The organism is Microcoleus sp. BR0-C5 (assembly GCF_036705045.1).
GTDB lineage: Bacteria > Cyanobacteriota > Cyanobacteriia > Cyanobacteriales > Microcoleaceae > Microcoleus.
The window spans coordinates 40,609-133,765 of the sequence record NZ_JAUBTR010000010.1 but is presented as its reverse complement, the minus strand read 5'-3'; the positions used below and the strand labels follow the sequence as shown (position 1 = coordinate 133,765).

The window sequence follows — 93,157 nt, the reverse complement described above, 5'->3', positions numbered from 1 at the left end:
TTGTCAAATTTGAGTTTGACGCACTCACACTCAACTGAAGTTACCTTTACTATCTTTTAGGGCTTGCACCCAAGGCGGCGTAAAGGCTCTAATCCCCTAACCCATACAGGCTAGTTTCGTAGAAACGAACCGCACGAACCGGACGTGCGACTTTCACCGCATCCGGCTCCCGATGTTCTTGACTTGCGCCTTTGCTCATGTGAATATAATCGTGACAGCTTTCGTGAACCGCTAAGAGGTTGTTTATTTTCCGATTACTGTGGCAACCATCTACGTGGTGCAGATGTACCTTTTCATCGCCTAGCATTTTTAAGCCACATTTCCCACATTTATGGTTTTGCCGTTTTAAAGCTTTAGAGGTTTCGCCGTCATAGAGCTTGCTATTGCGCTCACTCCAATAGGCTATGTCTCCGTCATAAGGTGATTTCTCACCTTTGACATTGACAAATTTGTTTTCGGAGTAAGGAACCGCTGGGAATGCTTTTTCTATCAGTTTCTTGACAGTATAGCGATTCTGTTTTGCTTCCTTGTTGAATACCTGAAATGCCCTTGTTTTAATGTGATATAACGAATTTTTAGATCCGTCCATCTTGCAAAAGCGATGGTAGTTTCTCCAACCTCTAACTACAGGGGCTAATTTCTCAGCCTTGACCGTAGCACCATAATTCGAGTTGTTAACGATGTGTTTTACCTTCTGACGGAAAGCTCTAAAATTGTCCGCTGATGGAACGCATCTAAATTTCCCGTTGTTTTGCACTTTAAAATGCCAACCGAGGAAGTCAAATCCATCTGTCGTAGCCGTTAGCTGAGTTTTCTTTTCACTAACTTTCATCCCGCGTTCTGCCAGGAATTCGCTGACTTTATCAAGTATTGCCGTTGCGTCATCTTTGGGCTTGAGAATTATTACCATATCGTCCGCGTAGCGAACTGATTGGTGTATCTGCTCAATCCCATTGAGAGCGATATTGGCGAGTAATGGACTAACCACACCCCCTTGCGGAGTTCCTTGTTCTGGAAATTCTGGATTAACTCCTGATTTTAGACAGCGGAATATTCCGGCCTTGATGCCCATTGGAGCAATGAGTCGTTCCATGATACTGATGTGGCTTATCCGGTCGAAGCATTTTTCGATATCGAGTTCGATAACTCGTTTTTCTATTCCATTGCTCTGGGAGCGTAGATTGTGGAACAAAAATTTCTGCGCGTCATGCGCTGACCGTCCTGTTCTAAAACCGTAACTCCGGGAGTGGAAGGTTGCAACGCGCAAGCTGGCTCTAAGGCATATTTTGCGAGGCATTGCCACGCTCTATCTGCGGTAGTAGGTATCTTTAGGAGGCGGGTACTCCCATCCTTTTTAGGGATTGGTATTGAACGCAACTTCTGATGTTTCCAGTTGTTACTTTGGGTTCTGAGTTTTTCACTCAGCGCCAACCTTTCCTCATGTGTGAGTGAGGCTTTTCCGTCGATTCCCGCAGTCTTTTTGCCAGCATTTAGTTGAGTTACTTGACGTATCGCCAACATGATTGCAGCCGTGGATTTCAGAATTAGCTTTTGAAGGGACTTCGCTTTCTGCTTGTCTCCAACTTGAATCGCTTTGAACACTCGTTTTTGTAGGCGGAATAAGTCCCGTCGGAATTTCTTCCAAGGTAACGTTTTCCAAGATTCACTAGCATTACTGCTGTGTCTAATCATGCTCTTTCCCAACTTATGTTTTCTGAACACCTTGCAGCAATTACGCCGCATCCTACCCGAACTGAGGGAGTTCCGCTGCTCGTCTGGCCTACTTTGGAGTTCGACTTCTCCTAGACCCTCAATTCGTTTTTATTCGTTCCCTCGGCCGTGATTGTTTGTTCCTTTAGGTGTAGCCACTTTAACTACTGGATTCCCTGGACTCTTACCGATATCATGCCTCAAACTCGGCGGGAATAGTCTCCAGTGAAGTCGGGATTTATGGGCTGTGTCCCGCTTGAAAGTAAGTTACTTTTATAGGCTCAGTTTCACCATTGGAACTCCCCATTAACGCCAGTGTCATCCCACAATAGATGTCTGATTGCGTCCAGTTAAGAGCTTCACTCTCCAAGAATCGAGCTTGGTCGGTGTGGGCAGATAGGGAGTCATACCTGAGTCTGGCAGAAGGGGCTTGCACCCTTATCAGACCGAGAGTTCAGCCTTGTGGCTGGAAGGGCTATGTACGGGCTTTCACCGTGATTCACGCTTCAACGAATCGCACGGGCATTCTTTCTGTGCTTGCTTGAAGTAGTCCAAAATCCGCTCATACCCAATAAGGTAGTCAGCGGATGTGCTGAGGGTGACTGAATTAGATTTTTCGCTCATCTTTCGCTTAATTCTCCATAGTGCTGAGTCGCCTACTGTGTAAAGAATACAGCAGCCTGCTCAGTTTTCGCTCAGACGCAAAACAGGTTGTCTAGATTGAGCGAAAAAATGGGCTAGGATGGCGGAAAGTGGTAGAATAGTTCCGAGAGCTTAATTCAAATCCTGTCATCCCGATTATAAAATTAAATTGGATATGCCCCAGCCAGTGAGTGTGTTTTGGGCGATCGTCTGGCTGTGTATTTGTGGTACGCATAAATTAGTCGATCGGGCGATTCCGTACGGGATAGCGGTGCTTCACGGGCGTGTTAATTTGCCTTTGGTAAAAAATAAACTCTAGCGACTGTTTTGGCAGACGGAATTATAGAATAAAACGTAAACAATCAGAGCAGCAGTAGAGACTAGAGAACAAGTCTTTGCCTTCTCCCTCTGTGATGATTTGGGACTGTGTTTAATCACAGGTACTTGCTCAATGCTGAGAACTTTGACCAAGGTTTAAAACCGGAGGCAAGTATAAATACTGCAATAATTCTTAAATACAAGTTCATTAAGATTTACATCTTGAGATAGATGAATTAATAGCTGAATGAGCTTATAATAAAAGCTAATTCTTAGCGGGTCTAAAATTAACCCGAAAACCGGAGGATATTCCAATGCAAATAAGTGGCAAAGCCTTCGGCTCATGCTCTCGCTGCGAAACAGTACCCGAAAAAATAGAGGGCAGGGGAGGTCTGTACCTGTGGTTTCCAGTATCGCACACGCTGACCAAGGTTATTTCGGCACTGGCTAAGGCTAAACTTGAATTCAAGCTTTTAGAAGAGAGCAAGTGTTTGTACATTATGCTTGAGGGAATAGCCAAAGAAAAGTTTAACGCCCTAGCATCATCGGTGCTGACAAATCAAGAGTTGAAAGAGACAAAAGTTTTGTGGATGCGCGAAGTTGAACAGCCAAAACTTAGCGATTTTTATCGCAGCACTTCCTTAGACAGTTTTATTAATTTGAGTAACTCTGATTGGCTGTTAGATTTATTGTCCGAAGAACGAATTACTACACATTTTCAGCCCATTGTTTATACCTCAGATACTTCTAAAATTTTTGCCCACGAAGCGCTGCTCCGAGGAATTGACGAGCAAGGAAACTTAATTTATCCGGGTAGGATTTTTGCCCAAGCAGAATCAGCAGGCTTAATTTTTCAACTAGATGTTTTAGCCCGGACTCGCGCTATCCGCGAAGCCCATGTTTACGATATCAAAGAACTACTTTTTATTAATTTTTCTCCCACTTCAGTTTACGATCCCGCTACGTGCCTGCGAAGAACAGTACAGGCTATCGATGAAGCGGGAATTCCTCACAGCAATATTGTTTTTGAAGTAGCGGAATCTCAGCACCCTCCTGATATGGATCACTTAATTAATATTCTGAGGTTTTACCGAGAAGCGGGATTTTTAATTGCTCTGGACGATTTTGGCAGCGGTTCTTCTAATTTAAATTTGATGCACCAACTGCGTCCAGATTTTATTAAGTTGGATATGCAATTGATTCGCAACGTCCATCAAGATTATTATAAGGCCCTAATTACTGAAAAGATGTTAGAAATTGCCGCTCAATTAGAAATTAAAACTGTTGCTGAAGGTGTGGAAACTTTGGAGGAGTTTGAGTGGGTGCGGGAACGGGGAGCAACTTTTGTTCAAGGTTATTTGATTGCTAAGCCGACTTCTCCGCCGATCGCAGTTACGAGCTATATTGGTGCTGAACCACTACCTATTTCTGCTTAACGGGTTTCCAGTGGCAATTTGGGGCTACCTTTTGCTCGTACCCTGGCAGAGCCTGGGAACGCATATCGGGAGGCTCTGCCTCCATTAAAATGAGACAACAAATTGGAGGCAGAGCCTCCGGATTTTCATTACCAGGCTCTGCCTGGTAACGAGAATAACTAGCATTTTAAACGCTCAAATTGCGCTGCAGAAAGCTTTCTAATGATTCCATTCTCATGCCGTAGATTGATTCCAAGTTTTGCACTTCTTCGGGAGTGCAGAAATACTCGTTACCCAGCAGTACGCGCAAAGTTCCTAAGTCTTTTTGAGCTTGAGGATTCAATAAACCCAACGCATTTCTCAAACCGTCAAACACCATCAGCGGCGGGTTGATTACCATCGGTTCCCGCTTGAATAAGCGTGCAAAAATGCGGGGAATGTCATCCCTTGTGAGCACATCCGGGCCACCGACTCGCAGAATTTGGTTGCGGGCGCCTTCGACTGTTGGCGAGTCTGCGGCAATCTTTGCTAAGTCGTCGGTACTGACAACAGAGGTGCGGTTTTTGCCGTCGCCAATCAGCAGGTAAAGTCCGGTTTCTCGAAATCTTTCTGCTAGCGGTAACAAGCTGGAAGCAAAACCTGCAGGCCGCAAGATGGTATAATTCAAGCCGCTGTTTTGCAGGTATTTTTCTACTTCTCGCTTGGCTTTGAATACTGCGGAATCTTCGTATCCTCGATCGACTCCCAGTACCGAAATAAATACAAAGTGCTGCACTCCGGCTTCTTTGGCGCAGTCGATCAATTCTATGTTAGCGCGGTAGTGTACTGCTTGAACGTCGCCGCCGGTGCCGTGGCTGCTGATGATGTACTGCACTCCTTGGCAGGCTTTTTTAATATCTTTGTCTTGTTTCAAGTCGCCGATAAAAATCTCGGCGCCTCTGTTTTCTAGTTCTGAGTAGCGAGATGCGAGGCGAACCAAGGCGCGGACAGGTTTCTCTTGCTGTCTGATTTCTCGTACAATTCGGCGGCCTAGTGCGCCTGTTGCTCCGGTTACTAAGAACATGATTTTTAGTTGTTGGTTGTTATTGAAATATTGCACCTACCGTCATAGTCCGGCAGGGGTTTAAACCCCTGCCTCAAAGCTTAAGTCCTCTAAAGAGGACTGAAGAGTTTATTGAGAATGGTGCCCGATGTGAGTATTATGAATGTTATAACTTATAAATCAAATTTCGACAATTACGGGGGCGTGGTCGCTGGGTTTGATTAATTTTCTGGGAGCAATGTCTATTGTACAGTTTTTTGCTTGTTCGTACAGGGGAGGGCTGAGATAATGGTGGTCGATTCTCCAGCCGTTGTTGCGGGGAAATGCGGCGGCGCGGTAGTCCCACCAGCTATAATGACCTCCTTCTGATGTGAATTTGCGAAAGGGGTCGTTTAATCCTAATTCTATGATTTCTGTTAGTGCGAGGCGCTCGGCGACAGACAAGCCGACGGAGTTAGCATTGGCTTTGGGATTGTGGATATCTCGATCGTCCGGGACGATGTTGAAGTCGCCGCAAATGCACAAATTGGGGGATTTATCTAGTGCTATTTTGAGGTATTCTTGCAGCAGTTTGAGCCACTTTAGCTTGTACTCATATTTCTCGCTGCCGACTTCGGAACCGTTGGGAACGTATACGCAAATAATGCAAATATCGTCGATAACCCCGGCTATTAGGCGTTTTTGTTCGTCAAAAATATCTGCGGTTTCGTCGCCGAGAATGGGGGCAAATCCGGTGCTGACTTGTGACAGGGGCGATCGGCTAAAAATGGCGACGCCGTTGTAGGATTTTTGACCGGAAATGTAGCAGTTGTAGCCGAGGTTGATGAAGGGTTCTAGGGGAAAGTCTTTGTCTATAACTTTGGTTTCTTGGAGGCAGAGAACGTCTGGGGAGTTTGTTTGCAGCCAGCTAGTAACGTGTTCTAGGCGGGTGCGGATTGAGTTGACGTTCCAGGTGGCGATTTTCATTAATATAGTAATCCTAAAGGTTAGGTGAGAGGGAGAGCTATCGCACCTATTTTAAGCTATTTTTTGCTCTGTCAACTCACTTGATTTGATAAATGTAAGCATCTTCGATCCACGTCTGATTAATCCGATCATTCGTCATTCTTCTGCCTGATAAGTCTAAATTCCAATCTTGTTGTATCTGACGTAAGCCCTCAATTAAGTCATGTTTTGGGCTTACTGCTACGAGGGCTGTCCAATCGATTTTCAATTCAGGTTTAACTTCGCGAAAGACTGACAGAATTTCCCCATAAGTTTTAAGAGGCCCTTCGCTATCGTACAGAGGTGAAGTGAGCATTAGCCGCCATGTTTCTGGTTCTGGTGCGTAGTTCCAGAGAGCAGAGTCAACTGATAGATTTGCTGCATTTAGAGCGTCTATTAGTCTTTGACCTTCTGCTATTTCGTGACTTAATAATGTTGCTGTAGCCATTGTAAAACTCCGTGAGTGGGGTCAGTAATTGCTAAGTATATATCCAGGGCTTTTTGTTGGCTATGTGTTTGGTAACGGCTTTCTTCTGACCAGTCTTTGATCATAGACCATCGCAATGAAAAATTAGGATCGTCGAGGAGAGACTTTAACTCTTTATCAAGTTTAGCAACTTTAACCAACTTTTCTAAATCGTGGGTGTAACTGTCCATAACATTTTTCTTGTCAGGAAAATCAAATTCCTGAGTTTGCTTGGCAATGCAAGCCTTTAAAGCGCATTCAATCACATAACCGCTGAGGTAGTAAGCACCTGAGTATTTATGATTGTTGAGCAGCACTTCTACTTCTTCAAGTCGAGTGAGTGCTAGGTTCTGTAAATCCTGCCTATTCACAAGTTTAGCATACCTCTATAAATTTTTACTATCTTAGCTCTAGTTTAGCAGAGCGATAAGTTTATCAGTTTTTGTTTCGGCTTTTGTTGATTATATATTCTCTGATTACTTGCCCGATCGTAAAGTGCGATCGCCCATTTTGTTTTACTGTTTCAACTAATGACCGTCGTCCTAAAGATTGCATGACTTTCAAGAGTTCTGGCGGTGATACTTGGAGGTTTTCTGGTATTTTTGAGATATCGGCTGGTTCGGGGGTATTGGCTAGCCAACCCATAGCTTGTTGTTCGGATGCGGTTAGGCGATCGAAATGCTGGTGCAGGAGTGATTCTAAGTCACCTAAGAATAGGGTATCATAGGAGAGGAATTCGGAAACGCTACCGCCGAATAAGTCTTGAATCATAGTTGCAACTATATTTAACCATAAGGGATTGCCTCGGTAAAGGTCGATTAGTTCTGACCATTTCTCCGGTTCTGCTAAACCTTTTTCTCTAAATATTTCTTGTGCTTCCGCGCCTAAACCGTTGAGTTGCAGAGATTTGCAGGGGCGGTTTTCGCCTTCTAATGCGGCGATTTCTCTGGGTTTTTCCCAACTCAGGAGGATTAAGCAACTGTTGTGGGATGATTCTGTTAGTTGTTTGAAGAATGCGCCGTAATTTTCATATCCTGGTTGGTAATTTCCTGCGAGTTGTTGGCTGCTGAAAATGGTTTGGATATCATCGAGGATGATGAGACAGCGGTGCGATCGTAAATATTCTAGTAGGGGCAATCCCCCCGTGGTTGCCCTTTCTTCTGGATAGGGGGCGGGCACGGAGGGGGCGGGCACGGGGGCACCGCCCCTACAGAATTTAATTAAGTCGGTTTGGAGTGATGCCAGTGGTGGAGAGTTGCGGAGACTTCGCCAGATGATGTAGTCGAATTCGTGTTTAATTTGTGAGATTAGTTGGAGTGTAAGGGCGGTTTTTCCAATGCCGGATAAGCCTAAGATGGTGATGAGGCGGGTGTGGCCCAAAATCCAGTTTTCGAGGGTGGTGAGTTCGGATGTGCGGTTATAGAATAGGTTGGGTTCTGGTGCATCAGCTAAATCTAAATGTATTTTCCGTTCGGAATTGCTGGTTTTTTCGTTAAAAGTTTCCTCTTGTAACGATTCAGATTGTGAGGCTTTTGGGTAGTGAGAAGGATCGCAGGAGACTTTACCTATCTGCACGCAGTTATTTCCCGTAATTGAAAAACTGTTCGAGAATAGCCATCTTTCCACTGTATATCCAAAGTTCGATTGATTGATGTCTTCACCTAATGTTTCTGAGAGAAGTTTCCATAATTTTGCTGCGACCTTTTTGACATGAGCTTCGCTACGGTGGCAAGCTTTGGCTATTTCCGGGTATTTTTGGCGTTGCCAAGTGCCGCGTAATATAGCTTCTTGTAGATGATCGAGGTGTTTTTCCGTTTTGGCGAATACAAGATTGTCAGCGCACTGTAAGACTTCTTGAACGTCCATAAGTGGAGTAATGGGTTTGGTTTTGCCTATTGTTATCCTACTCTATCCTACAGTTTGATACTTTAGCAACTAAATCCTACTTTATTCAATATAGTTTACCTGAAAAATGGCTATTAAATCCAACTCTTTGCTAATGACGAGAATGAAATGAGATGATATTCTACAACTAACTCTTAAAAATCCACAAAAAAATTGCCGTAAAGTTGACTTTTTAAACTTGGCATGAGTATCAACAGTAATATGGTAAAACTAAAGTCATCGTCCATAGATCCTAATGAGAGGACTTCCCAAGTCCTTTCTAGAATTTGGAAGGTAGTTTGGTTTATAATAAAGTGGTGCTTCACGATCGCATTTGGATTGGTGTTTGGAGTCATTGCATTTGCTTTGGCACTTGGAGGTGTTAGGCTTCCAAATCTTCCGGATTTTACTCCTAAACGAAGACCTGAAGAATTTAACTCTAAAAAATTCCGAAGAGAACTTGAGGAGATGAGAGTTGAAGACTTATTACAAAATTTTGGCAACCAGCTTGAAAAAGCAGACAGAAATAATCAACTAAACCCAGAGGAAAAAAAGGTTTTCCGAAAACTAAGAGGTTTAGACAGTCTGGGTCTGCGCTCTCAAATTAAAAAAGCAATAAGTGATGATGATGAAATGGAAATTATCTTCCTTCTTCTTCTCAAACTACTCACTGGTGAATTGGGGTAATTTAATGGGTATTGGACAGTGGACAAGAAAATCAATCCTGCCAGGTTCAGTATTTTGCATACAATACAACATAAAACCTGGTGAATATTTGATTATGTATGATGGCTCGACTGGAGAACTGATAATCAAGGAAGCCAGTCAAGGCAAGATTGTATGCAGGAAACCACTAAATTCACCTGTGGATCTGGTTTATCTTCTTCCCGATCGTGAAAAATCGGAATTGATGCAACAACTTAAGAATAAGAATTATCCGTCAGCAGGGGGAGGTTTTTGCAATCACCATGTAATTCCCCACTTCATTTGTAATGAGAGTGAATTAGTACTTGCAGCAGAGAAATATAATCGTTTTAACAAAGATGGCGACGACAACTTGATGCCCTTACCAAAAAATTTTCATCAGAAGCACCATGCCCGAGGCTCAAAATATTGTCAAACAATTAGCTATCTTCTCCAAGATAGGTGGAATGCTCTTACGGAGGCGCATTTAGATACAGATCCTAATGAAATTGAAGAAGCTCTTAAGTCGCTTGTCGATGCTATCAAAGCACAGTTAAGTGATGTGCGAGATTGGGGAGGAGCCATGAATGATATCTACTACCTGAATGGTATGTAGATTTTTCTGTTGTTTAATAAACTGGAGGGATCGCCCCTCATCTCCCAACTTGTGAAAAAGTGCGATCGCCCTTACGTCCCAACTTGTCAAAAAGCGCGATCGCCCCTCGCCTGTGTTTTTCAAAAAAGCCACGAAAATCCCAAGCCTTCGTGCCATTTCGGTTGAGAATACACTATTTTATACAGATTTAATCTATTCTTGTTTAAGCCTTCTGACTCAAGTGCAACTTACCCACAATCGGTAATTCAAATACATTACTCTCTCGCAACCGCTTTGAGAAAAACATAACTTCCAGATTTTCAATTTCCTCCGTGTCAGGATTGAGACGAGCCACAATTCCATATTCTAGTTCTTGCGATTCTTGCTCTGCATAAGGTGAACATTTATTAACGTACAAAATATCCCCAATAGCATCGTATTTAAAAGTTAGTTTTTCTGCCATATTATCTCTCCTTGGGTAACATTTTTTGTTAAGTAAGCTGTCACGATCCAATAGCGCTCTCTGGGAACTGTATCATTCACCACAGCTACTACAACATACCTACCCTTGCGACCCTTACCATACTGCTGTGAAAATAGAAAAGTATTGCCGAAACGTAAATCACATCGAACCTCATCTGGGTCAGCTAGAGTTTTAGCAATTCTTTCCTGATAAGATGGTAGCAAATCGGGATGTGTATCGACAATATGTAGTTCTCGCTCTTCAGTGAGTTCAACCTCGCTATCGAGATATGGACAGAAAAATTGTGTTGTCACATTCCTCCATTCTTGCCAGTCCTAGTTACCTAACTTTTAGATTACCATAATTACCTGACAAGTTTAGCGATCGCCCTTACATCCCAACTTGTCCCAAAGGGCGTGAAGCGCAGCTATCCCGTAGGGAATCGCCCCTACATGAATTATTCAAACTAACTCCGACACACTCAGCCGCCCTTCTACGGCTTGATACTCATCTAGCTCATTAAATTTTTTATCTATTTTTTATTACGTAAAAATAATTAATGAGATGAAGACCATGCAGTGACTATATGTAGGGCTTTTTGCTGCTCATTTCGGTCATAAGATTGTTTCATTGTTTTGCCATCAATGGCAATCACGTTTAGTTCTAATTCCCCGATTATCGCATTTACCCAACTCAAAAAACATTCTTGAAACTGCTGCGGTTCAATTCGGGCAAATAAGGAGACTAAACCTGTCACGAGATAGTATACCATTCGGTAATTCTATAAAGCTTTTTAACCATCCATATTTGGCGTTACCATAGGCTTTTATTGCCACCCATCCGTCCGCACTGCTGATGATAGCTAGAATAGCGATCGCGATAATATCTTTGAGCAAATGTTCTTTACTTCTTTCTATTCTTGGCTCTTTCAAGTTGGCAAAATGTTCTAAGAAACTGGCATTTAAAAGATTCATTGAAGGCAATGAATCTGTTTGTTTTTGTTGGGAAGTTACAGCTTTACTAAAACCTCTTGCCATTGATCACACTCATGAGCTACCATAAACCACATAAAAAATTAGTCGGATATAATTGTAGCATATTTTGGGTTAAAGTTAAGATGCGTTTACCCTGAATCTAAAATCTAAAATCTAAAATCTAAAATCGTATGACTGATTATAAAGGCGATCGACAAACTAGCAATTTAGCAGCTATTCACCAACAAATCAATTGGCTTCACCAACAGCCAGACGGCTTCCTATTTCAACAAAACTCCGGCGACAACTGCATCGCCGTAAAAAAAATAAACTCAGTGCTACTACTGCTTTTAGCCGACAGAGAAACCTTAATCACAAATGTAGCTCAATCAATCCTAGACCTCAACAATCCACTAAATTTAATCTTTCCCTATTCCCGATCCGTGCTGCTAGCATTAGTCTGGAAAAACCACCCAAAAAAAATCTATGTAATCGGATTTGGTGGCGGCACCCTCCCCAGAATTTTCCACCACTATTTCCCTAACGCGATAGTCGAATGTACAGATATTGACCAAAAAGTAGTCGAAGTAGCTCAAAAATTTTTTGGCATTCAATTCGACGACAGACTCAAAGTAGCCATTCAAGACGGGCGCGAATATCTAGCCCAACAAGATTCCACAGTAAAAAACGATATAATTCTCGTGGATGCTGGTTTTGGCAGCGGCTATATGCCCTATAAATTGGTGACACAAGAATTTTACCAACTGTGCAAAACTCGCTTGTCAAGCGCAGGTGTTCTAATTGTCCACCTGTTCCACAAACAAGAGTTTAATGCGGCAGCGGTGAAAACAATTCAAACTGTGTTCGCACAAGTTTATATATGCAATTTAGAAACCGGCAACAGCATTGTCATTGCGACTAATGCTCCCGATTTAGCTAAAAATGAAATTTTCTTGAAAGCCGAACTTATTCAAGATTTCCACAATTTAGGATTTTCCTTAATAGAATTGTCGCTCCAGCTAAAAAAAGTAGCCCAATTTCCCGAATGGGTGAAAATTTGGGAAACGCTGCCAATTTTTACAGATGCTGAAATACCCGCCGGATATTTGGACTGATAAATATACACAATTAGGGCTGTTAACGGCATCCGACAAAAAACTCTAATTGTAGGGTGCTTATCGGGGCACCATCGGGCCGTAGGGTGTTTATGGGCGCACCATCGCTATGCCTTTAGCAAATCCCAATCACTCAACAGTTGATACTACCAAACATCGCTCTAACAAATACTTGACAGTGAAAATCGGGCGGTGTATTATAAGAGTAGTGCAAACAATAAAAAATATGAGACTAAAAAGTTGGGAGTCTCCTCGTAGCGAGGGCAGAAACTCCAAAGGTAAAGGCGGCTCAGCCAGGGCTCGGCAACTCAAGAAGCAACAGCAAACTCTGCGAAAACAGTTAAAAGCTCAACACGATCGACAAAACGATCGACAAAACCACCAACAAAACCACCAACAAAAGCATCAAGGGAAGGAAACCAATAATTCCTTCCCTTTTTTTGTATCTTTCCGCTGCTCAATCCCGCTGAATGTTCGGACAAATCGTGCTAGTAATGCTCGCCTGCGAGGGTTGCTCTTGCCAGCAGTTGAGAATGCCTTGCAACTCCCTCTTCAAAGTTTCTAAGGCTGCAATTTGCACGGAAATTTCCTCTACCTTCGCCGTGAGATGCTGCTTCGCTTCAGAGCAAGGCAACTCTCCCCGATCGCGAACCTGTAAAATATCCTTAATCTCCTGAAGGCTCAAACCCAGAGTCTGAGATCGTTTAATAAACGCTAACCTGTTGAATACCGTTTCCCCAAACAAGCGATAACCAGCGGGCGATCGCTTTACCGCAGGAGACAGCAAGCCCATCTCCTCATAGTAACGAACAGTTTTCACCGACAAACCACTACAGGCAGCTACAGAGCCAATTTTGTACAGTTTCTCGGCAACAGAAATATTCATACACCAAGCATCCAAGATCGAAAGACTTTCTTGCCCTATCTTTTAGTGCCTCAGATCCAGGGAGTCGATCGGCACATCGCCCAGTCACCATTGCCCAGTAATCTTAATAAGGAGGATTTTTTTTAGACACGTTAAGCACGGGCAACTGAGGTCTAGAAGACTGAGGAGGAAGATAGTATTCGGGAGCAGGTGCGGTTTGTTCGGCTCCAGAGCGGTAAAATTGCCACCAGCGGAGAGCCATCGCCACCCCAGCGGTGCCAAGCCCAAAAGCCAATAAAGAGCCACTCGCACCCATGCTGCCGATGGCGGCATCGACAACGCCCACTGTCACAACAAAGCTGGTAATTGGTTCTCTACGGTAAGCTGACCTCAACAGTCGCGTCCACGAAGCATTCATTTGGTTTTACTCTGTTCTATATTTATTTACAAGCTCTAAAACTTAGAGTTGGCGGAACGATCGGGATTTCTAGCTCCAAGACTAGCTTCACCTAAATTAATCTTCTCGCCTGTGGGGAATTGTACGGGAGCGAGGCAAAATTGCCAAGCTTGTCAAATCAAAATTCCACCCCATATATACCTCCAAAAGCCAGCTATTGCATTCGGGAACAGAACTCTCTCGGCAGAGAAGTCGCTGGGCTTGTTTCTAATTAATATTTTAATCAATTCCCGAAATTGTCGCGGTCAGCAGCAGTCACACCCGCTGCCGTTCGAGTCAAGACAAAGTGTGAGGCTGACCGCGCCATTGCTAAAATTAGTTGAGACCTAACCAGGACAGCAAGCCCTGGCCTGTGACATACTCGATAATTAAAGTTAGAGAAAAACCGATCATCGCGGCTCGACCGTTAAGGCGTTCCGCGTAGCTGTTGAAGCCAAACTTTGGCTGTTCCAGTTTGGGAGTGACGGTGGGTTGTAGTTGTGTCATTGCTTTGGGTACCTGGCGATCGACGCTATTCAAATGTGAAATTCAATGTTAGTTACAAATCTTAAACATTGCTACTTCTATTATAAAGAGGGTTAACCGCCGTCAACCGTCCCCGAAGAGAAAAAACTGCTGCCAACTAATGCCAATTAATTATACCCGCTCAAAATATGACTAATCAGTTAGATAACGATAAGCTTCCTATCGCCGCACAGCGAGTAGCCTTTGCCCTTCGTACAACAGGCTGGGTTTGCTTCTGGGTACAGTTAGTGCTAGGGGTGGTAGCGGCGATCATTTTGCTCTTTGCCATCCCCTTCGCCCTCCCCAGGGCTAGCGCCGCTGCGGGTTCAACCAGTGCCGGCACCGGCGGCGGCGTGTTTTTTGCCATTTGCGGGCTGGCCGTACTCGCTTACAGCGTATATCGCTCTTTCCGCTTCACCCGCTTGTCGAGACAACTGCGATCGCCCGGTAACGCAGTCCGCCCCAAAAAAGCAGACACCATCAAAGAGGTGCGGCTGTCACTGATGAGCAACTTATCGGGAATGGTGCTGACTCTGATCGGCGCAGAAGCCATCAGCGGCACGCTTTTAGCCAAATCTCTAGCTCAGCCGCAAGCCTTGTTCGGTGCCGCAGTTGATGTGGGCCGATTTATTCAGCCCCTAGATATATTTGTGGTACTCGCCAATACTCACGCCACTGTTGCCCATTTTGTCGGGATTTTCGGGGCTCTTTGGTTGCTCGATCGTATCCACAAACAATAGTTATTGGTGAGGGGGAACCGATGCCCGATGCCCAATGCCCGATGCCCAATGCCCGATGCCCCACACTCCCACTCTCCCCCAACCGACATCCGGAATCACTGCCAACCTGTCGAAGAACGTACTCAGATACCTTCTACTAAGACAAAATGAATATCATGGCACTGAAACCCGAGGCTTATTTTGGGGTGACAGATCACCCAACTATTGAAATTTCTCAAGAAAGTTTTCGTTCTGTCCTGGGTCAAATAGAAACTGAACTCCTCTGTAGCGACACCTATAGCCAAGCTCTAGCTAGCTTGCAAACAATGTTGGGCGAAGCAGCCTCCGCTGCCGAAATTTTAATTAGAGCGGTTAGCAGAGAAGCCGTCAAGCTCGCATTCGATCGATTTCCCAAACAAAACAAAATTGAACCGCAAGTACCCCAAGAGAGTTTTACTGCTGTAAGTCCCGCCATTGAGACGGTGACAGAAATTCAAGAATTGGAGCCACCAGTAGCTGTTCCTGTCTTCTACTGGCGAAGCGCTAGTGTCGAAGCGCCGCCCCAAACCGAGTCTGAAACTGAAAATTCCGATCGAGACAGTAACACTTCTGAAGACAGCAAACAAGCGCCCCAAGACGAACTTAAAGTCGAGTCGGCTCCACCTGCAACTGTCACCGTCCCCGGAAAATCCTTCCCAGGGTTCGGTTTTCCCAAGAAGCCAAAAAAACTCACCAAGGAAGAAGAAGCAGCTTTAGCCGTTCAACAGCGAGAAGAGTGCCTGCGGGAGTTGGGTAGAGAATTGCGTAAGGGACGGCAAATTCGCTCCCTATCCCTGCAACAACTCCACAGTCAAACTCTCGTGCCGCTGCACCACATCGAATCGATCGAAAATGGGGAAATCGACAAACTGCCCCAAGATATTTACGTGAGAGGTTTTATCCGCAGACTCGGCGACGCCTTGGGACTAGACGGCAGCGCTATGGCGAATGCTTTGCCCAAACCCGCTCCCAGTCCAATTCCCAGTATGTATGTGTCGGTTTCCGAATCCGAGTCAAGCGAAGGCTTTCAAATGCGTCCGGTGCATTTGTACATCGGCTACACCGCTTTGATGGCTGGGGCTGTAGGGGGTTTGGGTTGGCTGTCGCAGCAACCCGTGGTGCCAGGAGCACAGGCAGTACCTCAACCGCAGGTGACACCGCCAGCCTCAGTTGCACCGGCTCAGAAGACCCCAGAAAAAGCACCTCAACCGGGCTTGAAGAAGTCTAATAACGGGGGATTGATGATGGGGGCTGACATGGCGCCGCCGGAGGTGATTTTTGGTTAGTGTGTGTCGGGCGATCGATCGTCCGACAACTCTCTTGGCGCAGGTGAACTCGGAAACCCGGTTTCCGAGTTCACCTACATACGGATATTTGTTTGAACAAAGGAGTCCTGGAGAGCAATTACGGTTGAGATTTTAGTTAAATCCCCCACATTCATCCACCTGTAGAGTCAATTCTAAAATCTAAAATCTAAAATCTAAAATCTAAAATCTAAAATCTAAAATCGCCAGCCCGTGTACCCAAAGTGATTTTTCAACTGCATCAGGAAACCCGATATGTGCGATAAACTATCTATTTGACCACTCCTAAAAGAGGTTTCCGATAACATGAGTTCCCCAGCCACCGCTGCTTTCTCCGATCTCGATCCGCTATCGACTCACTCGCCAACAGTCACGAGTTTGGCTGCACCAGACAGTGCTTTGGTAACGGCGGCTCAACTGCCACAAGCATCTTGGACAATAGAAGATAGTGAGAAACTCTACCGAATTCAAGGTTGGGGCGAACCGTATTTTTCGATCAATGCAGCCGGTCACGTTACAGTGTCTCCCAAGGGCGATCGCGGCGGTTCCCTCGACTTGTGCGAACTGGTAGAATCCCTGAAACAGCGAAATTTGGCTTTGCCCCTGCTGATTCGATTTTCTGATATTTTGGAAGACCGGATCGAGCGCTTAAATTCGTGTTTTGCCAGAGCGATCGCTCGGTACAATTACAAAAATGTCTATCGCGGTGTCTTTCCAGTTAAATGCAACCAGCACCGACAATTAATTCAAGATTTGGTGCGTTTTGGTCAACCCCATCACTTCGGACTGGAAGCCGGATCTAAACCCGAATTAATGATAGCTTTGGCGACCTTAAAAACCCCAGGCGCTTTGTTAATTTGTAATGGTTACAAAGACCGCGAATACATCGAAACTGCTATTTTGGCGCAGCGGCTAGGGCAAACTTCCGTAATTGTGCTGGAGCAAATAGAGGAAGTAGAACTCGCAATCGCCGCCAGCAAAGCATTAGGAATTAAACCGATTTTGGGAGTGCGAGCAAAACTCACTACCAAAGGCGTTGGTCGCTGGGGAGGCTCCACGGGCGATCGGGCAAAATTTGGTTTGACAATTCCTGAAATTATTCGTGCAGTCGGCGAACTAGAAAAAGCTGGAATGCTTGATTGTTTGCAGTTATTGCACTTCCACATCGGCTCTCAAATTTCCTCAATTAGTGTCATCAAAGACGCCATTCGAGAAGCCAGCCACATTTATGTAGAATTAGCTAAATTGGGAGCTAATATGAACTACTTGGACGTAGGCGGTGGACTCGGCGTTGACTACGACGGGTCTAAAACAAACTTCCACGCTTCCAAAAACTACAATATGCAAAACTACGCTAACGACGTAGTAGCGGGAGTGAAAGATGCCTGCGACGAGCGCAAAATCCCGGTTCCAATTATCATTAGCGAAAGCGGGCGGGCGATCGCTTCTCACCAATCAGTATTAGTTTTTGACGTACTCGGTACTAGCGATGTCCCCAGAGAAGTACCCGAACCAGTAGACGAAAACGCCCACCAAATTCCGCGCAATCTCTACGAAATTTACCAATCTATCAATCCCGAAAATTACCAAGAAGTTTATCACGATGCTATCCAATTTAAGGAAGAAGCAGTCAGTTTATTTAACTTAGGCTATTTGGGAATTGCGGAACGGGCGAAAACCGAACAGTTGTACTGGGCTTGCTGCGATAAAATACAGGCGATCGCGCGACAAAAAGAATATGTATCTGACGATTTGGAAGACTTAGAAAAGGTGATGGCGTCCATTTATTACATCAACTTATCTGTTTTCCAGTCAGTACCAGACAGTTGGGCAATTAACCAATTGTTCCCTATTATGCCAATTAACCGACTCAACGAAGAACCAACTCAACGCGGTATTTTAGCCGATCTTACCTGCGACAGCGACGGCAAAATCGACCAATTCATCGATTTGCGAGATGTGAAGTCGGTTTTGGAACTCCATACTCTCAAACCTGGAGAACCTTACTATTTGGCGCTATTTTTGGGAGGTGCTTATCAAGAAATTATGGGCAACCTTCACAACTTATTTGGCGATGCTAATGCAGTTCACATTCAGCTAACACCTTCTGGCTATCATATCGAACACGTTGTGAAAGGAGACACTATGAAAGAAGTCCTCAGCTACGTACAGTACGATTCAGAAAATTTGGTTGAAAGCATCCGCCGTCAGACAGAAGCAGCTTTGCAGCAAAATAAAATTACTCTTTCCGAAGCCCAACTTTTGCTGCAAAATTACGAGCGGAGTCTCACCCAATATACTTATCTTCAGTCTTAAACTGTAGGGTGCAACCTAAGCACAATACCAGAATTAAAAACTGAGATCATAAATGTAAAGGTAGGGTGCGCCTAGCGCACCTTACCTTGAGCAATTACCAATTATGCACCATGACCGAGAATTTCAGATATCGCCCGCCGCTCTTCTCCGTGTTGAGTCGGTAAAACTTGGCGAGCGTCAGTAATCAGCCAATCGAGAGCCGCCGCTTGCAAATCGATCGCAGCGCCGGTTTTATCAACGCAGTAGCGCCCGAACACCAGTTTATCAACCAACCGCACCTCCGGCCCCAAACGGGAATACTCAAAAATCACGCTGTTTTCCACAGTTGCGCCACTGCAAAGCCAGCAATTTGGGCCAATCATTGTCGGCCCGACAATTTTGGCTCCATCCTCAATGATCGTCATCCCACCAATGTAAACAGGCCCAGTAATATCAACTTTATCCCAGTTGACAGCTACATTCAAACCAGCGTAAATGCCGGGGCGCACTTCAATTCCCGGAATCGAAACATTTTTAACTTGTCCCAACAGCACGCTCTGAATGGCCCGCCAATAGTCAGGAACTTTGCCGATATCCACCCATTCAAAGTCCATGCTAATCCCGTAAAAAGGCGCGCCTTCTGCTACTAGCTTGGGAAATAACTCCGAACCGATATCGTATTCCTGGTCTGAAGGGATGTATTTGAATATTTCCGGTTCAAAAATATAAATACCAGTGTTAATGTCGGTACTCAGAGCTTCCTCTACAGAAGGTTTTTCTTGGAAATCTTTAATTTTGCCAGACTCGTCTGTTACCACCACTCCGTAACTGGGAACCTCCTCGCGGGGAACCGATTTCATAACAATAGTAGCGATCGCCCCTTTTTCCCGGTGCCACTTCACAGCAGCAGTCAAGTCCAAGTCAATCAAAGCGTCGCCGCACAGCACCACAAAAGTATCGTCAAAAAACGGCGAGAAGTCCTGAATTCGTTTCATGCCACCAGCAGAACCGACAGCCTCTCCAATCATTTCTCCTTCCTCAATTCGCCCTTCAAAAGAATAGGCAATTTGTACCCCAAACTTTTGACCGTCGCGGAAGTAGTTTTCAATCACGTCTGCCAGGTGGGAAACATTGACCATAATCTGGTCAAATCCGTGCTGGCGGAGCAATTCAACCAAAAACTCCATCACTGGCTTTTGCAGGATGGGAATCATCGGTTTGGGTATTGTCTGAGTAATAGGACGGACGCGAGTGCCTTTACCGGCCGCCAGAATCATCGCTTTCATTATTAACTTCCTCAACCCTCTGTTAACTGATATCAACTGAACAATTAGATGCTAGCGGTTGCGATCGTCAAATCGATCGATCACAGCAAAATCCTGACCTGTTTATAGGCGACATCGTACCAGGCTATCAATCATTTATTCGGAATTAACCTGGATTTAAGAAACCAGGTATCGGGAACCAGCAATAACTTCACACTCCCGCTCTCAGCATCCGGGGCTCAGCAACAGAATGCCATCGAGCGAGATTCTGCCTGGAATCTTAACCGACGCAGTGGCATAGTTATTAGTTTCCTCCGAGAACCTAATACCCTGCAAGCTCAAAGCGCGCGGATTTTGAGGTCTTGGTAAAACTCCTCTTGAAGCAACTCTACTTTAGACTGAGCCGATAGCAGCAACAACGCCCAAAAAATACCCACGCGGTCATGATTTGGCAAGTGAACTTCCCCAGTCGATACCGGGTGTTCTGGGTTGACAGGAGAGTGCAAATCGTTATGATGCCAGAGCTCTAGCAATTTGTCCAAGTCCAGCCAACCCTCGTCAATTTCCGCGCCCCGCTGAGCCAGAAACCGTTCGAGTTCACTAGCAGTTTCTACGAGATTTTCTTGGTGAGCTAGCTCAAAGATAGCCTGGGCCGCTTGCGATCGCATTTTTGAGGTAGGGCGGCGACGGGGGGTAACTGTCTGCTGCTCCATTGCTGCTTTCATTAGCTGCAACTGCTCAATCAGTTCTGGGAGAGTCACCGGGCGTTTTTGCGGTAGTTGAGCTACACCGCGACGGCGCAATTGCCGTTCTAAATGCTGCGGCAAGTGTCGTCCGCCTGAGTGTTCTACGTCTTCTACTGCGGGCTCGTCGGCGTCGGGATTCGCGGGGGGTTCGGAGAGGACGATACTTTCTGCTTTGAGCAACACCAGCATTGAAGCGTACAAAAACGCTTGGCCGGAGTGGGACAAATCGGAGAAATCCTTACTCTGATCTGCATCGGAGGCGTTCGTAAGCTTGCTCAGACATCGATCAAACACTTCAATTACCTTAACGTCCCAAGGATCAATTTCTCCCCGTTCGGCTAGGTCAATTAAAATTGCGATCCCCTCGGAAATCGTTTCTAAGCCATCTTGGTCTCGGGAAACGGCCATTCGATTTTAGATTTTAGATTTTAGATTTTAGATTTTAGATTTTAGATTTTAGATTTTCCCTCTGAGAAAACCAGAGAGCATATCAAGTTAATTGGCGGTCATTTCAGGATTAGTGCCCTCAATGGCTGCTATTTCTAAACTTATCGGTTCTGCACTTTCTAACAAAGGTTGTTTGCCTTCTACTTCGGCTTTATAGCGTTCAAGATTTTGTTCTAATTCCTGAATCCGCTGCTCTTTTTCGCGAACTTGGCGGAGTTGTTGGCGCGAGGCGAGGGTTCGCTGCATTCTCGACCACAGACTGAACAGCCACGCTAGTGTGGCTCCTAATCCGGTCGCTACAATTAGTTCTACGCACAGCGGAGCTTTAACTTGGACGCCTTCGATAACTTGAATGGCGACTGGCTGTGTATTTTCGATGCTGAATAATACTAGAGCCAAGCAAATCAGAAAGATGAAGAAGAAATTTAGCGATCGCATTTTCTCTGTTCCTAATTCTCAATTCAGGTTAAGCAAATTATTTACCATTTGTCAACTGTTTTTTGGCAGATGTTCTCAGTTTTTTTGATAAAATCAAATCGGGTCAATTAACCATAATATCCGGGGAGGGGCGGGTTTATTGCAGCTCTAAGAGTTGATTGAAGAGATTTGTTAAGCCGCCCCTCTAGGACATATCCTCTTTAGGTTTGACCGATGTTTTGCGGTTTCTTGCCGATTCCCAGTGCTGGCAATATTTGATATTTCAAAGCAATGCCCGCGGCTACAAATAAGGCAATAATCAGCGCCCCAATTCCTACCGGGCTGGGAATCCAGAATATCGCCTCCAAATAGTTAACTTCTCCGGGTTTGAGCTTCCAAACTAACTGTTTTCCTTGCTGAGAGCTTTCGGGAACCAGCGCACCGGCGACAGTTTCAATACTTTCGGCGCCCCAAGGCGTGTTCAAGCTAAAGTCTAGCTCCAAAAGTCCCCCCGGACTCAGCAGCAGACTGCCATTAGAAGAAAGCAGTGAAAGAGAGCGCAAATCCAATTCCAAACTCAACCGATTTCTCAGCACCAATAACAAATTATTCTGCTTGACATTCAGGTGAGATTCAAACTTCGGCAAATCGGTTTCTAGCCGACTTGAAACCAGAGATTTTGTCGTTGGTGCGACGGGATTGTAAAATTGGTTGAACTTGTCTTGCAACTCTGCTCCATTATTGAAAGGAATCCTCACTAGAACTTCTGTGGGGGAAACCCGTTTAGTTTTTCCGTCCAGCAACCTCACCCGGCGTTCTACGCTTTTCAACCATTCTGCAACAGTTTCGCTGCTGAAGCTCGTCAACCTTTCCCCCAGTTTAATGTGCTGCACGATTTCGCCGCGAGTTTGACTCTCAAAGTTAACCCCGACATCGTACTGAACGCATCCAGTCACTAGAGTTAAAAGGCAAAAAACCAAAGGTAAAAGAAAGAAAAAGTGCTTTTTCTTCTTCCGAGTTCCATCCTTGACATTTGGCTCTTTCATTATAAATTTTTCCCTGTTTTTACCTATTTGCATGAATTAGCAAAGCGTTGAATTGCCGACACTGTTTCTATGTTTGTTTAGCACGTTAACTGGTTCCTAGGCTCTGCCTGGGAACCCATGTCCAGAGGCTTTGCCTCCCAAGCTTTCATCCAAATTCGAGGCAGAGCCTCATGATCTGTATTACCAGGCAGAGCCTGGTAACGAGTAAAACCGCACTGAACTTATTGCCTCGAAGCTACACCCAACTGTTGAAACAGCATACTCGGCAAATATGCCGCACCGCCTACCCATTCGGCTTCGCTACTCAAATCTGCCAAATTTTTAAACGCTTCAAAAATGCTGCCTGCCACCATTGTATTCTTGACGCGGCCGACAATTTTGCCTTTTTCTACTTTATAGCCTAAGTCCAAATTGACAGAAAATTCGCCAGCTAACTGATTGGACTGACCGGCACCTAAAACCTGCTCTACTATGAGCCCTTCGTCCATGCTAGCAATCAAGTCTTGAGTGGCGGTATTTCCTGGGGAAATGCAAAAGTTAGTCAAATCAGGGCCTGGGCGAGACAATCCGCCACGAAAACCGTTGCCGGTTGATTGTACACCGGCGCGAGTGGCCCACCTGCGATCCCAATAAAATCCGGTGACAGTACCTTTGTCTATCAAGATTTTGCGGGTGGTGGGCGTACCTTCGTCGTCAAATGGACAAGCCGAAGGGCCTAAAGTGGGGTCTTCAAAAAAGGTAAAGCGTTCGTCAAATAAGGTTTCGCCGATTTTGTCTGCTAGGGGAGAGGCTTTTTGAACTACTGCTTGACCTGAAAGGATGGTATCAAAGAGGCCACCGAGGGTGCTAGCGGCGGCTCTGGGGGTAAATAATACTGGGTAGGAACCGCTGGTGATGGTGGCTGAATGTTCTGCGAGGCGGTATTTTTCGAGGAGTGATTGGAGGATGCTGTTGGTATCCAGGGGACGATCGCGCGCTACGTCGTAACTGTATGCTTGCATAAAGTCTTCTCCCTTTACCAAATTTCCCGCGATCGTCGCGCTGACTATTTGGCTGCTTCTTTCGGCATACAAATCTTGCGTCGTGGCAATTTTCACTCTGCCGCTGCGGACGTGAAATCCGACATCTACCATAATATCGGGATTGTAGGCGTGAACTTGCTCGATGAGGTTTTTGCCGTTTTCGACTAATTCTTGAGTTGTGGGCGGAGTGTAGGTGGTTTCCGGGCCTTTTAGGTGGAAGTTGGAGGCGAGTTCAAATTCTGCGGGGTCGCCGATTTCGGCTGTTTGAATCGCTGCATCTACTAAATCCTCTATCCGCGTTAAATCTGTGGAACTAGCAAAACCGATTTTGCCTTGGTAAATCAGCCGGAGTGCTACGCCTTGCAGTGCTTTGGTTTGCAGGGATTTGAGGCGATTGTTTTCAAATTCGATGGGGGTGTCTTGACTCGACAGGTAGTAGACTTCAGCGGCATCGGCGCGTTGAGATGCCAATTTCAATATCTGTTCTATGGTTGAATCGCTCACAATAATAGCCTTTCTGGTTTGGTCTTTTTTTTATTTTAGCGATTTAGGGTGTGGCCAGAAACCGGGTTTTTTCCCAGAATATCGATACACCACCGAAAAGCTGCGAAAAACCCGGTTTCTTTAGTCTAAGTGCATCCATCAATCCCCAGCCATCTGCTGAACCATAGCAATAATTTCTCTGACTGTCTCCGCGTCGGGCGATCGCAATTGCTGTAAAATCTCCAAAGATTGCTGTAAATAATTCAACTTAGAAACCGGGTTTTTTCGTGAATCTGCCGGCTACAGCGAAGTATTTCCATAAAAACCCGGTTTCTCGACACCCGCACCTAAAACTGAAGAGCCTTCCTCTATAATTGTAATTCACACTGTTTAAAAACATAGTTAACGGCTGCAAACAGTCGCTCTAAGTCCTGAATTGTATAGAAAATTTTATTTTGAGTAAACATTTCTAATTTCAGCTTGCCAAACTGCCACATTGCCCCATTAGAAACACTACCAAAGATAGTTTGTTCTGGTTCATTGTTAAGTCGCTGCACGGCGATCATTTCTGCCAAACACTGCCCCCATCCTTCATCAAATGCGCTCTCTTTCTTGGCTTCAACTAATATGAAATACGGCTTATCAAAAACTATTGTGCCAAGGGGGGAGCGCTTCGCCAATATATAATCTGGAATTCCTGACAGATTCTCGTTATAGACTAAGGTTTGGTGACTCCACAGGAGAAAATTACTTCGATAATTTTTCCAAACTTCTTTTAATACAGGATAAATGATATTTTCACAAATGGCGATTTCCGAGTTGTCAAATACTCCGTCATTGAAAATCCATTCTAATTCATTCCGAAAAACTTCGCTGACTGCAAATTCTGTTTCGACAATGAAATTATCCCGTAGCTAATTAATTTGGAATTCTTTGGCGACGGCGCTGATACTTTTATAATTGCTAAAAGGCATTGCTTAATTTCTATCAGTCGGGGTAAGGTGCGCGACCCGGCGCACGCTAGAGATAGAGTTTGTGCGCCTTAAAAAATGATTAATAACTAAGAAATAATCCGCCTATAATTAGCCCGATCGCAATTAACGCCACCCAAATAAACCTATTATCTTTCGTATTAACCTGACTCAAATCTATCGGTTCAGGTACGGCGGGCTTGGGTTTAGCGTACTTGATATCAGCGTTCGGATTGGCTTGAAAACTGATTGATTGATTTTCATCTAAAGCTGCCAAATCAGGGATTTTCACCATCCATTCAGGAGGGATAGTGAGTTTGGGAGCTTCGAGAATGAACAGCAAGCGCTTTGCTTGTTGGCGGGTTTCTTGGCGGGGATGGCGGGTGAGCTTGCGGCAAAGCTCGATCGCCCTTTCTGTATTGCCAGAGGCTTCGTAGGCTGTCACTAGCCACATCTGCACCTCACCGCCCAACCGGGAATTTCGATCGACTAAACCGGTAGCTGTTTCTAAACTCTCCACAGCTTGAGCATACCGGCCACTCTCAAAAGCTACTTGCCCAGCTTGGTACTCAGTTTGAACAATTTCTAACTTTTCTGAAGTCACAAGCACCCACCCAATTCACAAATATTAATTCCCCGATTCCCCAAACGCTAGAATTCGCTGTTGTGTTGCGACATACTCGATTCATTGTCGCGTTTGGAACCCAGGAATTCTAACTGGTCTACTCTAATTACTGGCTTCGAGCGATTTGCTCCTGTATTCCGGTCTTGCCAGCGCTCGAACCTCAAAGAGCCTGTTACTCCAATTTGAGCGCCTTTGCGAACGTAGTCAGCAGCGACTTGCGCTGTTTTGCCCCAGATTTCCAGATTAAACCAGTCGGGTTGATCGCTGTTCTTGGATCTGCGGTTGACTGCCAGCGTCAACTTGCACAGAACTGTACCCGACTCAAAATACTTCACGTCCGGGTCGCCGCCGACGCGGCCTACTAAAGTTACAACATTAAGACTCATAAACTTTTTTGGGAATGTGGTCGATCGGTGATGTAGTTAAACTGTCCACACGGGCATTAGCCTCCAAACTGAACTTGGAACAGCGCGAATCAGGGCTTCATCCTGATTGTACACCCAGTTAGCAGAACATATTGATGGTGGATGATTGGCAAGTCTGCGCTCAACCTGAGCTCGACAATGTACATTTCTGACTAGACTCAGGATGAAAAACGTAATAGAATCCACCTCGGTTACACTTTTGTAACAACATTATTGCACACAATAGTATTTTAGTTTTTGGGGGGGTACAAATCAGTGGGTCTTCTCAATCGATTTTCGTTATCTAGAGATATGGGTATCGACCTCGGTACTGCTAACACGCTCGTTTATGTATCGGGCAAAGGTATTGTTCTGCAGGAACCTTCTGTAGTGGCGATCGACCAAGATTTAAAAATACCGCTGGCTGTGGGAGAAGAAGCCAAAAAAATGCTCGGGCGCACGCCAGGGAATGTCATAGCACTGCGCCCGCTTCGCGACGGGGTAATTGCAGACTTCGATACGGCGGAACTGATGCTCAAGACTTTTATCCGCCGGGTTCACGAAGGCCGAAGCTTAGTTTCGCCCCGGATAATTATTGGTATCCCCAGCGGTGTCACCGGAGTCGAGAGGCGTGCTGTCATTGAGGCGGCGACTCAGGCCGGTGCTAGAGAAGTACGGTTAATTGATGAACCCATCGCTGCGGCGATCGGGGCTGGACTGCCTGTTGCTGAGGCGACTGGCAATATGATTATAGATATAGGCGGAGGTACGACGGAAGTTGCGGTTTTGAGTTTGCAAGGTACGGTGATCAGTGAGTCTGTACGGGTAGCCGGCGACGAACTCAATGAGGCGATCGTCCAATACATGAAAAAAGTTCACAATTTGGTCATTGGCGAACGCACTGCTGAAGAAATTAAGATTCAGGTTGGTTCTGCATATCCAACTCCAGAGGATGACGATGTAATGATGGAAGTGCGGGGCTTGCACTTACTGTCTGGTTTGCCGCGAACTGTTACGATCAAAGGCCCAGAAATTCGCGAAAGTATGTCGGAACCGCTTTCAGTAATTGTGGAAGCTGTCAAGCGTACTTTGGAACGCACCCCGCCGGAATTAGCAGCAGATATTATTGACAGGGGAATTATGCTGGCTGGTGGTGGCGCGTTGATGAAAGGTTTAGATACTCTGATCAGTCACGAAACAGGAATTGTCACTCACGTGGCAGCCGATCCGCTGTGCTGCGTGGTTTTGGGAACTGGTAGAGTATTGGAAAACAAACAATTGGAACGGGTTTTCAGCGGGCAGTCGTCGCGTAATATGTAGTTAACAAATTTGGGATTGTGGATTGAGAAATACGGCTGCAATCTCAAATCTAAAATCCTGACTTAACAATCTTAGATTAGTGAAATTATGCTAAAAAATACATTCCGAAAGTGGTGGGATCTGCGGCTGCAAATTGCTCTTTTAGGTTTAGCTGTAACTGCCGCTTGGGGAGTTCGACAAACACAAGGTGCGGCAGTATTTGAAGTTTACAATTGGGTGACTCGTCCGTTTCACGCCAACGGATCGGGGCAAGAGGAACTCATCTCGGCGCGCACTCAAGAATTGCAAGCGCAGCTATTAGAATTAGAAAATCAAAATCAGAAGCTAAAAGAGCTTTTAGGTTACGTTTCGGGTAAGAAACCTCAAGGAATTGTAGCTCCTATTGTCGGTCGCAGCGCCGACCACTGGTGGCAGCAAGTAACCTTGGGGCGCGGCAGTAAGGATGGCATCAAAACAGATTTTACTGTCATGGGCCCCGGCGGTTTAGTAGGCAGGGTTGTCAGCGTTACTCCTAATACTAGCTTGGTGCTGTTAGTCAGCGACGCTACGAGTCAATTGGGTGTGGGAATTACCCGCAGTCGCCACATGGGTTTTATGCGCGGGAAAGGCGGAAATCAGGCTGTGATGGAGTTTTTTGAGAATGTTCCCAATGTCAAGCCTGGGGATGTGGTTTCAACTTCTTCTTACAGTCAGTTGTTCCCTCCTGGTTTGCCGGTGGGAAAAGTGGTTTCGGTGGATATGAATAAAACTCCGGCTCCAGAAGCTGTGGTTGAGTTCTCTGCACCCATGAATGCTCTGGAGTGGGCGGTGGTTTACCCGCACTCTAAGCAAGCCGAACCGAAGGATTCGCAGAGTCAATCTTCAGCAGCATCTGAGGGAGCACAGCAACAATGAAAGCTTTATCTCGGATGTCTTCGCGATCGCGCCAATTTCTCAACTTCGCAGTTACATTTCTATCTGTGATGCTGTGCATACTGATATTGCCCACTCGGCTGCCGGGAATGGAATTGCTGGGAATTGGGCCTAACTGGCTGTTAATTTGGTTGGTAGCTTGGAGTATTAAGCGGAAACGTACAGTTTGGGGAGCTGCAAGCATGGGCTTGGTTTTGGGGTTTCTTCAAGATGCGATGACGGCTCCTCATCCCAGCCACGCTGTGAGTCTAGTTGTTGTAGGAGTCCTAACAGTTGTTTTGCAGAAAACCTGGTCGATTCCGGTAGATATTGTTGAGAGAGATCCGATTCCGATCGCGTTAATTGTGTTTGGGATGGCGGTGGTAGCGGAAACGGTGATGGGGCTGCAATTTTTTGCTATGGGCGATCGGGCTTTACTGGAAATTTGGAGCTATCATCAGCGAGTGGCTTTGTGTTCTGCTATTCTTAGCAGTCTTTGGGCTCCGGTGATTTATTTTCCGCTCAATCGCTTGTGGGAAATGACCAGGAATTTAGAAAAATCTTAGTCAGTCATTAGTCATTAGTCATTAGTCATGAGTCATCAGTCATCAGTCATTCGTTAACAGTTAACAGTCAACAGTCAACAGTCAACAGTCAACAGTCAACAGTTAACTGTAGTCATTCTACTATTAGTTGTTGGCCGGAACCTAATAAGTGATGAACGGCAATAATCAAGTCGCTGAGAATTAAATTAGGCTGATGCTTTTGGAGTTGATAGCGGCTGCGAATTCCGCAGGTAACGGCAATTGTAGGTATTCCCAATGCTTTTCCTGCGAGGATGTCTGCTTCTGTATCTCCGATCATCCAAGCCGAACCCAGCGATGACTCAAATTCTTCTGCAACTTCAGCCAACAATTCAGTTTTTAAGGCTGTATAGTTGTGATAGGCGGCATCCACCATCTGACTTCCGCGAATGCTGGTAAACAGTCTGGCTAAACCGTAATTTTGTAACAGTTGAACGGCTTGATTTCTCGGCCGCAGGGTGACTAAAATCAGTCGCACGCCGCGGGAGTGCAGAAGTCCGATCGCCCATTGCACTCCTGGCTGGATACGATCTAAGTGCAACAAGTCTGGCTGATTGACAATTTGACTGACGCATCCGAGAAAAACGTGAATTTCTTCTCCCCACAAGCCGGAACTTTTGGCGATTTCAGCATCGGGCACTCGGTTTTGCTTCATCTGCCAAAACTGCTGTTTACTGAGGATTTGAAGGTTGAGGTTGATTCCCCGATCGAGATAAGCTGCTTGAGTGTCGGCCAATCCCTGTTGATAGGTGGCATAGTAGCGATCGGACACATCGACTATGGGCCCGTCTAAATCGCAAAATACCGTCATCAGGGGGGACGACTCAGCCTCTGAGGGTAGCTTGTACTGAAGGTTTTCGGAGTCTTGGGAGACGGCAGTTAACATAAAACGTTAAGTAAATCAATGGAGCTATACATTTCTTGACTGTAGCAAAAAATGTATAAGTTATAATACATAAATTTTAATGCTTTTATTAAAAAAACCTATTAATTTTTTGAGGATGGGGCTCAATAAGGGCGATCGAGCCTGCGCGTGGATAAATTCAAGGGAAAAAGTGATTTTTGTGGCTGTTAATATGTGCTTTAGCCATTAAAGTTTAGAATTAAGTTTTTAGTCTTCTGTAATTTACCCATGCTCAAACAAAGCGATTTTGTTAGGAATTCGGACACTAATCGAGTAGAGGTGCTGTCCGAAGCACTGCCTTACATTCAACACTTTGCCGGTCGCACCATTGTGGTCAAATATGGCGGTGCGGCGATGAAAGATAGTAATCTCAAAGACAAGGTGGTTCGGGATATTGTGCTGCTAGCTTGCGTGGGGATGCGTCCGGTTGTGGTTCACGGTGGCGGCCCGGAAATTAATATTTGGCTGGAAAAATTGGGCATTGAGCCGCAATTCAAGGATGGTTTGAGAGTGACTGATGCGGCAACAATGGAAGTTGTAGAAATGGTTTTGGTGGGGAAAGTAAATAAGGAAATTGTTTCGTTAATAAACCAAGCTGGCGGCAAAGCAGTGGGATTGTGCGGCAAGGATGCCAATCTGATTCAAGCTCGTCCAGATGGCCGCGAGGGAATTGGGTTTGTTGGTGAAGTCAGCGGCGTGAAAATCCAGATTTTGGAGTCTTTGGTGAACAGCGGTTATATTCCGGTGGTTTCGAGCGTGGCAGCAGATGAAAACGGTCAATCTTACAACATTAATGCTGACACGGTGGCTGGAGAAATCGCGGCTGGTTTGGGAGCAGAAAAGTTGATTTTGATGACTGATACGGCGGGAATTTTGGAGGATTATCACAAGCCAGATAGTCTGATTGCTAAGTTAGATATTCAAGAAGCAAGAGAGTTGGTTGAGTCGGGAGTTGTGTCTGGGGGAATGATTCCAAAGGTTAATTGTTGTGTGCGGAGTTTGGCTCAGGGTGTAAAGGGTGCTCACATTATTGACGGGCGAATTCCTCATGCTTTGCTGCAAGAAATATTTACGGATGCGGGGATTGGGTCGATGATTGTGGCTTCTGAGTTTAGCAGCGCGAACTTAAGGCCTAAGTAATGCCTATATCCTAGCGTGGGGAGGGCGGGTGCGTAAAATGGGTAAACTCGCTGCGATTGCGTATATCCTAACTAAACCTGCCCTTACAAACCTTAAGAGGGTACTTCTGGGAAATGACTTCAACTAATTCTAACCGTTGTTGGATTTCAGCTTTTATTAAACTATGATCAAACACTTTAGAGTTTTGGATTCTGTTGCGATTCTCAAGCCGATTTCAAATACGCGATTAGCGCTAGTGGAACCAGAATACGCATCTATTTCTAGTTTGCCAGTTGGACTTGTGGGAACTATTGTTGAAGTGTATGATACGGGAAAGGAATCTCAGTATTTAGTGGAGTTTGCTGATAGTCAAGGGAGTGAATATGCTATGGCTATGTTGAAAGCAGATGAAATTTTAGTTCTGCAATATGAACTTGCAGTTGCTTAGTAATGTGAGGAGAATAGAAGTTCGATAAGGGCGATTCCCTACGGGATATGTGCGCTTCACGCACTTTGGGACGGAAAGGACGATCGCCTTTTAGTTTTGTAATGAAATCCCGCCATCATTTAACGTGCAGTTTCCGCTTGAATTTCTCGAATAATAGTTGATATTTCTTCGGCTGACTCAAGGTGTCTAGCCAAAACTTGAGCAGTTTTGTCCAGCAAGCGTTCTGAAAAAACTTTAGCTAAGTCTTCCCGTAAGCCTTGCCCTATATAAAACTTAAGCAATGCTTCTACAGACATATCTCGATTTGCCGCTATTTTCTCAAGTGATTCTAAAGTATCTATTGGAATGTTTAGCGAGACTATTTCCGCTGTACGAGGGCGCAATTGCAATTTTATTTCTTCTTCAGAATTGTTCATATAATTTCCTTTCAGTGCGGGTAGCAGGACGGGAATAAATAATGCGTATTCGCAAGCTGCGTTCTACATAAACAACCAGTAATAGGCGTTGAGTGCGGGAGTAATCCAGGATAAAGTTACGCTGTTCGTCATTAGCCGTTGCATCTCCCTCCTAATAGAATGGATCGAAGAAAACTTCTGTGGCTTATTCAAAGCTAACGCCATGCTTTTTTACGTAAATCTGGAATTTGTTTGTGTCCCATTCCAACTCAACGCCTTGCAGTCTGTAGACTATATCCAGGCTTCGATATTAACATTATTTAAATAAGAGCGATCGCACTTTTTCAAAATCTGACAAATCGCGAGCATAATCAAGACAAGCATCGATCTGTTCTTTGAGTAGTTCGGGAAACTCGTCGATAATTTGTTCGACAGTATTATTTGATGCTAAATAACCTAAAATCAGACTAACGGGAATTCTAGTGGCTTTGATTCTTGGTTTACCTCGCAGTACGTCGGGGGTACTAACGATATGTTCTCTCCAGTTTACGGGCCTAACTTGTCCTTTCTCATCTGACAACTTATATTTTAACTTAGGGATGGCGATCGCCCTTGGAGATTGGGGATAAGAGAGGGGCGATCGCAGAACCGATCGATGAGAAAGAAAAAAAGGCGATTCCCTACGGGATAGCTTCGCACGCGCGTGCTGAATTTGTTGGTGTTAATATGAAAGAGGTTAAACATTACTGATTAAGAGCCTTTAACTAAGATGTCTAAGGAATCAGTCATCACAGAACATATCGAAATTACGCCTGGGGTACTTGGTGGTAAGCCACGCATTGCCGGCCATCGAATTGCTGTAGCACACATCGCCGAAATGTATCTGAAAATGGGAATTTCTGTAGAAGAAATCGCCGGCAAGTATGACTTACCACTTGCCTCAGTTCATGCTGCAATGACCTACTATTACGATCATCGAGAAGAAATTGATCGTCGCACGGCTGAAAGTCGAGCTATTGTGGAAGAATTAAAGCGCAATAGTCCACCATCTCCGTTACAAGAAAAATTGAGGGCAATTAGAGGTGAGTGAGAAAATTCGTTTTCATTTAGACGAACATATTGACTCTAACATTGCGCGCGGTTTGCGTCGTTACGGGATAGATGTTACAACAACAGTTGATGCAGGATTGCGTACTAAAAGCGATGAGTCACACCTGGCATTTATTCGAGAACAGCAGCGCGTGATAGTAACTCACGATGACGATTTTTTAATTATGGCAAGCGATACGACAGATTATCCGGGGATTGTCTATTGTCCTCCTAATTCTCGTTCTGTGGGCGAGATTATCCGTAGTTTGATGTTAATTTATGAAGTGTATGCGCCTGAAGAAATGATCGGGAGGATTGAATATATTTGACCTCATTGTAAGGCGATCGCACTTTGGGAAAAAAAGGGCGATTCCCTACGGGATAGCTCCGCTTCACGCACTAGAGAAAAGGAACAATTGCGTTACACCCAAAACATTAGGAAACTGCTTTGAGGTATTGCGTTACAGGCTTCAAATCAATGTCATCGTTGTCAGTCAGTATTTTAAATAAATCACGCGGGATGCCGGCTGCAATCAAAACTTCCAAATCGCGATCGAGCTTTGAGAAGTCTTCATAAAGACTTGCCTGACTTACGCAAGCTAAACAGGGTTTTCATTCTCCCGTAAACTCAATGCAGAAAGCGACGCCCATTGATAGAGTTTCAGTGCTACACTAAAATTAAAGCATTGTTCGGTGGCAATTGCGTAATACCCTACTTGCACTAGGAAAATATATGGTAACTACGCTCGAAATTGACAAAACTCTCCTTCAAGAAGCCCTTGATTTGAGTAACCATCCCACACCTACTACATTAATCGAAGCTGTTTTACGCGAGTACATTCAACGTCGCAAATAACTAAAAGTAATGGAATTGTTTGCTACTATTGACTACGATAATGAAAATTAGGTGATGTTAAAGTGTCATCAACAAAACCGAGTTTTAGGGTAAGTTATAATCAAGATCGATGTGTCCGGTTAATCTATCATGACTACACAATCTGCTTCGCGTTATGTCGCACGTCACCCTGAAATCTTGCAAGGGGAACCAATTATCGCAGGAACGAGAACTTCCGTTCGTGCGATCGTAGAATTGTGGCGTTTGGGTATTACTTCCGTAGGGTCGGGTTCTCAAAAAATCTTCAATTCCAATCTATAATCTAATTAAACCCGCCCTCTCGTCTGAATCTATAGGTCAGAAACCTGGTTTTTAGAGAATTTGAGTTTTCTACAGTGATTTTTTGAAAAAACCCGGTTTCTGGTAATTTTTTAAATCAATCTAAATCGTTTCAACTTGCCAATCTTCGGAACTTAATCCGACTCTTTCAATCACTTTTAAACAAAATGAATTAATATCTTCCGCAGATAAATTAACTTCAATAAATGCCCCGTTTTCTAGTTGTCTGGAATATCTTAAATTTTGATCATTCCAATTCACAAAACGAGGATAATCTTGAACTAATTCCTGAAACTTATCTTCATCTAAATCAGCAACAATATTTAGGGTAGTTTCCAACACATCACGCCAGGTTTTAACAGTATATTTTTTGCCATTTACAAACAAAACTTTCGGTTTTGTTCCCCTAACTATACCCTCAACTTTTTCTTGTCCCGATCCTTCCCCAAAGTAGGGCCATATTTTCAGGCAAATTTCGGCTAAATCTTCCGATCGCTGTTCAATATCTTCTCTATTCCAGGTTGTTTTTTCTTGAAAATACTGATTTAATTCCAGATGACTTTCTAGTAAAATCTCCCGCTTTTTGGGAAAAGGATGATTAGAAAGTTCGGGATTATATCCTGTTAAAGTTAAATTTCCCAGCGTATGTAATAAAAGTTCGTGAATTATTTCCCAATCTTCCCCTAAAGATTTTTCCCAATCTTTATTTAGCTTTTGGGGCATAATATGTTCAATTGAAAGATTATTGAAAGATACCCCTTCTTTATGACCGAATGATTGTTCGATTGATTCTAAAATTAGTCTAGCCTTTTCTGACTTCTTAACACCATAAAGTTCTACTTCTTGTAACATTGATTTAAACTTCTCGTCCTTGGGATAGTTTTTGCTACTAAGAGTTTCCTTTAATCCCACCATAAAATTTTGATCTATTTTTTGTTTAATTTGACTGTATAGAGAAGGAAACATTTTGTTTAGGGAGTTAGTGGGAAGGTTACAAACAAAACGCCGAATAATAAAATTTTCAAGAATCTTTAAGACTTCCACAAATTCATCAATTGAAAATTTACCTTCGCTGTAATCATCATAACAATTGAGTAGAAATGGATAGACTGTAGTTAATTCTAGTCGTTTGATCCGCATCAGCCAACTATTAATAGATTTATTGGTTTCCTGACTCGGATTAATTAGTTTATTGTAGTAATCAGCAAATTTAGCTAAATCTTCTAAAGATTCTAAAGCATTTTTGACATTAACCCTATCCTTTAATGTCAAATAAACTTGGTCGTTTTTAACTTCCCGACCATATTTCATTAAGTAATGACGAATAAACTCAGTCAAATTATCACCTAAAGCAGCTTGCATCGGTTCCCAATATTTGGCATAATTTTTATGCTGTTCTTCTTCATTAATCTTCATAAAAAAGTAGTTTCTAATTAAGTCAGCTTGACTTAATGGTTTTCCTTTAGCATTTAAACTTTCAAAAACTAAGTGCGGATTTTCGTCTTTGTCTAAAAGAATACTAACCAAGGAAAAACCGCTAATAATGGCTGTTTTAATCAAGCTCAATTCAATGTCTTTCTGACTTATTTTTTTGTCAAAGAAGTGATAACACTCATTAATTAAAGATGTTTCAAAATTTGGATCACCCTGATCGATAATGTGATGAAAACTCCCGCGATCTGCTTGAGTAGGTTGTAGTTTATATAGTTCTAAACCTGTTTCATAAGGATTAATTAGAATAGTATTATTAATTTGTTCTGCTAGTTTATTTGTTTCTTTTTGTTGTTTGGCGCGATCGCGGACAACAGCCAATAAAATCAAAATAGTTGTTAGTCTTTGTTGACCATCAATCAATAAATATTTAGAGACTCCTTCAGGTACAGAAATAGTTTGCAAGGTGACAATAGAACCCATAAAATGAGGTGTTATAGTTTCCTGTTCTGTCAAGTCTATTAGATCATTCCATAAATTTTCCCATTGTTGTTTTTCCCAGCTATAAGGACGTTGAAATAGCGGAACAAGATATTGTTGGGTTCCTTCTAGGATTTTTTGTAGTTTAGTTTCTGATGCTTTCATATTTTTTGAGGTATATTTCAAGTAAAGTTATTTAAGGCTTGATGTTAGTGGTTTACCACTAAGGCCATTTTTTCAGTCTTTTCTCGTCCGTTGGGTTAACGCAAGAAAACCCAATATTTTTTTCCATCACAATCTAATCAATATGGCAATTATACATGGAAGTTGGTGCATTACGCCGAATCAGGATTTCTTTCTTTGGGGAGAAACTTGGCGACGAGTCACGCCGGAAGTTCTGAATTCAGATGGGATCGCCCATTGATATATTTTCAGTGTTACACTAAAAATACAGCATTGTTCGGTGACAATTGCGTCATACCCTACTTGCATGAGGAAAATATATGGTAACTACGCTCGAAATTGACAAAACTCTTCTTCAAGAAGCCCTTGATTTGAGTAATCATCCAACACCTAATACATTAATTGAAGCGGCTTTACGCGAGTACATTCAACGTCGCGAGCAACTAAAAATATTGGAATTGCTCGGTACTATTGACTACGATGAAGATTATAACTACAAGCAACAGCGACAAACAAGCGAAAATTCGTTATTAAATTCAGGCGTAAAAAAATTAGACACGTTATTTCCTCGTGTTGAATCGGGACAAGTACAGAGACTTGCCGCGTGTTTTCTTGTATTAAATAAATGATTTCTTGTCAAAAACGATCGCGCCCATTACTGACTCTGAGTATTTCTACTCGGCGTTTCACCGCTTCAACAAACTCAACTAGGCCTGATGTATATAACAATACAGTAAGTAAAGCTAGCACACAACTAACAAACGTTAGCAAATTCGGTTATGCTATCGTTAGCCACATCTCAACACACCCGACAATGGTACCAAAGGAAGATTTATTTGCCGAAGCCGCGAAACACTGGGACTTAGAAAGACTTTACCAAGCTTTTGCAGAAGCTAAACGGCAAATCTCACCCCGATCGCGCAGGGGACTAACAGAAACAGAAAAACTCTACCTCCGAGGATTGCTTTCCGGTTGCAGTCCCGCCGAAATCGCCCGCCAACTGTTTCAGAGTTCCAAAAGTGCAGAGGTTTATTTATGTAAGACTTTATACCAATATGTTAAAAAACTCGCAGATGTACCTAACGAACCTGTAGGAAATTGGCGCAATATTTGCGATCGGCTACAGGAAGCCGGATATAAAACTCAGTCTTCTCCTGAATTTAAAATAAATAACTCTGTACCTACAGAAGCATTAGTAAAAATAGTTAATATAGGTTTTAAAGAAAGTACAGTATCAATTGATATTAACATTCGACTAGAATTCCCCTCAACTTCAGAAACTCAGAAAAAAGAAGACTTGGATAAAAACGATTAGATGGCCGATCGCACTTGGGGACACAAAGGGATCTCGCCCCTCCACCGAGAGGCCAAAATGTTAATAATCTTATAGCTGATAGTTTGAGAAGGAACTTTTTGATAAAATATCAAAATTAAAACTGCCTCACCCGCTTCGATTTTACCTAAAACAATCAAATTAATCAAATTTATGTCTCGATTAAGTATCAGATCGAACAAAAAAGCTCTGGGCTTTGTGCTGGGTTTATTAATTTTTGTCATTTTTATTCCCGGATGTTGGGCTTTAACAACTAATATTGCTCCCACAGCAGCACGGCAAGTAGATAACAAAGTAGCTGTGCGGGCAGATGTACAAAATACATCAAATTCTCGCTCTTCTTTAGGAATTGGGCTTAGTGGTATTGCTGACTACTCCACACAATTACCCTTTTTAGATGCTTTCAAATCTTCTAGAAAATGGATAACTCAATGCGTCAGCGGACAACCAAACTGTAAAGGTGAATGGGATACAGAGGAGTATAATCTTTTAAACCTTGATGAAAATGGGTGGGTGAAGTCTCTGCCATCGCCCGAAGATGCTCCTAAATATACTAGGGTAAGTACCCTATTACTTAGGGAAATCCCCAATCGCTATCCTTCAGGGCAATATATTGTTAGTTATGAGGGTGAAGGTGCGATCGAATATAGCTTTGATGCCAAAAAAGATGAGGCTGCGTCGAAACCTGGGAGGGATATTATTAATGTAGATGCCACGCAAGGCGGAGGCATCATGATTATAATTACTGCTACAGATCCCAAGAAAACAGGGAACTATATCCGCAATATTAAAGTTGTTCACTCCCAAGATGAACAGCTTTATCAAAGTGGTGAAATATTTAACCCGCTGTTTATAGACAAGATTAAAAAATTTAGAGTTTTGCGTTTTATGGACTGGATGGCGACAAATAGTTCAGAACAAAAAGAATGGTCAAACCGACCTAAACCAGAGAGTGTATCCTATTCTTACCGAGGAAATGTTCCCATAGAAGTTATGGTGAATTTATCTAACAAAGTCCAAGAAGAACCCTGGTTTAATATGCCGCATCAGGCTACGGATGAATATATGACTAACTTTGCTAAAATGGTAAAAGATAGTTTAGATCCAAAGCTAAAAGTTAATGTAGAGTATTCTAATGAGGTTTGGAATTGGTCATTTCCACAATCGCATTATGCTTTGAAACAAGGTAAAGCTAAGTGGGGAGATAAAGGCGATGCTTTTATGCAATGGCACGGAATGCGTACTGCTCAAATGTGCGATATCTGGAAAGGCGTTTTTGGGGAGCAAAAAAATCGAGTTGTCTGCGTGTTGGGGACTCAAAGAGCCTGGAGAGAGTTAGGAAATTATGCTTTAGATTGTCCCTATTGGGTAGCAGAGGGCAATAAACCTTGTTATCAACATGGCATTGATGCCGTAGCCATAGCTGGATATTTTAGCGGAAACTTGGGCGGGAAAGAAAGTGTTAGCACTGTAGAGTCTTGGTTGAATGACGCAGATGGTGGCTTTGGCAAAGCTTTTAAGCAATTAAAAGAGGGCGGGTTACTTGCTGGATTCAAAGATAGTTTGCCAGATGTTGATAATGATTTTAAGTATTACTTAGATGTGGCTCAAAAAAAAGGTCTCAAGTTATTTGTTTACGAGGGCGGTCAACATATTGTAGGTACGGGCGGAGTGGAGAATAACGAAAAACTGACCAAGTTTTTTATGGAATTAAATAGACGCCCAGAAATGTATGATATGTACACCCAATTACTGAATAGTTGGAAACAAGCTGGAGGCAGTCTTTTCATGCACTTTGTGGATGTGGGTAGATTTAGTAAGTGGGGAAGTTGGGGGGCTTTGGAATATGTGGAACAAAAGGGTTCGCCTAAGTATGATGCTTTGATGGATTTTATTGATAAGAATCCTTGCTGGTGGGATGGGTGTGCTGTTGAGGGATGATCGGGAATTGGGTGCAATCAAGAATCCTTCGACACTTCCTCAAACTCTTCAGCATCCCCCGGTAAACCAGAACCCTCGCTACCCCTGAACCTGGGCGATTCGCCATTAGTCGCACCCGCACCGTAAACCCCAGAATACCTATCCTCCAAACCCGAATCCCTCAGCGAAATCGCACTTCTTTGACTGGGCGACAATCGATCGGTCGATCGACCCCTTCCCGCAGAAATCGGCGGCTTCCGAGTTAAAGTTTTCCAAGCAGCCATAACCCCAGTCACCACGCTGCGAGTTGTTACCTGCACGTTTTGCGCCTGCTTTTTGGCGCTACCAATACTTCGATCGACCTGTTTGACAACCTCGCCCGCACTTTGTACTCCCTCGCTGACATCATCCGTCAACTCGCTAATTTCCAGCCCCGTCAACCGAATCGCCTCCAAAGTGGGCGGAAACTCGCGAGAAAGCGTGTCAGCGAGCTTTTCCACGCTGCGGGCCGCCCTGGCCAGCGCTTGCACCGCAGGTATTAAAGTCACTAAAACAGCAGTCAGGCTAACTGCCACTAGCAAAATCGAAAGTCCTAGCCAGAATATGGGATCACTCACTTGAATCTCGGATTTGGGGTTTGGGATTTCATGTCATTTAGCGGATGGGAGGCCGCGACGGGGGACTCACTTCAGTTTCAGCTTCCGACAGGGTTTGGCGTTCCCGCTGAGTCGCTTCCAAACCTGCCGCGATCGCCTCTTTGAGTCTAATCAAAGTTTCGTCCCAATTTCGGATTGCAGTTTCAGAAAGTCGATCGGCCTGCAACTGCACGCTAGTCGATAAATCTTCCGCCAACTCCGGCAAAGCATCGGCCGATTTTTTCAATATCTGCCGCGTCTCCTTGCCCGGTCGCGGTGCCATCAGCAAGCCAGTCACGGCCCCGATCGCAGAACCCACAAGCAAACCGCCAATAAAGAATCCTGAACGTTTAGTTGACATTTTTATAACTTCTCTCCATACACCAATTTTAGGGGCGTTTGCCCGATCGCAGCCCTTTACAAAGGTAGAAATATTGTTGAAAATCCTACGGAGTCAGCACGGGCGGCAGTTTTAGGATAGCTTACCTCAAACGTCGATCGCGCCTGGGCCAAAGCATCCGTCCCAAACCCAGCAATCCCAAAAGTTGCTGAACCTGTTGCAGTTGCAATTCTAGTTGTTGATAACGTCGTCGCAGTTGGCGGGTACCTTGCTGCCTTTTACCAAGGAAATCCGGCGACATACTGAGGACATTGCTGCTACAGCGTTCGATTGCTGCGATCCGAAGTTCCAAACGTGCGATCGTCCGCCTGATTTTCCACACTCTCGCAGCTATATAAAAACAGACCAGAGATATCATTAAATTGATAATTACAACAGCCGTCAGCATTTCTTACCTATTTTTAACTAATAACATATTCCGCGTTTTGTGGCGGAATTCTAGCCCAATGTTGTAGTGTTCATCAGTGTCAAATCAAGTCTGAAGCCTGAGAAATCCAGCTTTCATGCAAGGCATTATCCCCCTAAATCCCCCTTAAGAAGGGGGACTTTGATAACTTCTTGTCCCCCCCTTAAGAAGGGGGGCTAGGGGGGATCATGCCTTAATCGTCACACAGCAAATCTGCAATACGTTTGACATTAAATTGACACCAACGAACATGATTATGTCCCTATCCATCAATCGGGATCAAGTTTTAAGCCTGAGACATAGCAGGCAAACAAACCTTAGTACCGCCCAAACCGCAATAACCGTTCGGGTTTTTAGCAAGATACTGCTGATGATAGCTTTCTGCGTGATAAAACTCAGGAGCATCAATAATTTCAGTAGTAATCTTGCCGTAACCGGCCGCCGTCAAAGCCTGCTGGTAAGCATCGCGCGAAGATTCAGCTAGCTGCATTTGGCTGGCTGAATACGTGTAAATGCCCGATCGATACTGAGTACCCGAATCATTGCCCTGACGCATTCCTTGAGTAGGATTGTGACTTTCCCAAAAAACTTTGAGCAGCGTTTCGTAACTAATTACTTTCGGATCGAACACAACCAGAACTACTTCATTATGTCCCGTCATCCCGCTGCAAACTTCGTTGTAAGTAGGATTCGGAGTAATCCCGGCCGCGTAGCCAACAGCCGTCGAAAAAACTCCATTTTGCTGCCAAAATTTGCGTTCCGCTCCCCAAAAACAGCCGAGGCCAAACAAGGCAGTCTCCATGCCGTTTGGAAAGGGAGGTTTGAGCGGATTGCCGTTAACAAAGTGAGTTGTCGGTACCGACATCGACTCTGCCCGTCCCGGTAATGCCTCTTGAGGAGAGGGCAGGCTTGACTTTTTGCCAAATCCAAATAGCACCATAAGTTTGTGAGGGGATCTCTGATAAACGTCTTTACCTTACTTAATAATATCAGATGTATACTGAAAATACTGGCCATCTTAAAGGTAGAAGGTAAAAGCCAGAAGACAGATGTTTGTTACGGAAGATTTTTGGTGATACTGCTCACTGCCAAGGCAGTTTTGAATCACATTAGGCAGTGTTCTATGTCACCCAAGCATACCTAAAATATCACCTATTGTTGAGGTATAAATCACGCTGATTTTAGGCAAAACAGCCGATTATTAAAGGTATGGTGTTGTAGTAGTTATTCAATACCATTTATTGGGAGTGTGTAGAAATGGCCGCTAAACCTTGCAGTCAACCTTTAAAATCTAATCCGTTTATTACTTACCGCGACCCAATTACAGGCAAGTGGATTGTGGTAAATCAGACTTTGCCCCAAGCAGCAGAACAAGCACAGCTAGCAGCCGCTTGAGTTTTCATATTAATTTTATACCTGAAAAATCAACTATAATTTCAGATTGCGTAGGGGCGGGTTTTACCAACCATCTATGTCGGAAACGAATAATCTGACAAACCCGCCCTCACAAGGCGAACAATCCAAATGTACATTTTTTCGATTCGTTCACAGACAGCGTTGATGTAGATTATTCGTTGTGTGGGGGCGGGTTTATCTAGATTGTTGGTAGTCATTAAATAGTCGTAAGGTTCTTAGGTTGCACCCTACATAAGTAGCACCATACTTTTAAACATTCCTCATCTCTGTTTGCAGTTACAAATACCGATAGAGGCTCCAAGAACCCTGATTCAACTCGATCGGGCTGGTGCTCATGTGACCAGCGCACGCTCGGTAGCCTGATAACTTGATTCCGGTTTGTCAACCAGCCCATAGCCCCGAACAAGGGTTCCATTGAACGGGTGTGGCAATTTATCCAACAACAATTCCAGGGATAAGTGTTTCTGACACTTGTGGAATTGCATGAACGACTTAATCTTTTTCTGCAACAAATCACACCTGAACTGTCGCAGTTCGCTATCTTCTTACACTTTCATTTTTGAAGCTTTATTCTATGCAGCTTCATATTAAATTGGTATCAGAACTGTACATGACGTAAACCTCTAAAGTTGCTAATTTAGTCGGGTCATAAAATATCTAAAATTGATTGTGCTTTGCGATTTGTGAACTTGCAAGGAGGAACCAGCTATCTTGTAGACTCGCGGGAAATCAGGCAAGTTAAGCAACAGCGGCAACAAATAACCCGAAGCGGGGTGAAGTTTTATGTAATTGAGCCAATATGTAACTAGAGTTCCTTCGCAGCTTCCCGACTGAAATGGATATTGCAAAACTAGATACTTGGTATTCTCCTTCTCAACGCCGCACGGCTGTTTCGCTGTTGATGAAACGAGTAGGCGTAACCCGCACTAGGGCTGAATGCTTTATCAGGCTTTGGGTTTACTTATCGGTGAAACAGCTTCAGGAAAGCCAACCCCGTCTCAAACCACCGCTGGCGAAACTGGAAGTACCCGCAACAGAAGTGCAGTGCACTCACCGGGAAGCCGCCGAACTATTTTACTGCGATTCCGATCGCGGGAGCGATCGCGCCGCCGGAATGATGTTAGATAAATTAGCAGCACTCGGATTAATCGCAAAACACTTTGACGGTAACACTACGGCAATTCAAATTCAACCAGTTTCAGAAATTTTAGAAACCGCCGAACCTCAAAAGCCTGTACAACTCCAATTAGATGATTTCAACCCTCGGTGCGACGCGATTCCCGTTGCCAATTTATTAGCCACCAATTACAACTGGATGAACCGCAACACTAACACTGTTCCCCACAAAATTGCTAAAATACTCCGGCTTTTTGCCAGTCACTACTCAAAAGGAATGCGAGTTTTGCGCCGCTCAGATAATCTCAATCCAGTCGGGTTTTACTTACTTTATCCCACAGCTAGCGAATCAGAAGTAAATTTTTTTAATGCTGCTAGTAAAGGGCTTCATTTAAGTTCTATTTCCGATATCGATCCTTTCAAGATGGCGCTACCAGGAGATATAAATTGCCAGTCAGTATTTGTCCGCAGTTGGATGATCGATCCGCAGTATTTGTCAGAATACCGCATTGCTTTTCTCGAAGACGCACAAAAAGTCTTAGGCGAAATGCAAACAGATTTTCCAAATCTTTGCGACTTGTACACCCTGATGATTCACCCCATGTACGAAAAACAGTCCCTGGCTTTGGGATTTCATAAGACTAGCAGTGATAGTCAGTTATCTGTTTACTGGATGTATCTAGCATTGGATAGATTTTTAGCATTAAATATCAAAGAAGCGTTGCTCAAACTGTAATAGACATCTGGTAAATAGCCCATCAATGGCAGGCAGGATGCCTACACCACAATAGTTCTACTCGTTACCAGGCTCTTCCTGGTAACGCAGATCCAGAGGCTCTGCCTCCAATTTTCGCAAGCAAGCGAGGCAGAGCCTCTCGACATCGGTTCCCAGGCAGAGCCTGGGGAACCAGTTAATCGCCGAATCATCTTGTCTATAAAACTTCCCGCCCCAAATAGGGTTGTAAGGCTTCCGGCACTTTTAAAGTTCCGTCTGGCTGCTGGTAATTCTCCAAAATTGCCGCCATTGTCCGGCCCACAGCTAAACCGGAACCGTTCAGCGCGTGAACGAATTGAGTGCCTTTTTTACCCGCTTCTTTAAAGCGAATATTTGCCCGCCGCGCCTGAAAATCTGCGACGTTGGAACAACTGGAAATCTCGCGGTATTTGCCCGCAGATGGCAGCCACACCTCTAAATCGTAGGTTTTGGCGGCCGCGAAACCTAAGTCGCCGGTACACAGTGCGATCGCCCGATAAGGCAATTTCAGCGCCTGCAAAACTCCCTCAGCATCCTGCACTAACTTTTCGTGCTCTGCCTCGGAGGTACTCGGATGCACAAGTTTTACCAATTCAACTTTATTAAATTGGTGCAATCGAATTAATCCCCGCGTATCTTTGCCGTAACTGCCAGCTTCGCGGCGAAAGCACGGAGTATAAGAACAGTGATAAATTGGCAACTGTTCTGCTGTTAATATTTCACCTCTGTACAAATTGACCACCGGAACTTCGGAAGTAGGAATCAGCCACAAATCATCTTGGTCGCACTTGAAACTTTCTTCAGCAAATTTGGGTAATTGACCCGTAGCTGTGAGGGATTCAGTATTAACTAAAAATGGGGGAATTACTTCTACATAACCTGCTTTTGTGTGGCGGTCTAGCATAAATTGAATTATCGCTCTTTCCAGGGCTGCCCCGGCTCCCATTAAGCTGACAAAGCGGGGCTGAGCGATTTTTACTGCCCGTTCAAAGTTGATAATTCCTAATTTTTCGCCGATTTCCCAGTGCGGTAAAATACCGGAATTTTGGGGAATGTATTCGTCTCCCCAGCGCCGGATTTCTACGTTTTCCTCTTCATTTTTGCCGATCGGCGTTGACTTGTCGGGCAAGTTCGGCAGCGGCAATAATAGAGCTTCTATTTGAGCTTTTAGGTCTTTTTCCTGTGCTTGCAGTTCGTTCGACTCGGTGCCGACTGCGTTGCCTTCTGCTTGGAGTTCCTGAACTTCGGGAGATTCGAGGGGTAAACCCGATTTTCTTTTTTGACCGATGAGTTTGGCAATTTCGTTGCTGCGGGCTTGCAGTTGCGATCGCTTCCCTTCCAACTCCCGCTGCTGTTTGTCTAACTGCACGATCGGCTCGATTTCATAGTTGCCTCCGCGCAGGTTGAGGCTTTCTTGTACGGCTTGCGGGTTTTCTCGGATTAATTTGAGGTCTAGCACAGATTTATTCTAAATCTTATATGTTAGATCGGCTGGGACAGAACGAGATGATACAGAAGCTTTGTCAATGATTGGCGCATTCAATCATAACTTATTCTGATCTAAAATAACCGTTGGGTATCACCCATGAAGGGTGACACCCCACAAATGTCTGCTATACTTGCAAATATTAGTAGATGCACCCTGATAATTTTCTACCCCAGCCAGCAATGGCCGGGTTTTTTTTTGGCATGGAATTTAAGTCCTGGACGCACTATCAGTCTAAAAAACCCGGTTTCTCGCGATTGTCGTCTCAAATCCGGCAATTACGTTAAGAAACCGGGTTTTTGCGTCCCGGACTAGGTGAGTAAGTCCTAAAATATCTTTTCGGTTAAAAGTTAAAGCCAGTGCGAACCAACCAAACCCATTGAGTGTCGTTGCGGCTGTCATTCTCAGGATTAACAACGGCCCAAACACCAGGGGTGATCGAAATGTTGTCGTTGACCTGAAAGCGATAGAACGCTTCAATGTGATAGGAAGTATCTCGCTCGCGGCGCACATTACTGCTCGTCACGCGACCTGGCAAACCCACCAAAATCCCCGGTAGGTTGCCTTCACCTCCAACATCTGGGAAACTTATCCCGATCGCTGCATACACAATATCAGCGCGATCGTCGCCGTCAACATTCAACAAAACCACGCCACCTCTACCATCAGAAACGCTGCTAACACCAGAATTTTCTGCATTGGCGCGAGTATAAACGCCCCAACCGTGAACTTGGAAGCGGGGAGCAAGGCGGTAGAATCCTTGTACGGCTACAGAATCGCTGGATGTAGCAATATTGTCCCCAAACGGTCGCGCTGCCAGAAAACTGCCCGTACCGCCTGTGAGGTCGGCTTTACCGCTGGGTGCAAAGGTACGAGAATAGGCTACGCCAATTGCTCCGCGATCGCCCCGGTAGGCAAGCTGAACCAGAGCGTTGTAGGAACCGTTGAATAAACCGTTACTTTGCTGCGAGAGATTGGGATTTCCTGCTATATAGCCTACAGTCAGGGTGAGGTTTTTGACGATCGTCCAGTTGACAGCCGCACCCCCACCTCCCCGGCGGTAGAGGGGACTGTATTGTCCGAACTTCGAGGGAATTCCCTCACTATCGCTAGCGATGGTTGGAGGAGTCAGCAAATCGGTAATATCGGAATACCCAACACCTGTCGGGCCCACGGTCAGCGAGAGATTAGAGGTCAGCGGGGTGACATACAATACGTGAGGGACGGTGATTGTGTTATCGACATTGCCATCAAAGTTCAAGGCCGTCATATTTGTACCCGTATTGTCGGCAATCCTGCCCAAGTTGCCGAATTCCAAACGGGTTCTCAGCATATCGCGACCGGTGAAACTGGTTTCAAAATTTAATCGCCCCCGGTTGGCCATAATAGTGTTGGTGCGATCGCGCGAATCCCCAACACTGTTACCGGAGGTATCTGTTACCACCACGATAATTTCCGCATTCAGCTTCGTCGTAGTCGAGAACTGATTCGCTTCTAGTTCGGCTGTGCGTGCATCGAGAGCATCGACTCGACCCCGCAACACCGATAATTCAGTTGCAAATTCTGCTTGCAGCTTTTGGACGATCGCTAAATCTTCCCGAGTAATCAGGTTGGTTGTTCCTGTGGCAATTAGTTCGCTGACTCGATCGAGACAGCTATTCAATCCTGCTGCAAATTCGTACCGCGTCATGGCGCGGTTTCCTCTGTAGGTGCCGTCAGGATAACCGGCAATACAGCCGTAGCGTTCTACTAAAGATTGCAGCGCCTGAAACGCCCAGTCAGTAGGTTTTACATCCGAGAGTTGAGATACAGAATTTACCTGCGCGAAGGGGTCTTCTGCCAAGGGATTTAACGGTTCAGGAGCAACTGAGCTATCAGTTGGTGCAGCAAAACTTGGGAATGATGTTAGTAGAAATACACCAGGTGTTCCCAGTATAAAAGCAGTAATTAGGTGAAAAAAATGCTGGATTTGCATAGGAAAAAGCTCCGGATCAGGAACCGATACACCGAATTAGCAATACCTTTACGCAGCACTTGAACCTGTGCGAACTTTGTCAATCGTCACTGCAATAATTATCACCAGACCTTTGACAACTAACTGCCAGAAGAAAGACACATTCATGAGAGTTAGTCCATTGTTGAGCAGGGCAATAATTAAAGCCCCGAGCAAAGTACCCCAAATAGTGCCAATTCCACCTGTGAAACTCGTTCCTCCCAAAATTACAGCAGCGATCGCATCTAATTCGTAGCCTTGCCCCAACATCCCCGTCGCACTGTAGAGGCGCGAGGCGCTCATAATTCCACCTAAACCAGAAAGCAACCCACTCACGCCATAGACAAATAACAGCACCCGACTCACCTTAATACCTGTCAATCGTGCGGCCCGGATGTTACCTCCCACGGCGTAAATATGTCTCCCCAGAACAGTCCGCCGCAAGACAAACCAACTTGCTAAAACTGCGAGAAAAGCGATAATAACTAACCAGGGAATAGGGCCAACATAGCTGTTACCTATCCAAGCGAAATTCAGATTTCTATTGATAACTGTAGTGCCGTTAGCTACTAAATAAGCAACTCCCCGCAAAGCAGTGTAAGAACCAAGAGTTACAATGAACGGAGGCAAACCTAAATAGGCAATTAGCGAGCCGTTAAGCAATCCCAAGCAGACTCCCGCTATTAACGCGGCGGGTACGGCAAACCAACCGAGACCTGGAACTAAGGAAACCAGCACCCCGACAACTGCCGTCACGCCCAAAATTGACCCAACAGAAAGGTCAATCCCGCCCGTCAAAATCACAAAAGTCATGCCGGTAGCAAGGACAATATTGATCGATGCTTGCCGAATGACATTGATCAAATTTCCTAATGAAAGAAAGTTAGGCGTTACCAGGGAAAAAATTATACAGATCCCAACCAAAATCGGCAGGATGCCGGCCACTTGGATAAAATTTCTCCAAGCTTGAGCTTTACTGGCTTTTTGGCGATCGCTTGATTGATTTCTGGTGCTTTTTACTTCTGTTTGACTCATGATTTTTTTACCTCTGTTGCCCCGGTGGCATAAGCCATAATGTTCTCTTGCGTAATTTTTTCCCCAGTCGATCCGCCTACTTCACCGACGAGGCTTCCTGCTCGCATTACTAAGACGCGATCGCTCATTCCCACAATTTCCGGCAGTTCGCTGGAAATCATTAAAATACCTACACCCTTGGCTGCCAAATCGCTAATAATTCGATAAATTTCGCTTTTTGCGCCAATGTCAACTCCTCGCGTTGGTTCATCTAACAAAAGTACCTTTGGGTTGATAGCCAACCAACGCGCTAGCAGCAACTTCTGCTGGTTCCCCCCAGAAAGATCCATTGCCCTGATGCTCGGACTTGCAAGGCGAATCTGCAAATTATTAATAGCATCATTGACAATTTTCAACAGAAAATTTGAGTTAATAATGCCAGCTTTTGCTTCTCGATCGAGGACATTCATGGTGATATTTTCACCCGAAGTTGCCTCCAGAAATAGTCCGAGAGCCTTGCGATCTTCGGGCACGTAAGCAATTCCGGCGGCCATTGCTTCATTGGGTGTTGAGACATTGAGAGGATGATTTTCGAGTTTGATTTCACCGCTTGTCTTTCGATCGGCACCAAAAATCAGGCGGGCAAGTTCTGTTCTGCCAGCGCCAACTAAACCCGCTAAACCAAGAATTTCGCCCGCATGAAGTTGAAAAGTGGCAGGCTTTACTTTGCGGCCGTCGCTTAAATTTGTTACCTCAAGAACAACAGCACCCCGTGTTATTTGATGCTTGTTTTCGTACAAATCCTGTAAAGAACGACCCACCATCATTTCCACCAAGCGATTGGCAGAAATTTCGTGCTTTTCAAGAGAGCCAATATACCCGCCATCTCGGATGACGCTCACGCGATCGGCAAGGGCATAAATCTCTTCCATCCGGTGGCTGATATAAATAATAGCAATGCCCTCATTCCGCAAGCGGCGAACCACTTCAAAAAGCTTATCTGTTTCGCGGTCAGAAAGCGCAGCAGTCGGCTCGTCCATCACTAAAATTCTGCTTTTATCTTTGAGCGCCCTAGCTATTTCCACTTGCTGCTGTTCTGCAATTGAAAGTGTGGAAACCAGGTCTCCAGCATCAAAACTTGCGTCGAGGTTTGTTAATACCTCAGCGGCCCTACGTCGCATTTCATCTTGGTCTAAAAATGTACCTCCTTTCTTCAGCTCGCTGCCCATAAAAATGTTTTCAGCAACTGTCAAATTGGGGGCGAGATTGAGTTCTTGATAAATAATGGCTATCCCTAAATCTCTGGCTTGACCGGGGTCTGTCATCTTAACAGCTTGACCTTCAATTCTGATTTCGCCTGCATCAGCTATGTAGGCTCCCGCCAGAATTTTCATCAGCGTACTTTTGCCCGCACCGTTTTCCCCCATGAGGGCGTGGACTTCGCCTGGGTAAACGGTGATATTTACATCGTGCAAGGCTGTAAAACCGTGAAAGGTTTTTGTAATACCTTGCATTTCTAGTACGGGCTTAGTTTTAATTGAATCTTGAGTGCTATTTACCATCGTAAATACCGTAGGGAAATCTGCTTGACTATTAAACTTAGATCCCCCCTAGCCCCCCTTCTTAAGGGGGGGATAAGATTCTTTTCAAAGTCCCCCTTCTTAAGGGGGATTTAGGGGGATCTAGACTCGGTGAAAAACGGGATTACTCCAGGGTTTTAGTCTTAAGTTGACACTAATGGTCACTCGCTTGTCCAGCCTTTATGTTGATTGACGTTTTCGCGAGTAATCAACGCGACTGGAATCAGAATGTTTGGATTGGCTGGCTTTTTTCCTTTCCGAATGTCGTTCCCGACTTCAACGGCTTTGGCTGCCATGCGAAATGGATCTTGAGCTGCTGTAGCCACAAATAAACTGTTGTTCTGCTTGAGTGCATCTAAAGCTTCAGGTGCACCATCGACTCCCACAATAAAGAACTCGCTCCTTTGTGCCTGTTTGGCTGCTAATTCTGCACCAATGGCACAGGGGTCATTAATTGCAAAAACAGCATCAATTTTTGGGAAGGAAGTAAGCAAATCGCTCATCACTCTCAACCCGCCATCGCGGCTACCTTCTGCGTTCTGATCTTTGGAAAGAACTTTGAGATCGGGATATTTGGAGAAGACACTCTGGCACCCCTGAACTCGCTCGACCACTGAAGCGACGGGAGGCCCGTTGATAATCACAACGCTGCCTTTTCCTTGCAAGCGATCGGCTATATATTGACAGCTTACTTCGCCAGCTTGCACGTTATTTGAAGTAACTGTGGCATCAACGCCTCCCTCGGCGGCTGTATCAACTGCAATTATCGGAATTCCGGCTTGCTTGGCTTTTTCGACAGCCGGGGCAATGCCTTTGGTGTCAGCAGCATTGAGTACAATCATGCTGACATTAGAGGCAATAAAGTTTTCGATTTGATTAAATTGCTGATTTAAATCGTCGCCGCTGGAAACGAGAGTTGTCCTCACGTTTGCACCGCCGATTTTCTTGGCTGCGGCCTCAGCGCCCTTGCCAACTTGTACGAAGAATGGATTGCCGAGGTCACGGACTGCTACAGCAACTGATGAAAGTTCGGAGTTGCTTTTTTGCGTGCTGTTTTGAGCGTTCTGGGAAGCTGCGGTGCAACTTGCCAGAGTGCTGCTGACTAGACTAAAAAGACTGAGTGCGATCGTTACTCGTTTCACCTCAAACTCCAATGAATTCTCGTTTGGAGAGAGTCGCTCGTAAATATGACGTTGCCAACCTAACATTAGCTTTTGTTAGGTTTAAGCTCGAATACCTAATGTTTTAGGTGAGCGGCTTTTCTTTGTACATGATTGTACGAGATCGTGTTTATTTTCTGCTCGTAAAACTTTCTCGCTCGGCTCGCTATACTACTTTGGGTAACGGAAAAGATATCAAGATTCAATCTCTCTCCTTGATGCCCAAAAAAATCAACGATTGGGATTATTTTAAATGCTTTGTGAGCATTATTTTTTTATGTATGAGAAAGTTTTAAGAGATTATTTTCGACAAAATCTTTCAGAAATTGCTTTTAAAACCTGGCCGAGTCATATTGAATTTAACTCTCTATGTTGCTGATGATAACAGTTCAATACTGGCTCGATATCTATCTTTGGATAGACCATACTTTTACCAAAAACTAAAGAGACGATCTCCTCGATCGACATCGCTCTGGTAATCCTCAGTCTGGTCGGATGCCCCCCACGAACTCAATAAATGTTAAATTTTGCTTGGGGTAGGATATTGTAAAAAATCATTAAGTTTACAGTTAATAACGGTAGATCATAGTAAACTGAAAGCAAAGCTTCGCGCTCACCCATGCCGCTAGTTAAAAAGCCCTAGTTAAAAAGCAGATAGTCGCTCAAAGCCAAAGGTGAGAGTAGATAAGTCGAATATTGGGCTGTAAAACCTGCAACTACAGTGATCTTGACATGGTTTAAAAGCTCTGGACAATGGCGATCGCCCTTTTTGGCAAAATCACTATACTGCAATAATTGTCTGGGCGGTCAATGCCTAAATCTGAGATGCGATCGACAAATCACCTATTCTGTTTCCTAGAAATATTTGCCAGCGAAGGCGGCATTCAATCCTACGTTAAAGACTTTTTCAAAGCTTACGTGTCAATAACCGCAAGGACAAACTCGCCGTCGCAAGCTGAAGTTTTACTATTGCGAGATTCCCCAGACTGCAACAATCCTTACGAGTCAAAAAATCTGAAATTTTATTACCTCAAAACCGATAATCCCGGTTTGGGTCGTCTTAAGTTTGCTACAATATTACTAACTCGGTTGCTGCAAAAACGACCGGAACGGGTTTTTTGCGGTCACATCAAACTCGCACCGCTGATTCAAATTCTGTGCCAACCCTTGGGAATTCCCTACACAATTTTAACTTACGGCAAGGAAGTGTGGGAACCGCTGGGGCCCAAATATCAAACAGCAATCAGACAAGCTGACAGTATTTGGACTATTAGCAGGTACACGCGCGATTCCCTACGGGATAGCTTCGCCGCGCGTACTTGCGAAATTAACAACTTAAATCCCGAAAAATTCCACATAGTACCTTGTACTGTAGATGAAAATATATTTACCACTGGGCCGAAGCCACAGGATTTATTAGAGCAGTACAATTTGGTTGGTGCTAAAATATTGATGACTGTAGCCAGATTGCGATCGACAGATAGTTACAAAGGCGTTGATGTCACAATTCAAGCTTTGCCGCAAATAGCCAAAACTTTTCCGAATGTGAAATACTTAGTTATTGGACGCGGAGACGATCGATCTAGATTAGCCAAACTGGCTGATGATTTGGGAGTTACCGAAAGAGTAATATTTGCGGGTTTTGTGCCGACAGAAAATTTAGCAGCCCATTACCAGTTAGCCGATGCTTATGTAATGCCCTCCCAGGAAGGGTTCGGTATAGTTTATTTGGAAGCGCTGGCTTGCGGAGTACCCGTGCTGGCGGGAGACGCGGACGGGTCAGCCGATCCGCTGCAAGATGGTAAACTGGGATGGCGAGTTCCCCACCGAGATTCAGCAGCAGTAGCGGTTGCTTGTGTGGAAATGCTGCGAGGAGAGGATAAAAGGTGCGATCGCCGCTGGTTGAGGGAACAAACCCTCGCAAGATTTAGTTTTGAATCCCTTTGTCAATCCTTACTAGGAATTTTTCAACCCTCTGACTCAGATAAACTTATGCCGTAGAGAGCGGTTTCTGGGTGTACAATGGGAAAATTAACTCGATCGACCGCCTGAATTTCTGAGTAGGATAGAGTTATGCCTACCTGCAAAGACACCCAAGGAGACCACCGTGAACCAAGGCACCCCCAAAATTTCTTTAAAGCTACCCCGTATTAGCAATTGGTTGATACTGCTGGGCATCGCGTATTTGTTGGTGTCAATTGGTTTGGGTTGGATAGTTAAATCAGTGTTGATTTTAGTAGCTTTTTTGTTGCTGACGCCTGTGGTCGCATTTTTCGCGCTTCAGTGGTGGCTGAAACGCAATTTAATTCAGGACAAGTGTCCAGTTTGTCAATACGAATTTACAGCTTTAAATCAAACTCAATTTCAATGTGCCAACTGCGGTGAACCTCTGAAAATAGAGGAAGGTCATTTTAGTCGCTTGACACCGCCCGGTACGATCGATGTTACCGCAGTTGAAGTATCATCGGTTCAACAGTTAGAAGATTAACCGATTTTAGATTTTAGATTTTGGATGTTGGATTTTGGATTTTGGATTTTGGATTGAAGAATTGAAGAATTGTTGACTGTTAAGTGCTCACTGTTACCAATTCCGAATTTCCGATGCCCGATACTTCGACTACGCTCAGTATAAGTACCCAATTCGCAGTTCCGCATTCCCAAAATTACTTTTCCAAGCGCACTGCATACCACTGCAAAAATTTTCCCGGCCCGACATCTAATTCACAATAAGTATCAATCAAATACTTGGCTTGAGCTTCCACGCCAGATATTTTATGCACGTCCTGCGGCAAATCTTCGTGTTCCTCGGTTAACACGGCTTTCAGCTTTTCTAACAGTTCCGCCGCCGTCAAAAACTGCTCTGGCTGGTTTGTTTCTAAGACCACAAACGTGTCTTCGTCATACAGTGACATAGTTTCAAAGGTTGAGGTTAATTATTTCTAAAGTTTCGTACACTTAAGCGAACCAAAGTATAAACTCTTAATTACAATTTTTCAGCCCCGGCTCGATCGTGTTACAATTAAGCACCATCAGAATTCCTAGCGGATTACCGTTATTAACTTACTTGTTAACTTAGTTGTTAACCGAGTTGTCAACAGATCCGACACAGCATTTCTGAGGAGATTTGTCAAGTGCAAATTTGTCAAGTGTCAAATTGTCAAGAAATATTCGATCGGCTGTATCTAATTATAACTGGCACTATACATTCCCATGATCACATCTTCCACTTCAACCCCAGTTGCGCGCAAGCCCTCTAAATCAGAAGGTCTCAAAGAACGCAGCAACTATTTACGAGAACCCGTTGCGACTGAACTGTTACAAGAAACTACCCACTTCACCGAAGAAGGGATTCAGATTCTCAAATTTCACGGCTCGTACCAGCAAGACAACCGCGACAATCGAGTTAAAGGACAAGAAAAAGACTATCAGTTCATGCTCCGCACCCGCAATCCCGGCGGGTTCACTCCGCCGCAATTATACCTAGCCTTAGACAAGCTATCTGAAGAATACGGCAACCACACGATCCGCGTCACAACGCGCCAAGGTTTCCAACTTCACGGCGTGTTGAAAAAAAATCTTAAAGTAGTGTTTTCCTCAATTATTAAAAATATGGGGTCAACCTTGGGAGCTTGCGGCGACTTGAACCGCAACATCATGGCACCGCCAGCACCGTACAAAAATCGCCCAGAATACAAGTATGCGCTGCAATACGCCAACAATGTCGCCGATTTGCTAACGCCGCAAACCGGTGCTTATTACGAAATTTGGTTGGACGGCGAAAAAGCTGTTTCGGCCGAGGAAGACCCCGCAGTGAAGGCCGCGAGACAGAAAAACGGCAACGGCACAATCTTTAGCGACGACAAAGAAGAACCGATTTACGGCAGCCATTATATGCCGCGCAAGTTCAAATGCTCTGTTACCGTGCCGGGAGACAATTCAATTGACTTGTACTCTCAGGATTTGAGCTTGGTGGTAATTACGAATAAAGCTGGCGAATTGCAAGGTTTTGACGTGTTTGCTGGCGGAGGCTTGGGCCGTACTCACAATAAAGAAGAGACTTTTGCGCGGGTTGCGGATGAGATTTGCTATGTTGCCAAGGATGATGTTTACGATTTGGTCAAGGCAATTGTAGCAACCCAAAGAGATTACGGCGATCGCACAGACAGACGGCACGCGCGACTGAAGTACCTGATTAACGACAAAGGTGTACAGTGGTTCCGCGAAAAAGTAGCCGAATATTTTGGCAAGCCGCTAGAAGCCTTTAAACCCCTGCCTGAGTGGAAGTATTTTGATTTCTTGGGCTGGCACGAACAAGGAGACGGTAAACTGTTTGTCGGCATTTCTGTGGATAATGGCCGGATCAAGGATGAAGGTTCATTTCAGCTAAAAACTGCTTTGCGGGAAATTGTGCAGAAGTACAACTTGCCGGTACTGGCGACGCCGCACCAAAACGTGCTGATTTACGATGTTTCGCCGGAGATCAAACAAGAAATTCAGGGAATACTCGATCGATGCGGCATTCAGCGAGAAACTGCGATCGACCCCTTAGTGCGCTATGGGATGGCGTGTCCGGCAATGCCGACTTGCGGGCTGGCGATTACCGAATCGGAGCGCGTGATGCCGAGCATTTTAGAGCGAATTCGCGCACTTTTGACCAAAGTTGGCTTGGCAGACGAGCATTTGGTGGTGCGGATGACTGGTTGCCCAAATGGATGCGCCCGCCCTTATATGGCAGAATTGGGGTTTGTCGGGAGTTCGCCGGAATCCTACCAGATTTGGCTGGGCGGTTCTCCCGACCAAACGCGGCTGGCAAAACCAATTGAGGAAAAGCTGCACGTCAAGGATTTTGAAGCTTTTCTGGAGCCGATTTTTGTTTATTTCAAGCAAAAACGGCAACTGAGCGAGAGTTTTGGCAATTTTTGCGATCGCGTCGGGTTAGAATCTATCCGTCAATTTGTAACCAACTACCAATCTGCTGACTCGATGACAACTGAGATTAATGAATTAGAAGTTACGTCTAGTAACGGCGATGAAAACGAGACGGCCACTGCTGGCGGCGGCAAAGTCCGCCGTCGAATTAGCGTCCGCGATGAAATCTACAACGAGCTCAAGGAAGAAGCAGCCCGTCAGGGCAAGCCGATCACGCAGCTAGCTACAGAGGCGATTTCCACTTATTTAAAGAAGATTAAGGAGGAAGCATAAGCCGATTTTCGATTGTCGATTTTTGCTCTCATCAAATAGACCTCACGCAAAAATAAAATAAGGGCAGAGCATTTGCAGAAAAAAACTTGGATTTTTAACATAAATCGGGTTGTAGATGCTTTGCCTTTATTGTTTTTTGAACAGTTGAAACCCCGCCTGCCTATCTCCTCTCATTCTCTCTTCCTCTGCGTTCTCTGCGTTCTCTGCGGTTAAATAAAAAAAATCTCTAATAGAAAACGAACAATCCCAAATTCAATGCCTCAATTACAAAGATTAGCAATTACAGCAGCTCAAATTTGCGATCGCCAAATCGACTTAACTAGGGAACAACAGCATTATTTAAATCGAGTGCTACGTTTGCAAGCGGGCGATCGATTTATTGCAATGGACGGGCGGGGACATTGGTGGTTAGCAGTCCTAGAAGCACGGGAAACCGGGTTATTTGCCTCGATAGCAGAGGAAATTGCTGTAAACAGGGAGCTACCAGTGGAAGTGACTTTGATGGCGGCATTGCCCAAGGGAAACGCCTTTGACGAGGTTGTGAGACAGGCGACGGAGTTGGGTGTGGCAAGTATTGTGCCCGTAACGAGCGATCGAACTTTGCTCAAACCAAGCGATCAAAAAGTCGATCGGTGGAAAAGAATTGCTGCGGAGGCGGCGGAACAGTCGGAACGTCAATTTGTGCCGACGATTTTAGAGCCTGTTTCGTTTGATGTTGCTGTGAAAGATTGCGGTCAAAAATATCGATATATTTGTGTGGCTCGCGGCGACAATCGGCATTTGTGGGATTGTTTGATTGGTAGTTTCGAGCCCCCCTTTGTAGGGGCGGTGCCCCCGTGCCCGCCCCCGGCTGGGGGAGAATTATCGATTGTGATTGCTGTTGGGCCGGAGGGTGGATGGACTGAGGGTGAGGTGAAAAGGGCGATCGAATTTGGTTTTGAAGGTGTTTCTTTGGGCAGTAGAATTCTGAGAGCGGTGACAGCTCCGATTGTGGCTTTATCTTTAGTTGGCGCGGCTTTTGAGAAGTGCTAATATCCACCAAGCCGATCGGAGACTTGATGGGTTTGGTGATCGCAGCTAAAATGTAAATAGATAATTATCATAGGAGTAATTATGTTACAGTCAGTAGAGGGGATATACCGAAATGGCAAAATTGAGTTATTGGAAATGCCCGCCGACATAGAAGAAGCGCAAGTTATTGTTACTTTTATGCCAAAAGTAGGGTTAGTAAACTTGCAATCTCGCGGTATCAACCAGGAACAAGCAGCAGATTTACGGGTTCGGTTGAGTAGATTTGCTCCTGATTGGGAACTACCGGAGATGGATGCTTACGATGCCTTATAGTCGCGGTGATGTGGTTTTGGTTTTGTTCCCCAGCTCGGATTTGCGTACTGCGAAACGCCGTCCAGCTTTGATAGTTCAAGCTAATAATCTGGGGACTGGTTTAGGGCAAACAATTACGGCAATGATTACTAGCAACTTAGCCCGTTCAGGACACCCAAGCCGGGTTTTTGTTTTCCTAGCAACACCGTCCGGGCCGCAAACGGGATTGCTAGCTGACTCGGTAATTATGACAGACAATCTTGTGACGCTTCTAGAAGTTGAAATCGATCACAAAATTGGTATTTTGTCGGATATGGTGGCAGTAGATGCAGCAGTCAAAGACACTTTTGCAATCTGATAAAAAAAGGGCGTTTTAATTCAGTAAATATAAAACAATACTTAAATTAATCAAATCAACTCTGTCTCGTGTTAAGAGGAATTATCAGATAAATGGGTTGACGAGTCATGAAAATAGAGTTGAGAAAAGGTCGATCGCTCTTTTGGCCGATTCCCTACGGGATAGCTTCGCTTCACGCACTTTTGGCAATTTTCGGTACAACATCAGTTTCTGCACAATCTCCGAGCTTTCCCATTGCTCAACAGATTAATTGCGATCGCCCCCAAGGAGATGTGCAAGTCAGAGCTTGTATTCGGTTGAATTACGAAGCCTCGGATAAACGACTTAACGAGGTTTATAAACAACTAACTTCCTCATTGAGCGACGAAGAGCGCTCACTTCTTACGGAAGCACAATTAGGGTGGATTCAGTTAAGAGATAAAACCTGTGAATTTGAAGTTTATAAAAATCGTGGCGGTACCGGTTATCGAGGTTTCCTCAATGAATGTTTGGATCGCATGACTAAACAGCGCACTGCGGAATTAGAAAAGTATTTAAAACAGAGATAAAATAGGAAGTACAGCGTACAATACCTGACAACAATAAAGAGAAACAAGTATTTATGAAAAGCCGATCGCCCTTCACCCTCACCCTCACCCTCACTCTCATCTCAGCAATTTTAATCACCATCGTCCCAGCAGTTTTTGCCCAGCGACAGCCATCAGCTAACGAAATATACATCGATAAAAATTGCCAGCGCAACCAGCAATTACCGCAACTTGAAAGATTCACTATTTTTAGCAGAAACGAATTTACAACTAACGGTCAAAACTACTGGTTCTACGCCGCCCGCTATCTAGACGGAGCCGTGCTTTTCTGTACCTCAGAACCCAACTTCAACCAACCTAAACCTCTAACAGCAAAACAAATACAATCCCAATTTATTGACAAAATAGTCCGAGACGCCAACAACAAAACAGCTTTTATAATCGTAGTCAGAGAAGGAAATGGCCTCGATGTACCCATGACCAATTACGGCTTAGAATTGAGCAATGTCGATCGCCCAAAACTCACCTCCCTTTCCATCCTACAGCAGCGGGGAACCCTCAAAGACGGCGGCGAACCCAGCGAACACACCTTTCAAGGACGGGCAGGTCAATCTATGACGATCGACATCAAAAGCAGAGCATTCGACCACAACATAACACTGTTCGACACCAGCGGCAAAAATATTGCCGAAAAAACAGGCAACTCCCAGAATCGCCGAGAATCTCAACTCACCGTAAAATTGCCTAGTAACGGCACTTATAAAATAGTTGTTAAAGGAGGCGATCGCACAAGCAAAGGTACTTACACATTAAGCGTTAATTCCAATCAGCTTTAACTCAATTTAAAGCAAGTGCTAAGCAAACTCAAAAACAGGTGTTTCAATAACCCTAATAGGCTTTCTCTCTTCCCAAATCATCTTCTGCAACTGTTCCACAGTTTCAGGTGAAAAAAAACGCTCTCCCGTTTCCACACACACTCTCGCAGGAACGTTTTCAATGATAATAAACTTCCCATTGATTTCCAGGGTATAACTTACTTTTTCTTCCACCATTTTTTCTTGCCAAATATCATTGTTCATTTTGATTTATCCTTAAATTAAAATCCATCCAAATTTTTGGATCGGGTTCGTATAAAGTAATGATTTTTACCAAAGGACGAGATGGATAACTGCACTGAACGTGCAAAGGTCTATTGGCAATGGTCAAACCGAAAATCAAACAGCTTGGGCCATATTTGTCATCGGGATACTCTTCGATAACTTCACCAGCCATTATTGCTTCCCGGAGTTCTTGTACGCTGATACGGCGAACTATGCTTTAGTTTACGGCGTGTTGTGAAAGCTCAAAATCATTTTTTACAATTTTGACACGTATTTTTTAATGATTGTCATAGTTTCATATCATATCTATAACTTAACACAGAAGCCCAAATTGTTAACCAGTGGCGGAACCAACCAAACATCAGCCAAGATAGAAACAACGCCATTCCCGCAACTGCCATGACAGACATCAACCAAATAGCCGCCGCCCTAGAGGGTAAAGACTACAAACAAGCTGCCCAACTCATCAAACAACTACAAAAAGAATCCCCCGAAAATCCGTGGGTACAATACTATATCGCCCGCTACTACGAACTCACCAACAACCTCGAAAAAGCCCAAACAACCTACAAACAAATACTCCGCGACATCACCAACCCCAAAATCGTCTCCCAGACCCGCCAAGCTATTCAACGGATTGAAACCGCACAACAAAACCTCCGCCAACAAGCCATAGAAACCGCCAAAAACGACCCCAGCAACCTCGAACCAGGACTCCTCATCCTCGAACCCGTGAGTCCCGAAAACAAACCCGCCGCCATTCAAAATATCAGCAGAATCTTTAAAATCGACGCCTACACCACCCGGATGCAAATCCAAAGCCGCGGCTGGAGACTCTACAAAACAGGCCCCATTGCCGAACTCCGAATTTATGGTCAAGAACTCCTCAACGCCGGCATTCCCGTATTTTGGGCAACCCTAAGCGATATTCAAAAAATCCAAATCTTCCGAGTGCAGCACTTCCAGTCTCTATCTTCCCCAGCCGTTGTTTGCAAAGATAAACTCTCACGACTCGGTGCGATCGAGTTTAGCTGGTCAGAAGTTACCCAAAGAGTAGAAGGCTTGTTGCCGATGTTCATCGAAGTCATGGACTACTCCCCCAACCGAAGAAAGGATCAATTTCGCCATAGAGAAATCCGGCAAGATTACGCTCAAATCTGTGACTTACACATTCCCAGCAGAAACTGCATTCTGCGAATTTGCGACCAAAGTTACGAATTTCAACAAGGAGTTAACTTCACCAAAGCTTCTGCCGATATCCCCACTTCACCGAACCAGAAAAACAAAATATCCAGAGTCAAAAACTCTCAACAAATTCCTCAAAGTACCACCAGAATTAACTGGAATCACTTATTGGAAATATTCGATCGCCAGCTTGACGTTACTGTTTGGTCAGAATTTACGCCCTTTGCCGAGACAGTGCTCGATTACACTAATATGTTGAGCAAGATCGAATCTCATATAGAAGTCGAGCGCAAATCCGAAACTCCTTGGGACTCAGCTTTTCAGCTATACAGTGGATTAGCCTTCCTCAGAAACCCAGAAAATAGGGAATAGAACAAATAGTTAAAATTAAAAATGAGGCATCCCATTTTTAAATTGTTAACGTCAGCATTGGGAATTATCCCATGCCCAATTCCCTATTATCAATTCCCAATTTCCTACTTCGTTTTCACCTGACGAGCCATTTCCCGGAAATTGTTCATGCTGGGGCCAGGGCTCCGACGACTTCCAGTTGGTGTCGGCATTAAATTATTAGGAGCAAAAGTCCTATTCGGTTCAGCTTGACTCGGCACTTTGCCGTTAGTTGCTGCCGCTGCTGCTACCTTCACTGGTTCTGGAGTATTAGCAGGAACGCTAGCGACTGGTTCGTTTTCTTTCTTCGACTTTTTCTCTACCTTAGCCTTCTTAGCCGGTTCAGACTTCTCAGACTTCTCAGACTTAATAGACTCAACTTTTGCCGGTGCGAGCGCCACAGGATCAGCCTTCGCAGGCGCAACTTTTGCTGGTTCCTTCGCTCCCGATTCGCCCAAATCTAGGAAATATTCAGACTTTTTCAAGCCCAACAGTCTGCCGAAAAAGCCGAAAATACCGCCGAAGAAATTTTTGATAAAACCAAACATTAGACTTACTCCTTTTGTTCTTTTAGAGAAATTTGTACAAGCTTGTCAACAAAGTTAGATTACGAGGTAAGGCAACTTTTGTCTACATTTCTTAATGAAAATTTACATTTTGCTGTATCTAAGCTGCCTCATCAAAGCAAATTTTAGGTATAAATACCAGCACGCCTTTGCACTTATTTACAAGTATCTCAGAATTTGTTAGCGATTCCCACTAATTGTCGATCGTACCTCGATCCGATTCCCTAGCTGTCCTAGTAGGGGTAAAACTCCCTAGGGGAGTGATTTATGCTGTAATTAGCAAGCAATTTTCTTTTCAAATGAACAGTTCGCTCGATCGCAATCCCGTCATCCTCATACACGGCATCTGGGACACAAAGATGATTTTCAGCAAAATGTCCGCCCGCCTCACCCAACTTGGATGGTCAGTCCACAGCCTCAACCTCACCCCCAACGACGGTAGCCTCGGCCTCGACTTACTCGCCAAGCAACTCGCAGACTACATCTCTGAAACCTTCGATCCAGAACAATCTTTAGACATAGTAGGCTACAGCATGGGCGGCATCGTCAGCCGCTACTACGTCCAGCGACTCGGAGGAATCAACCGCGTACAGCGTTTCATCACCCTCTCTTCCCCCCACCACGGCACCCTCACCGCCTATTCCCTACGCCTACCAGGATACCTGGATATGCGCCCCGATAGTGGCTTGCTACGCGATTTAAATCAAGATGTGACAATGCTCAAACGCATAAACTTTACATCAATGTGGACGCCATTTGACATAATGATTGTACCGGCGAACAGCTCCCAAATGCCAGTAGGTAAAGAAGTTAAAGTCAACGTTTTGCTGCACCGCCAAATGGTGACAGAACCCCTAAGTATTAACGCATTAGTTGAAGAACTCAAAGCACCTATAGAAAATAAAATTCCCACTTAAAAATGAATAGCAATTTCCGCCGCAACCCAGTCTTGCTAATTCACGGAATCTTCAGAAAATCGGGAATTTTTCACAAAATGTCTGCCTACCTGACCAAACTGGGATGGTCAGTCTATACCCTCAATCTCTCACCCCATTGGGGCAACGCCAGCATAGACGAATTAGCCCAACAAATAGCAGATTATATAGACAAAACCTTTGCGCCCGAACAGCCTCTCGATATAGTAGGATTGAGCATGGGCGGTTTAGTAACTCGCTACTACCTGCAAAGGTTAGGGGGCATTAACCGAGTGCAGCGCTTTATTGCGATATCTTCTCCTCACAGCGGTACTTGGATGGCTTACACTCTCTGGGGAAAAGGCTGCGTTCAAATGCGTCCTGGCAGTGCTTTTCTCGAAGATTTAAATCGAGATACTGCTTTGTTGGAAAAGCTCAATTTTACTTCGATTTGGACAGATTGGGATTTCATCATCGTACCTGCTTCTAGTTCCAAAATATCGGCTGCCAAAGAAGTAAAATTGTCGGTTTTTGCCCATGCCATGATGGCGAGGCATTCCAGCAGTTTAAAAGCGGTCGCTGAAGCACTTTCAGAACCATTAAAAGTTCATGATTAACCGTTTGATTCATTCTTGTATAATGTCAAATTTTGTAGGGGCGGGTTTCACCTACAATAATTGCCTAAAACCAACAATCTCGTAAACCCGCCCCCACAGGAGGCAAATCGCTACCGGACTAGAGATCAAACTGCATCACCAACTTCAGCGTATTCGCTGCGACCAAAAATTGCTTCAGCTTCACAATAATACTTGAACTCAAGTATATTGTGGAAAGGGTCTTCTAAGAAGAAAGTACGGTGTTCTGTAGGCAAACCGACAAATCGCCGTCTCGGTTCTTGATAGAAATTTAAGTTGTTTTGCTGGGCTTTCTCTAACAACGCTTCCCAGTCAGCTTCGGAAGTAAAAATTAACCCAAAATGCCGGGGATAGATGCCTCGCTGAGGCGTCAAAGGTTCGCGGCTGACGTGGGCAACAATTTGATGGCCGCACAAACCCATAATCGCAGAATTTGGCGATTCGCGACCTAGTTCGCAGCCGAGCCCGTCTACGTAGAACGCTTTTGTTTGGGCAATATCGGTCACAGGGAAGGCAAGATGAAATAAGACTTGACTCATGGAGGTACTAAATGCAGGATTCAGAATTGTTCTTTAATTATTTATCTTGGTCTAATCCTTGGTTGATGGCGATCGCCCTCAATACATTTTTACTCGCGATCGCCACCATTGCTCCTAAAAAGTTGCTCACTCCCGCTGGCCACTTTCACGGCTGGGTATTGGGCGTCCTGATCTGGGGCTGTTTGGGATGGCAAGGCTATGCTGTGGTGATGTTTTACTTTCTTGTCGGATCGGGAGTTACCCGCATCGGCAAAGCCCAAAAAGAAGCAGAAGGCATAGCCGAAAAGCGTTCAGGCGCCAGAGGCCCAGAAAATGTCTGGGGTTCGGCTTTAACTGCCACTCTTTGCGCTTTGGGAGTTTTGGCATTATCTATTTTAGGAGATACAGGCAAGATGTCTATTTTAGGAGAGACAGGCAAGATGCCTGTGCCACAAGATTCTATTTCCCTGTTATTGCTGGGTTACGCGGCGAGTTTTTGCACCAAACTTTCCGATACCTGCGCTAGCGAAATTGGCAAAGCTTACGGGAAGCGGACTTTTTTGATTACCAGCTTGCAGCCTGTACCTAGGGGTACCGAAGGGGCCGTAAGTTTGGAAGGAACGATCGCGGGTATTGTCGGCTCAATTCTGATCGCACTTTTGAGTTGGGCTGTCGGTTTAATTGACTTGACAGGAATTGTTTTTTGTGTTATTGCAGCTTTTATTGCCACGAACATCGAGAGCGTGATTGGGGCGACGGTGCAATCCAAGTTTGAGTGGCTGACGAACGAGGTGGTAAATTTTTTTAATACACTCATAGGAGCGATCGCAGCGATCGTTTTAGCGGCGACATGGAGAGCTTTTTTAACTTAGTTAATCCTGGACGCATTCGCGGCCCAATCAACTTGGTTTTTTACGACAATTCCAACGATTAATATTATGTCCGGTCGATTCCCGCTAATACGGTAGGGGCTCCCCTCACGAAAAATATCTGCCAATAATTGACAATCTCAAAAACCCGTCCTTTTAATCGCGGTCACTCGATCGGACATGATATAACGCAGTATTTTTGGAAAAAAAGCCTGTTGCGCCATCCAGGGCTATCAGATATTAATCATTAGTCATTAGTCTCAAGCAATCAACTCATGACTAATGATTAATAGTTAATCAAACTAAGCGTCGTCTTGCGGCCCAAAAACCATTTGTAAAATCATCGTCGGTTCGCCCCGCTTGTGATAGCGATCGGCCCAATTGCGAATAATTTCATCTAATTCCTCAAGGGCTTGGTCGAGCCGTTCCGGCGGAATATCCAAAGTCTCCATAATTCGCATCACCTTCGGTTGTTTTTCCGCCCAATCCTTCATCAGCCGGAAATATCTAGCCGTATCCTCAACCATAGTAAATGTCCGCTCTTCCTGCTCTGCCGGAGAGTAAGTAGCGCGGGTGAGGGCATAAAACGGCATTCCCCAAGGAGAATCAATGCGAGTTACTGTCCCAGAATAGATCAAGCGCCGCTTAATGTGTTCTGCTAGAGCTTCGCTCAAAGGCATTCGCCTTTCTGGAGACATCTCTTCTTGCGATCGCCTGTGCAGAAACTCGATCAACTCCATAAACTGAAAAGAATTGATCAGTTGAGCGTCTGGCGGATTCGGAGGAATTTTGCCTTCGAGATATTTTTTTTCATCTACAGTCAAATTGTTTCCCGGAATGCGAGGGCGTCCCGGCATCCAACCATACTGTTCCAACCAGACATAAGGAAACTGAATCAAATATCTAGGTTCTTGCGAACCCAACATTTTCAGCAATTTTCCCTGAGTCAGAGCTTCCCGGACTTCTTCAACAATCACCTTCACCCGTTTAGGCTCAATGTGATGCAAGTGTCCAGTCATCCGCAGGTTGTTGTCCTGCTCCATATAAGTCATATAAATGGCACACTTAGCCGCCGTTGCGGCCGCGTCTAGAAACGCCCCGTGCCTGTGCCCACTGGTTCTCATGGCGCTAAACGCCAGATATAGCATGATCTGATCCATTGCACTAGGGCTGAGGCTTTTGACCAGATCCAAAGAGTCATTTTTCATTACTATCCCCGAAATAGCCAAATTAGGAGGCATTTTGTCGTCCTCCATTAAATTATTGCGAGAGCGCCGAATCAAGCATAGCCGACTGTCGCCGGAAAGCTTGCCAGCTACCCTAATATTCAGGTTAGTTAAGTTCCCTGAGGTAACAGGGGCATGGGCTTAAAGGCTATCCACACCGCATAAGTGGTTCTTATTGGTGGCCAATTTAAGTAGATTGCTGCACCCTCTGCGCTGACAGTTTACCTATATATAAGTTAGTTATCGCACGTTTATTATAGTGCAGCGGTTGAAAATTAAACCCTACCTGTGGGGGGGAGAACGTAAATAACTGTTGCGATCCCAGGAATTTGAGGCGACTCCGAGCCCCTAATTCTTGAATAGTCATGGATGCTGAAACCCGGTTCGATCAACTAAAATAAGGCTGTTGCATAATTGCGGGAAGATTTTGATGGTTTTGTGGGATGGGATCTCATAGCCCGTCCGCTGTATTTTCACAGCAGGCGGGACACCCCACAAAAATCCTCCTCAAATTGTGCAACGCCCAAATAAGGCGTGGAGGGCGAGGGAGATTGGTTGAAAAACCCAGATGATCCGAGGCCTGTGGTTAGTGCTTGTTTAATTGAAGCGTTTTCAATACAAAACCGCCACATACTAGAATCTATCTCTAGGTAGATGGCGGTTCCCCGTTTATATGCTAACATTTTTTACACTAAAAAGAATCTCCTAAGAACTGTCCACAAAAAGTGCAGTTATCGCTTAACCTGAAAAACTAGAATCCCAGAAAATCCGATCGCGCGATCGAATGAACGGCCCAAAGCAACTCAGTTGTGGTCATCACTTGCGTCCATTGCCATTAGAAATCTTGTAGCGGATGAGTGTAAACAGTAGGCTCAGTAAAATTTCTGCGGTTGCGCTTTCTCTCAGGACCACGCTCGCCCCTTTGTTGAGTTTGGGCTGACAACATATATTGAGCGGTGCCAGTTTCGAGGATGGGGAGTGGAGATTCAAAAGCTTGAGCGGCGCTGGCACTCAAGGTAATGCCCAACAGGCTCAGTAAAGCAATTGCAGTGTAGGTTTTCATGGGTAGTATTCGTCTCAGTATCTATTTAGAGATACGACATTTACCCAGGCTGATCAGGATGAATTTCCCTGAAATTATCAAACTAGAGAATTAGGAATCAGGAATCAGAAGGAAGAAGAAGGAAGAAGAATAAGGAAGAAGAATAAGGAAGAAGAAGAAAGAATCAGGCTTAAGTTAAGCTATCGCGCCTTTAAATTGTCTCCTAAAATCCTTGTATAAAAAGCGGAAAATTATCTTTCCCTCTCCCTTTCTCACCCTCTCCCCCTCCCGAAGCAACAGACACTTTAGATGCGTAGCATCTCATCTATGAGAGCAGTCAATCGATTTGAGATTTGAGATTTGAGATTTGAGATTTGAGATTTGAGATTAAAGAATTGAAGCATTGACTTGCGCGAGATTAATTCGGGGGCGGCTTTATCGGATACAGGTTTTTTATTTCTGGGTCCTGAGTCTGCTTTCGGAATGAATCACGTGGCGGGTATCCTGGATGCTTGATTGTCAGAAGTTGAGGTAAAATGGAATAACTAAAATCTCTGGCTTCAATAATAAAAAAATTCCTAATTGCACTACCCAGAAGGTTGCAATAATATACAAAACCGCCAAATAGGAGATTCAATCTCTCGATAGATGGCGGTTTAAGGTTTATATGCTATCATCACTCACATAAAAGAAGATCCTAATGACTGTAAACAAGAAATGCAGTTGCCTTGGAAACCTGAAAAACTATCATCCCAGGAAATCAGATTGAGCGCTCGACACGGGCTGCAGAAACTAACTCAATAACGGAAATCGCTTTCGTCCAATGTCATTAAAATGCTTGTAGTTGATGAGTGTAAAGATTAGGCTCAATGAACTCTCGGCGTCCGCTGCCTCTTTCTGGAGAACGATCGCCCCTTTGTTCGGTTTGGGCGGATAAAATGTATGAAGCGGTGGCAACTTCGAGCAGTCCGACGAGGGATTCAAAGGCTCGAACGACAGTGGCGCTCAAAGTAACGCCCAAAAGACTGTGTAAAGCAATTGGTGTGTAAGTTTGCATGGGGTTAGTATCCGTGTCATTGTCTATTAACTGATACGGACTCTCCCCGATCGATCAGGATAAATTTCTGTGAATTTTTCGGATCTATGCAAAAAACCCTACCTCTTCAATTCTACTGAGCCCGCCAGCAGCCAAGCACCTGCCGAATTCAGCCTGCCCCATACAGTCAGAGGCTTTTCGGTTTCGCAATTGTGTAAAAATCTGTCGGTTTCCGAATCCAAAGTCACGAGTTGCCAAGTTTGACCGACTAAGGATGCAGGGCTTGTCAGCGTTAGTGTCCAGTCTTGTTCGCCGAGGCGACGGAAAATGCCAGAAAACTGGCTGTGGGTATTTGCTGTTTGACTGCTTGGTTTTTCTACTGACTCCTGACATTCGCCGCTGGCGGGATATGCTTGGGGTCGATCGAGATAATAGCGTTGCCAATCCAGCCAGTCCGATCGCCCCCGTGTCAAATTAAATAAAGGAATAACCGCCACACTCGCCTCGGAATCTTGCAGCAAAGCTTCCTGCAACACTCTCACCGGCAAATCCCGTGGCTGACATCCAGATTCCGCGCACAAAGCCGCCGCCATCCCCGCCGCCTGTCCAATATTCATTACCGTCGGTTGCAAGCGAGTTGCACCGTTGGCGATGTGAGAGACGGAAATATTTTTTTCGCAGACTAGCAAACCGTCTGTACTCGCAGGAATTAGCGCGGTGTAAGGAATGGTAAACGGAGTTCCCGTCCAGCGGCCGCCCCAGCGGATCGATTTTGGCTGCAAGGGAATGTCGCCACTGGTGTAGTGGTGATCATTGGCATAGTTCCCGATCGCAATTGTTTCACAAATGCCCTCAGAATTTATCGGCAACTTCGCGACTCTGCCACCGACAATAGGTAAAATATCTTGTTCTCTGAGTGTACTTATCCCTCGCAAGCGCCGACTTTCTCGGTAGTAAGGATGTAAGGCGAAAGAACCAAGAAGGGAGGAATTTTGTTGATTTTCGATCGCTGAAATCGGGAAAATATTCTCTGCTAAGCCGTAGCGAGGGCCGAGTTGCGTTTGAATGAAACGGGCGAAACTTTGAGTGTGCCACAGACTTTCTTGCAGGAATTCTTGTCGAGATGCTTCAGATGCAATTAGTCGATCGACCCCTTCACCATAATCATTACCTCGAATCGGCCAATTAATCATCAACAATCCCCCCGGAAGCCTGCCGTAATTGAGAAATTGTTCGGGAGTGTAACCGTCCCAAGCACCGATAAATCGATCGGGATTGTCAATAGGCGGCGCGGGAATTTCTGGCCTGGCTGCACCTTTACCAAAATCCTGCATGATTGCCACCCAAGTCGGAGCTTGCACCGAATAGCTCTCTGTGAGAGCATTAGCGGCAGCCGGCGCGCTGGGTTCTCCCCACTCGGCTTGGAATTCCCAACCCCAGCGGTGTCCAACTTGCGCTAAAGCCAGCACATCTCCCAATTCCGTTGCATCTAAAGTGATTTTGGCCGAAACCGTAAAATCTGCAAACTGAACGCCAGAAATGCGATCTCCTTCATACAGCACATCGTGAGCTTTTTGTCCACAAATCCACTGTAAGTTCGGCAAACATTTAACCCAATCAGCAAAAATTTCAGCACCGATGCGGGGATCGTAAGTAAAAAAACTGACCCAGCCCCAATCCAAACCTCCCGGCTGTCGCTGCTGGAGTTCCCGCAAAAACGAGCCCCACAAACCAGTTTGAAAAGCTGCTAATTCATTGCCATCAGGGGCAGAAACGCCAGCCGAAGTCAGCATTCCTCCCAGCCAGGGGAAGTCGCTTACTAAAATAGTTTTGGCACCTCGGCGGGCTGCTTGCACAGCAGCAGCGGTGCCGCCAGTACCGCCACCGACTACCAAAACATCTGCTTTTAAGACCGAAGACATGGGCAATACCATTTTAGATTTTAGATTTTAGATTTTAGATTTTAGATTGCGAAAGGCTCAGTCAGGTGATCAGTGCGCTACGGATAGATGTTCGGCGTTGGCGATCGCCCATTGAATGTAAGGGTACACAGGCGGCGCACCCTACAGATTTTAAAATTACCTCTTTCTCCTCTTCCCTCTACCTCTGCGTCCTCTGCGTCCTCTGCGGTAAAAAAAAAAATTAGTTATTGTGAAAGTCAGATCGCATCTCAAATCAAAAAGAATCAGAAAATGGGGAACCGGGACACTAAAGTCATACGTCGCGTAATTTCCCCACTACTCACTACTAACCAAGCAATTGAAAATGGAAAAAGGTTTTATTTTGTGGTTCACCGGGCTGAGCGGTTCCGGCAAGACAACTATCACCAAAGCTCTCGAACCTGAATTGAAGGCAAGAGGTTGCAAAGTGGAAATATTGGATGGAGATGTCGTTCGCACCAACTTGTCAAAAGGTTTGGGATTTAGCCAAGAAGACAGAGATACTAATATTCGGCGGATTGGATTTGTAGCTCACCTACTGAGCCGCAATGGAGTAGCCGTAATGACCGCAGCTATTAGCCCCTACAGAGCAATTCGCGACGAAATTAGAGCAATGGAGCCCAATTTTGTTGAAGTATATATCACAGCCCCGTTAGAAGTGTGCGAAGGTCGCGATGTCAAGGGGCTATACGCTAAGGCGAGAGCAGGAGAAATTAAGGGTTTTACGGGAATTGACGATCCTTATGAAGAACCGCTTAATCCTGAGATTATTTGTTACACAGAGCGAGAAAGTGTGGAAGAGAGTGTTAAAAAAGTTCTGACTAAGTTAGAACAGTTGGGTTACATTTGATGTTGGCGGGGTTGGATGAGGATAGGGGCAAAAAGCGATGGTGGTTAAAAGTTCTTCGCACGGCGTGCAACTTGAGAAAAAATCTCATCCTTGTGTCCCCTTTGCGGAGAGGGAGGGTGAAGAATTTCTCCCATTTCCTGCAAGAAGAGGGGCTCAGGGAGACATTTCCAGCAAAAGCTGCAAGCTAAGTTATTGGGCAAGCAATGCTGTCAAAAGTTTAATGATTCAAAGTTTAACAGTGTCAGTGCTGGCGGCGGTGGGTTCATCTCCTGCGGCGGCCCAGTTGATGCCTCCTCCTCCTCCTCCTCCTGATGCGGGTTCTCCTGTTCCTGTACCAGTACCGGCAGTGCCGGGATTGCCGGGATTGCCGGCAACTGAACCTTCAAGTGTACGATCGGAAGTTTACACTTTAGGCGCGGGCGATCGTATTCAACTGGACATCTTCAACGTCCCGGAATACAGCGGCCCCAACGGTCAACACCAAGTACAGGCAGACGGTTCCCTGAGTTTGCCGTTAATTGGCAGCGTTTCGGTGTACGGGATGACCCTAGAACAAGCTTCTAATGCTGTTAAAGACAAATACGGCAAATACCTTAAACGTCCTTGGATTACCCTGAAACTGCTGGCGCCGCGTCCTTTGCAAATTGCGATCGCGGGCGAAATCAACCGCCCCGGAGCCTATACAATATCCTCAGCAGCAGGCCCCGGAGGCACAGCAGAGCAAATGGGAACTCAAATGCCAACGATATCGCGGGCTCTGCGAATGGCAGGCGGAATTACCCAGTCAGCAGACGTGCGGCAAATCAAAATCCGCCGCCCCCAGCGCAACGCACCGGAACAAATTATTAGTGTGGATTTGTGGGAATTATTGCAAAACGGCGATTTGCGGGCCGATATGACTTTGCGCGACGGCGATACTATATTTATTCCCACTGTAACTAGCCTCAACCGCCAAGAAGCACCGACTTTAGCAGTAGCTAACATTACCGGACAAAGCACTCAACCAATTAATATTGCTGTGGTGGGCGAAGTAACTCGCCCCGGTACTTATACTTTGACAAAAGAGGCTCAAAGTAGGGTACAAGAGAATGAAATGGGTGAAAATTCTGGTTTGTTTGCTGTCAGCGAAACCAACGGCGGGGAAAATGTTTTGCAGCAAACTGTAACGAGGGCAATTAAAATGGCGGGCGGCATTACGCCGGTAGCTGATATCAGACAAATACAAGTTCGTCGCCTGACGCGGGCGGGTACAGAACAAATTATTAATGTAAATTTGTGGCAACTTTTGGAAGGGGGAGATGTATCCCAAGATTTAGCGCTACAACAGGGAGATACAGTAATCGTCCCCAAAGCCGAAAACCTCGATGAAAACCAAGACGAACAAGTTGCTAATTCTAATTTTTCACCCGATACGATTAAGGTCAACATTGTGGGAGAAGTCGTGAAACCGGGAGCGATTGCTGTGCTGCCCAACACTACTTTAAATCAAGCGCTGGTAGCAGCGGGAGGTTTTAATAAAGCGCGGGCCGAAATGGATTCGGTGGATTTAATTCGCCTCAATCCTAACGGCACAGTTTCCCAGCTAACTGTTAAGGTTAATTTTTCTGCAACTGCCAATGAAGAAACTAATCCCAAACTGCAAAATAATGATGTAATTATGGTAAGGCGATCGGGTCGCGCTACGTTTTCGGATAATGTAGGCGGGACTCTCGCTCCTCTCAGCCCGCTGTTAGGAATATTTCGGTTATTCGATATTTTTCGGTGATTTGAAGAGACTGGCATTAAGACCTCAGAAACCCGCTTTATAAAAAAAATTGCGGTTGGGTAATGAAATATCGAGGAATCAGCCGATTGCCGGAAAATCCGCCACCAATACAGACGTTTAAACTAATAAGTTGTAGAAATCCAATGAAACCAGGGAAACAATCTCAAGTATCACTGTTTAATCATAAAAAAGCCGCTAATCTGCAAAAACTGTCTTCTGGGCTTTATGAAGAAGATCAATTTTTAGGCAGAAACAAAACCGAGGCAGAAGAGTTGAGTTTTTGGGAAGTTTGCCGCAGTCGCTCCATCTTAGTCATCGGGGTAGCAGCGGCAGTGACTACCGGAGTTTTCGCCTGGACACTGAATCAAAAAAGCGAGTACGAAGGGCGCTTTCAATTATTAGTAGAACCAGCGGTTACGCAAAATACTTTAGCCAAGATATACTCCGGTGAGCTGAAACTGCAACCAGCCGCCCCCGCGACGACCGACAAGGCAGGTTTTGACTACGAATCCCAAATTCAAGTTTTGCAAAGCCCGCAAGTAATGTCGCCGATTATTAAACAGTTGCAGGCTAAGTATCCTGAAATAAATTACAACTACCTCTTGAACCAAAAAGCAGATAATTTGCCGTTTTCTCAGGAAACTAGGCTGTCAATTAATCGCTTCAAAAATACCAAGATTATCGAAGTTAGATATCGGGATTACGATCCGAAAAAAATTCAGTTTGTTTTGGAAAAAGTTGCGCTAGGCTACCGCAACTACAGCGTGCAAGATACCACAACTCAAATTAGTCAGACTCTGGATTTTGTGAAATCGCAAATTCCCAACCAGCGCAAGCGCCAACAAGCTCTGCAAACAGAAATTCAAAAGTTGCGACAGCAGTACAATTTCATCGATCCGCAAATTCAAACCCAACAACTCGCGCTGCAAATCAGTGAACTTCAAACGCAAAGATTGGAAGCGCAAACGCAGCTAAATCAGCAGAGATTTCTCTATTCCAATCTGCAAAATCAGCTCGGATTAAACCAGAAGCAAGCGCTGATGGCATCGGCTCTGAGTCAAGCTCCCCGTTATCAAGGGATGCTGACTCAATTGCAACAATTAGAAGGGCAAATTGCGATTAACTCGGCTACGTTTACAGACGAAACTCCGCAAATGCAATTGTTGCGAGAACAGCGCAAGAACCTGATTCCTTTGTTGAAGAAAGAAGCCCAACAGGTTCTGGGAACTGATTTGGCTAAGGTAAATTCGCAAGTGCTGACTTTTCAAGATCCGGTGCGGATTAAGTTAATCGAGCAGTTTATCGGTACTGCTAATTTAATTCAGGTGCTGGGCGTGCGGAATCAAGTTTTGGAACAAGCTGCTAAGCAGTTGAATCAATACTCTCAAAAATTCCCGGTGATTTTGCGGCGCTATTCCGATTTGCAGCGCGAGTTGGATTTGACTAACAATACGCTGAATGGTTTGCTGGCAAAACAGCAAGCTTTGCAGCTTGAAGCTGTGGGCAAAAAAGAGGTGGCTTGGGAAGTTATTGCTAAGCCGGAAATTCCGCGTTACAAAAATGGCGAGTTGATGGCTGTTGCTCCGATTATGCCTTTGAATTTGGCTTTGGGGGGATTGGCTGGTATGCTGTTTGGTATGCTGGCGGCGCAGTTGGCGGAACGGTTTAAAAATAAAACGGTGTTCCAAACTCCAGAGGATGTCAAACAGTCGATTCGCCTGCCTTTGTTGGGGGTAATTCCTGCTAGCGATAAAATTTTGAGACTTCCTCCTGCTGAGACAAGCCCGGTGGATGTGGCAATTTCGCCGATGCCGACGGATGCTTTTCAAGAAGCTTTTCGATCGCTCAATGCGAATATTCGCTTACTAAACGTTGATACTCCGATCAATTCTTGTGTAATTACTTCTTGTCAAGTAGGTGACGGCAAGTCTACGGTAGCAGTAAATCTGGCGCGGGCGGCGGCTGCAATGGGCCAGCAAGTGCTGTTGGTGGATGGGGATTTGCGGCGCCCGCAGGTACACGAAATGCTGGGTTTACCGAATTGGCAAGGCTTGCACAATGTGATTGCTGATGATGTGGATGTGCAACAGGTGATTGTGCGATCGCCCCGTGATGAAAATTTGTTTGTGTTAACTTCCGGCCCGGTTCCTCTCGATCCTACAAAGGTGCTTTCTTCCCGAAAAATGCAGCATTTAATGGCAGCTTTGTCAAGTCATTTTGACTTAGTTATTTACGATACTGCGCCGCTTTTAGGTTTGGCGGATGCGAATTTGTTGGCGGCTCACACTAACGGATTGATGCTGGTAGTAGGGCTGCATCAAACTGAGCGGGAGGCGCTGGTGTTGGCTTTTGAAGATTTGAAAATGGCGGGGATTCCGCTGTTGGGAATGGTGGCGAATAACGATAAAGGCAGCAGGTATTACTATCAGTCTTACGTGCAGGATTACGTCCAGGAACAGTCTGTTTGAGGGAGGGGAATTGAGAAATGTTTAGCTAATTATCGTAGGGTGCGTCGCTGCGAGATTTTCGCTCTTTTTTTGGGATTTTTGATGGCGACGCACCTTATGCCTAATTCTTGCAAGGTGCGTCGCTGCGAGATTTTCGCTTTTTTTGAGGATTTTTGATGGCGACGCACCCTAGGGTTTTTGTGGTTGAGAATGCAAGGCGGGCGGGACACCCGACAAGATATTTCATCCATCTTGCACCATTCATTGTGAATAAAGCTTTCAGGGGCGGGCGGGACGCCCCACAAGAACATTTAACTTTTGTGGAACAGGCCGTCCAGCCTGTTCTGGAGATTTGTACGTGATTTCAGAAAGACAAATTTTCTTAAGATTTGCGATCGAGACTCTGAACTATAATTAAAAGTAGAGAAATTTAAACAAATCCCGGCACTTGCAACTTGGCAAGACCTGAAAGAAAACGTGGCAGGTAAATTCCTATTTTGTAATATCTTGATACAACTCCCTGCCTAGGCTGATAGCTAGCAGGGAGTTTTGTGTTTTTCACACAGGAGATGAAACAATGGCTATTGCTACTATCAACCCGGCAACGGGAGAAATGCTGAAAACTTTCGAGCCGATCGCGGATGAGGTAATAGAAGCTAAGCTGGAATTAGCACAGCAAGCTTTTAACAAATACCACCACCTGCCGTTTGAACAGAGAGCTCTGTGGATGCAGAAAGCTGCAGACATCTTGGAGCGCGATCGCGAAATTTACGCTGAAATGATGACCCTGGAAATGGGCAAAACGCTCAAATCTGCGATCGGCGAAGTGGAAAAATGCGCCTTAGTTTGTCGGTATTACGCCAAAAATGCCGCTCAATTTATGGCAGACGTACCGGCAACCACTGACGCTAGCAGCAGCTTTGTCCGCTACCAACCGCTGGGCCCTATTTTAGCCGTTATGCCGTGGAATTTCCCATTTTGGCAAGTTTTTCGGTTTGCGGCGCCAGCACTGATGGCGGGCAATGTGGGCTTGCTTAAACACGCTTCCAACGTGCCTCAGTGCGCTTTGAAAATCGAAGAAATTTTCAGGGAAGCTGGCTTTCCCGAAGGAGTTTTTCAAACTTTGTTAGTCGGCGCCGACAAAGTAGCCGATATCGTTGGGGACGATCGTATAAAAGCAGCAACTCTCACCGGTAGCGAACCAGCGGGTGAAAGTTTGGCAGCAAATGCGGGCAAAAATTTGAAAAAAGTAGTGCTGGAATTGGGAGGAAGCGACCCATTTATTGTGATGTCGAGCGCCGATGTAGCAGCAGCTTTATCAACTGCTGTGACATCCCGGATGCTCAATAACGGTCAATCTTGTATCGCCGCCAAACGCTTTATTTTAGCAGAAGAGATTGCCGACGAATTCATCACAGGATTTGTCGAAAAATTCGAGCAATTAAAAGTAGGCGATCCGATGTTGCCCGAAACCGATATCGGCCCTTTAGCTACTCCCGCAATCCTCAAAGATTTGGACAATCAAGTGCAAACTTGCATCCAATCGGGAGCAAAACTTCTGACAGGTGGCCGCCCATTGTCAGAGAATGCCGGCAATTTCTACTTGCCAACTATTCTGACAGATATTCCGCCGAATGCCTCTGCCCGTCAAGAAGAATTTTTCGGGCCCGTAGCTTTAGTATTCCGAGTTGCAGACATCGAGGAGGCGATCGAACTCGCAAATAGCACATCTTTTGGCTTGGGTGCGTCAGCTTGGACTACAGTAAACTCAGAGAGCGATCGATTTATTTCCGAACTAGAGGCGGGCGCGGTATTCATCAACGGTTTAGTAAAATCCGACCCTAGATTGCCCTTCGGCGGTATCAAACGCTCCGGTTACGGACGCGAATTGAGCATCCAAGGAATGCACGAATTTGTTAACATAAAAACAGTGTGGGTGAAATAAGCTCCCACTCTATCAACCGATCGCACAAATCTACATAAGTCTGCGTTTATCTGCGTTTACCTGCGGTTAAAAATTCCCATATAGTATTTTTGCGATCGGTTGAAAAAGACAAAAAAAACCATTAACCGAGGAGAAAAACGGAAATGAACACAGCTCAACTATTGGTAAAATGTTTAGAAAATGAAGGCGTCGAATACGTCTTCGGACTTCCCGGAGAAGAAAATTTAGAAGTTCTAGAAGCCCTGAGAAACTCTTCAATTAAATTTATTACTACTCGCCACGAACAAGGCGCCGCATTCATGGCAGACGTTTACGGTCGTCTCACCGGCAAAGCCGGCGTTTGCTTGTCCACCTTGGGCCCTGGCGCAACTAACTTAATGACAGGAGTTGCTGACGCCAACTTAGACGGCGCTCCTTTAATAGCAATTACCGGACAAGTCGGCACAGACAGAATGCACATAGAATCGCACCAATATTTAGATTTGGTCGCCATGTTTGCGCCAGTTACTAAGTGGAATGCTCAAATTGTTCGCCCCAGCACGACGGCCGAAATTGTCCGCAAAGCTTTTAAAGTAGCTCAAAGTGAAAAGCCGGGAGCAGTTCACATTGACTTACCTGAAAACATCGCAGCAATGCCTGCTGAAGGACAGCCGCTAACAAAAGACAACCGCGAAAAAACTTTTGGCGCTTACCAAAGCTTGAATAAAGCCGCTGTGGCAATTTCCAAGGCAAAAAGTCCTCTGCTTTTAGTAGGAAACGGCGCGATCCGCGCTAACGCCAGCGATGCTTTGACACAATTTGCTACTCGATTGAATATTCCTGTAGCTAATACTTTCATGGGCAAAGGTGTAATTCCTTACACTCATCCTTTGGCGCTTTGGACGACGGGCTTGCAAAAACGCGATTACATTAGCTGTGCTTTTGAAGAAACGGATTTAGTGATTGCTGTTGGCTACGATTTGATTGAATATTCCCCGAAGAAGTGGAATCCTGAAGGAAAAATTCCGATTATTCATATTGGAGCTCTGCCAGCAGAAATTGACAGCAGTTATATTCCTCTTATAGAAGTTGTGGGGGATATTTCTGATTCTCTCAATGAAATTTTGCAGCGTGCCGATCGCATGGAGAAAGTAGACCCTTTTGCTAAGCAATTGCGGGCGGATATTCGCGCTGGGTACGAACAATATGCAGCCGACGACGGTTTCCCGATCAAGCCACAAAAACTCATTTACGATTTGCGGCAAATCCTGGGCCCGGAAGATATTCTTATATCTGATGTGGGAGCTCACAAAATGTGGATCGCGCGGCACTATCATTGCGATCGCCCGAATACCTGTTTGATTTCCAACGGCTTTGCGGCGATGGGAATTGCGATTCCGGGTGCGGTAGCTGCAAAACTCGTTTATCCCGATCGCAAAGTAATAGCAGCCACCGGCGACGGCGGTTTTATGATGAATTGCCAAGAGTTAGAAACTGCTTTGCGAGTCGGTACTAATTTTGTGACGCTGATATTTAATGACGGCGGTTACGGGTTAATTGAATGGAAGCAGCAAGATTATTTTGGTCATTCAGATTTCGTCAAGTTTGGCAATCCAGATTTTGTGAAATTTGCCGAAAGTATGGGTTTAAAAGGCTATCGAGTGGAATCTGCAACGGATTTAATTCCGATTCTGAAAGAAGCCCTGGCTCAAGATGTCCCTTGCGTGATTGACTGTCCGGTAGACTATCGGGAAAATGCGCGTTTCAGTCAATTATCTGGCGATATGAGTTGCAATTTGTAAGAGTAGCCCGCAATCAGGAAACGGCACTGCCGTTTCCTCCATCGCCGTGTTGTTGATGATTATATCCGATCGCCCTTAAATCGCGCTTTTTGACAAGTTGGGACGTAAGGGCGATCGCATGATTTAATCATACTTGTATGCTCAGTAATTAATTAATGAGTGGAATTAATCGCCAAATCACTCTTGACAGCAGGCACATTGCTAAACACTTGCCAGACACGCCACAAATGAGAAGACTGCTTAATAAAGGACGTGCTGCTCATATTTTTAACGATGAGGCTACTATGAATCAGGTAGCTCAAGCCATAATAGAAGATGGAGAATTTACAGGTACGATTCGGGGCTACGATCGTTATGGTATGTTTTTTGCTGAATCAATTGGTTATAGAGTTGACCCGGATGGTAGCCGTCTTTTACTTTACTACGGAGACATAAAAATTGATGCAGAAAACCGATACCACGTTACGCCTCGAAGTCGATTTAGTGAAGAATAACTGGGAATTTACAGAAGTATGGATCGATCCAAATCTTTCACCGCCTTATCTGCTTTTGTTACTCAGTGACGCTGAGGGAAATTGTCGGATATACGATCCGGCTGAGGGTTATAAAGTTGTGTTTTCTAGTCAGAGTTATGATGAAGCGCAGTATTGGCTCTTAGAGGATGAGTATGAACCAGTAGAAGGGCGGCTGAGAGTGTCAGAGTTAGTTTAAATAATTCATGTTGAAGGGGCGATTCCCTACGGGATAGCTGCGCCGCGCGTGCTTTTGACAAGTTGGGATGTAAGGGGGATCGCACTTTTTCAGCTTCAACTATTCGGATTAGCTGTTCCCTGCGTGATGTACTGGATAATCACGTCAAAATCCTTACGGATTTCTGCCAATTGTTTTACCCAAGTATGAGAAGCATAAATCACTTCCTCTTCATTCTGGCGATCGGTTGCAATTTTCTTTTCAATTGCTCTGGATAGTTTGATTTTAACTTGTCCCAGTTGTTATTCTATCAGAGTTTCGAGGTCTTGGGCAATGGTAATAAACTGACTAATTATTTAACTTAAATTGATGCGTTTTTTCAGTCAATTCAGACGTAGTTGAGTTTTTGATTAGTTAAACTAATATAGCAATCCTTGCAGGAGTCGTAAATTTTTTACCCCACCCCAACTCACCCCGAACCCGAGGGGAGGGAGTAAGAAATTCACAAATGATGCGACGATTGCTATATTTGAGCATACTAAGTATGTATGAAATACCCGTTTTGGGCTACTTAAACTAATATTTAAGGACACTAACTAAGCAAGAGCCTATTTTTTGATTGTTTAGCGACACGCAACACTTCTGTCTCAAATCTAATCACTTCAAACCCAATAATAAGGCGATTCCGCCGATCGCACCAACTACCCCCACAACAGCCCGAAGGCTCACTTTTTCGCCCGCCAGCACCGCTAAAGGCAGTATAAATAGGGGACTGGTAGAACAGAGTGCTTGAGCTATTCCTGCGGGTGCATATTTCAGCGCAGTCTGTTGCAGGAAAATTCCGAGATATGTTCCTAAAAAAGCTGCTATAATTATTGCACCTAAGAGTTTTGGCGCTTTTAATTGTTTGAAACTGTCAAGGTTTTTTGGATTCAAAAAGCATAGCATGACTGCCATGCCACCGCTCAAACGCAAGGCTGCTGTCCACAGGGGATCAATATCTATTTGAGTGAAGGCAGCGCGAGATAAAATAGCTCCAATGGCGTGAGATGTTTGTCCTAATAAACTAATGGCTAATCCTTGCCACAAATGTTTTGATGATAAGGTTGTTTCTGCTGTTCGTTCTGCAATTACCCACGCTACGCCGCAGATTGTTAAAAGAATGCCAGTACAAGCAATGGGCGATAACTTTTCTTGCAAAAATATTAAGCCCAATAAAGCTGTTAAAGGTGGAGATAGGCTTTCTAAAAGCAGCGTTCGCCTCGCGCCTAAATATTTTAATACGATAAAGAAAGCGGTGTCTCCGATGCCAATTCCTAGGCCACCGCTGATCAGCAGCATTGCTAAAATATGGGGATTGAGTGCTGGTAAAGATTTGCCTAAAATTAGTGTAGTGGCAAGGAGCATGAAAAGGGCGATCGCGCCTTTGAGCAAGTTTAGCACCACTGCGGGGATTTGCTGTCCCACTCGCTGCCAGATAGTGGAAGATAGAGCCCAGACAAATGCAGCGCCTAAAGCGGCGATTTCACCCATAAAATCTGTTGACTGTTGACTGTTGACTGTTGACTGTTGTCCTTAGTTACCAATTCGCAATTCCCGATGCCCGATTCCCCATGCCATATAAATTAGGGTTCCCGGTAGCCTACCTGGAACCCTAGATTTATTAAGCTTTTTTAGCAATTGGCGGTGAAGATAAATCAATACCATCATGTCCGAATAGAGGAAGGAAGCAATTCGCTTGCAGTTTGGGATTGCTTCCTTACTTTCTTCGGACATCCAATATATACGTCTACCTACTGATTAACCTTGTGGTAATCCCGGAGATTGCGTAGGTTGAAATTGTGACCGCATATCTGTTCTTACCCAAGAACTAAAACGATCGGGACGAACGCATTCAGCATTCTCTAATTCGTCTTTGAGTCTCTTGGCGAAAGATTCAAAGATATCCCCTAAAGCCTGACGATCTGTTAAGCAGCCTTGGAGAGCAATAAGTTGTTCCAGCGTCCAATTATACAGTTGAGTGTCCCCTTGTTCAATGCGTAAATAGAACTGATTCTCAAACTGTGCAAGATTAGAGTAGAAGTTCTCAACTTCTGACTTAATCAAGTTCATATCCAGGTAGAATTGTTGCTGTTTCAATTCTGCAAAAATCGTATTTTTGAGGTTCTGCGTGAAGTTTTGGTTCAGCTCCTGATTGACGAGAGTAGAGACATCATTACGGAAGTTGAGAATCTTGTTATCCAAGCTAGTATTAATGCGATTGTCAAGATCATTGACAACATTATTAGTCACTAACTGCACGCTATTATTGCTAGATTGATTAACAATCGTACTGATGCGTTTGTCCATGTTAGCTTCAATCTGCTGAATGACCAGATTTTTAATGTTTTGGCTTTGGTCAGCAATTTTGAGATTAACTACCGCATTAATCCGCTGATCCATGTCGTGTTGAATTTGCTGAACAATTTGAGTGTTAATATCTTGAGATAGATTAGACACTTTGAGGTTCACGACATTATCGATGCGTTGATCGATGTAAGTTTGCATTTGCTGAATCACCAGATTCTTCACATTCTGGGTTTGATCAGAAATCTTGATGTTCACCACATTCTCAACACGCTGATCAATATTATGTTGGAGTTGCTGAATTACCTGATTAGTGATCTCTTGAGATTGATTCGCGATTTGGACATTAACGGAGTTACTAATGCGCTCATCAATATCAGCCGACATTTGATTAATTACCTGGGTATTAATCTCCGTAGACTGACTGGCAATTTTGATGTTAACTGCATTCTCAATCCGTTGCTCAAGTTCAGTTTGCATTTGCTGAACTACGAGGTTCTTAACTTCTTGAGTCTGATTAGACACTTTGAGATTAACGACGGACTCAACACGCTCATTGAGTTCGGTTTGCATTTGTTGCAGCACTAAGTTTTTAATCTCTAGGGTTTGTTCAGAGATTCTTAAATTCACCTGCTCACTAACAATGCGGGGGATTCGGGAAATAAATAAGTCGTTGAGATTTTTGTTGAAGTACCCCGACCAATTATGGAAATTCTGATTAAAACTAACTTCCATTTGTTGGGTAAGAGTCTTAAGCATAAACTCCAGCCGTGCTACCTTCATCCCTAAGTCTTTAGCTTGAGTTTGATAGCCTTTAAGCAGCCATTTTTCCAAATTGTCCCAATAAGCTTCTTTTTTCTCGTTCGGGTCATCTGTTACTGTGATGGAACTATTGATTTGGGCTGCCATTTGCTGCCACATTTGTTCCATCTGAGCTTGGTCAAAAGTGAACCCAAATCCACTGCCAATATTGATATTTTCAGGAACCGGACTAGTTGTACCACCAGAGCTAATTGTACCACCAGAGCTAATTGTACCACCAGAGCTAATTGTACCACCAGAGCTAGTTGTACCACCAGAGCTAGTTGTACCACCAGAGCTAGTTGTACCACCAGAGCTAGTTGTACTGCCAGAGCTACTTGTACTGCCACCACCCACTACACTAACAGTGCTTCCGCTGCTGCCCGTACCAGGTTTTACTGATGACTGTGCATATTCTTGGGCTACTTCTAGATCGCTGATGTTGTTGATTTCTAAAACAACTTGCCCTTCGTTATCTTCTATGTATGTATCAAAAAAGAAGCCGGAGAGGGTGGTTTTTTGTTTGACTTCAAAAATAACGTCATCTTTGAAGCCATTTAAGGAACACCAACTTTCGCTAAGTTCAATTCCTGTCAACTTGGAGATAAATTTTCCCCCTTGAAGCAACAGTAACGCCCAAGGTTCTAATTGGAATTTTTTGGCTTCTGCTCCATAAGTGGCATTGCTTTCCCGAATCTTGACGCGATAGTTCCCTGGGGCTAACTCGATAGAATTAGCATTGGCTTTTTTAAGAGTGGAGAGATAATTGCCATCCAGCGAATAGCAGTTTTCCTTGCTATCAACGGTTAAAGTTTGGGGGTTAAACTGTTGATTGCCAGTGATTGAAACAGTGACTTGTCCTTGATTATCACCACTATAAGTATCAAAGAATAAAGCACAGACTACAGCTTTTTCTTTGATGTCTAACTGCAATTTGTCGTTATAGCCGTTTAAAGTTGCCCAAGTTGCACCTGTCTCAACACCTGTCTTTGTGTTGATAAAGGTACTGTCATCAAGTCCATAAATCCAGAGAAAAACAAAAGGCTCAGCGACGGTATTGTCGGCACTATAACTGTAGCTACCACTGGTAATTTGGATGTCAAAAGTTCCTTTGTCTAATGTCAGAGACTTAGCAACATTTTGTTGCAAGCTATTCATCTGAGCGGTATTGATAACGTAACAGTTTTCTTTGGTATCAATCGTTAACAGTTTCATAGTTTCGTCACCGGTTGTAGTAGTTGTTGCACCTTGTGCCGTTTCAGTCTTACCTTTTGAAGTGATGGTTGCGATCACTTCTGCTGCTGGTTGATAAACCGCAATTCCTGCCCAACGACCGCTAGGCTTGGTTTGAGCCACTAATGTGCCTTTACCTGTCTTGGTATTAATGCGGATTAATTGACCGTCTTTTCCCAAATTAAAAAATCTGCCAGTAACGCCATAAAGGACATTGCCAACAAATTCCATACTGCCAATACCAGGAAATCCGGTATCACCAATAGTTTTAACTTCGCTAGTATCGAGATTGCATCTAGCAAGTAATTTCTTCTTTTGGTAGCCAATTAATGTGATATATGCTATGCCATTGCTATCAAAGGCAACTTCGCCACAGTTGTAGTCTTTATTAGCTACGGTAGCTACTGGTGTACCTTTTCCTGTTTTGATATCAAGGGCAATCAGTTGTTTAGCTGTGGTGGCATAAAGGGTTTGACGTTGGGCATTATAAGCCAAGCCGGCTGTAGCAAAGCCCGTATCCCCAATGACAGCCGTATCGCCCGTTTTGATGTCAATTTTTACAAGCTGCGTTGTGTCGCCTTCTCGATCAATGCCATAGAGTTGTGAATCAACAAAGGCAATATCATAAACTTCTGTAATGATCTCACCGATGAATGTTGCTTTACCTGTGGCTAAATCAAGAGTATACAGTTTACTTAACTGATTTGAGACACAATCTTGGATATACACTGTCCCTGGAACCATAGCTAAATCCAAAGAAGATATATTGCTTGCCTGATTACTCATCTTTTTCTGTTTTTATTACATAAAAAAGCAGATGAAAGTAATAGTGCGGTTGCTCACCAGTTATTTCAACTGAATTTGGGAAAATACTCGGCTAGCAACGACAGCCACCAGCAAGGGCGAGTTAAAGTGATGAGATATGCACTTGGAGCTACCAAGCCCACCGTTCTTTATTAATACATCACCGAGTTTTCTGGCAATGGGCGGGGAGAGAATCGAACTCTCATACCTTTCGGTGTCAGATTTTGAGTCTGATGCGTCTACCAATTTCGCCACCCGCCCTTTTTGGTGTCACCATCATAACACACAGATCGATTTCCTGCAAGCAAATATTCATAATCTTTTGAACTTGCCCAGCGATCAATCTCTCTGGCCCACAATACTGGTACAGGATGGGACAACTAAGCCGTCTGAGCTTGTTTGAGCATTTCTCCCAGTTGAGTGCTGCTCACAAAGTTCTTTATTAATACATCACCGAGTTTTCTGGTAGTGGGCGGGGAGAGAATCGAACTCTCATACCTTTCGGTGTCAGATTTTGAGTCTGATGCGTCTACCAATTTCGCCACCCGCCCTTTTTGTTGGTTTCAGCATCATAATACACCGATCGATTTTGCACAAGAGATTCATAATCTTTTGAACTTGCCCAGCGATCGATCTCTCTGGCGCGCAATACTGGTACAGGATGGGACAACTGAGCCGTCTGAGCTTGTTTGAGCATTTCTCCCAGTTGAGTGCTGCTGAGGTCGTCGTAGGCTCGCGCCTGCGCCAAAAACGCATCGACATTCAGTTTGGAAGCTAAAGTCGGCGAACCTCCGGCCAGTTTCATCAACAGTGATGCTACCACTTTTGGGTTTTGAGTGGCGAGCAAGGCGGCGCGATCGCACGTAAATTCTGCACACCGCAACCATTCCAACATTTGCGCCTGCAAACCCTGGGCCAGTACGGCTCCCACCGGCGAAATTTGGCCGGCGGCCAACACAATTAAATTAGCCAGAGTCAGGTAAACTCCGTGTTCGCACTTCAAATGCCCCAACTCGTGAGCAATTACTGCCTTAACTTCCTCATCTGTGAGCAAATCAATCAGAGAAGTGTGCATCACCACAAAAGGCTGTTTTCCCCGCATCGCAAAGGTGTAAGCATTCGGCATCGGATGCTGGCGGACATAAAGCTGCGGCGGTTCCAAATCAAGAGTTTTGCAGGCATCCAACAGTAATTGATGCAGGTGGGGCAATTGATTTTCGCCGACTTGGACGCTGGAAGCCAGATTTTCCAGCATGAAAAACTGTTCGCCAAGTTGTCCTAGCAACTGCCGCACCATCAAATCCAGGCCGGGAAGTTGTTTGAGAGTGTTGGTGGCTTCCAAGTCTAGCGGGTGGCGAAACTGGTCTGCTTTTAAACCGATGAGCGGTAGGTTCGACATTGTAGTGATTATTCATTAGTCAACAGTTAACAGTCAACCGTCAACCGTCAACAGTTAACCGTCAACAGTCAACAGTCAACGGTCAACTGACTAATTAACAGTTTAAACCCGATCGCACGGGATTGACAGGAGCCTCAGCAGTCGCCGGGTCTGTACCCTCTTTGACGCGTCGCAACTTAGCTCCCAATTTTTGCAGTTTCACCTCTAACTGCTCATAGCCGCGGTCTAAGTGCTGCAAGCTGCTGATGGTGGTGACACCATCGGCGGCAAGTCCCGCTAATACTAACGCCGCCGAAGCCCGCAAATCTGTTGCCACTACTGGCGCACCGGACAGCCGCGACACTCCGCGCACAATCGCGACATTGCCTTTAAGGCGAATGTCTGCGCCCATGCGGTTGAGTTCTGCTACGTGGCGCAAGCGATTCTCAAACACGGTTTCTTTGATCAAGCTGTCGCCTTCGCTCAGTGTCAGCAAAGCCATAAACTGAGCCTGCATATCTGTGGGGAAACCAGGGTAAGGCAGAGTTTCGATGTCTGTGGCCGAGTGAGTTTGGCCGGGAACTATCCGCAAAATGTCGGGGGATTCTGCAATAATTTTCGCCCCAATTGTCTTCAATTTGGCAATGACTGCGGTCAGGTGGTCGGGAATTACCGGCGACAAACTGATTTCGGAGTGAGTGATGGCTCCGGCTACTAAAAATGTTCCGGCTTCAATGCGATCGGGAATAATTGAATAGTCTACGGCGTGCAGCTTGGGAACTCCCGAAATGACGATCGTATTCGTGCCAGCGCCTTGAATTTTTGCTCCCATGGCGCGGCAGAAATTCGCCAAATCTGCGACTTCCGGCTCTTGAGCCGCATTTTCAATCACGGTTTCTCCTTCCGCCAGAGTCGCCGCCATCATCAAAGTTTCAGTTGCGCCGACGCTGGGGTAGTCCAAATAAATTTTGGCTCCTTTCAGGCGGCGGTTCGGCCCTTTGACGTAAGCGTGAACCGTGCCGTGGTCGATGTGGACTTCGGCGCCGAGGGCTTGCAGACCGCGAACGTGGAGTTCAACGGGTCGGGCGCCGATGGCGCACCCACCGGGCAAGGGGACTTTAGCAAATCCCAAACGCGCTAGCAGTGGCCCGATGATGAAGAAGCTCGCCCGCAGTTGGCTGACTAATTCGTAGGGGGCTTGAGCGTCTATGAGGTTGCTGGCGTTGATGTCTAAAACGTCGCCGTTCTGCTGTAAGTTGACTCCTACAGCCGAGAGAATTTGCCCCATGCGGGCGACATCGACTAGACCGGGAACGTTGCGGAGACGGCAATCCTCTGGGCATAGCAGGGATCCTGCCATGACTACTAAGGCCGAGTTTTTGGCGCCGCTGATTTTGACGTGTCCTTTAAGAGGCTGGCGACCCCAAATTTGCAATACTTGTTGGTCGCTTTCAGGTGAAGCTGGCAGGTTAGATGAGTTCTGAGCTGGTGTAATGGGTTTGCCCTCCATAATTCGCTTCGTTACTTTATACATTATTAATTTTGGTTCGATTTTACCGGAAAGTTTTTATATGTCTAGGGGGAACATGAGGAATTCCCACAATTATATTTGCTGGAATTCACTAGGGGCAAGGCTTTCAGGTTTAATTGCACAAATAATTTCGATCGAGTCTCATGGAGTTATCTGTATCAAAATTTACGTTCATTTGTAGCGGTAGCTCTGGTCGCAGATGTTGTACTTTTGTCAACTATCTTTTGAAGTAAAAGCTGACTTTGTTGTTGAGAAAGGTGTAAGATATCGGTTCGATCGACAATGCCAGAAAGTTAACACATTGTCGATCGCCCCATTGCCTGTGCTACCCTGTGACAACAACCTAGAGCCAAAGCTACTCCTAGCACATGGTTCACATTAAACGGATCGAACTGACTAACTTTAAATCTTTTGGCGGCACGACGGCCATTCCCGTGCTGCCCGGTTTTACTGTGGTTTCCGGGCCCAACGGTTCTGGGAAGTCCAACATCCTCGACGCTTTGCTGTTTTGTCTCGGACTTTCGAGTTCTAAGGGAATGCGGGCTGAACGTTTGCCGGATTTGGTGAACAGCGCCCAAAACAAACGCGGTACGATCGAAGCTAGCGTGACTGCGACTTTTGCCCTGGAAGATGTGGGAGAGGAATGGTTCGCCCGCGATGAAGATGAGGATGAAAATGCAGCAGATGAGTTATCTGTTGAAGCAGAGGAAGTCGAAGGGATAAAAATTACCGAAACTCAAGACAACAACGGCCAATCATCTTCTGTCAATCAAGAATCGCCTCTATCTGTTGCAGAAGCCGAAGGGATAAAAATTACCGAAACTCAAGACAACAACGGCCAATCACCTGCTGTCAATCGAAAATCCAAAATCCAAAATCCAAAATCGGATGAGTTATCTGTTGAAGACGTAGAAGAGATAGAAATCGCAGCAACTCAAGACAACAACGGGCAACTACTCGCTACTAATAAAAAATCCAAAATCCAAAATCCAAAACCGGATGAGTGGAGTGTAACCCGCAAACTTCGGGTAACTCGCCAAGGTACTTACACTTCAACTTATTACATTAACGGCCAACCTTGCACGCTGACTCAACTTCACGAACAACTCAACCGTTTGCGAATTTATCCCGAAGGCTATAACGTCGTCCTACAAGGAGACGTTACCAGCATTATTTCGATGAATTCTAAGGAACGCAGAGAAATCATTGACGAATTGGCTGGGGTGGCTCAGTTCGATCGCAAAATCTCTTTAGCTAGGCAAAAGTTGGATGAAGTTAAGGATGTGGAAGAACGCAGCCGAATTGTGGAAAAAGAGCTGATTTCTCAGCGGGATAGACTTGCTTCCGATCGCACAAAAGCGGAAAAATATCAAAAATTGCGGGCGGAATTTCAAGAAAAGTCGCAGTGGGAAATTGTGCTGAAATTCCGGCAATTACAGCAACAAGAATGGAAACTGCGAGAACAAATCGAAACGGGCGATCGCACTTCTGCATCTCTCACCGAACAACTGCAAACAATTAGCACCCAAATTCAAGAAGCAACGGCCGAACTTGATGCGCTGAATGCCCGCGTTAAAGCTTTGGGAGAGTCGGAATTGTTGGCTTTGCAAGCCACGATTGCGACTCAGGAAGCGGAACGGCGACAACTGCAAAACCGCAAACAGGATTTGGAAACAACTGCTGGGCAACTGGCTGCTAATATAGCACAAACCGAGTCAGAAGTTCGGCAATTTCGGCAAAGTTTGGAGCAAATTGAGATTGAAATATCTTATGTTAAGTCTCAAACAGGAAGTTTGCAGGAACAGCGGGACGCAGCCCAGAAAAGTTTAGATGAAAGTCGAGAAGTTGCAAGTGCGATCGCCTCGACGGCCGAAGTTTGGGTACAGCAGCAAACGGAACTGCACCGCCAAATCGAAACAATTCAACAAACTTTGGAACCGCAGCGTACAGAACAAGCTACTATCGGAGAAAGAGCCGATCGCCTGGAAAGCCAAATTCAAGAACAAAACCAATCGCTGCAAGTATTGGAACAGGAAATTACAGCGAAAAAAGAGCAGCAATCTCGCCTTGTGGAAACCAAAGGCATTACTTCTTTGCAAGTAGAATCGCTAAATCAGATTTTAGTCGAAGCCGAACAAGAATTGCAACTGCAACAGGAAACTCAAACTCGTTTGTTGGAAGAACAGCGGGAAAGACAGCGCAAATTAGACAAGCTAGAAGTGCAGTTTCAAGCACTGCAAGAAGCGACCGGAACGTTTACGGCAAAAATTGTCGCGCAAAGCGGAATTGGCGGAGTTTGCGGCTTGGTGGCTCAACTCGGCAGGGTAGAACCACGCTATCAATTAGCCCTGGAAATTGCGGCGGGCGGGCGCATGGGAAATATGGTGGTGGAAGATGACAGCGTGGCTGCTGCTGCGATCGAATTGTTGAAACAAAAACGGGCGGGAAGGATGACGTTTTTGCCTTTGAATAAGATTAGGGGCGGCAGGTATTCGGTGAATGAAAATTTGCGGCGCGCGGCTGGGTTTGTGGATGCGGCTGTGAATTTGATTGATTGCGATTCGCGGTATCAGGAAATTTTTGCTTACGTTTTTGGCAGTACGGTTGTGTTTAGCAACCTCAGTGATGCCCGCCGCTATTTGGGACAGTACCGAATTGTCACTTTGGACGGGGAAATTTTGGAAACCAGCGGGGCGATGACTGGGGGAAGTTCTACTAATAGATCTACCTTACATTTTGGCACGGTTGAGGCTAGTGAGGCTGCTAGTGAAGCGCGGACGATCGCGTCTTTGCAAGAAAGGTTGGAGGAAATTGAGCGGATTTTGGAACGGTGCAAAATTGCGATCGATCGCGCTTCTGTTGCAGTAAAAACTCGCAGCCAAGAATTGATGGAAGCGAAACAGAATTTGCGCGAAAATCAGTTGCGCTTGGAACAGTTGGATTCAGAAATTAAGAATTTGCAAGCGCAACAGGAACAAGTGCGATCGCAAATTGCGAAAAATACACAGGAATTAACTAATTCGCGATCGAGATTGCAGTTGCTGGAACGAGAATTGCCCGCACAAGAAACTCAATTGCAGCAGTACCGGCAAACTTTGGCGCAGTTGGAAGAGTCAAACAGTCACAGCGAATGGCAGCAAATGCAATCGGGTTTGCGCGCTCTGGAAGCGCAACTGCAAGAGCGAGAATTGGCTCTGAGAAACGTCCAGCAACGCCTTGTAGACTTGGAAAATCAATTCGGGCGTTTGGAAGACAAAATTAAGGAAGGCAGCGAGAAATTGCAGGAATGGCAAGTGCAGCAAAACGCGGGGGCGGATGCACTCGATCGCATTGTTTCGCAGCAGTTAGAACTCGATGGACAAATTGCCACAGCTAAGGCGGCTTTGGGGGAAATTGAGGAAAAATTGGGCGTGCAGAAGGGAGATCGCGATCGGGCGGAATCTCAACTGCGAGAACAGCATTTAGCCAAACAGCAGTTACAATGGCAGTTGCAAAAACTCCACGAAACCCAGCAAGAACGCCGGGAACAATTGGCCGCAATCCGCACTCTATTGGAAACGCAGCGGGCGGAAATGCCCGACCCCGTGCCGTCGATTCCTGAAAATGTCGAGAAAGCCAATTTGACGGAATTGCAGCAGGAAGTAAAGGCGATCGCCAAACGCATTCAAGCTTTAGAACCTGTCAATATGCTAGCCTTGGAAGAGTACAACCGCACTCAAGAACGCCTTCAAGAATTGAGTCAAAAATTGACGACATTGGAAGGAGAACGCACTGAACTGCTGTTGAGAATCGAAAATTTTACCACACTCAGGCGGCGCGCTTTTAAGGAAGCTTTCGACGCAGTTAACGAGAACTTCCAGACTATCTTTGCGGAACTTTCCGAAGGCGATGGCTATCTCCAGCTAGATGACCAGGAAGACCCCTTCAGCAGTGGCTTGAATTTGGTGGCTCACCCGAAGGGCAAACCCGTACAGCGGCTGGCTTCCATGTCTGGAGGCGAAAAGTCGTTGACGGCGCTGAGTTTTATTTTTGCGCTGCAACGCTACCGCCCGTCTACGTTTTACGCTTTTGATGAAGTGGATATGTTTCTGGATGGGGCAAATGTGGAGCGATTAGCTAGAATGATAAAACGACAGTCTGAACAAGCCCAGTTTATTGTTGTGAGTTTGCGGCGACCTATGATTCAATCGGCTGAGCGTACAATTGGCGTTACTCAAGCGCGGGGAGCTTATACTCAAGTCATAGGACTGAAGTTGTAGTCCCGGAGTTTCTGTTAACGCTCGTGTTGAGTGATATATGTACTTAATAAATCAGGATTAAAGTTAGAATGACATCCGAACAAATCTGCCAACGCTCCGACATTCTAGGCACTCAGGTCATCACCCGCGACAGAGGTAAACGCTTGGGGGTGGTTAGTCAATTGTGGGTGGACATCGATCGGCGGGAAGTTGTGGCGATCGGTCTGCGTGATAATATATTTGCGGTCGCTGGAATGCCGAGGTTTATGTTCCTCAGCAATGTCAGCGAAATCGGCGACGTGCTGTTGGTGGAAGATGAGAGCGCGATCGAAGATGATGTTGATGTTGAAGTCTACAGCATTTTGATTAACAGCGAAGTTATTACCGAAACCGGCGAACTTTTAGGTAGGGTGCGGGGCTTTAGGTTCGACCCCGAAGACGGTAAGTTAGTTTCTATAATTATCGCTTCCCTGGGAATCCCCCAAATCCCCGACCAAGTTCTCAGCACTTACGAGTTGGGGATTGAAGAAATTGTCAGCAGCGGCCCGAATCGCTTGATTGTGTTTGAAGGTTCCGAGGAAAGGCTCAGGCAGCTTAGTGTGGGTTTGCTGGAGCGCGTCGGTTTGGGCCAAGCACCTTGGGAACGAGAAGAGGACGAGGCAGGTTATTATCCGAAACCCGTGGCTACGGGAAATCAATTGGGCCCGGGCGTGCGGATACCCGCACCGGAAATGCGGAGCAGGGTAGCTGCGCCTGCGGTGGAGGAAGTTCCTTGGGATGAGGATTTAGAGTGGAATCGCTCTGCGGTTCGCCAGCCGCCGATGCGCGCGGTGCAGGTACAGCAGCAGCCCATCGACGATTACGAGGATTACGAAGAGGATAATTGGGGCGGCGAGGAGGACGATTACGAGGAGGAGTACGAGGAAAAGCCACAATACACTCGCGCCGAGTTTTCTCGCCCGAAGCAGCCGGTGGTGGAGTACGAGGATGATGTGGAGGCTGATGCTTGGGCTGACGATGAGGCACCGAAGCCTTACCAGGCTCCTCGGGTGAATATCCCTGAGAAAACTAAGACTCCTGAGTACGAGGAGGAGGCTGGTTATTAGAAATTAATCAATTAGCTCAAACCAATATTTTGCACTCTTCTTAAGAACGGGCAAGATGCCCGTTCCACAATCAAGTTTATTTTTTGTGGAACGGGCTTCTAGCCCGTTGCTGATATTGGTGCAAGATGTGAGTTTAAACTCAGATGTGGCACTATTCTCGCTTAACAGGCTTTCGGGCCTGTTCCACAAAAAGTAGATTTTCTTGTGGAACGGGCTTCTAGCCCGTTGCTGATATTGGTGCAAGATGTGAGTTTAAACTCAGATGTGGCACTATTCTCG

The 93,157-nt window shown here is 45.1% G+C and carries 93 protein-coding genes and 2 tRNA genes; 43 read left to right on the top strand and 52 right to left on the bottom strand.

Going from position 1 to position 93,157, the window contains the following annotated elements; translation table 11 throughout:
* Positions 1-88: 88 nt before the first annotated feature.
* Positions 89-1,267 (bottom strand): reverse transcriptase domain-containing protein, encoded by a 1,179-nt coding sequence (locus tag QUB08_RS07410; RefSeq protein ID WP_333224139.1) that lies wholly within the window; start codon positions 1,265-1,267, stop codon positions 89-91.
* Positions 1,156-1,692, bottom strand: a complete 537-nt coding sequence (locus QUB08_RS07405; protein ID WP_333224138.1) for a reverse transcriptase N-terminal domain-containing protein — start codon at positions 1,690-1,692, stop codon at positions 1,156-1,158. The genes QUB08_RS07410 and QUB08_RS07405 overlap by 112 nt, the downstream gene beginning before the upstream one ends.
* 835 nt (positions 1,693-2,527) lie before the next feature.
* On the opposite strand from QUB08_RS07405, the gene QUB08_RS07400 reads away from it, so the two are divergent.
* Positions 2,528-2,671: a hypothetical protein gene (locus QUB08_RS07400; RefSeq protein WP_333224137.1), complete on the top strand. Its 144-nt coding sequence runs from the start codon at positions 2,528-2,530 to the stop codon at positions 2,669-2,671.
* Between the two features lie 313 nt (positions 2,672-2,984).
* Positions 2,985-4,106, top strand: coding sequence for an EAL domain-containing protein (locus QUB08_RS07395; RefSeq protein WP_333224136.1), 1,122 nt, complete (start codon positions 2,985-2,987; stop codon positions 4,104-4,106).
* A 166-nt stretch (positions 4,107-4,272) separates the two neighbouring features.
* Here the strand turns inward: QUB08_RS07395 and QUB08_RS07390 are convergent, their stop codons facing one another.
* From QUB08_RS07390 to QUB08_RS07365, 6 genes are all read right to left on the bottom strand, one after another.
* On the bottom strand, positions 4,273-5,148 hold the full coding sequence (locus QUB08_RS07390) for an SDR family oxidoreductase (protein WP_333224135.1): 876 nt from the start codon (positions 5,146-5,148) through the stop codon (positions 4,273-4,275).
* 159 nt (positions 5,149-5,307) lie between these two features.
* The gene (gene xth, locus QUB08_RS07385; RefSeq protein ID WP_333224134.1) at positions 5,308-6,093 is read right to left on the bottom strand and encodes an exodeoxyribonuclease III; all 786 of its coding nucleotides are present in this window, start codon (positions 6,091-6,093) and stop codon (positions 5,308-5,310) included.
* A 76-nt stretch (positions 6,094-6,169) separates the two neighbouring features.
* Positions 6,170-6,559, bottom strand: coding sequence for a hypothetical protein (locus QUB08_RS07380; RefSeq protein ID WP_333224133.1), 390 nt, complete (start codon positions 6,557-6,559; stop codon positions 6,170-6,172).
* Complete coding sequence (locus QUB08_RS07375; RefSeq protein WP_333224132.1) at positions 6,538-6,948, bottom strand: HEPN domain-containing protein; 411 nt, start codon at positions 6,946-6,948, stop codon at positions 6,538-6,540. The genes QUB08_RS07380 and QUB08_RS07375 overlap by 22 nt, the downstream gene beginning before the upstream one ends.
* Before the next feature lie 64 nt (positions 6,949-7,012).
* The gene (locus QUB08_RS07370; protein ID WP_333224131.1) at positions 7,013-8,443 is read right to left on the bottom strand and encodes an NB-ARC domain-containing protein; all 1,431 of its coding nucleotides are present in this window, start codon (positions 8,441-8,443) and stop codon (positions 7,013-7,015) included.
* Between the two features lie 173 nt (positions 8,444-8,616).
* On the bottom strand, positions 8,617-8,817 hold the full coding sequence (locus QUB08_RS07365) for a hypothetical protein (protein WP_333224130.1): 201 nt from the start codon (positions 8,815-8,817) through the stop codon (positions 8,617-8,619).
* Here QUB08_RS07365 and QUB08_RS07360 point away from each other — a divergent pair.
* Positions 8,804-9,148 carry a hypothetical protein gene (locus QUB08_RS07360; RefSeq protein WP_333224129.1) on the top strand — a complete coding sequence of 115 codons (345 nt, stop codon included), beginning with the start codon at positions 8,804-8,806 and terminating at the stop codon, positions 9,146-9,148. The two genes, QUB08_RS07365 and QUB08_RS07360, sit on opposite strands and share 14 nt — an antisense overlap.
* A 4-nt stretch (positions 9,149-9,152) precedes the next feature.
* On the top strand, positions 9,153-9,761 hold the full coding sequence (locus QUB08_RS07355; RefSeq protein ID WP_333224128.1) for an AHH domain-containing protein: 609 nt from the start codon (positions 9,153-9,155) through the stop codon (positions 9,759-9,761).
* A gap of 202 nt (positions 9,762-9,963) precedes the next feature.
* Here the strand turns inward: QUB08_RS07355 and QUB08_RS07350 are convergent, their stop codons facing one another.
* The 3 genes from QUB08_RS07350 to QUB08_RS07340 form a co-directional block, all read right to left on the bottom strand.
* The gene (locus QUB08_RS07350) at positions 9,964-10,203 is read right to left on the bottom strand and encodes a DUF2283 domain-containing protein (protein WP_333224127.1); all 240 of its coding nucleotides are present in this window, start codon (positions 10,201-10,203) and stop codon (positions 9,964-9,966) included.
* On the bottom strand, positions 10,188-10,517 hold the full coding sequence (locus tag QUB08_RS07345; RefSeq protein ID WP_333142692.1) for a hypothetical protein: 330 nt from the start codon (positions 10,515-10,517) through the stop codon (positions 10,188-10,190). Before QUB08_RS07345 ends, QUB08_RS07350 begins: the two co-directional genes overlap by 16 nt.
* A gap of 408 nt (positions 10,518-10,925) precedes the next feature.
* Positions 10,926-11,240, bottom strand: a complete 315-nt coding sequence (locus QUB08_RS07340; protein ID WP_333224126.1) for a transposase family protein — start codon at positions 11,238-11,240, stop codon at positions 10,926-10,928.
* A 128-nt stretch (positions 11,241-11,368) separates the two neighbouring features.
* On the opposite strand from QUB08_RS07340, the gene QUB08_RS07335 reads away from it, so the two are divergent.
* Positions 11,369-12,292 (top strand): fused MFS/spermidine synthase, encoded by a 924-nt coding sequence (locus QUB08_RS07335; RefSeq protein ID WP_333224125.1) that lies wholly within the window; start codon positions 11,369-11,371, stop codon positions 12,290-12,292.
* Between the two features lie 308 nt (positions 12,293-12,600).
* Here the strand turns inward: QUB08_RS07335 and QUB08_RS07330 are convergent, their stop codons facing one another.
* The 4 genes from QUB08_RS07330 to QUB08_RS07315 form a co-directional block, all read right to left on the bottom strand.
* A complete protein-coding gene (locus QUB08_RS07330; protein WP_333224124.1) occupies positions 12,601-12,753 on the bottom strand; it encodes a hypothetical protein in 153 nt (50 codons plus the stop codon).
* Positions 12,750-13,178: a heavy metal-responsive transcriptional regulator gene (locus QUB08_RS07325; RefSeq protein ID WP_333224123.1), complete on the bottom strand. Its 429-nt coding sequence runs from the start codon at positions 13,176-13,178 to the stop codon at positions 12,750-12,752. The genes QUB08_RS07330 and QUB08_RS07325 overlap by 4 nt, the downstream gene beginning before the upstream one ends.
* Before the next feature lie 103 nt (positions 13,179-13,281).
* A complete protein-coding gene (locus QUB08_RS07320; protein WP_333170200.1) occupies positions 13,282-13,575 on the bottom strand; it encodes a hypothetical protein in 294 nt (97 codons plus the stop codon).
* A gap of 354 nt (positions 13,576-13,929) precedes the next feature.
* Complete coding sequence (locus tag QUB08_RS07315; RefSeq protein ID WP_172186391.1) at positions 13,930-14,100, bottom strand: hypothetical protein; 171 nt, start codon at positions 14,098-14,100, stop codon at positions 13,930-13,932.
* Positions 14,101-14,267: 167 nt separating this feature from the next.
* Here QUB08_RS07315 and QUB08_RS07310 point away from each other — a divergent pair, with 167 nt between their 5' ends.
* The 3 genes from QUB08_RS07310 (at position 14,268) to speA (ending at position 18,496) form a co-directional block, all read left to right on the top strand.
* Complete coding sequence (locus tag QUB08_RS07310) at positions 14,268-14,858, top strand: DUF3611 family protein (RefSeq protein WP_333224122.1); 591 nt, start codon at positions 14,268-14,270, stop codon at positions 14,856-14,858.
* A gap of 155 nt (positions 14,859-15,013) precedes the next feature.
* On the top strand, positions 15,014-16,162 hold the full coding sequence (locus tag QUB08_RS07305; RefSeq protein ID WP_333224121.1) for a helix-turn-helix domain-containing protein: 1,149 nt from the start codon (positions 15,014-15,016) through the stop codon (positions 16,160-16,162).
* Positions 16,163-16,486: 324 nt separating this feature from the next.
* On the top strand, positions 16,487-18,496 hold the full coding sequence (gene speA, locus QUB08_RS07300) for a biosynthetic arginine decarboxylase (protein ID WP_333224120.1): 2,010 nt from the start codon (positions 16,487-16,489) through the stop codon (positions 18,494-18,496).
* Between the two features lie 101 nt (positions 18,497-18,597).
* Here speA and QUB08_RS07295 read toward each other — a convergent pair whose 3' ends face one another.
* The 8 genes from QUB08_RS07295 to QUB08_RS07260 form a co-directional block, all read right to left on the bottom strand.
* Positions 18,598-19,761, bottom strand: a complete 1,164-nt coding sequence (locus QUB08_RS07295) for an NDP-sugar synthase (protein WP_333224119.1) — start codon at positions 19,759-19,761, stop codon at positions 18,598-18,600.
* 317 nt (positions 19,762-20,078) lie between these two features.
* Complete coding sequence (locus QUB08_RS07290) at positions 20,079-20,894, bottom strand: ScpA family protein (RefSeq protein WP_333224118.1); 816 nt, start codon at positions 20,892-20,894, stop codon at positions 20,079-20,081.
* A gap of 87 nt (positions 20,895-20,981) precedes the next feature.
* Entirely contained in the window at positions 20,982-21,371 is a 390-nt protein-coding gene (locus tag QUB08_RS07285) for a LapA family protein (RefSeq protein WP_333156522.1), read from the bottom strand.
* 200 nt (positions 21,372-21,571) lie between these two features.
* Positions 21,572-22,396, bottom strand: a complete 825-nt coding sequence (locus QUB08_RS07280) for a DUF3153 domain-containing protein (RefSeq protein WP_333224117.1) — start codon at positions 22,394-22,396, stop codon at positions 21,572-21,574.
* A 221-nt stretch (positions 22,397-22,617) separates the two neighbouring features.
* Positions 22,618-23,922 (bottom strand): metallopeptidase TldD-related protein, encoded by a 1,305-nt coding sequence (locus QUB08_RS07275; protein ID WP_333224116.1) that lies wholly within the window; start codon positions 23,920-23,922, stop codon positions 22,618-22,620.
* Positions 23,923-24,269: 347 nt separating this feature from the next.
* Entirely contained in the window at positions 24,270-24,581 is a 312-nt protein-coding gene (locus QUB08_RS07270) for a hypothetical protein (RefSeq protein ID WP_333224115.1), read from the bottom strand.
* A gap of 373 nt (positions 24,582-24,954) precedes the next feature.
* Entirely contained in the window at positions 24,955-25,476 is a 522-nt protein-coding gene (locus QUB08_RS07265; RefSeq protein ID WP_333224114.1) for a tetratricopeptide repeat protein, read from the bottom strand.
* Positions 25,477-25,523: 47 nt separating this feature from the next.
* Positions 25,524-25,883: a single-stranded DNA-binding protein gene (locus tag QUB08_RS07260; protein ID WP_333224113.1), complete on the bottom strand. Its 360-nt coding sequence runs from the start codon at positions 25,881-25,883 to the stop codon at positions 25,524-25,526.
* 330 nt (positions 25,884-26,213) lie between these two features.
* On the opposite strand from QUB08_RS07260, the gene QUB08_RS07255 reads away from it, so the two are divergent.
* From QUB08_RS07255 to mreD, 3 genes are all read left to right on the top strand, one after another.
* A complete protein-coding gene (locus tag QUB08_RS07255; protein ID WP_006632285.1) occupies positions 26,214-27,221 on the top strand; it encodes a rod shape-determining protein in 1,008 nt (335 codons plus the stop codon).
* An 87-nt stretch (positions 27,222-27,308) separates the two neighbouring features.
* Positions 27,309-28,115 carry a rod shape-determining protein MreC gene (gene mreC, locus QUB08_RS07250; protein WP_333224112.1) on the top strand — a complete coding sequence of 269 codons (807 nt, stop codon included), beginning with the start codon at positions 27,309-27,311 and terminating at the stop codon, positions 28,113-28,115.
* Positions 28,112-28,678, top strand: a complete 567-nt coding sequence (gene mreD, locus QUB08_RS07245; protein WP_333224111.1) for a rod shape-determining protein MreD — start codon at positions 28,112-28,114, stop codon at positions 28,676-28,678. Before mreC ends, mreD begins: the two co-directional genes overlap by 4 nt.
* Positions 28,679-28,790: 112 nt before the next feature.
* Here the strand turns inward: mreD and QUB08_RS07240 are convergent, their stop codons facing one another.
* On the bottom strand, positions 28,791-29,582 hold the full coding sequence (locus QUB08_RS07240; RefSeq protein ID WP_333224110.1) for an HAD family hydrolase: 792 nt from the start codon (positions 29,580-29,582) through the stop codon (positions 28,791-28,793).
* Positions 29,583-29,828: 246 nt separating this feature from the next.
* Between QUB08_RS07240 and argB the strand changes: the two genes are divergently transcribed.
* The gene (gene argB / locus QUB08_RS07235; protein WP_333034924.1) at positions 29,829-30,740 is read left to right on the top strand and encodes an acetylglutamate kinase; all 912 of its coding nucleotides are present in this window, start codon (positions 29,829-29,831) and stop codon (positions 30,738-30,740) included.
* Between the two features lie 163 nt (positions 30,741-30,903).
* Positions 30,904-31,167 carry a DUF4926 domain-containing protein gene (locus tag QUB08_RS07230; RefSeq protein ID WP_333224109.1) on the top strand — a complete coding sequence of 88 codons (264 nt, stop codon included), beginning with the start codon at positions 30,904-30,906 and terminating at the stop codon, positions 31,165-31,167.
* Positions 31,168-31,286: 119 nt separating this feature from the next.
* Here the strand turns inward: QUB08_RS07230 and QUB08_RS07225 are convergent, their stop codons facing one another.
* Entirely contained in the window at positions 31,287-31,583 is a 297-nt protein-coding gene (locus QUB08_RS07225) for a hypothetical protein (RefSeq protein ID WP_333224108.1), read from the bottom strand.
* A 295-nt stretch (positions 31,584-31,878) separates the two neighbouring features.
* On the bottom strand, positions 31,879-32,142 hold the full coding sequence (locus tag QUB08_RS07220; RefSeq protein WP_333224107.1) for a DUF433 domain-containing protein: 264 nt from the start codon (positions 32,140-32,142) through the stop codon (positions 31,879-31,881).
* A 189-nt stretch (positions 32,143-32,331) separates the two neighbouring features.
* Between QUB08_RS07220 and QUB08_RS07215 the strand changes: the two genes are divergently transcribed.
* From QUB08_RS07215 to QUB08_RS07200, 4 genes are all read left to right on the top strand, one after another.
* Entirely contained in the window at positions 32,332-32,652 is a 321-nt protein-coding gene (locus QUB08_RS07215) for a DUF433 domain-containing protein (protein WP_333106278.1), read from the top strand.
* Positions 32,645-32,980, top strand: a complete 336-nt coding sequence (locus QUB08_RS07210) for a DUF5615 family PIN-like protein (RefSeq protein WP_333224106.1) — start codon at positions 32,645-32,647, stop codon at positions 32,978-32,980. Before QUB08_RS07215 ends, QUB08_RS07210 begins: the two co-directional genes overlap by 8 nt.
* Positions 32,981-33,384: 404 nt before the next feature.
* Positions 33,385-33,507, top strand: a complete 123-nt coding sequence (locus tag QUB08_RS07205) for a type II toxin-antitoxin system VapB family antitoxin (RefSeq protein ID WP_333224105.1) — start codon at positions 33,385-33,387, stop codon at positions 33,505-33,507.
* Positions 33,508-33,636: 129 nt separating this feature from the next.
* On the top strand, positions 33,637-33,807 hold the full coding sequence (locus tag QUB08_RS07200) for a DUF433 domain-containing protein (protein WP_445300899.1): 171 nt from the start codon (positions 33,637-33,639) through the stop codon (positions 33,805-33,807).
* Between the two features lie 120 nt (positions 33,808-33,927).
* Here QUB08_RS07200 and QUB08_RS07195 read toward each other — a convergent pair whose 3' ends face one another.
* Positions 33,928-35,901, bottom strand: coding sequence for a DUF262 domain-containing protein (locus QUB08_RS07195; RefSeq protein WP_333224104.1), 1,974 nt, complete (start codon positions 35,899-35,901; stop codon positions 33,928-33,930).
* A 338-nt stretch (positions 35,902-36,239) separates the two neighbouring features.
* Here QUB08_RS07195 and QUB08_RS07190 point away from each other — a divergent pair, with 338 nt between their 5' ends.
* From QUB08_RS07190 to QUB08_RS07180, 3 genes are all read left to right on the top strand, one after another.
* Positions 36,240-36,548 (top strand): type II toxin-antitoxin system VapB family antitoxin, encoded by a 309-nt coding sequence (locus tag QUB08_RS07190; protein WP_333224103.1) that lies wholly within the window; start codon positions 36,240-36,242, stop codon positions 36,546-36,548.
* Between the two features lie 185 nt (positions 36,549-36,733).
* Positions 36,734-37,234 (top strand): DNA-binding response regulator, encoded by a 501-nt coding sequence (locus QUB08_RS07185; protein WP_333224102.1) that lies wholly within the window; start codon positions 36,734-36,736, stop codon positions 37,232-37,234.
* 171 nt (positions 37,235-37,405) lie between these two features.
* Positions 37,406-39,193, top strand: a complete 1,788-nt coding sequence (locus QUB08_RS07180) for a cellulose-binding protein (RefSeq protein WP_333224101.1) — start codon at positions 37,406-37,408, stop codon at positions 39,191-39,193.
* 17 nt (positions 39,194-39,210) lie between these two features.
* Here QUB08_RS07180 and QUB08_RS07175 read toward each other — a convergent pair whose 3' ends face one another.
* From QUB08_RS07175 to msrA, 4 genes are all read right to left on the bottom strand, one after another.
* Positions 39,211-39,789, bottom strand: coding sequence for a DUF948 domain-containing protein (locus QUB08_RS07175; RefSeq protein WP_333224100.1), 579 nt, complete (start codon positions 39,787-39,789; stop codon positions 39,211-39,213).
* Positions 39,790-39,826: 37 nt separating this feature from the next.
* On the bottom strand, positions 39,827-40,168 hold the full coding sequence (locus tag QUB08_RS07170) for a YtxH domain-containing protein (RefSeq protein ID WP_333210522.1): 342 nt from the start codon (positions 40,166-40,168) through the stop codon (positions 39,827-39,829).
* Between the two features lie 121 nt (positions 40,169-40,289).
* Complete coding sequence (locus tag QUB08_RS07165) at positions 40,290-40,595, bottom strand: hypothetical protein (protein WP_333224099.1); 306 nt, start codon at positions 40,593-40,595, stop codon at positions 40,290-40,292.
* Between the two features lie 304 nt (positions 40,596-40,899).
* Positions 40,900-41,553, bottom strand: a complete 654-nt coding sequence (gene msrA, locus QUB08_RS07160; RefSeq protein ID WP_333224098.1) for a peptide-methionine (S)-S-oxide reductase MsrA — start codon at positions 41,551-41,553, stop codon at positions 40,900-40,902.
* A gap of 317 nt (positions 41,554-41,870) precedes the next feature.
* Between msrA and QUB08_RS07155 the strand changes: the two genes are divergently transcribed.
* The gene (locus QUB08_RS07155; RefSeq protein ID WP_190663661.1) at positions 41,871-42,008 is read left to right on the top strand and encodes a hypothetical protein; all 138 of its coding nucleotides are present in this window, start codon (positions 41,871-41,873) and stop codon (positions 42,006-42,008) included.
* An 856-nt stretch (positions 42,009-42,864) separates the two neighbouring features.
* Positions 42,865-43,881, top strand: a complete 1,017-nt coding sequence (locus tag QUB08_RS07150) for a hypothetical protein (protein WP_333224097.1) — start codon at positions 42,865-42,867, stop codon at positions 43,879-43,881.
* A gap of 196 nt (positions 43,882-44,077) precedes the next feature.
* Here the strand turns inward: QUB08_RS07150 and serS are convergent, their stop codons facing one another.
* From serS to QUB08_RS07125, 5 genes are all read right to left on the bottom strand, one after another.
* Positions 44,078-45,358 (bottom strand): serine--tRNA ligase, encoded by a 1,281-nt coding sequence (gene serS / locus QUB08_RS07145; protein ID WP_333224096.1) that lies wholly within the window; start codon positions 45,356-45,358, stop codon positions 44,078-44,080.
* A 370-nt stretch (positions 45,359-45,728) separates the two neighbouring features.
* Complete coding sequence (locus QUB08_RS07140) at positions 45,729-47,360, bottom strand: iron uptake porin (protein ID WP_333224095.1); 1,632 nt, start codon at positions 47,358-47,360, stop codon at positions 45,729-45,731.
* Positions 47,361-47,408: 48 nt separating this feature from the next.
* The gene (locus tag QUB08_RS07135; RefSeq protein ID WP_333224094.1) at positions 47,409-48,413 is read right to left on the bottom strand and encodes an ABC transporter permease subunit; all 1,005 of its coding nucleotides are present in this window, start codon (positions 48,411-48,413) and stop codon (positions 47,409-47,411) included.
* The gene (locus QUB08_RS07130; RefSeq protein WP_333224093.1) at positions 48,410-49,954 is read right to left on the bottom strand and encodes a sugar ABC transporter ATP-binding protein; all 1,545 of its coding nucleotides are present in this window, start codon (positions 49,952-49,954) and stop codon (positions 48,410-48,412) included. Before QUB08_RS07130 ends, QUB08_RS07135 begins: the two co-directional genes overlap by 4 nt.
* A 179-nt stretch (positions 49,955-50,133) precedes the next feature.
* On the bottom strand, positions 50,134-51,180 hold the full coding sequence (locus QUB08_RS07125; protein WP_333224092.1) for an ABC transporter substrate-binding protein: 1,047 nt from the start codon (positions 51,178-51,180) through the stop codon (positions 50,134-50,136).
* A 762-nt stretch (positions 51,181-51,942) separates the two neighbouring features.
* Here QUB08_RS07125 and QUB08_RS07120 point away from each other — a divergent pair.
* The gene (locus QUB08_RS07120) at positions 51,943-53,133 is read left to right on the top strand and encodes a glycosyltransferase family 4 protein (RefSeq protein ID WP_333224091.1); all 1,191 of its coding nucleotides are present in this window, start codon (positions 51,943-51,945) and stop codon (positions 53,131-53,133) included.
* 106 nt (positions 53,134-53,239) lie between these two features.
* Entirely contained in the window at positions 53,240-53,620 is a 381-nt protein-coding gene (locus QUB08_RS07115) for a hypothetical protein (RefSeq protein WP_333224090.1), read from the top strand.
* A 175-nt stretch (positions 53,621-53,795) separates the two neighbouring features.
* Here QUB08_RS07115 and QUB08_RS07110 read toward each other — a convergent pair whose 3' ends face one another.
* Positions 53,796-54,044, bottom strand: a complete 249-nt coding sequence (locus tag QUB08_RS07110) for a chlororespiratory reduction protein 7 (RefSeq protein ID WP_333224089.1) — start codon at positions 54,042-54,044, stop codon at positions 53,796-53,798.
* Between the two features lie 298 nt (positions 54,045-54,342).
* Here QUB08_RS07110 and sir point away from each other — a divergent pair, with 298 nt between their 5' ends.
* The 6 genes from sir (at position 54,343) to QUB08_RS07080 (ending at position 59,378) form a co-directional block, all read left to right on the top strand.
* A complete protein-coding gene (sir, locus tag QUB08_RS07105; RefSeq protein WP_333224088.1) occupies positions 54,343-56,334 on the top strand; it encodes a sulfite reductase, ferredoxin dependent in 1,992 nt (663 codons plus the stop codon).
* A gap of 255 nt (positions 56,335-56,589) precedes the next feature.
* Positions 56,590-57,366: a 16S rRNA (uracil(1498)-N(3))-methyltransferase gene (locus tag QUB08_RS07100; RefSeq protein ID WP_333224087.1), complete on the top strand. Its 777-nt coding sequence runs from the start codon at positions 56,590-56,592 to the stop codon at positions 57,364-57,366.
* Positions 57,367-57,447: 81 nt separating this feature from the next.
* Entirely contained in the window at positions 57,448-57,678 is a 231-nt protein-coding gene (locus QUB08_RS07095) for a hypothetical protein (RefSeq protein ID WP_333147873.1), read from the top strand.
* Positions 57,668-58,015 carry a type II toxin-antitoxin system PemK/MazF family toxin gene (locus QUB08_RS07090; RefSeq protein ID WP_333224086.1) on the top strand — a complete coding sequence of 116 codons (348 nt, stop codon included), beginning with the start codon at positions 57,668-57,670 and terminating at the stop codon, positions 58,013-58,015. The genes QUB08_RS07095 and QUB08_RS07090 overlap by 11 nt, the downstream gene beginning before the upstream one ends.
* A gap of 107 nt (positions 58,016-58,122) precedes the next feature.
* Positions 58,123-58,563, top strand: a complete 441-nt coding sequence (locus QUB08_RS07085; RefSeq protein WP_333224085.1) for a lysozyme inhibitor LprI family protein — start codon at positions 58,123-58,125, stop codon at positions 58,561-58,563.
* Between the two features lie 53 nt (positions 58,564-58,616).
* Positions 58,617-59,378: a PPC domain-containing protein gene (locus QUB08_RS07080; protein WP_333224084.1), complete on the top strand. Its 762-nt coding sequence runs from the start codon at positions 58,617-58,619 to the stop codon at positions 59,376-59,378.
* Between the two features lie 18 nt (positions 59,379-59,396).
* Here QUB08_RS07080 and QUB08_RS07075 read toward each other — a convergent pair whose 3' ends face one another.
* Together QUB08_RS07075 and QUB08_RS07070 are read right to left on the bottom strand one after the other, a co-directional pair.
* Positions 59,397-59,621, bottom strand: a complete 225-nt coding sequence (locus tag QUB08_RS07075; RefSeq protein ID WP_333224083.1) for a YgiT-type zinc finger protein — start codon at positions 59,619-59,621, stop codon at positions 59,397-59,399.
* Positions 59,611-59,844, bottom strand: a complete 234-nt coding sequence (locus QUB08_RS07070) for a DUF4258 domain-containing protein (RefSeq protein WP_333224143.1) — start codon at positions 59,842-59,844, stop codon at positions 59,611-59,613. The genes QUB08_RS07075 and QUB08_RS07070 overlap by 11 nt, the downstream gene beginning before the upstream one ends.
* A gap of 197 nt (positions 59,845-60,041) precedes the next feature.
* On the opposite strand from QUB08_RS07070, the gene QUB08_RS07065 reads away from it, so the two are divergent.
* Positions 60,042-61,199 (top strand): tetratricopeptide repeat protein, encoded by a 1,158-nt coding sequence (locus QUB08_RS07065; protein ID WP_333224082.1) that lies wholly within the window; start codon positions 60,042-60,044, stop codon positions 61,197-61,199.
* A gap of 104 nt (positions 61,200-61,303) precedes the next feature.
* Here the strand turns inward: QUB08_RS07065 and QUB08_RS07060 are convergent, their stop codons facing one another.
* Positions 61,304-61,765 (bottom strand): hypothetical protein, encoded by a 462-nt coding sequence (locus QUB08_RS07060; RefSeq protein WP_333224081.1) that lies wholly within the window; start codon positions 61,763-61,765, stop codon positions 61,304-61,306.
* Positions 61,766-62,082: 317 nt separating this feature from the next.
* Here QUB08_RS07060 and QUB08_RS07055 point away from each other — a divergent pair, with 317 nt between their 5' ends.
* Both QUB08_RS07055 and QUB08_RS07050 read left to right on the top strand, forming a co-directional pair.
* Positions 62,083-62,700, top strand: a complete 618-nt coding sequence (locus QUB08_RS07055; RefSeq protein WP_333224142.1) for an alpha/beta fold hydrolase — start codon at positions 62,083-62,085, stop codon at positions 62,698-62,700.
* 2 nt (positions 62,701-62,702) lie between these two features.
* Complete coding sequence (locus tag QUB08_RS07050) at positions 62,703-63,314, top strand: alpha/beta fold hydrolase (RefSeq protein WP_333224080.1); 612 nt, start codon at positions 62,703-62,705, stop codon at positions 63,312-63,314.
* A 125-nt stretch (positions 63,315-63,439) separates the two neighbouring features.
* Here QUB08_RS07050 and QUB08_RS07045 read toward each other — a convergent pair whose 3' ends face one another.
* The gene (locus tag QUB08_RS07045) at positions 63,440-63,871 is read right to left on the bottom strand and encodes a VOC family protein (protein ID WP_333077352.1); all 432 of its coding nucleotides are present in this window, start codon (positions 63,869-63,871) and stop codon (positions 63,440-63,442) included.
* Positions 63,872-63,882: 11 nt separating this feature from the next.
* On the opposite strand from QUB08_RS07045, the gene QUB08_RS07040 reads away from it, so the two are divergent.
* The gene (locus QUB08_RS07040; RefSeq protein WP_333224079.1) at positions 63,883-64,722 is read left to right on the top strand and encodes a TIGR00297 family protein; all 840 of its coding nucleotides are present in this window, start codon (positions 63,883-63,885) and stop codon (positions 64,720-64,722) included.
* A 299-nt stretch (positions 64,723-65,021) separates the two neighbouring features.
* Here QUB08_RS07040 and hetR read toward each other — a convergent pair whose 3' ends face one another.
* The 4 genes from hetR to QUB08_RS07020 all read right to left on the bottom strand — a co-directional run bounded on the left by hetR (position 65,022) and on the right by QUB08_RS07020 (position 69,945).
* A complete protein-coding gene (gene hetR / locus QUB08_RS07035; RefSeq protein WP_333153327.1) occupies positions 65,022-65,927 on the bottom strand; it encodes a heterocyst differentiation master regulator HetR in 906 nt (301 codons plus the stop codon).
* An 853-nt stretch (positions 65,928-66,780) separates the two neighbouring features.
* Entirely contained in the window at positions 66,781-67,008 is a 228-nt protein-coding gene (locus tag QUB08_RS07030) for a hypothetical protein (RefSeq protein ID WP_333153242.1), read from the bottom strand.
* Positions 67,009-67,816: 808 nt separating this feature from the next.
* The gene (gene patX / locus QUB08_RS07025; protein WP_190663642.1) at positions 67,817-68,044 is read right to left on the bottom strand and encodes a heterocyst-inhibiting protein PatX; all 228 of its coding nucleotides are present in this window, start codon (positions 68,042-68,044) and stop codon (positions 67,817-67,819) included.
* 98 nt (positions 68,045-68,142) lie between these two features.
* Entirely contained in the window at positions 68,143-69,945 is a 1,803-nt protein-coding gene (locus QUB08_RS07020; RefSeq protein ID WP_333224078.1) for an FAD-dependent oxidoreductase, read from the bottom strand.
* 343 nt (positions 69,946-70,288) lie between these two features.
* Between QUB08_RS07020 and cysC the strand changes: the two genes are divergently transcribed.
* From cysC to QUB08_RS06985, 7 genes are all read left to right on the top strand, one after another.
* Entirely contained in the window at positions 70,289-70,813 is a 525-nt protein-coding gene (cysC, locus tag QUB08_RS07015) for an adenylyl-sulfate kinase (protein ID WP_333224077.1), read from the top strand.
* Between the two features lie 37 nt (positions 70,814-70,850).
* The gene (locus tag QUB08_RS07010) at positions 70,851-72,578 is read left to right on the top strand and encodes an SLBB domain-containing protein (protein WP_333224076.1); all 1,728 of its coding nucleotides are present in this window, start codon (positions 70,851-70,853) and stop codon (positions 72,576-72,578) included.
* A 143-nt stretch (positions 72,579-72,721) separates the two neighbouring features.
* The gene (locus QUB08_RS07005; protein ID WP_333224075.1) at positions 72,722-75,046 is read left to right on the top strand and encodes a polysaccharide biosynthesis tyrosine autokinase; all 2,325 of its coding nucleotides are present in this window, start codon (positions 72,722-72,724) and stop codon (positions 75,044-75,046) included.
* A 556-nt stretch (positions 75,047-75,602) separates the two neighbouring features.
* Entirely contained in the window at positions 75,603-76,970 is a 1,368-nt protein-coding gene (locus QUB08_RS07000; protein ID WP_333224074.1) for an NAD-dependent succinate-semialdehyde dehydrogenase, read from the top strand.
* A 143-nt stretch (positions 76,971-77,113) separates the two neighbouring features.
* The gene (locus tag QUB08_RS06995) at positions 77,114-78,751 is read left to right on the top strand and encodes an acetolactate synthase large subunit (protein WP_333224073.1); all 1,638 of its coding nucleotides are present in this window, start codon (positions 77,114-77,116) and stop codon (positions 78,749-78,751) included.
* Between the two features lie 155 nt (positions 78,752-78,906).
* The gene (locus tag QUB08_RS06990; protein ID WP_333224072.1) at positions 78,907-79,245 is read left to right on the top strand and encodes a DUF6972 family protein; all 339 of its coding nucleotides are present in this window, start codon (positions 78,907-78,909) and stop codon (positions 79,243-79,245) included.
* Positions 79,235-79,462: a hypothetical protein gene (locus tag QUB08_RS06985; RefSeq protein WP_445242018.1), complete on the top strand. Its 228-nt coding sequence runs from the start codon at positions 79,235-79,237 to the stop codon at positions 79,460-79,462. The genes QUB08_RS06990 and QUB08_RS06985 overlap by 11 nt, the downstream gene beginning before the upstream one ends.
* Positions 79,463-80,098: 636 nt before the next feature.
* Here QUB08_RS06985 and QUB08_RS06980 read toward each other — a convergent pair.
* The 7 genes from QUB08_RS06980 to murA all read right to left on the bottom strand — a co-directional run bounded on the left by QUB08_RS06980 (position 80,099) and on the right by murA (position 87,537).
* A complete protein-coding gene (locus tag QUB08_RS06980; protein WP_333224070.1) occupies positions 80,099-80,974 on the bottom strand; it encodes an EamA family transporter in 876 nt (291 codons plus the stop codon).
* 42 nt (positions 80,975-81,016) lie between these two features.
* Positions 81,017-81,217 carry a hypothetical protein gene (locus QUB08_RS06975; RefSeq protein ID WP_333224069.1) on the bottom strand — a complete coding sequence of 67 codons (201 nt, stop codon included), beginning with the start codon at positions 81,215-81,217 and terminating at the stop codon, positions 81,017-81,019.
* Between the two features lie 24 nt (positions 81,218-81,241).
* Complete coding sequence (locus QUB08_RS06970) at positions 81,242-84,607, bottom strand: hypothetical protein (protein WP_333224068.1); 3,366 nt, start codon at positions 84,605-84,607, stop codon at positions 81,242-81,244.
* A 197-nt stretch (positions 84,608-84,804) separates the two neighbouring features.
* Positions 84,805-84,886 (bottom strand) — tRNA-Leu (locus tag QUB08_RS06965).
* Positions 84,887-85,094: 208 nt separating this feature from the next.
* Positions 85,095-85,176 (bottom strand) — tRNA-Leu (locus QUB08_RS06960).
* The gene (locus tag QUB08_RS06955) at positions 85,155-86,024 is read right to left on the bottom strand and encodes a M48 family metallopeptidase (protein WP_333224067.1); all 870 of its coding nucleotides are present in this window, start codon (positions 86,022-86,024) and stop codon (positions 85,155-85,157) included. Before QUB08_RS06955 ends, QUB08_RS06960 begins: the two co-directional genes overlap by 22 nt.
* Positions 86,025-86,118: 94 nt before the next feature.
* On the bottom strand, positions 86,119-87,537 hold the full coding sequence (murA, locus tag QUB08_RS06950) for a UDP-N-acetylglucosamine 1-carboxyvinyltransferase (protein WP_333224066.1): 1,419 nt from the start codon (positions 87,535-87,537) through the stop codon (positions 86,119-86,121).
* 365 nt (positions 87,538-87,902) lie between these two features.
* Here murA and smc point away from each other — a divergent pair, with 365 nt between their 5' ends.
* Entirely contained in the window at positions 87,903-91,793 is a 3,891-nt protein-coding gene (gene smc, locus QUB08_RS06945) for a chromosome segregation protein SMC (protein ID WP_333224065.1), read from the top strand.
* Positions 91,794-91,861: 68 nt separating this feature from the next.
* Positions 91,862-92,878 carry a PRC-barrel domain-containing protein gene (locus QUB08_RS06940; protein WP_333224064.1) on the top strand — a complete coding sequence of 339 codons (1,017 nt, stop codon included), beginning with the start codon at positions 91,862-91,864 and terminating at the stop codon, positions 92,876-92,878.
* Positions 92,879-93,157 lie beyond the last annotated feature (279 nt).

Excerpts from the sequence above, each read along its gene's own strand:
- QUB08_RS07405 (WP_333224138.1), bottom strand. The coding sequence starts at position 1,692 with ATGATTAGACACAGCAGTAATGCTAGTGAATCTTGGAAAACGTTACCT.
- QUB08_RS07400 (WP_333224137.1), top strand. The coding sequence starts at position 2,528 with ATGCCCCAGCCAGTGAGTGTGTTTTGGGCGATCGTCTGGCTGTGTATT.
- QUB08_RS07395 (WP_333224136.1), top strand. The coding sequence starts at position 2,985 with ATGCAAATAAGTGGCAAAGCCTTCGGCTCATGCTCTCGCTGCGAAACA.
- QUB08_RS07390 (WP_333224135.1), bottom strand. The coding sequence starts at position 5,148 with ATGTTCTTAGTAACCGGAGCAACAGGCGCACTAGGCCGCCGAATTGTA.
- xth (WP_333224134.1), bottom strand. The coding sequence starts at position 6,093 with ATGAAAATCGCCACCTGGAACGTCAACTCAATCCGCACCCGCCTAGAA.
- QUB08_RS07380 (WP_333224133.1), bottom strand. The coding sequence starts at position 6,559 with ATGGCTACAGCAACATTATTAAGTCACGAAATAGCAGAAGGTCAAAGA.
- QUB08_RS07370 (WP_333224131.1), bottom strand. The coding sequence starts at position 8,443 with ATGGACGTTCAAGAAGTCTTACAGTGCGCTGACAATCTTGTATTCGCC.
- QUB08_RS07365 (WP_333224130.1), bottom strand. The coding sequence starts at position 8,817 with ATGACTCCAAACACCAATCCAAATGCGATCGTGAAGCACCACTTTATT.
- QUB08_RS07355 (WP_333224128.1), top strand. The coding sequence starts at position 9,153 with ATGGGTATTGGACAGTGGACAAGAAAATCAATCCTGCCAGGTTCAGTA.
- QUB08_RS07350 (WP_333224127.1), bottom strand. The coding sequence starts at position 10,203 with ATGGCAGAAAAACTAACTTTTAAATACGATGCTATTGGGGATATTTTG.
- QUB08_RS07340 (WP_333224126.1), bottom strand. The coding sequence starts at position 11,240 with ATGGCAAGAGGTTTTAGTAAAGCTGTAACTTCCCAACAAAAACAAACA.
- QUB08_RS07335 (WP_333224125.1), top strand. The coding sequence starts at position 11,369 with ATGACTGATTATAAAGGCGATCGACAAACTAGCAATTTAGCAGCTATT.
- QUB08_RS07325 (WP_333224123.1), bottom strand. The coding sequence starts at position 13,178 with ATGAATATTTCTGTTGCCGAGAAACTGTACAAAATTGGCTCTGTAGCT.
- QUB08_RS07320 (WP_333170200.1), bottom strand. The coding sequence starts at position 13,575 with ATGAATGCTTCGTGGACGCGACTGTTGAGGTCAGCTTACCGTAGAGAA.
- QUB08_RS07315 (WP_172186391.1), bottom strand. The coding sequence starts at position 14,100 with ATGACACAACTACAACCCACCGTCACTCCCAAACTGGAACAGCCAAAG.
- QUB08_RS07310 (WP_333224122.1), top strand. The coding sequence starts at position 14,268 with ATGACTAATCAGTTAGATAACGATAAGCTTCCTATCGCCGCACAGCGA.
- QUB08_RS07305 (WP_333224121.1), top strand. The coding sequence starts at position 15,014 with ATGGCACTGAAACCCGAGGCTTATTTTGGGGTGACAGATCACCCAACT.
- speA (WP_333224120.1), top strand. The coding sequence starts at position 16,487 with ATGAGTTCCCCAGCCACCGCTGCTTTCTCCGATCTCGATCCGCTATCG.
- QUB08_RS07295 (WP_333224119.1), bottom strand. The coding sequence starts at position 19,761 with ATGAAAGCGATGATTCTGGCGGCCGGTAAAGGCACTCGCGTCCGTCCT.
- QUB08_RS07290 (WP_333224118.1), bottom strand. The coding sequence starts at position 20,894 with ATGGCCGTTTCCCGAGACCAAGATGGCTTAGAAACGATTTCCGAGGGG.
- QUB08_RS07285 (WP_333156522.1), bottom strand. The coding sequence starts at position 21,371 with ATGCGATCGCTAAATTTCTTCTTCATCTTTCTGATTTGCTTGGCTCTA.
- QUB08_RS07280 (WP_333224117.1), bottom strand. The coding sequence starts at position 22,396 with ATGAAAGAGCCAAATGTCAAGGATGGAACTCGGAAGAAGAAAAAGCAC.
- QUB08_RS07260 (WP_333224113.1), bottom strand. The coding sequence starts at position 25,883 with ATGAGTCTTAATGTTGTAACTTTAGTAGGCCGCGTCGGCGGCGACCCG.
- QUB08_RS07255 (WP_006632285.1), top strand. The coding sequence starts at position 26,214 with ATGGGTATCGACCTCGGTACTGCTAACACGCTCGTTTATGTATCGGGC.
- mreC (WP_333224112.1), top strand. The coding sequence starts at position 27,309 with ATGCTAAAAAATACATTCCGAAAGTGGTGGGATCTGCGGCTGCAAATT.
- mreD (WP_333224111.1), top strand. The coding sequence starts at position 28,112 with ATGAAAGCTTTATCTCGGATGTCTTCGCGATCGCGCCAATTTCTCAAC.
- QUB08_RS07240 (WP_333224110.1), bottom strand. The coding sequence starts at position 29,582 with ATGTTAACTGCCGTCTCCCAAGACTCCGAAAACCTTCAGTACAAGCTA.
- argB (WP_333034924.1), top strand. The coding sequence starts at position 29,829 with ATGCTCAAACAAAGCGATTTTGTTAGGAATTCGGACACTAATCGAGTA.
- QUB08_RS07230 (WP_333224109.1), top strand. The coding sequence starts at position 30,904 with ATGATCAAACACTTTAGAGTTTTGGATTCTGTTGCGATTCTCAAGCCG.
- QUB08_RS07225 (WP_333224108.1), bottom strand. The coding sequence starts at position 31,583 with ATGAACAATTCTGAAGAAGAAATAAAATTGCAATTGCGCCCTCGTACA.
- QUB08_RS07215 (WP_333106278.1), top strand. The coding sequence starts at position 32,332 with ATGTCTAAGGAATCAGTCATCACAGAACATATCGAAATTACGCCTGGG.
- QUB08_RS07205 (WP_333224105.1), top strand. The coding sequence starts at position 33,385 with ATGGTAACTACGCTCGAAATTGACAAAACTCTCCTTCAAGAAGCCCTT.
- QUB08_RS07200 (WP_445300899.1), top strand. The coding sequence starts at position 33,637 with ATGACTACACAATCTGCTTCGCGTTATGTCGCACGTCACCCTGAAATC.
- QUB08_RS07195 (WP_333224104.1), bottom strand. The coding sequence starts at position 35,901 with ATGAAAGCATCAGAAACTAAACTACAAAAAATCCTAGAAGGAACCCAA.
- QUB08_RS07190 (WP_333224103.1), top strand. The coding sequence starts at position 36,240 with ATGGTAACTACGCTCGAAATTGACAAAACTCTTCTTCAAGAAGCCCTT.
- QUB08_RS07185 (WP_333224102.1), top strand. The coding sequence starts at position 36,734 with ATGGTACCAAAGGAAGATTTATTTGCCGAAGCCGCGAAACACTGGGAC.
- QUB08_RS07180 (WP_333224101.1), top strand. The coding sequence starts at position 37,406 with ATGTCTCGATTAAGTATCAGATCGAACAAAAAAGCTCTGGGCTTTGTG.
- QUB08_RS07170 (WP_333210522.1), bottom strand. The coding sequence starts at position 40,168 with ATGTCAACTAAACGTTCAGGATTCTTTATTGGCGGTTTGCTTGTGGGT.
- QUB08_RS07165 (WP_333224099.1), bottom strand. The coding sequence starts at position 40,595 with ATGCTGACGGCTGTTGTAATTATCAATTTAATGATATCTCTGGTCTGT.
- msrA (WP_333224098.1), bottom strand. The coding sequence starts at position 41,553 with ATGGTGCTATTTGGATTTGGCAAAAAGTCAAGCCTGCCCTCTCCTCAA.
- QUB08_RS07155 (WP_190663661.1), top strand. The coding sequence starts at position 41,871 with ATGGCCGCTAAACCTTGCAGTCAACCTTTAAAATCTAATCCGTTTATT.
- QUB08_RS07150 (WP_333224097.1), top strand. The coding sequence starts at position 42,865 with ATGGATATTGCAAAACTAGATACTTGGTATTCTCCTTCTCAACGCCGC.
- QUB08_RS07140 (WP_333224095.1), bottom strand. The coding sequence starts at position 47,360 with ATGCAAATCCAGCATTTTTTTCACCTAATTACTGCTTTTATACTGGGA.
- QUB08_RS07135 (WP_333224094.1), bottom strand. The coding sequence starts at position 48,413 with ATGAGTCAAACAGAAGTAAAAAGCACCAGAAATCAATCAAGCGATCGC.
- QUB08_RS07130 (WP_333224093.1), bottom strand. The coding sequence starts at position 49,954 with ATGGTAAATAGCACTCAAGATTCAATTAAAACTAAGCCCGTACTAGAA.
- QUB08_RS07125 (WP_333224092.1), bottom strand. The coding sequence starts at position 51,180 with ATGTTAGGTTGGCAACGTCATATTTACGAGCGACTCTCTCCAAACGAG.
- QUB08_RS07120 (WP_333224091.1), top strand. The coding sequence starts at position 51,943 with ATGCCTAAATCTGAGATGCGATCGACAAATCACCTATTCTGTTTCCTA.
- QUB08_RS07110 (WP_333224089.1), bottom strand. The coding sequence starts at position 54,044 with ATGTCACTGTATGACGAAGACACGTTTGTGGTCTTAGAAACAAACCAG.
- sir (WP_333224088.1), top strand. The coding sequence starts at position 54,343 with ATGATCACATCTTCCACTTCAACCCCAGTTGCGCGCAAGCCCTCTAAA.
- QUB08_RS07100 (WP_333224087.1), top strand. The coding sequence starts at position 56,590 with ATGCCTCAATTACAAAGATTAGCAATTACAGCAGCTCAAATTTGCGAT.
- QUB08_RS07095 (WP_333147873.1), top strand. The coding sequence starts at position 57,448 with ATGTTACAGTCAGTAGAGGGGATATACCGAAATGGCAAAATTGAGTTA.
- QUB08_RS07090 (WP_333224086.1), top strand. The coding sequence starts at position 57,668 with ATGCCTTATAGTCGCGGTGATGTGGTTTTGGTTTTGTTCCCCAGCTCG.
- QUB08_RS07085 (WP_333224085.1), top strand. The coding sequence starts at position 58,123 with ATGAAAATAGAGTTGAGAAAAGGTCGATCGCTCTTTTGGCCGATTCCC.
- QUB08_RS07080 (WP_333224084.1), top strand. The coding sequence starts at position 58,617 with ATGAAAAGCCGATCGCCCTTCACCCTCACCCTCACCCTCACTCTCATC.
- QUB08_RS07075 (WP_333224083.1), bottom strand. The coding sequence starts at position 59,621 with ATGAACAATGATATTTGGCAAGAAAAAATGGTGGAAGAAAAAGTAAGT.
- QUB08_RS07065 (WP_333224082.1), top strand. The coding sequence starts at position 60,042 with ATGACAGACATCAACCAAATAGCCGCCGCCCTAGAGGGTAAAGACTAC.
- QUB08_RS07060 (WP_333224081.1), bottom strand. The coding sequence starts at position 61,765 with ATGTTTGGTTTTATCAAAAATTTCTTCGGCGGTATTTTCGGCTTTTTC.
- QUB08_RS07055 (WP_333224142.1), top strand. The coding sequence starts at position 62,083 with ATGAACAGTTCGCTCGATCGCAATCCCGTCATCCTCATACACGGCATC.
- QUB08_RS07050 (WP_333224080.1), top strand. The coding sequence starts at position 62,703 with ATGAATAGCAATTTCCGCCGCAACCCAGTCTTGCTAATTCACGGAATC.
- QUB08_RS07045 (WP_333077352.1), bottom strand. The coding sequence starts at position 63,871 with ATGAGTCAAGTCTTATTTCATCTTGCCTTCCCTGTGACCGATATTGCC.
- QUB08_RS07040 (WP_333224079.1), top strand. The coding sequence starts at position 63,883 with ATGCAGGATTCAGAATTGTTCTTTAATTATTTATCTTGGTCTAATCCT.
- hetR (WP_333153327.1), bottom strand. The coding sequence starts at position 65,927 with ATGAAAAATGACTCTTTGGATCTGGTCAAAAGCCTCAGCCCTAGTGCA.
- QUB08_RS07030 (WP_333153242.1), bottom strand. The coding sequence starts at position 67,008 with ATGAAAACCTACACTGCAATTGCTTTACTGAGCCTGTTGGGCATTACC.
- patX (WP_190663642.1), bottom strand. The coding sequence starts at position 68,044 with ATGCAAACTTACACACCAATTGCTTTACACAGTCTTTTGGGCGTTACT.
- QUB08_RS07020 (WP_333224078.1), bottom strand. The coding sequence starts at position 69,945 with ATGTCTTCGGTCTTAAAAGCAGATGTTTTGGTAGTCGGTGGCGGTACT.
- cysC (WP_333224077.1), top strand. The coding sequence starts at position 70,289 with ATGGAAAAAGGTTTTATTTTGTGGTTCACCGGGCTGAGCGGTTCCGGC.
- QUB08_RS07010 (WP_333224076.1), top strand. The coding sequence starts at position 70,851 with ATGGTGGTTAAAAGTTCTTCGCACGGCGTGCAACTTGAGAAAAAATCT.
- QUB08_RS07005 (WP_333224075.1), top strand. The coding sequence starts at position 72,722 with ATGAAACCAGGGAAACAATCTCAAGTATCACTGTTTAATCATAAAAAA.
- QUB08_RS07000 (WP_333224074.1), top strand. The coding sequence starts at position 75,603 with ATGGCTATTGCTACTATCAACCCGGCAACGGGAGAAATGCTGAAAACT.
- QUB08_RS06995 (WP_333224073.1), top strand. The coding sequence starts at position 77,114 with ATGAACACAGCTCAACTATTGGTAAAATGTTTAGAAAATGAAGGCGTC.
- QUB08_RS06990 (WP_333224072.1), top strand. The coding sequence starts at position 78,907 with ATGAGTGGAATTAATCGCCAAATCACTCTTGACAGCAGGCACATTGCT.
- QUB08_RS06980 (WP_333224070.1), bottom strand. The coding sequence starts at position 80,974 with ATGGGTGAAATCGCCGCTTTAGGCGCTGCATTTGTCTGGGCTCTATCT.
- QUB08_RS06975 (WP_333224069.1), bottom strand. The coding sequence starts at position 81,217 with ATGTCCGAAGAAAGTAAGGAAGCAATCCCAAACTGCAAGCGAATTGCT.
- QUB08_RS06970 (WP_333224068.1), bottom strand. The coding sequence starts at position 84,607 with ATGAGTAATCAGGCAAGCAATATATCTTCTTTGGATTTAGCTATGGTT.
- QUB08_RS06955 (WP_333224067.1), bottom strand. The coding sequence starts at position 86,024 with ATGTCGAACCTACCGCTCATCGGTTTAAAAGCAGACCAGTTTCGCCAC.
- murA (WP_333224066.1), bottom strand. The coding sequence starts at position 87,537 with ATGTATAAAGTAACGAAGCGAATTATGGAGGGCAAACCCATTACACCA.
- smc (WP_333224065.1), top strand. The coding sequence starts at position 87,903 with ATGGTTCACATTAAACGGATCGAACTGACTAACTTTAAATCTTTTGGC.
- QUB08_RS06940 (WP_333224064.1), top strand. The coding sequence starts at position 91,862 with ATGACATCCGAACAAATCTGCCAACGCTCCGACATTCTAGGCACTCAG.